Annotated in this window: 97 protein-coding genes and 1 pseudogene (1 of these 98 cut by a window edge); 62 read left to right on the top strand and 36 right to left on the bottom strand. The window is 51.1% G+C overall.

Annotation, left to right across the window (positions count from 1 at the left end; genetic code table 11):
• Positions 1 to 312 carry the 3' portion of a ring-cleaving dioxygenase gene (locus BW972_RS15975; protein WP_076422842.1) on the top strand. Its footprint begins 624 nt before the window's first position, so only the last 312 of its 936 coding nucleotides appear in the window; the start codon falls outside the window, past its left edge; it ends in the stop codon at positions 310 to 312.
• A 33-nt stretch (positions 313 to 345) separates the two neighbouring features.
• On the top strand, positions 346 to 975 hold the full coding sequence (locus BW972_RS15970; protein WP_076422841.1) for an alpha/beta hydrolase: 630 nt from the start codon (positions 346 to 348) through the stop codon (positions 973 to 975).
• A 70-nt stretch (positions 976 to 1045) separates the two neighbouring features.
• On the opposite strand, the gene BW972_RS15965 is transcribed toward BW972_RS15970, so the two are convergent.
• Entirely contained in the window at positions 1046 to 2629 is a 1584-nt protein-coding gene (locus tag BW972_RS15965; protein ID WP_076422840.1) for a hypothetical protein, read from the bottom strand.
• 526 nt (positions 2630 to 3155) lie between these two features.
• Here BW972_RS15965 and BW972_RS15960 point away from each other — a divergent pair.
• The 15 genes from BW972_RS15960 (at position 3156) to BW972_RS15885 (ending at position 27433) form a co-directional block, all read left to right on the top strand.
• Positions 3156 to 4313, top strand: a complete 1158-nt coding sequence (locus BW972_RS15960; RefSeq protein WP_083674220.1) for a galactokinase — start codon at positions 3156 to 3158, stop codon at positions 4311 to 4313.
• A 136-nt stretch (positions 4314 to 4449) separates the two neighbouring features.
• Positions 4450 to 5484, top strand: a complete 1035-nt coding sequence (locus BW972_RS15955) for a UDP-glucose--hexose-1-phosphate uridylyltransferase (protein ID WP_076422839.1) — start codon at positions 4450 to 4452, stop codon at positions 5482 to 5484.
• A 95-nt stretch (positions 5485 to 5579) separates the two neighbouring features.
• Positions 5580 to 7157, top strand: a complete 1578-nt coding sequence (locus BW972_RS15950; protein WP_076422838.1) for a sodium/sugar symporter — start codon at positions 5580 to 5582, stop codon at positions 7155 to 7157.
• A 278-nt stretch (positions 7158 to 7435) separates the two neighbouring features.
• A complete protein-coding gene (locus BW972_RS15945; RefSeq protein WP_076422837.1) occupies positions 7436 to 8704 on the top strand; it encodes an exo-beta-N-acetylmuramidase NamZ family protein in 1269 nt (422 codons plus the stop codon).
• 595 nt (positions 8705 to 9299) lie between these two features.
• Positions 9300 to 12407, top strand: a complete 3108-nt coding sequence (locus BW972_RS15935; protein WP_076422835.1) for a SusC/RagA family TonB-linked outer membrane protein — start codon at positions 9300 to 9302, stop codon at positions 12405 to 12407.
• Between the two features lie 11 nt (positions 12408 to 12418).
• Positions 12419 to 14008 carry a SusD/RagB family nutrient-binding outer membrane lipoprotein gene (locus BW972_RS15930; RefSeq protein ID WP_083674232.1) on the top strand — a complete coding sequence of 530 codons (1590 nt, stop codon included), beginning with the start codon at positions 12419 to 12421 and terminating at the stop codon, positions 14006 to 14008.
• Positions 14009 to 14020: 12 nt separating this feature from the next.
• Positions 14021 to 14824, top strand: a complete 804-nt coding sequence (locus BW972_RS15925; RefSeq protein WP_007653899.1) for a DUF4397 domain-containing protein — start codon at positions 14021 to 14023, stop codon at positions 14822 to 14824.
• Positions 14825 to 15030: 206 nt separating this feature from the next.
• A complete protein-coding gene (locus tag BW972_RS15920; RefSeq protein ID WP_076422833.1) occupies positions 15031 to 16572 on the top strand; it encodes a glycoside hydrolase family 10-like protein in 1542 nt (513 codons plus the stop codon).
• Positions 16573 to 16576: 4 nt separating this feature from the next.
• Positions 16577 to 18436 (top strand): glycoside hydrolase family 9 protein, encoded by a 1860-nt coding sequence (locus tag BW972_RS15915; RefSeq protein ID WP_234986409.1) that lies wholly within the window; start codon positions 16577 to 16579, stop codon positions 18434 to 18436.
• A 107-nt stretch (positions 18437 to 18543) separates the two neighbouring features.
• Positions 18544 to 19146: a polysaccharide deacetylase family protein gene (locus tag BW972_RS20080; protein WP_234986408.1), complete on the top strand. Its 603-nt coding sequence runs from the start codon at positions 18544 to 18546 to the stop codon at positions 19144 to 19146.
• Between the two features lie 34 nt (positions 19147 to 19180).
• Complete coding sequence (locus tag BW972_RS15905; protein WP_076422831.1) at positions 19181 to 19798, top strand: peptidoglycan recognition protein family protein; 618 nt, start codon at positions 19181 to 19183, stop codon at positions 19796 to 19798.
• Between the two features lie 294 nt (positions 19799 to 20092).
• Positions 20093 to 21955, top strand: a complete 1863-nt coding sequence (locus BW972_RS15900) for an outer membrane protein assembly factor BamB family protein (protein WP_076422961.1) — start codon at positions 20093 to 20095, stop codon at positions 21953 to 21955.
• 53 nt (positions 21956 to 22008) lie between these two features.
• Positions 22009 to 22821: an N-acetylmuramic acid 6-phosphate etherase gene (gene murQ, locus BW972_RS15895; protein ID WP_007653905.1), complete on the top strand. Its 813-nt coding sequence runs from the start codon at positions 22009 to 22011 to the stop codon at positions 22819 to 22821.
• A 121-nt stretch (positions 22822 to 22942) separates the two neighbouring features.
• Positions 22943 to 24469 (top strand): sodium:solute symporter, encoded by a 1527-nt coding sequence (locus BW972_RS15890; protein ID WP_007653907.1) that lies wholly within the window; start codon positions 22943 to 22945, stop codon positions 24467 to 24469.
• A 138-nt stretch (positions 24470 to 24607) separates the two neighbouring features.
• The gene (locus BW972_RS15885; RefSeq protein ID WP_076422960.1) at positions 24608 to 27433 is read left to right on the top strand and encodes an FAD-binding and (Fe-S)-binding domain-containing protein; all 2826 of its coding nucleotides are present in this window, start codon (positions 24608 to 24610) and stop codon (positions 27431 to 27433) included.
• A 74-nt stretch (positions 27434 to 27507) separates the two neighbouring features.
• Here BW972_RS15885 and BW972_RS15880 read toward each other — a convergent pair whose 3' ends face one another.
• The 3 genes from BW972_RS15880 to BW972_RS15870 form a co-directional block, all read right to left on the bottom strand.
• Complete coding sequence (locus tag BW972_RS15880; protein ID WP_007653912.1) at positions 27508 to 28251, bottom strand: DeoR/GlpR family DNA-binding transcription regulator; 744 nt, start codon at positions 28249 to 28251, stop codon at positions 27508 to 27510.
• Between the two features lie 441 nt (positions 28252 to 28692).
• Positions 28693 to 29868, bottom strand: a complete 1176-nt coding sequence (locus BW972_RS15875; RefSeq protein ID WP_076422830.1) for an acyltransferase family protein — start codon at positions 29866 to 29868, stop codon at positions 28693 to 28695.
• 90 nt (positions 29869 to 29958) lie between these two features.
• On the bottom strand, positions 29959 to 33006 hold the full coding sequence (locus BW972_RS15870) for a serine hydrolase domain-containing protein (RefSeq protein ID WP_076422829.1): 3048 nt from the start codon (positions 33004 to 33006) through the stop codon (positions 29959 to 29961).
• A 758-nt stretch (positions 33007 to 33764) separates the two neighbouring features.
• Here BW972_RS15870 and BW972_RS15865 point away from each other — a divergent pair.
• The 15 genes from BW972_RS15865 to BW972_RS15795 all read left to right on the top strand — a co-directional run bounded on the left by BW972_RS15865 (position 33765) and on the right by BW972_RS15795 (position 54304).
• The gene (locus BW972_RS15865) at positions 33765 to 34679 is read left to right on the top strand and encodes an N-acetylmuramoyl-L-alanine amidase (RefSeq protein ID WP_076422828.1); all 915 of its coding nucleotides are present in this window, start codon (positions 33765 to 33767) and stop codon (positions 34677 to 34679) included.
• Positions 34680 to 34760: 81 nt separating this feature from the next.
• Positions 34761 to 35294 carry a hypothetical protein gene (locus BW972_RS15860; RefSeq protein ID WP_076422827.1) on the top strand — a complete coding sequence of 178 codons (534 nt, stop codon included), beginning with the start codon at positions 34761 to 34763 and terminating at the stop codon, positions 35292 to 35294.
• Positions 35295 to 35308: 14 nt separating this feature from the next.
• On the top strand, positions 35309 to 36658 hold the full coding sequence (locus BW972_RS15855; protein ID WP_076422826.1) for a D-alanyl-D-alanine carboxypeptidase/D-alanyl-D-alanine-endopeptidase: 1350 nt from the start codon (positions 35309 to 35311) through the stop codon (positions 36656 to 36658).
• Between the two features lie 264 nt (positions 36659 to 36922).
• Positions 36923 to 37942, top strand: a complete 1020-nt coding sequence (locus BW972_RS15850; RefSeq protein ID WP_200805487.1) for a dipeptide epimerase — start codon at positions 36923 to 36925, stop codon at positions 37940 to 37942.
• Positions 37942 to 39009: an aminotransferase class I/II-fold pyridoxal phosphate-dependent enzyme gene (locus BW972_RS15845; RefSeq protein WP_076422825.1), complete on the top strand. Its 1068-nt coding sequence runs from the start codon at positions 37942 to 37944 to the stop codon at positions 39007 to 39009. Before BW972_RS15850 ends, BW972_RS15845 begins: the two co-directional genes overlap by 1 nt.
• Before the next feature lie 96 nt (positions 39010 to 39105).
• The gene (locus BW972_RS15840) at positions 39106 to 40365 is read left to right on the top strand and encodes a DUF819 family protein (RefSeq protein ID WP_007653930.1); all 1260 of its coding nucleotides are present in this window, start codon (positions 39106 to 39108) and stop codon (positions 40363 to 40365) included.
• Positions 40366 to 40448: 83 nt separating this feature from the next.
• Positions 40449 to 41657: a C40 family peptidase gene (locus BW972_RS15835; protein ID WP_076422824.1), complete on the top strand. Its 1209-nt coding sequence runs from the start codon at positions 40449 to 40451 to the stop codon at positions 41655 to 41657.
• Positions 41658 to 41970: 313 nt separating this feature from the next.
• A complete protein-coding gene (locus BW972_RS15830; protein WP_076422823.1) occupies positions 41971 to 43224 on the top strand; it encodes an ROK family transcriptional regulator in 1254 nt (417 codons plus the stop codon).
• Complete coding sequence (gene nagB, locus BW972_RS15825) at positions 43221 to 45185, top strand: glucosamine-6-phosphate deaminase (protein ID WP_262502672.1); 1965 nt, start codon at positions 43221 to 43223, stop codon at positions 45183 to 45185. Before BW972_RS15830 ends, nagB begins: the two co-directional genes overlap by 4 nt.
• Positions 45186 to 45566: 381 nt before the next feature.
• On the top strand, positions 45567 to 47906 hold the full coding sequence (locus tag BW972_RS15820) for a glycoside hydrolase family 20 protein (RefSeq protein ID WP_007653934.1): 2340 nt from the start codon (positions 45567 to 45569) through the stop codon (positions 47904 to 47906).
• Positions 47907 to 48031: 125 nt separating this feature from the next.
• Positions 48032 to 49330, top strand: a complete 1299-nt coding sequence (locus tag BW972_RS15815; RefSeq protein ID WP_007653936.1) for a sugar MFS transporter — start codon at positions 48032 to 48034, stop codon at positions 49328 to 49330.
• A gap of 519 nt (positions 49331 to 49849) precedes the next feature.
• Positions 49850 to 50230, top strand: coding sequence for a hypothetical protein (locus tag BW972_RS15810; protein WP_007653938.1), 381 nt, complete (start codon positions 49850 to 49852; stop codon positions 50228 to 50230).
• 266 nt (positions 50231 to 50496) lie between these two features.
• Entirely contained in the window at positions 50497 to 53343 is a 2847-nt protein-coding gene (locus BW972_RS15805) for a M16 family metallopeptidase (RefSeq protein ID WP_076422821.1), read from the top strand.
• Positions 53344 to 53511: 168 nt separating this feature from the next.
• Complete coding sequence (locus BW972_RS15800) at positions 53512 to 53739, top strand: hypothetical protein (RefSeq protein WP_007653942.1); 228 nt, start codon at positions 53512 to 53514, stop codon at positions 53737 to 53739.
• A 67-nt stretch (positions 53740 to 53806) separates the two neighbouring features.
• Positions 53807 to 54304 carry a DUF4112 domain-containing protein gene (locus tag BW972_RS15795; RefSeq protein WP_007653943.1) on the top strand — a complete coding sequence of 166 codons (498 nt, stop codon included), beginning with the start codon at positions 53807 to 53809 and terminating at the stop codon, positions 54302 to 54304.
• A 6-nt stretch (positions 54305 to 54310) separates the two neighbouring features.
• On the opposite strand, the gene uvsE is transcribed toward BW972_RS15795, so the two are convergent.
• From uvsE to BW972_RS15775, 4 genes are all read right to left on the bottom strand, one after another.
• Complete coding sequence (uvsE, locus tag BW972_RS15790) at positions 54311 to 55204, bottom strand: UV DNA damage repair endonuclease UvsE (RefSeq protein WP_076422820.1); 894 nt, start codon at positions 55202 to 55204, stop codon at positions 54311 to 54313.
• An 80-nt stretch (positions 55205 to 55284) separates the two neighbouring features.
• A complete protein-coding gene (locus BW972_RS15785) occupies positions 55285 to 55932 on the bottom strand; it encodes a carboxypeptidase-like regulatory domain-containing protein (RefSeq protein ID WP_076422819.1) in 648 nt (215 codons plus the stop codon).
• A 205-nt stretch (positions 55933 to 56137) separates the two neighbouring features.
• Positions 56138 to 56824: a hypothetical protein gene (locus BW972_RS15780; RefSeq protein WP_076422818.1), complete on the bottom strand. Its 687-nt coding sequence runs from the start codon at positions 56822 to 56824 to the stop codon at positions 56138 to 56140.
• Positions 56825 to 57189: 365 nt separating this feature from the next.
• The gene (locus BW972_RS15775; protein ID WP_076422817.1) at positions 57190 to 58425 is read right to left on the bottom strand and encodes a metallophosphoesterase; all 1236 of its coding nucleotides are present in this window, start codon (positions 58423 to 58425) and stop codon (positions 57190 to 57192) included.
• A gap of 186 nt (positions 58426 to 58611) precedes the next feature.
• Between BW972_RS15775 and radC the strand changes: the two genes are divergently transcribed.
• Positions 58612 to 59310, top strand: coding sequence for a RadC family protein (radC, locus tag BW972_RS15770; protein ID WP_076422958.1), 699 nt, complete (start codon positions 58612 to 58614; stop codon positions 59308 to 59310).
• A 128-nt stretch (positions 59311 to 59438) separates the two neighbouring features.
• Here the strand turns inward: radC and BW972_RS15765 are convergent, their stop codons facing one another.
• From BW972_RS15765 to BW972_RS15740, 7 genes are all read right to left on the bottom strand, one after another.
• Positions 59439 to 59639, bottom strand: coding sequence for a YwbE family protein (locus BW972_RS15765; RefSeq protein ID WP_007653953.1), 201 nt, complete (start codon positions 59637 to 59639; stop codon positions 59439 to 59441).
• Between the two features lie 5 nt (positions 59640 to 59644).
• Positions 59645 to 60151 (bottom strand): hypothetical protein, encoded by a 507-nt coding sequence (locus tag BW972_RS15760; RefSeq protein ID WP_076422816.1) that lies wholly within the window; start codon positions 60149 to 60151, stop codon positions 59645 to 59647.
• A gap of 74 nt (positions 60152 to 60225) precedes the next feature.
• Positions 60226 to 60774 carry a GNAT family N-acetyltransferase gene (locus tag BW972_RS15755; RefSeq protein ID WP_076422815.1) on the bottom strand — a complete coding sequence of 183 codons (549 nt, stop codon included), beginning with the start codon at positions 60772 to 60774 and terminating at the stop codon, positions 60226 to 60228.
• Between the two features lie 172 nt (positions 60775 to 60946).
• Complete coding sequence (locus tag BW972_RS19915) at positions 60947 to 61120, bottom strand: hypothetical protein (protein ID WP_155800540.1); 174 nt, start codon at positions 61118 to 61120, stop codon at positions 60947 to 60949.
• Between the two features lie 140 nt (positions 61121 to 61260).
• Complete coding sequence (locus BW972_RS15750) at positions 61261 to 62937, bottom strand: right-handed parallel beta-helix repeat-containing protein (protein WP_076422814.1); 1677 nt, start codon at positions 62935 to 62937, stop codon at positions 61261 to 61263.
• A gap of 55 nt (positions 62938 to 62992) precedes the next feature.
• Positions 62993 to 64855 (bottom strand): pyruvate kinase, encoded by a 1863-nt coding sequence (locus BW972_RS15745; RefSeq protein WP_083674217.1) that lies wholly within the window; start codon positions 64853 to 64855, stop codon positions 62993 to 62995.
• A 49-nt stretch (positions 64856 to 64904) separates the two neighbouring features.
• The gene (locus BW972_RS15740; protein ID WP_076422813.1) at positions 64905 to 65849 is read right to left on the bottom strand and encodes a polysaccharide deacetylase family protein; all 945 of its coding nucleotides are present in this window, start codon (positions 65847 to 65849) and stop codon (positions 64905 to 64907) included.
• 241 nt (positions 65850 to 66090) lie between these two features.
• On the opposite strand from BW972_RS15740, the gene BW972_RS15735 reads away from it, so the two are divergent.
• From BW972_RS15735 to rny, 6 genes are all read left to right on the top strand, one after another.
• Positions 66091 to 67713 (top strand): glycerol-3-phosphate dehydrogenase/oxidase, encoded by a 1623-nt coding sequence (locus BW972_RS15735; protein WP_083674216.1) that lies wholly within the window; start codon positions 66091 to 66093, stop codon positions 67711 to 67713.
• A 40-nt stretch (positions 67714 to 67753) separates the two neighbouring features.
• Positions 67754 to 68386 carry a DUF1684 domain-containing protein gene (locus BW972_RS15730; protein WP_007659817.1) on the top strand — a complete coding sequence of 211 codons (633 nt, stop codon included), beginning with the start codon at positions 67754 to 67756 and terminating at the stop codon, positions 68384 to 68386.
• A gap of 290 nt (positions 68387 to 68676) precedes the next feature.
• The gene (pheT, locus tag BW972_RS15725) at positions 68677 to 71094 is read left to right on the top strand and encodes a phenylalanine--tRNA ligase subunit beta (RefSeq protein WP_076422812.1); all 2418 of its coding nucleotides are present in this window, start codon (positions 68677 to 68679) and stop codon (positions 71092 to 71094) included.
• Between the two features lie 2 nt (positions 71095 to 71096).
• The gene (locus tag BW972_RS15720; protein ID WP_007659820.1) at positions 71097 to 71393 is read left to right on the top strand and encodes a hypothetical protein; all 297 of its coding nucleotides are present in this window, start codon (positions 71097 to 71099) and stop codon (positions 71391 to 71393) included.
• A gap of 90 nt (positions 71394 to 71483) precedes the next feature.
• Positions 71484 to 71768: a cell division protein ZapA gene (locus BW972_RS15715; protein ID WP_007659821.1), complete on the top strand. Its 285-nt coding sequence runs from the start codon at positions 71484 to 71486 to the stop codon at positions 71766 to 71768.
• Between the two features lie 119 nt (positions 71769 to 71887).
• Entirely contained in the window at positions 71888 to 73453 is a 1566-nt protein-coding gene (rny, locus tag BW972_RS15710) for a ribonuclease Y (protein ID WP_007659822.1), read from the top strand.
• Between the two features lie 90 nt (positions 73454 to 73543).
• On the opposite strand, the gene BW972_RS15705 is transcribed toward rny, so the two are convergent.
• Positions 73544 to 74017: a Dps family protein gene (locus tag BW972_RS15705; protein ID WP_040574723.1), complete on the bottom strand. Its 474-nt coding sequence runs from the start codon at positions 74015 to 74017 to the stop codon at positions 73544 to 73546.
• Positions 74018 to 74219: 202 nt separating this feature from the next.
• Between BW972_RS15705 and BW972_RS15700 the strand changes: the two genes are divergently transcribed.
• Positions 74220 to 75167 carry a hydrogen peroxide-inducible genes activator gene (locus BW972_RS15700; protein WP_076422811.1) on the top strand — a complete coding sequence of 316 codons (948 nt, stop codon included), beginning with the start codon at positions 74220 to 74222 and terminating at the stop codon, positions 75165 to 75167.
• Positions 75168 to 75250: 83 nt separating this feature from the next.
• On the opposite strand, the gene sucD is transcribed toward BW972_RS15700, so the two are convergent.
• Positions 75251 to 76144, bottom strand: a complete 894-nt coding sequence (gene sucD / locus BW972_RS15695; RefSeq protein ID WP_007659826.1) for a succinate--CoA ligase subunit alpha — start codon at positions 76142 to 76144, stop codon at positions 75251 to 75253.
• A gap of 224 nt (positions 76145 to 76368) precedes the next feature.
• On the opposite strand from sucD, the pseudogene BW972_RS15690 reads away from it, so the two are divergent.
• Positions 76369 to 77352: pseudogene (locus BW972_RS15690) on the top strand (PLP-dependent cysteine synthase family protein); the annotation flags it as partial.
• A gap of 175 nt (positions 77353 to 77527) precedes the next feature.
• Complete coding sequence (locus BW972_RS15685) at positions 77528 to 77965, top strand: response regulator (protein WP_076422810.1); 438 nt, start codon at positions 77528 to 77530, stop codon at positions 77963 to 77965.
• Between the two features lie 167 nt (positions 77966 to 78132).
• Here the strand turns inward: BW972_RS15685 and BW972_RS15680 are convergent, their stop codons facing one another.
• Positions 78133 to 78978 (bottom strand): sulfite exporter TauE/SafE family protein, encoded by an 846-nt coding sequence (locus BW972_RS15680; protein WP_007656268.1) that lies wholly within the window; start codon positions 78976 to 78978, stop codon positions 78133 to 78135.
• 17 nt (positions 78979 to 78995) lie between these two features.
• Positions 78996 to 80630, bottom strand: coding sequence for an adenine deaminase (ade, locus tag BW972_RS15675; RefSeq protein ID WP_076422809.1), 1635 nt, complete (start codon positions 80628 to 80630; stop codon positions 78996 to 78998).
• Between the two features lie 259 nt (positions 80631 to 80889).
• Between ade and cmk the strand changes: the two genes are divergently transcribed.
• From cmk to BW972_RS15640, 7 genes are all read left to right on the top strand, one after another.
• Positions 80890 to 81591, top strand: coding sequence for a (d)CMP kinase (cmk, locus tag BW972_RS15670; protein ID WP_007656273.1), 702 nt, complete (start codon positions 80890 to 80892; stop codon positions 81589 to 81591).
• A gap of 12 nt (positions 81592 to 81603) precedes the next feature.
• Positions 81604 to 82488: a 4-hydroxy-3-methylbut-2-enyl diphosphate reductase gene (locus BW972_RS15665; RefSeq protein ID WP_007656275.1), complete on the top strand. Its 885-nt coding sequence runs from the start codon at positions 81604 to 81606 to the stop codon at positions 82486 to 82488.
• A gap of 87 nt (positions 82489 to 82575) precedes the next feature.
• Positions 82576 to 83118 (top strand): DUF502 domain-containing protein, encoded by a 543-nt coding sequence (locus BW972_RS15660; RefSeq protein ID WP_007656277.1) that lies wholly within the window; start codon positions 82576 to 82578, stop codon positions 83116 to 83118.
• Positions 83119 to 83247: 129 nt separating this feature from the next.
• The gene (locus BW972_RS15655) at positions 83248 to 84069 is read left to right on the top strand and encodes an alpha/beta fold hydrolase (RefSeq protein ID WP_076422808.1); all 822 of its coding nucleotides are present in this window, start codon (positions 83248 to 83250) and stop codon (positions 84067 to 84069) included.
• 156 nt (positions 84070 to 84225) lie between these two features.
• Positions 84226 to 84711 (top strand): ATP-dependent zinc protease family protein, encoded by a 486-nt coding sequence (locus tag BW972_RS15650; RefSeq protein ID WP_040574139.1) that lies wholly within the window; start codon positions 84226 to 84228, stop codon positions 84709 to 84711.
• 5 nt (positions 84712 to 84716) lie between these two features.
• Complete coding sequence (gene rimK, locus BW972_RS15645) at positions 84717 to 85619, top strand: 30S ribosomal protein S6--L-glutamate ligase (protein WP_007656282.1); 903 nt, start codon at positions 84717 to 84719, stop codon at positions 85617 to 85619.
• Position 85620: 1 nt separating this feature from the next.
• A complete protein-coding gene (locus tag BW972_RS15640; RefSeq protein ID WP_076422807.1) occupies positions 85621 to 86562 on the top strand; it encodes a succinylglutamate desuccinylase/aspartoacylase family protein in 942 nt (313 codons plus the stop codon).
• A 119-nt stretch (positions 86563 to 86681) separates the two neighbouring features.
• On the opposite strand, the gene BW972_RS15635 is transcribed toward BW972_RS15640, so the two are convergent.
• From BW972_RS15635 to BW972_RS15610, 6 genes are all read right to left on the bottom strand, one after another.
• Positions 86682 to 87182 carry a hypothetical protein gene (locus tag BW972_RS15635; RefSeq protein ID WP_007656286.1) on the bottom strand — a complete coding sequence of 167 codons (501 nt, stop codon included), beginning with the start codon at positions 87180 to 87182 and terminating at the stop codon, positions 86682 to 86684.
• Positions 87183 to 87306: 124 nt separating this feature from the next.
• Positions 87307 to 88077: a methyltransferase domain-containing protein gene (locus tag BW972_RS15630; RefSeq protein WP_076422806.1), complete on the bottom strand. Its 771-nt coding sequence runs from the start codon at positions 88075 to 88077 to the stop codon at positions 87307 to 87309.
• 50 nt (positions 88078 to 88127) lie between these two features.
• The gene (locus BW972_RS15625; protein ID WP_076422805.1) at positions 88128 to 88793 is read right to left on the bottom strand and encodes an oxidoreductase; all 666 of its coding nucleotides are present in this window, start codon (positions 88791 to 88793) and stop codon (positions 88128 to 88130) included.
• Between the two features lie 145 nt (positions 88794 to 88938).
• Positions 88939 to 89790, bottom strand: coding sequence for a CvfB family protein (locus BW972_RS15620; protein WP_007656295.1), 852 nt, complete (start codon positions 89788 to 89790; stop codon positions 88939 to 88941).
• Between the two features lie 219 nt (positions 89791 to 90009).
• Positions 90010 to 90624, bottom strand: coding sequence for a Dps family protein (locus BW972_RS15615; RefSeq protein WP_007656296.1), 615 nt, complete (start codon positions 90622 to 90624; stop codon positions 90010 to 90012).
• Between the two features lie 64 nt (positions 90625 to 90688).
• Positions 90689 to 92533 carry a BamA/TamA family outer membrane protein gene (locus BW972_RS15610; protein WP_076422804.1) on the bottom strand — a complete coding sequence of 615 codons (1845 nt, stop codon included), beginning with the start codon at positions 92531 to 92533 and terminating at the stop codon, positions 90689 to 90691.
• Positions 92534 to 92817: 284 nt separating this feature from the next.
• Between BW972_RS15610 and BW972_RS15605 the strand changes: the two genes are divergently transcribed.
• The 6 genes from BW972_RS15605 to sigZ all read left to right on the top strand — a co-directional run bounded on the left by BW972_RS15605 (position 92818) and on the right by sigZ (position 97103).
• Complete coding sequence (locus BW972_RS15605) at positions 92818 to 94083, top strand: putative DNA modification/repair radical SAM protein (RefSeq protein WP_007656299.1); 1266 nt, start codon at positions 92818 to 92820, stop codon at positions 94081 to 94083.
• Between the two features lie 97 nt (positions 94084 to 94180).
• The gene (locus BW972_RS19910) at positions 94181 to 94324 is read left to right on the top strand and encodes a hypothetical protein (protein WP_155800786.1); all 144 of its coding nucleotides are present in this window, start codon (positions 94181 to 94183) and stop codon (positions 94322 to 94324) included.
• Positions 94325 to 94340: 16 nt separating this feature from the next.
• Positions 94341 to 95120 carry a TIGR03915 family putative DNA repair protein gene (locus BW972_RS15600; protein ID WP_076422803.1) on the top strand — a complete coding sequence of 260 codons (780 nt, stop codon included), beginning with the start codon at positions 94341 to 94343 and terminating at the stop codon, positions 95118 to 95120.
• 214 nt (positions 95121 to 95334) lie between these two features.
• Positions 95335 to 95703, top strand: a complete 369-nt coding sequence (locus BW972_RS15595; RefSeq protein ID WP_040574144.1) for a hypothetical protein — start codon at positions 95335 to 95337, stop codon at positions 95701 to 95703.
• A 179-nt stretch (positions 95704 to 95882) separates the two neighbouring features.
• Positions 95883 to 96305, top strand: a complete 423-nt coding sequence (locus tag BW972_RS15590; RefSeq protein ID WP_007656306.1) for an ArsI/CadI family heavy metal resistance metalloenzyme — start codon at positions 95883 to 95885, stop codon at positions 96303 to 96305.
• A gap of 168 nt (positions 96306 to 96473) precedes the next feature.
• Positions 96474 to 97103 (top strand): RNA polymerase sigma factor SigZ, encoded by a 630-nt coding sequence (gene sigZ, locus BW972_RS15585; protein ID WP_083674215.1) that lies wholly within the window; start codon positions 96474 to 96476, stop codon positions 97101 to 97103.
• Here the strand turns inward: sigZ and BW972_RS15580 are convergent.
• The 3 genes from BW972_RS15580 to BW972_RS15570 all read right to left on the bottom strand — a co-directional run bounded on the left by BW972_RS15580 (position 97100) and on the right by BW972_RS15570 (position 102578).
• Positions 97100 to 99244, bottom strand: coding sequence for a helix-hairpin-helix domain-containing protein (locus BW972_RS15580; RefSeq protein ID WP_234986407.1), 2145 nt, complete (start codon positions 99242 to 99244; stop codon positions 97100 to 97102). The two genes, sigZ and BW972_RS15580, sit on opposite strands and share 4 nt — an antisense overlap.
• Before the next feature lie 18 nt (positions 99245 to 99262).
• Positions 99263 to 99964 carry a PorV/PorQ family protein gene (locus BW972_RS15575; RefSeq protein ID WP_083674214.1) on the bottom strand — a complete coding sequence of 234 codons (702 nt, stop codon included), beginning with the start codon at positions 99962 to 99964 and terminating at the stop codon, positions 99263 to 99265.
• A gap of 283 nt (positions 99965 to 100247) precedes the next feature.
• Entirely contained in the window at positions 100248 to 102578 is a 2331-nt protein-coding gene (locus BW972_RS15570) for a S46 family peptidase (protein WP_076422800.1), read from the bottom strand.
• Positions 102579 to 102674: 96 nt separating this feature from the next.
• Here BW972_RS15570 and yidD point away from each other — a divergent pair, with 96 nt between their 5' ends.
• Together yidD and BW972_RS15560 are read left to right on the top strand one after the other, a co-directional pair.
• Positions 102675 to 102896 (top strand): membrane protein insertion efficiency factor YidD, encoded by a 222-nt coding sequence (yidD, locus tag BW972_RS15565; protein WP_076422799.1) that lies wholly within the window; start codon positions 102675 to 102677, stop codon positions 102894 to 102896.
• 143 nt (positions 102897 to 103039) lie between these two features.
• Entirely contained in the window at positions 103040 to 103363 is a 324-nt protein-coding gene (locus tag BW972_RS15560; protein ID WP_076422798.1) for a hypothetical protein, read from the top strand.
• A 43-nt stretch (positions 103364 to 103406) separates the two neighbouring features.
• On the opposite strand, the gene BW972_RS15555 is transcribed toward BW972_RS15560, so the two are convergent.
• The 6 genes from BW972_RS15555 to BW972_RS15530 form a co-directional block, all read right to left on the bottom strand.
• On the bottom strand, positions 103407 to 103997 hold the full coding sequence (locus tag BW972_RS15555) for a flavodoxin family protein (protein WP_076422797.1): 591 nt from the start codon (positions 103995 to 103997) through the stop codon (positions 103407 to 103409).
• 79 nt (positions 103998 to 104076) lie between these two features.
• Positions 104077 to 105114, bottom strand: a complete 1038-nt coding sequence (locus BW972_RS15550) for a serine hydrolase domain-containing protein (protein WP_076422796.1) — start codon at positions 105112 to 105114, stop codon at positions 104077 to 104079.
• A 75-nt stretch (positions 105115 to 105189) separates the two neighbouring features.
• Positions 105190 to 105630, bottom strand: coding sequence for a GNAT family N-acetyltransferase (locus BW972_RS15545; protein WP_076422795.1), 441 nt, complete (start codon positions 105628 to 105630; stop codon positions 105190 to 105192).
• A 6-nt stretch (positions 105631 to 105636) separates the two neighbouring features.
• Positions 105637 to 107052: an alpha/beta hydrolase gene (locus tag BW972_RS15540; RefSeq protein ID WP_083674212.1), complete on the bottom strand. Its 1416-nt coding sequence runs from the start codon at positions 107050 to 107052 to the stop codon at positions 105637 to 105639.
• 50 nt (positions 107053 to 107102) lie between these two features.
• Positions 107103 to 107768 carry an SdpI family protein gene (locus tag BW972_RS15535; protein WP_076422793.1) on the bottom strand — a complete coding sequence of 222 codons (666 nt, stop codon included), beginning with the start codon at positions 107766 to 107768 and terminating at the stop codon, positions 107103 to 107105.
• Positions 107769 to 107772: 4 nt separating this feature from the next.
• Complete coding sequence (locus BW972_RS15530; RefSeq protein ID WP_007652068.1) at positions 107773 to 108027, bottom strand: autorepressor SdpR family transcription factor; 255 nt, start codon at positions 108025 to 108027, stop codon at positions 107773 to 107775.
• A 95-nt stretch (positions 108028 to 108122) separates the two neighbouring features.
• Here BW972_RS15530 and BW972_RS15525 point away from each other — a divergent pair, with 95 nt between their 5' ends.
• Positions 108123 to 109184 carry an AraC family transcriptional regulator gene (locus BW972_RS15525; protein WP_159439864.1) on the top strand — a complete coding sequence of 354 codons (1062 nt, stop codon included), beginning with the start codon at positions 108123 to 108125 and terminating at the stop codon, positions 109182 to 109184.
• Between the two features lie 87 nt (positions 109185 to 109271).
• Positions 109272 to 110201 (top strand): DUF1684 domain-containing protein, encoded by a 930-nt coding sequence (locus BW972_RS15520; RefSeq protein ID WP_076422792.1) that lies wholly within the window; start codon positions 109272 to 109274, stop codon positions 110199 to 110201.
• A gap of 24 nt (positions 110202 to 110225) precedes the next feature.
• Here BW972_RS15520 and BW972_RS15515 read toward each other — a convergent pair whose 3' ends face one another.
• The gene (locus tag BW972_RS15515; RefSeq protein ID WP_007652065.1) at positions 110226 to 111191 is read right to left on the bottom strand and encodes an NAD-dependent epimerase/dehydratase family protein; all 966 of its coding nucleotides are present in this window, start codon (positions 111189 to 111191) and stop codon (positions 110226 to 110228) included.
• Positions 111192 to 111422: 231 nt separating this feature from the next.
• Here BW972_RS15515 and BW972_RS15510 point away from each other — a divergent pair, with 231 nt between their 5' ends.
• Positions 111423 to 112067: a thioredoxin family protein gene (locus BW972_RS15510; RefSeq protein WP_007652064.1), complete on the top strand. Its 645-nt coding sequence runs from the start codon at positions 111423 to 111425 to the stop codon at positions 112065 to 112067.
• A gap of 73 nt (positions 112068 to 112140) precedes the next feature.
• On the opposite strand, the gene BW972_RS19660 is transcribed toward BW972_RS15510, so the two are convergent.
• Positions 112141 to 114114 carry a peptidylprolyl isomerase gene (locus BW972_RS19660; RefSeq protein ID WP_083674210.1) on the bottom strand — a complete coding sequence of 658 codons (1974 nt, stop codon included), beginning with the start codon at positions 114112 to 114114 and terminating at the stop codon, positions 112141 to 112143.
• A 128-nt stretch (positions 114115 to 114242) separates the two neighbouring features.
• Here BW972_RS19660 and BW972_RS15490 point away from each other — a divergent pair, with 128 nt between their 5' ends.
• The gene (locus BW972_RS15490) at positions 114243 to 114737 is read left to right on the top strand and encodes a hypothetical protein (RefSeq protein WP_076422791.1); all 495 of its coding nucleotides are present in this window, start codon (positions 114243 to 114245) and stop codon (positions 114735 to 114737) included.
• A 4-nt stretch (positions 114738 to 114741) separates the two neighbouring features.
• Entirely contained in the window at positions 114742 to 115236 is a 495-nt protein-coding gene (locus tag BW972_RS15485) for a hypothetical protein (protein ID WP_076422790.1), read from the top strand.
• Positions 115237 to 115343: the final 107 nt, after the last annotated feature.

The following is a 115343-nucleotide window of genomic DNA, read 5'->3' as shown; positions in this document are numbered from 1 at the left end:
GTCAGTCGTGGAGAAGGCGGAGCAGGTACAAACCATCACATTGCTTTCCGGGTGAAAGATGAGGAGGTGCTGATGCGATTCCGTGAAAAAGTGGCTAGCAAAGGCTTCAATATTACTGAGAAGATTGACCGCAATTACTTCTACTCGCTTTACTTCCGTGAGCCGGGCGGTGTGCTATTCGAGATCGCAACCGACAACCCGGGCTTTGCGATAGACGAGCCGGTGGAAGAACTGGGTCAGAAACTACTGCTGCCACCGCAGTACGAACCCCACAGAGCCAAAATCGAAGCCGTTCTGCCAAGTCTGGACTAAGGCAGTCATCTTAAACTGAACGAAAGATATAGCATGTACACACACGAAAAGCAAGTACGCACGCAGGGCAAACCCTTGTCTGAAACTGGCAAGGCGCTGATCCTGATCCATGGGAGAGGTGCCACGGCGGCGAGCATATTGCCCTTGGCGCAGGAACTGGGAGCGGATGATTTCACGCTGTTCGCACCGCAGGCTACCAATAATACCTGGTACCCTTACAGCTTCATGGCGCCGGCCGATCAGAACCAGCCTGCTTTGGACTCGGCCCTGGAACTGATCAATGAAACCGTGCAAAGTATAAAAGCGCAAGGTATAGCCAGTAAGGACATTTACTTGCTCGGCTTCTCGCAGGGCGCCTGCTTAACGGCAGAGTACGCTACCCGGCACGCACAGCGCTTCGGTGGTCTGCTGATCTTCACGGGCGGACTGATCGGTCAGGAACTGAACACGAGCAACTACAAAGGCGATTTCGAAGGTACACCGGTGTTCATTTCTACAGGAGACCCGGATCCGCATGTGCCGGTAAGCAGGGTAGATGAAACCGTGAAGCAAATGGAAGGGATGGGCGCGAAAGTATCCCGCAAGGTATACCCGGGACGCCCGCACACCATCCTGCAGGAAGAGTTAGAACTAGCCAGAATGATACTGGCTTCTAAAGAATAGTTTAATTGTTTAGCTGTAAACGATAGAGCCGGAGGCGTCAGCCTCCGGCTCTATCGTTTTATAAGACGTACTAATTCTGACTTTCGTATCCAAAATCCTTAAAGGTCTTGGCGATGTTCTCATCGCTGGCTTTGCTCTTGTTCTTCCAGCTGGCATCCAGCTCCAGGGCGACCATGCCTTTCAGATTCATCACTGCTACAAAGTCATCCACATCTTTGAGGAAATCCGGCCTGCGGCGGGATGACTTGAGGGCATACTTACGGGCGAAGACATCGCCTTTGGTCTGCAGTTCGTTGCGCTTCTCGATGATGTAATTCAGTCGCTCTACCAGGTCTTTGGTGGAGCGGCCTATCACCTCCGTCGCCTCCAGCGTGCCGATGGTCATGACAGTTGTACCGCCGATGGTGGTGATCTTTTTGCTGGTAGCTGGCTCGTCTATGATGACAGGGGCCACACCCGTTACAGCACCCATCGAGGCATTGGCCAGGGAGCGACCTTTCTTGCCTTTACGGGCGCGGTTATATTTCTTCTTCAGGTCTTTTTCAGTCTCCTTAAGCTGCTCCATCAGGTCCCAGGCACGCACCAGGGCAGCGCGATACTCGTTATAAAGCTTCTGATCTTTTTCACCTTCGTTTACGGCATTGATAATGGTGATAGACACGGTGCGCTCATCGCGCTTGTTGGATTTGTCCAGCACAAAAAAGGTCATCTCAAAAGCCACAGAGTCGAGCGGGTCGCGCACAAAGTCGTAGCCCGGTCGCCAGATGAATTCGTACTGCGAGGCTGTGTTCTTCACGAGGGCAGTAGCCGGGACTTTGGGGTCAGTGGAAATAAAGCTGAAAGAAGCGATATCGGCCTCCCCGTTCGGGTCATAGATCTGGAACTTGATATTAAGTGTGGCGTCTTCCTTGTAAACAAAACGCTTCTGAGACGGGATCATCTGCAGGGTAGGCGGCAGGTCCTGCTGCGTTACCTCCACTTTGAAAGAGCCGCGGGTTCGGGCCTTGGCTGGCTGGTCTTCTACATAAAACTCTACTTTGATCGGGTTGTTACGGAGGCGATTGAACTGCGTAAGAGAAGGCTTCCAGGTAAACTCGCCCTGCGCCGAAAGCTTGGCACCTTCCGGCATACCGTCCGCAATGGCTACAAACACGATCGGGTCCTCGTCTTCGTCCTGCACCGCCGCTGACTCAATGGTATAAGTATTCTGGGTATTGTAGCGTACATAGAGCGGCTTCAGTTCGCCCACCACCGGCGGACGGTTTACATGCTCTACTTTAAAGTCAACGACCTGGCTGGCGCTCTCGTCTTTCTCGTTGCGGACTTCAAAAATCACCTGCAGCACACGACCTCCGCTCAGGCGGTCCACAAAATCGTAGCTGGGCGTCCAGGAGAAATAGCCGGTTGAGTCGAAGATCATGCCATCGACTTTGCCTTGCTTGATGCTATACCTGAAATCGGTGCCCGTGCCACCGCTGGCCTGCACGTCGAATTCGAGTTTCTGTCCCTCTTTAAGCACGTTCCAGCCGGGATCAGTGGGGAACTGTAGCTTGATAGGCGATGACCTGGAAGATTTGCCGGAGGGTGTGTCCTGGGCAATTGCTTGGCTGATAAGGAGTATCAGGAGAGAAAAAAGAAGTAGACTCTTTTTCATATAAGGTGAATTGTGCAATAAGGTGCGTAGAGAATGCTTAAACTTTTATTCGGCCCTTGGGAGCGGGTAAGAGCAAGGCTTCAGAATGGTACTAAAGCCGCATGGCTGAGCAGCGCGTCCTGAGATAGCGAATCGTGGCTTCCGCTGCAAAGTGGGTACTATATGAAAGATAAAGTTTGAACATGCTCTTTTAGAAGCCTCTAAGTTAGCAAAGACTTCTGCGTTTATCAAAGCAGGCCCTCTTCTAAAATTTCAGGCAGCCTTGTTCTGAATAGTGATAGGGAAAAATAGGATACATAATTGTAATATACCAGGTGTTAAGATGTGCGGTATAAGTCTATGTCGTAATGAAGTGTGTCCTGAGAGTTTGTATATTTAGGAGCCTGTTAGCATCGGCCATGCTAAACACCTGAGGGATTTCTTCGTTTGAAGTCAGGCCTGTAAAGCTGATGTGCATACAGGTATATTGCGCTGCGTTTCGAGGCAGCTATGCAGGTGGCCGATGTATACCTGAACTTAACCACACATGAATATGGTGCAGGAAATTATTATTCAATTTAGAGCACGCTTTAAACAAGAGCCAGTGGTAGTCCGCTCACCCGGCCGTGTAAACCTGATCGGCGAGCACACGGACTACAACGAGGGCTTTGTGCTGCCGGCTGCTATTAACAAGGAGATTTACTTTGCCTTGGCTCCGAATCAATCCAACATGTTTCGGGTATACGCTTACGACCTGCAGCAGGCAGCGGAGTTTGATCTGCGCCAGGTGCAGCGGTCTGAGCTAAGTTGGGCGAATTACCTGCTGGGTGTGATCGCGCAGCTGCAGCAGGCCGGATATGAAGTGAAAGGATTCGACCTGGTATACGGCGGCAATATTCCGATAGGGGCCGGGCTGTCGTCTTCAGCGGCCGTGGAGTGCGGACTGGCTTTTGGGCTGAACCATGTCTTCGGCTATGCTATACCTAAGTTTGACCTGGTGAAGATGGCGCAGATGGCTGAGCATACCTATGCCGGGGTGCGCTGCGGCATCATGGACCAGTTTGCCAGCATGTACGGCCGTCAGCAGCACGCCGTTAAGCTCGACTGCCGCTCTCTGGAGTTCGACTACTACCCGCTGGACATGGCGGACTACCGCATCGTGCTTTGTGATACGCAGGTAAAGCATAGCCTGGCCTCGTCGGAGTACAACACCCGCCGACAGGAGTGCGAAGCCGGTGTAACTCTGCTGCAGCGCCACTACCCGCAGGTGCACAGTTTGCGTGACGTTACCGTGGCTATGCTGGAGCAGCACCAGGAAGAGTTTAATCCGGTAGTGTACAAGCGATGCTCTTATGTCGTGCACGAGAACATCCGTTTAGAGGAATCCTGTCAGGCTCTGGAGCAGGGCGATATGCATGCCTTTGGCGAAAAGATGTACGCCTCGCATCACGGTCTGCAGCACGACTACGAAGTAAGCTGCCCGGAACTGGATTTTCTGGTAGACCAGACAAGCGATATGGAGGAAGTGATGGGAGCCCGCATGATGGGCGGTGGGTTTGGCGGCTGTACCATCAACCTTGTGAAGCTGGATGCACTACAGGCCTTTACTCAAAATATGGAGGAAGCTTACAAGCTGCGGTTCGGCATTAGCCTGAGAACCTATGTGGCCGAGATTGTGGATGGGACAAGCCTGGTACAAGCATAAGTATTAGAACCCTGGTGAAATGAATAACCAGTAGGCAGCGGGCTTATTCTCTTACTGTCTGCCACCAGGATTCTTTTAGAATGACAAAGAGATAAAATGGACTTGCTTTCGAAGCAGCAATCTAACTAAATATACCATGGCTACTTTTGATCTGGCAGAACATCCGCATCGTCGCTACAATCCGCTCACCGGTGAGTGGGTGCTGGTGTCGCCGCACCGTTCCAAACGCCCCTGGCAGGGACAGCAGGAAGAGGAGAGCTGCGAGACACGCCCCGAATATGATCCCAGCTGCTATCTGTGCCCCACCAATACCCGCGCCAACGGCGAGCAGAATCCTGCTTATACCTCCACTTATGTGTTCGACAACGACTTCGGTGCCTTGCAGGCCGATGCGCCCCAAGGGGCCTATGTGGTGGGCGACCTGATTCGGGCAGAGAGCGAGCGTGGCATTTGCCGGGTCATCTGTTTCTCGCCAAGGCACGACCTGACATTGGCGGACATGGAAGCTGTCGACATCCGACAGGTAGTAGACCTCTGGCAGAAGGAGTATGCCGAACTCGGAGGACTGGACTTCATCAACTACGTGCAGATATTCGAGAACAAAGGGAGTATCATGGGCTGCAGCAACCCGCATCCGCACGGGCAGATCTGGGCGCAGAGCACCGTGCCGGTAGAGCCCGCTAAGGAAACCGCTCAACAAACCCAATACTTTGAAAAGCACGGCCGCAGTCTGTTGGCTGATTACCTGCAACTGGAGCTGGAGCAAGGAGAGCGTATCGTAGTGCAGAACGAACACTTCGCAGCGCTGGTGCCCTTTTGGGCAGTGTGGCCTTTTGAAGCCATCATCATCAGCAAACGCCATTTTCAGCACATCGGGCAGATGAGCGATAAGGAGAAAGACGGCTTCAGTCAAATCATTCAGTCGCTCACGGCCACGTACGATCGGGTGTTTGGGGTGTCATTTCCTTACTCTTCGGGCATCCACCAGAGCCCAACCGACGGACAGGAACACCTTGGCTGGCACTTTCACATGCATTTCTACCCGCCACTGCTGCGCTCGGCCACTGTCAAGAAATTCATGGTAGGCTACGAGATGATGGGAAATCCGCAGCGCGACATTACTCCGGAAGCTGCTGCCAGGCTGTTGCGCAGTCTCGTGAATCTGGCCTGATAGTCAGACAGCGGGGCCGATCGAAAATAACTGCTTATGCCTGTACTATTTATTAAATCTAATATTCTATATTAGCTATTCTAAATAACCATGCAATGAATTTTTCTACACTGGATTTTGCCATTTTCATTGGCTACTGTGTGCTTATTATAGCGGTCGGCATTTGGGTGTCCCGCGAAAAGAAAGGCCACATCAAAAACTCAACGGACTACTTCCTGGCCAGTAAGTCCCTGCCCTGGTGGGCGATCGGAGCCTCGCTCATCGCCTCAAACATCTCGGCCGAGCAGTTCATCGGGATGTCGGGCTCCGGTTTTGCCATTGGTCTAGGTATAGCCAGCTACGAGTTTATGGCGGCAGCTACGCTTATCATTGTAGCCAAGTTTTTCCTGCCCATCTATATAAAAGAAGGTATCTTCACCATGCCGCAGTTCCTGAAGTTGCGCTACGACGACCGCATCCGCACCAGCCTTGCCATATTCTGGATCATGCTCTATATCTTCGTGAACCTGACCACGGTGCTATACCTGTCGGCGCTGGCCCTGAGCGTGGTGTTTGGCGTTAGCACGATGTGGGCAATCGTCGGCCTTGCCGCAGTGGCCGTTTCGTACTCGATTTACGGTGGTCTTAAGGCGGTAGCCTGGACTGACGTAATCCAGGTGGTGTTCCTGATATTGGGTGGTTTGGTGACTACTTTTCTGGCACTCGATGCCGTGAGTGGTGGCGAAGGCCCGATGCGCGGCATGGCCATGCTGTTTGAGCAGGCGCCGGAGAAGTTCGACATGATCCTGTCAGAGGAGAATCCTTTCTACAAAGACCTGCCGGGTATGACAGTGCTCTTTGGTGGCATGTGGATCGCCAACATTAGCTATTGGGGCTTTAACCAATACATTGTGCAGCGTGCCCTGGCAGCCAAAAGCCTGAAAGAAGTGCAGTGGGGTCTGGTGTTCGCTGCCTTCCTGAAGCTGCTTATTCCGTTGGTGGTGGTGATTCCAGGTATAGCGGCCTTTGCATTGAATGCCGAAATCAGCCGGTATGACGAGGCCTATCCATGGCTTCTGAGTAACCTGGTGCCGACTGGTCTGAAAGGCCTGGCCTTTGCTGCCCTGATGGCGGCAGCCCTGTCTTCGCTCAGTTCTATGATGAATTCCACGGCCACGATCTTTACCATGGACATCTACAAAGCTCACCTTAAGCCAGATGCCAACGAGAAGCAATTGGTAGTGATCGGGCGACTGGTTAGTTTGACAGCCATTATCATTGCCGTACTGGTAGCAGAGCCGTTGCTGGGAGGGGAGGAGCAGATCTTCCAGTTCATCCAGAAATACACGGGCTATGTGAGTCCGGGTATCGTGGTGCTGTTCGTATTCGGTCTGTTCTGGAAAAAGGCGACTTCCAATGCAGCGCTTGCTACGGCTATCGCTTCGGTGCCTTTCAGTATCATCATCGACCAGCTATTTCCGACCATGCCGTTCCTGGACCAGATGGGACTGGTATTCCTGCTTCTGTCTACGCTGATGATTGTGTACTCACTTTATGAGAACAAATCGCGCGGCATCGTGCCAGCCAATCCAATCCAGTATGACAGGTCGTTGTTCCGGACAGACATGATCTTTAATGTGGCATCTTTTGCTATCGTATTGACTCTGGCTGCGATCTACATAATCTTCTGGTAAACTAATATAGAACCAGCAGTAACAAAGGGCAGGTATAGCGAGACTATACCTGCCCTTTGTTATTATCGATTATCAAATTGCTAATATAGTCCCGTGTTTTATGCATGTTTTTGCGGATTTGATAAAATAGTCAGCATAAAATTTGGTATATATAAATATAAATGAGTTAATTAGTGAAGGAAAAAGCAGGAATAGCAAAAGAGCTTGCATAAAGCTGCGTATTTCGCTTCTTGCCGGGCCTTTATAGCGGGTCAGGTTGCCGGAGTAATTAACTAACTATGTATACTTCCTTCAAAGTAAAAGTGCTGGTAAACAGCGCGCTAGCTTTAGTGCTGGCGGCCGCATCCTGCAAAGCGCCGCAACAGAGCGAAACCACGCCAGCTGCGCAAAGCACTGCGACAGCCCCTGAAGCCAAGCAGGCTCCGATTGTGACCGGTGCTGACCAAACCGAAGCCTATCTGCCTTACCTCAAGGGTAAGCGCATTGGAATGGTGGTGAACCCGACTTCCATTATCGGCAATAAACTGAGTGTTGACAGTTTGCATGCGCTCGGAGTGAACATTGTGAAAGTGTTCGGTCCTGAGCACGGCTTCAGAGGTGATGCCAGTGCTGGCATTAAGGTGGAGGATAGTGTGGACCCCAAAACAGGTATACCGGTAGTGTCGCTTTATGGTAAGCGCAATAAGCCTACAAAAGAAGATCTGGCCGATGTAGACCTGATGATCTTTGACATACAGGATGTAGGCACCCGCTTCTATACCTATACCATTACGCTGCACCGTGTGATGGAAGCCTGCGCCGAAAACGGCGTAGAGCTGATGGTGCTGGACAGACCTAACCCTAATGGTTTCCTGATAGATGGTCCGATTCTGGAGCCAGAGAACAAATCAGGGATTGGCATACATCCTATACCTATTGCGCATGGCCTGACGGTGGGTGAGTTTGCCCAGATGATCAACGGTGAAAAGTGGCTGGCAAATGGCGTGCAGTGCAAACTCAAAGTTGTGAAGGTCAAAAACTATGACCACGATATGCCTTATGACTTACCCGTATGGCCTTCCCCAAATCTTAACACACAACAGTCTATTCTGCTATACCCCTCTACCTGCCTATTTGAAGGCACGATTTTCAACCATGGACGTGGCACGATGTATCCTTTTACAGTGCTGGGTCATCCGGTCATGAAAGATAAATACTCCTTCAGCTATACCCCTACAGGTATAAAGGGCATGGCTGAAACGCCTTTGCACCAGGACAAGGTATGTTACGGGCTGGACCTGCGCAACTATGATGTGAATACCTTCCGGGAAACAGGTAGAATCAACCTGAGTTGGATGATCGAGCTTTACCAGGCCTATCCGGATAAGGAGCGGTTCTTTGATCAATCACAGAGCAATCAGATCGGTAATATTGACCGGCTGGCAGGGACTAAAAAGTTTAGAGAACAGATCATCGCAGGTGTCTCGGAAGAAGAGATCCGGCAGAGCTGGGAACCTGGGCTGAGCCAGTACAAGGAGAAGCGCAAAAAGTATCTGCTATACCCTTGATACAAGAAACCGACCGGATTGAAAAATTTCGGGACACGATAACTGATGCTGTTAACCTGATTGGAGACACGTGTAATATGTTATGGGTTAATAGTTTGCCGGAATCAGTTGTGATAACACGGTTTGAGGTCTTATGTTATGAAGGTTTTGTTTGTGACAGGTTTGCCGAAGTTTGCATGTTTGTTCAAAAGGCCTAGTTCACGGTATCAGTGGGGATGCTGTTTTAAAAGCTAATTAAGCAGGTTTTTGTTACGCATAAGGTATAATTAGATTTATAGTTAAAAATTATATTAAATAATTATAATTTTATATGCATGAATTTGCGTTTTTGCGTATAGCATCATGTTGCTGCTTTTTTCTTTTTTAGCTAAAATCATTGCAGTAACCTGTGCGCTGTGTTCCTTTTTTAGTAGCTTTAATGTGAGTTTAATATATACTGATATACAGTAACATTAATGTAGCTGGCTGAATTGTATTTTGTTTATATGATTTGCTGCAATGCTTAGCCGGAGAGTTGGAGAGAGTTTATTCTATGTTTTACCTATAACCAATAATCAATCTACCCACAATAATCTTAACCAATAGCCACGTAGTTATGATGAAAAAATTACAATGTTACCTATGGGGGATATGTTTCCTCCTGTTTCACTTTACAGCCAATGCCCAGAGCACGACTGTGACCGGCACGGTAACTGCCGCCTCCGACAATTCCCCGCTACCTGGTGTGACGGTAGCCGTTAAAGGCCAGCCGCGTGGTACGAATACCGACGTGGATGGTAAATTCTCGATTTCAGTAGCGCCTTCTGATGTGCTGGTGTTCAGCTTTATCGGGATGAAACCTGCTGAAAGACCTGTGGGTACTAACACAGTAATCAATGTTGCACTGCAAGCAAATGCCGAAAGCCTGAGCGAAGTGGTAGTAACAGCCCTTGGTATCAAGCAGGAAAAGAAAGCGCTTGGTTACGCCGTAACAGAGGTTAAAGGTGCTACCATTGCCCAGACACAGCGCGAGAACTTCGTGAACGGCCTTGCCGGTCGTGTGGCTGGTGTGGAAGTAAATGCTTCTTCTGGTCTGCCAGGTTCTTCTTCTTCTATCGTAATCCGTGGTATCAGCTCCCTGAGCGGTAACAACCAGCCACTGTTCGTGGTAGACGGTCTTCCGATCAGCAACAACACAACTTCTACAGGGGTGTTTGCTTCTTCTATCGGTGCTGGCGCTAAGTCCTTCGAAAACAGAGGTGTTGACTTTACCAACCGTGCTGCCGACATCAACCCGGAGGACATTGAAAGCATCACCGTACTGAAAGGCCCTGAAGCGGCCGCTCTTTATGGTATTGAGGCTGCTTCTGGTGCGATCGTAATTACCACCAAGCGTGGTCAGGCTGGCAAAGCCCGTATCAACTACAGCAACAGCTTCCGTATCGACCGCATCGTGCGCTACCCTGAAATTCAGCAGAAGTACGACAGAGGTATTAATGGCTACACAACGGAAGGTGATGAAAGCCTTTCTTACTTCGGTGCGCCTTATCCATCTGAAGTACAGTTCTATGACAATGTAAAGAACTTCTTCCAGGATGCTTTCACTCAGAAGCACAACCTGGCCTTTACTGGTGGTAACGAATCTGCACAGTACCGCATTTCGGGTTCCTTCACCGATGCTCAGGGCTTCATCCCGAACACAGGTCTGGAGCGTATCACGCTTTCTTCTGCTATCACAGCAAAGCTGAATAAGTTCATGTCAACAGACGTGACATTCGACTATACCCGTTCTGACAACGACCAGGCATTCAGAGGTGCTGGTGGTCCTTTGCTGCAGTTGTTGCGCTGGCCATCTAACGACGACGCAAGCAACTACCTGACGCCGAGCGGAAACAGAAGAGACTTCGGTGCTTACTCAACTGCTATTGAGAACCCGTTCTTTAACGTAAACAAGAACATCTTCAACTCCCTGACAGACCGTTACAGACTGAACGCCAGCTTAACAACTGACGTGACAGACTGGATGAAACTGGTAGGCCAGGCAGGTGTTGACTACTATACTGAGAAAAATACAATCGTGCGTCATCCTGAGTCTAATGCAGGCCGCTCTTACGGTGGTATCTTTGACCAGGCGCTTATCACGAACCGTAACCTTACTTTCCAGTACTACGCACAGTTTACAGCGCCTACTTTGTTCAACGACAAACTGCGCACTGACCTGAAAGTGGGTAGCACAGTATATGACTGGAACACGTTCAGTGCAGCCGCTACAGGTGAGCAGTTCATGGCGCCTGATCTGTACTCGATCAACAACACGGCACTTACAACACAGCGCGCCTACAATAACCTGACGCAGCGTCGTCTGGTAGGCGCATGGGGTAGCTTCAACGCCAGCTACAACGACATCCTCTTCCTGACTTTGACAGGTCGTAATGACTGGAGCTCTACACTGCCAGTGCAGAACAACTCTTTCTTCTATCCATCTGCCGGTCTGAGCTTTGTGTTCACCGAGTTGGAGCCATTCCAGGGGTTCAAAAATGTACTGTCTTATGGTAAGTTGAGAGGCTCAATTGCCCAGGTAGGTAAAGATGCCCGCCCTTACAGCATCCGTCCGTTCTACGAATCGGCTCAAACGACAGGTGGTGGCTTCCGCTACGGTTTCACAGGCCCAAGCCTGAACCTGCGTCCGGAAATGACAACCTCTTACGAGTTTGGTACAGAGTTGAAGTTCTTCAACGACCGCTTCGGCATCGACGCGACATACTTCAAGAAGAAGTCTGTTGACCAGATTGTGCAGAACCTGCGTCTGAGCTATGCTACTGGTTTCGTATTGATGACCTTCAATGCCGGTGAGATGGAGAACTCAGGTATAGAACTTCAACTGAACGGCACGCCTGTAGAGAACAGCAATTTCAGATGGGACGTGTTGTTGAACTACACGAAGAACAACAGCAAACTGACGAAGCTGCCTGGCGACGTGCAGGAGTTCTACAACTCTGACACCTGGCTGTATGGCAACGTGCGTGTAGGTTCACGTGTGGATGGTCCGCTTACAACCTTCACGGGTTATGACTACCAGCGCAACGACAACGGTGATGTGTTGATCAACCCATCTACCGGTCTTCCTATCCTGAACACCAGCGAGTGGGCTATAGTAGGTGACCGTAACCCTGACTTCAACATCGGCCTGACAAACACTTTCACTTACAAGAATCTGTCGCTTAACTTCCTGCTTGACATCCGCAAAGGCGGTGACGTGTACAATGCAACAGAGCACTACCTGACGGTAAATGGTCTGAGCAAGCGTACGTTGAACAGAGAAGAGCCACGCATTGTAACAGGTGTGCTGAAAGACGGTCTGGAGAACACGGCCAACCCAACACAGAACAACATTCCGATCGACCTTTACAGAAACTCTTCTTACTGGGCTTCTATCTACCCGCACCAGAGCTTCATTGAGAAAGACGTGAACTGGGTACGTCTGCGTGACGTGACATTGAACTACCGCATGCCGACGAGCATCATGCAGCGTGTGAAGTTCATCGAAGACCTGAACGTGTTTGTAACAGGTACAGACCTGTTCCTGATCACGAACTACTCTGGTCTGGATCCGGTAGCAAACGGTAACTCTGCCGCAGTAGGTGGCGCCGGTGGTGGTGGCCTCGACTATGGTAACTTCCCGTTGCCAAGAGGAATTAACTTTGGAATTAGAGCAGGATTTTAATTGAAATGAAAATGAGAAAGATATTAGTAGCTTCTCTTATAGCGGCCAGCGTGTTTTCGGCATCTGGCTGTAAAGATTACCTAGACGTAAACACAAACCCGAACGGTCCGGACTCTCTGTTGCAGCCGGAACTGTTCCTGCCGCAGATACAGTCTGAAATGGCAGTAGCGATGCAGTGGGATGGTCGTTTTGCAGGTCAGTACGTGCAGAACTGGGCTTCTACAGCTGCAGACAACGCACTTGACTTACACGCCAATCCACTTTCTGACTCCTATGCGCAGCTTTGGAGAGCCGTGTACTGGAGCATGGGCTACAACCTGTCGGATATGATCGAGAGCGGCGAGCGCAGCAAAAAGTACGACTTTGTAGGCGTTGGCCACATCATGCGTGCTTACGGCTGGCAGGCGCTGACCGACTATCATGGTCCGGTGATCATGACGGAGGCCTTTGATCCAGACAGACGTGTGTTCAACTACGATGAGCAGCAGGCTGTTTACCCTGAGATCAAGCGTCTGTTAGAAGAAGGTATCAAAAGCCTGGAGAGAACTGACGGACTGGATGCTGCTAGCTCTGGTCTGAGCAAAGGTGACCTGATTTACGCAGGTAATCGTGAGCGCTGGAAGAAGTTTGCCTACGGTATGCTGGCGATCAACGCACACCGCCTGACAAACAAGTCTTCTTATGACCCGAACAAAGTGATCGAGTACGTGGATCAGTCGCTTGCCAGCAATGCCGACAACGCTATGATCCGCTTTCAGGGAGAAGTAAGTGCTAACACAAACTTCTTCGGGCCGATCCGTAACAACATCGCTTCTAATCGTCAGACAGATTACATCGTTGGTTTGCTGGATGGTACTAACCCATCGCTGCGTGACGAGGACCTGGCAGGAACTGATCCTGTGTTTGAAGGACAGCACCTGAAAGACCCACGTTTGACGGCTATGCTGGCACCGTCGCCGGACGGTCAGTACAGAGGTCTTCGTTCAGGAAAAGGTATCACAGGTATACCTGCCGCGGAGGTTCCAAACAACCTGTGGGGTTCTGTAGGTGTGTCAACTGTACAGCCTCGCCAGATCTACATTTTTGGTAACTCGGCTCTTTTCCCACTGATGACTTACTCGCAGCTGCAGTTCATCAAAGCAGAAGCAGCCTGGATCGCAGGTAAGATGGATGTAGCCCTGGATGCTTACAGAAAAGGGGTGACAGCACATATTGACTTTGCCCGTACTTATGCACCAGATCCAGCTATGTTTGATCAGCGCAAGGCCGCTTACCTGGCCAGCGAGGAAATGATGCCAACTTCTCCTGCCGGCCTGACACTTTCTAAGATCATGCTGCAGAAGTACATCGCTACATGGGGATGGGGCTTCATCGAGACTTGGTCTGACATGAGAAGATACCACTACAACCAGGATGGTGAAGTGTATACAGGCTTCGTACTGCCTGAGCAACTGCACGTGTCTAACCAGGGAGTGCCGGCTTACAGAGCACGTCCGAGATACAACTCAGAGTATATGTGGAATCAGGAGGCGCTACGTGCTATGGGCGGCTTCGATGAGAACTACCACACTTATGAAACTTGGTTCAGCAAACACGAATAATCCGAAAAAGAGATGATGAAGATATTTAAAAGAGCATTCCTGTTTTTGGCAGCAGGCTTCCTGCTAGGAGCCTGCGAAAAGAACGCCATCCCTGAAGTAACAGAGCCAGTGCAAGATGGCGCTTACGTGAAGTTCTTCTTCCAGGTGGAAGGAGCACCCCGCGCCAATTTTTACCTGGACAGCAAGAAAGTGACTGGTGTAGCGCCTACCACGACTGACATTGTGCTGGGCAACCTTTATGGTTCAGTATACCCTAGCAATGCCTACGCATTGGTGCCGGCTGGTAGCTTTAATATGAGTGCGATCGACACAGTGGCAGGAGCCGGCACGGCCGATGTGCTGGCAAGTACTTCTGTAAGCCTGGCTAACAACAAACACTACTCAGCTTACCTGGCGGGTACTCCGGAAAGCTACGAAGTGTTCATGGTAGAGGATAACCTGCCTCCAGCAGATTACACCAAAATCTGGTGGCGCTTTATGAACACAATGGCGAACATGCCGTTTGCTGTGGATGCTTACGCAGTGCGTTCTGCTGTACCAGCAACTGACACAAAGCCAGCTGAGCCAGTTGAGGTGTATGAACTGGGCAAAGGTCTTGACTTTAAAGAGCACGGCCCATACGTAGAGCTGAAGCCAGGAACCTATACCTACAAGGTTTTTGCCTCCGGTACGGAGTACGATCCTGCTACTTCAACTTCTTATATCCAGCAGTCATTCGCAATAGCGTCATTGGGTCGTGTGTACACTACGCAGATTCGTGGCACTTACGCTGAAAAGCCAAAGGCTGCCCAGATAGATTACTGGAGAGAGAGATAAGGTGGTAAACCCGGGGCAGCGCTGGTCCCGGGTTATTTCCCGCTTTTACTTTCTGCACAAGGTAAGTCGGTTTCAGACCTGGCTTGCATCCTAGTACAAATAGTAATAGATTAGCTTACGAATAGTTTTATCAACATGAAAGAGCCCCTCCTTTACTAAACCTATTGGAGGGCTTTTTTTTAGCCACCCTATACCCAACCGGAACAATGATTAGAAACTTTACACTTTTAGCCGCCTTGCTACTCAGTTCAGTCAGCCTGTTTGCACAGGTTTCAAAAGATCCTCCTAAACGTGAGTTCAGAGGCGTATGGATTGCCACAGTACAGAACATCGACTGGCCTTCCAAACCAAAGCAGGGTGTAGATTCCCAGCAGCAGATGCAGGAACTGGTTGACATCTTCGACACCCATCAGAAAACAGGTATAAATGCTGTGATGCTGCAGGTTCGTCCCTCAGCCGACGCTTTCTATGCCAAAGGGCGTGAGCAGTGGAGTATGTTCCTGACCGGCAAGCAAGGCACGCTGCCGGAGCCGTTCTACGATCCGCTGGAGTTTGCCATCGAAGAAGCCCACAAGCGTGGCATGGAACTGCATGCGTGGATTAACCCTTACCGTGCCTCAACCAGCCTGGTCGATTCGCTGGTGAGCAGCGAGCACATCTCCCGCATTCAGCCGGACTGGTTCTTTACCTACGGCGACAAAAAATACTTTAACCCCGGCATACCTGAGGTGCGCCACTACCTCGTGGATGTGATCATGGACGTGGTGCGCAACTACGACATCGACGGCATCCACTTCGACGATTACTTTTACCCTTATCCGGGCAAAACAGCCCTGCCAGACTCCATCACTTATATGTTGCATGAGCAAGGCATTAAGAACATTGAAGACTGGCGCCGCAACAATGTGGACCAGCTGATCAAAGACCTGTCAGAGGCAATCAAGAAAGAGAAAAAGCATGTGAAGTTCGGTATCAGCCCATTTGGTATCTGGCGCAACAAGTCACAGGACCCGCAGGGTTCAGAGAGCAATGGCCTGTCAGGGTATAGTGCCTTATATGCCGATGCCCGCAAGTGGGTGCAGGAAGGCTGGATCGACTACATCAACCCGCAGCTGTACTTCCCCTTCGGCTATACACCGGCACCTTACGAAAAACTGCTGGACTGGTGGGCTGCCAATTCCAATGGTAAGCATGTGTATATAGGCCAGGGAGCCTACCGTGCCATGGAAGACCGTGAAGGCTGGCGCGACCGGCAGCAGTTGCCAAACCAGGTGCGCTACCTGCGTGAGAACCCACGGGTGCAGGGCAGTGTGTATTTCAGTTCACGTTCGCTCACCAACAACCTGGCTGGTTTTCGCGATTCCCTGCAACACGACCTGTACCGCTATCCGGCCCTGCAGCCAATTATGCCATGGTTAGGTATGGCCAAACCTGCCAAGCCTGTTAGTCTGCGAGAAGACAAGTTCCTGCTCTTCTTACCGCGACTTCGCAAGGCGATTATCAAATGGGATTACCCGGATCAGGAAGAGGATGTGTATGGTTTTGTAGTATACCGCTTCGACGAAAACGAGCCGATCAACCTGGAACATGCCCGCAACATTCGCCACATCCAATTCAACGATTACGAACTGGGTTTCCACGACGAGACAGCCGAACGCGGGAAGACCTACAAATATGTGGTAACATCCATCGACAGATTGAAAAATGAGAGTAAGCCTTCTAATGTTTACCTAAAAAAGCTACGCTAGCCTTATGAAGAACAGGAAAAAGACCATATTGGCGCTGGTGCTGACGACGATGATCGTGGCAGCCAATGCCATTGCTTTCTCGAACAAAGCTACCCCTGCTATAGAGGAGGCAGGTATAGCCGCCAAAGGTCCTGCCTGGATTCGCATTAACCAGTTAGGTTATACCCCTCAAGGTATAAAAGTAGCGGTGTGGGGAAGTAAATCGAAAGAAAAGCTTCGCCGCTTTCAGCTGGTAGACGCTAGCACTGGCAAAGTAGTATTCAAAGGCAGAGCTGGTAATGCTTTTGGTGCTTACGGACCGTTTGAGGAATCTTACCGCCTGAACTTCACCGAGTATAACAAGCCGGGTACTTACTACCTGCAGGCCGGTAGTGCTAAGTCGCCCGAGTTCCGGATTGGCGCCGACGTGTACAAAGGTACCGCAGACTTTGCGCTGCGCTACATGCGCCAGCAACGCAGCGGCTTCAACCCTTACCTGCAAGACTCCTGTCATACCCAGGACGGCTATACCATGTATGGCCCGATGCCCGACAGCACCATCATCGACGTGTCGGGTGGCTGGCACGATGCCTCAGATTACCTGCAGTATGCCACTACTTCGGCCAACGCCACTTACCACCTGTTGGCTGCCTACCGTGACTTTCCGGACGTGTTCACTGACAAGCACCAGGCCAACGGACTCGAGGGAACGAACGGTGTAGCCGACGTACTTGACGAGGCAAAGTGGGGACTGGACTGGCTCGTGAAGATGCACCCGCGTGAAGACTGGCTCTTCAACCAACTAGCTGACGACCGCGACCATCAAGGCATGCGGCTTCCAACGAATGACCCCGTTGACTATGGCATGGGCAATGGAGGTCCGCGTCCGGTATACTTTGCCTCCGGGGAGCCGCAAGGCCTGGGCAAGTACCAGAACCGGGCGACCGGCGTTGCCTCTATTGCCGGGAAGTTCACAAGTGCCTTCGGACTGGCCGCTCAGATTTACAGCACCAAAGATCAGAGACTTTCTAATCTCTTTGGTCAGAAGGCACAGTCTGCCTACAAACTGGGCCTGGCCAAACCAGGCGTTGCACAGACCGCTCCCAACAGGGCGCCTTATTTCTATGAGGAAGACAACTGGGTAGACGACATGCAGCTGGGTGCAGCGGCGCTTTACCAGCTGACCGGCAAGCAGGAATTCTTCAAGCAAGCCTACACCTATGGGCTTCAGGAAAAGGTAACCCCTTGGATGGGGGCCGATACAGCCCGTCATTACCAGTGGTACCCGTTCCACAACTTCGGTCACTTTGAGCTGGCCAAGAAATCTGACGACAAGACGAAGGCAGAGTTGATCGGATTCTACAAGGAAGGTATAGAAAAGGTATACGCCAAGGCAAAGAAGAATGCCTTTTACCGTGGTGTGCCATTCATCTGGTGCTCTAATAACCTGACTACCTCTTTTGCCATCCAAAGCTTCCTGTACCGCCAGTTATCCGGCGACCAGACGTACGCTGAGCTGGAGCAGGCGAACATAGACTGGCTGTTCGGTGTGAACCCTTGGGGGACAAGCATGGTGTATGGCCTGCCAGCACACGGCGATACGCCAACAGACCCACACTCCGCCTTTACCCGACTGAACAAGTACCCGATTGACGGAGGGCTGGTGGATGGTCCGGTGTATGGCAGCATCTTCAACAACCTGCAACATCTGAAGCTATACAGTGAGGATGCCTATGCCGAGTTTCAGTCTGACCTGGCAGTATATCACGACGACTTCGGCGACTACAGCACCAACGAGCCAACCATGGACGGTACAGCTTCTCTGATCTACTTGCTGGCAGCCAAAGAACATAGCTCGCAGGAGGGGAGGCAGCCAAAAAAGTAATAGTAGACAGCCACGGAGCGATCATCCGGGGTGACACGACAGTCCGGCAGATCGCGCTGATCTTCACCGGGGATGAGTTTGCGGACGGTGGAGAAGTGATCAGCCATGTGCTGAAAAAGCACCAGGTCAAAGCCTCCTTTTTTCTCACGGGGCGCTTTTACCGGAATCCCGCTTTCAGGGCCTTGATCAGGGGGCTGAAGAAAGAGGGCCATTACCTGGGAGCGCACTCCGACGAGCACCTGCTTTACTGCGACTGGACAAAACGCGATAGTCTGTTGGTAACGCGGGAGCAGTTCAGGGAAGACCTGCGGAAAAATTACCAGCGCATGGAAGCCTTTGGTGTGAAGAAGAAAGACGCGCCTTATTTTCTGCCGCCATACGAATGGTATAACCGCAGCATCAGCAACTGGACATCGGAGGAAGGGCTGCAATTGGTTAATTTTTCGCCCGGCACCCGTTCTGCCGCCGACTATACCTACCCCGAAATGGGCAACCGGTATATGGACTCGGAAACGGTGCTGCAGTCGATCATGGGCTATGAGGCGAAGGACAGAAACGGACTGAACGGCTTTATGCTGCTCCTGCACATTGGCACAGACCCGAGGCGGACGGATAAGTTTTACCACCGGCTCGACGAAATGCTCACGAAGCTGAAAGAGAAAAACTATCGGTTTGTGCGGCTGGATGAGTTGTTGGAACAAGAAAAGTAGCGCGCTATACCTGCGCTTTAAAAATTAGAGACAAATGAAAAAAGTTCTGATACTGGTGTGCGCCCTTGCCGGCTTTGTTGGTTGCCAACAACCTGCTGCCACTTCCGATGCGCCGCTGATACCGGAAGGTATAAGCTACCTGTCGAGGGAGGAGTGGGGAGCTAACGCGCCAGTGCTGCCGATGCGACCGCATAAGCTGACAAGGCTGACCATCCATCATACCGGTGTGCCGCAGTTGTTTGACCGTAGCCTGACTGATAAGCTGCGCAATCTGCAGAAGTTCTCACAGGAAGACAGCCCCCTGGCGGATGGTCGCATGAAACCGGCCTGGGCAGATGTGCCCTATCACCTTTATGTGGATGTGCATGGAGCTGTTGGAGAGGCGCGGGATCTCAACTATGCAGGTGATTCCAACACCAGTTACGATCCGGCCGGCCATCTGCTGGTGGTCGTAGAGGGCAACTTCGAAAAAGAGGCTATCACAGAGGCGCAGCTAAAGACGCTCGAAAAACTGGTGCCGGCCCTGACGAAGCGCTTCGGCATACCTGCCGACAGCCTGGGGGCACACAAGGATTTTGCTGAAACCAGCTGTCCGGGTACTGGTTTGTATGGGGAGCTGCCACGATTCAGGCAATTAGTGAAAGGCCATTAAGTGCCGGCATCAATAGCTGAACCACAGCCTGAGGTAAGTGCCGGAATATATAGATTATTAAAAAGAGGTTTTTTGCGTGTTTTTGCCGGTTTTAGAAAAAATCTTGCGAAATAGTTTGAACTTTACGAACAAGTGCTTAGTTTTATACAAAATAAAGGGACAGTATTCGTTTTGCTCGTGCGCTTTTGTGCGGTTTCTGCGCTAGTTTACCAAACAAAAGGCAGCATGAGCAGAATGGGTACAACTACTCTAAGTGCTGCCATCGGTCTTTTTGCTTCAAGAGGAAATAAACAGATGAATTTACGGAAGTATGCCGCTTTGTTAGCACTGTTTCTAATCGCCAATCTTGGCTATAGTCAGTCTTTCCAATTTGCTTTTGTATCCGATACCCACATCGGCAATCCCACTGCACAGGAAGACCTTGAGCGCACCATCGCCGACATTAATGCTAACCCCAATCTTGAGTTTGTAGTCATCACCGGCGATATCACCGAGTTTGGTTCTGATGAAGAACTGAAACTGGCTAAACAGCTATTCGATACTCTCCAAAAGCCCTGGTACATTGTGCCTGGCAATCACGACACCAACTGGTCAGAGAGCGGCAGCAACAGCTTTCGGGTTGTTTTCGGGGCAGAGACCTTTGCATTTACCCACAAAGGTTACCTCTTTGCAGGCACTGGTTCAGGGCCAAACATGCGAATGGGGCCGGGGCAGATTCCGCGCGAGAATATCGTGTGGCTGGACTCGGTACTGACTCACATGCCCGATCCGGAAATGCCGGTCATTTTCCTCAACCACTACCCACAGGACTCCTCGCTGAACAACTGGTACGACGTAACGGACAAGCTGCGCTCTTACAACACTCAGCTGATCCTGCACGGCCATGGCCATAACAACCGCGAATACCGCTACGACGGTATACCTGCCGTGATGGGTCGCTCTAATCTGCGTGCAAAAGAAGAAGTGGGAGGGTATAATATCGTGACCTTCGCCGATGGAAAAGCCAGTTTTGAAATCCGGAAGCCAGGTATAGCATCCTTGCCAAAATGGATAGAGGTGCCGTTGGTAAAGCATGATTTCGCCAACGACCCGACTAAGCACCACCGTCCGTCTTTTGCCGTAAACAAGTTATACCCAAATGTAAAACTGGTATGGGAATACCAGGATGATAGCGATGTAGGAGCGGGTACGGCTGTTTATAAAGATCTGATCATTGCCACAAACACCACGGGCGAGGTATTCGCACTGGATAGTAAATCCGGAAAGCGCAGGTGGACTTACCGCACTAATGGCAAAATCTACTCTACTCCGGCTGTGGCGAATGGCTATGTGGTGGTAGGTTCTTCGGATGACCATATTTACTGCCTCTCTGCCGCTACAGGCAAGTTAGCCTGGAAATTTAAAGCCAACAGACCTGTGCTGGGATCGCCGCTTATCGAGAAAGGTGTCGTCTACATAGGTGCTTCGGATGGGCATTTTCGTGCACTTGATCTAAAGAAAGGCAAGCTGCTGTGGGATTTTGACCAGGTGAACAACTTTGTGGTGACCAAACCGCTGCTTTTCCAGGGCAAAGTATACTTTGGTAGCTGGGGCAATGAGTTTTATGCCCTTGACGCCAATACAGGTCAGCTGGCCTGGAAATGGAGCAACGGCTCCAGTAACCGGATGTTTTCACCAGCTGCCTGCTACCCGGTAGCCGCCAATGGCCGCATTTTTATCGTGGCCCCTGATCGCTTTATGACCTCACTGGACGCTAACACAGGTGAAGTAGTGTGGCGTGAGCAAATGAAAGATGGCCGCGTGCGTGAGTCGATGGGGATTTCGAATGACGGCAAACTGATCTACGTGAAGACCATGGACGGGCAGGTATACGGCGTTTCAAGCTCTGCAAATGCCCTGCAGCTACACTGGAAATCGCCGTTGCAGCTGCCATACGAGCTGGCCCCTTCAGCTATAATCGAACACAACAATATAGTACTGGTGCCTTCGCACTCAGGTCTGGTCAGCGCATTGGACCGGCAGAGTGGGGAAGTACTTTGGAAATACAAGAGTTCAAACAGTCTCATGAACCCGGTGATGCCGCTCGGCAAAAACAGGGTAGTCGTGAGCACAATGGATGGGAAGATCGCCTGCCTGGAGTATGTGCCTGCCAAATAAGGTATAGCAACAGGTATAGCGATTGATTTAGAAGGAATTATTTAAAACACAACATGGAGATTACAACCGAGAAAGACTCGAACTATAACAACCTGGAAAAGATGTCGGTGAGGGAAGTGCTGGAGAACATCAACCGTGAAGACAAAAGCGTACCCCTTGCCGTTGAAAAGGCAATTCCTCAAATAGAAAAACTGGCTGAAGTAGTAGCGGACCGCATGAAAAAAGGCGGCAGACTGTTCTACATCGGTGCCGGCACCAGCGGCCGTCTGGGCGTAGTGGATGCTTCTGAGTGCCCACCGACCTTTGGTGTGCCCTTTGACATGGTAGTAGGCCTGATCGCCGGTGGTGACACGGCTATCCGCAAAGCGGTGGAGTTTGCCGAAGACGACATGGAGCAAGCTTGGGAAGACCTGAAAGAATACGCTCTCGATGAAAATGATGTGATCGTAGGTATAGCCGCATCGGGCACGACACCATACGTGATCGGCGGTTTGCGAATGGCCAATGAGTATGGTCTGGCAACCGGCTGTATCGTGTGTAACACCGGCAGTCCGGTAGCAGCCGAGGCGCAGTACCCGGTAGAGGTGGTCGTAGGCCCGGAGTTTGTGACAGGCAGCACCCGCATGAAAGCCGGTACGGCTCAGAAACTGGTGCTCAACATGCTCAGCACCACCGTGATGATCCAGTTGGGTCGTGTGCGCGGCAACAAGATGGTGGACATGCAGCTGACGAACCACAAGCTTTACCACCGTGGCGTGCGCATGGTCATGTCGGAGACGGGTGCTGACGAAGCAACAGCGGCTGCATTGCTGGAGAAACATGGCAGTGTGCGCAAGGCCGTAGCCAGCGTGCTGGTTTCGAAGTAGTAACGCTGGCCAATATTGCCGCCAATTCGGCAAATCTGTGTAACTTACCATCCTATGTGGTTAAGAAAGGAAAGTGATAGCTGCTTTTCTTTCTAATCCTCTGGTGGTTAATTAACTTATTATGTCTCCAATCGTTCTTTTATCTTTTCTGATCGGCTATTTTGCGGTGCTGATAGGTATATCCTACTTTACTTCGAAAGGATCATCAGACAACTCCAGTTTCTTTATCGCCAACCGCAACTCGAAGTGGTACTTCGTGGCATTTGGTATGATCGGTACCGCTCTGTCGGGTGTGACTTTCATCTCGGTGCCGGGGGCGGTGGTCAATAGTAGTTTCGGCTATTTCCAGTTTGTGCTTGGCAACACGGTCGGCTTTGTGCTGATCGCTTTTGTGCTTCTGCCGCTCTACTACCGCATGAACCTGATCTCCATTTATACCTACCTGGAGAAGCGCTTCGGCTACTGGAGTTATAAATCGGGTGCCATGATCTTCCTGGTGTCGCGTACCATTGGCTCAGCTTTCCGTCTATACCTGGTGGCTATTGTGCTGCAGCGTTTTATCTTCGATGCCTGGAACGTCCCTTTTGTGGCTACTGTGGCTATTTGCTTGATTCTCATCTGGCTCTATACCCACAAGGGTGGTCTTAAAACGATCGTAATCACCGATACCCTGCAGACGCTCTTCATCGTGTCGTCGGTTATTTTCTCGATCATCTTTATCGCCAGCAGCCTCGACCTGAACGTGGTGCAGACCTTTGAGGCGGTGAAAAACAGCTCTTACTCCAAGATGTTCTTCTGGGAGGATTTCCTGGGTACGAAGAGCCACTTCCTGAAGCACTTTATCGGCGGTATTTTTGTGACCATTGCCATGACAGGCCTGGATCAGGACCTGATGCAGAAGAACCTGAGCTGCAAAAACATCGGCGAAGCGCAGAAGAATATGCTGACGTTTACGGGTGTTTTCGTATCGATCAACATCTTCTTCCTGAGTGTAGGTGCTTTGCTGTACATCTATGCAGAAGCCAATGGCATCGACGTAACGGCGCTTGCTACGCCTGACCACCTGTTCCCAGAAATCGCCCTGAACCACATGGCCATGATCCCGGCCATCATCTTCATGCTCGGCCTTACGGCAGCTACGTTTGCCACCACTGACTCAGCGCTGACAGCACTTACCACGTCTTTCTGCGTGGACTTTCTGAACTTCACCAAAAAAGCCAACCACGACGACATCAAACTGATCCGCACCCGCCACATGGTGCACATTGGTTTCTCAGTAGTCATGCTGCTGGTTATCCTCGTGTTCAAGATCATCAACGATGACTCAGTGGTGAACGCGATTTTCAAAGCGGCCGGCTATACCTATGGTCCGTTGCTGGGCTTGTTTGCTTTCGGCATGGCTAACAAACGTGCCGTGGCTGACAAACTGGTGCCGTACGTCTGCGTGATTTCACCTGTGCTGACTTATATTCTGGATAGCAACTCTGTGGAGTGGACTGGTTATGCCATGGGTTTTGAACTGATTGTGGTGAATGCTGCCATCACATTCATCCTGTTGCTGGTAACAAGCAAACCAGGTGGCGGCATGATGATGGACGCCCTGGAGGAAGCCGAACGTGGCCCTAAAGTAAAACAGACAACTTATTAAGCTTATACCTGTAATGTGTGAACGGTCATACCTCAGGTAAGTGCGAAATTGAAACATCGTAAGTGTTTTCTTAACTAAGAAAACATTGAGTGGGACAGTCTTTTGTCCTTTATCTAAAGTTCTTTTGTACTCATGCTTATGAATATAGCATTGCTTTTGGAGAGTGTTTTGCCAAAAGCGCGCATTCGGGCACGCCTGATCGATGTCGTGTCCTACGCTTCTGACGCAGGCTTTTACTACCTTAGGCCGAAGGCTGTGGTGCAGCCGGTGTCGGAGGAGGAGGTTAAACAGTTATTTGCTTTTTCGCACCAGCACAAGGTGCCCCTCACGTTCCGTACAGCTGGTACCAGTTTGTCGGGTCAGTCCATTACCGATGGTGTACTGGTTGACCTGAGTCAGTACTGGAACAAAGTGCAGGTAGAAAACGAGGGGGCTCAGGTACGTGTGCAGCCCGGCGTGATTGGTGCCATCGTGAATGCGCATCTACGTCCGTTTAAGCGCAAGATCGGTCCGGACCCGGCCAGTATCAACTCAGCCATGATGGGTGGGATCCTCTCAAATAATGCCAGCGGCATGTGCTGTGGTGTGAGCAAGAACTCCTACCATACCACGAAGTACATCAGCTTTGTGCTGCCCAGCGGCCAATGTTTCACCACCGAAAAACAGATCGACTACCTGCGCTTCAGCGAGGAATGTCCTGAGCTATACCTGACACTTCAAAAGATCAAGCAGCAGATTCGAAACAACCCGGAGCTGCACTACCTGATCCGGCACAAGTATAAGACCAAAAATACGGTCGGCTACTCCGTCAACGCGTTCATCGATTACGAGCACCCGCTCGATATCATGGCGCATTTGCTGATCGGGGCAGAAGGTACGCTCGGCTTCATTGCTGAGGCCGTATTGCAAACTGTGCCTGATTATCCGGCAAAGTCAACAGCGCTACTATACTTTCCCGATATCTATGCCGCCTGTCAGGCCATTGTGCCGCTGACGGAGGCAGGTGCCGAGGCCGTCGAGTTGATGGACCGTGCTTCGCTGCGCTCCATCGAGCACATGGCAGGCGTTCCGGCCGTTATCAAGACCTTACCCGACACCGCGGCAGCTTTGCTGGTAGAGTTCCAGGCGAACACGCACGAAGAGGTGCAGGAGAAGATTCTGAAATTTATGGCGCTGTCGCCGGAGCTGGCTTTGCTGGAGCAACCTGTTTTCACAACCGACCCGATCGAACAGGGCTTGCTGTGGAAGGTACGCAAAGGGATGTTCCCGGCCGTAGGGGCTGTGCGGGCCAGCGGTAGCACCGTGTTGCTCGAAGACATAGCTGTACCGGTTGCACAACTTGGTGATGCCATACTCGACCTGCAGGAGCTCTTCCGTAAACACGGCTATCTCAACGCCATCATCTTCGGTCACGCCAAGGACGGCAACATTCACTTTGTTGTCACACAGGCTTTTGACACACCTGCCGAAGTCACCCGCTACGACCGCTTCCTGAAAGAAGTGGTGAAGCTGGTGGTGAAGAAATACGAAGGCGCCCTGAAAGCCGAGCACGGTACAGGTCGTAACATGGCGCCGTTTGTGGAAACAGAATGGGGGCCAGAGGTATACCGCATTATGAAGGCGCTCAAACAGGTGGTGGATCCGGAGAACCTGCTAAATCCCGGCGTGATCATCAACCATGACCAGAATGCGCACATTCAGAACCTGAAGGACTTGCCAAAGGTAGAGGAGGAAGTGGACCGTTGTATGGAATGCGGTTTCTGTGAACACAAGTGCCCGAGCCGCAACATCACTCTCACACCGCGTCAGCGCATTGTGGTGCGCCGCGAACTGCTCAACCTGCAACGCAAAGGAAAGAAGAAAGAGCACAAAGAACTGCTTAACCAATATCAATACGACGGGTTGGATACCTGCGCCGTCGATGGCCTCTGCGCCACCGCCTGCCCGGTTGACATCAACACCGGCGATCTGGTGAAACGCCTCCGCCGCGAGAATCACAGCGAACTGGCAAATCAGGTGGCACTGATGGTAGCCAAGAACTTTAAACCCGTTGCCGCGACTGTTAAATTCGGTCTGCAGGCAGGTGCGGGTGTGAACAAACTCCTGGGAGCCAATACTGTCGCAAGGCTGACAGAGGAGGTGAAAGACATGATCCCATCTTTCCCGCTCTGGACAAAGCAACTGGCGCCCGCCCCAGGTATAGCCAAATCCATTGCCTATGCGACAGCTCCTGTAGCAGAAGCCGCTGTGGTCTACTTCCCGACCTGTATTTCGCGTACCATGGGTGCCGCTGAGTCAGGTAAGAAAAACATCATTGACACGTTCAAAAGTGTATCAGATAAGGTAGGGCTGAAGTTTACAATTCCGCAGGATGTACAAGGCGCCTGCTGCGGACAGATCTTTTCTTCGAAAGGATACAGCAAGGCATTCGCCTACACCGCCAACGAAACAATAGAGAAGGTATGGCAATGGACAGATAAAGGCCGTCTGCCGCTGGTACTCGACATTACTTCCTGCACCCAAACTTTGCAGAACTGCCGTCCGGTGCTCACCGCCGAGAACAAACAGAAGTTCGATAGCATCAAGATCATCGACAGCATTGACTACATTGCCGATTTCATCCTCCCGAAAGCCACTGTGCAGCGTAAGAAGGCAAACGTAGTACTACACCCGGTTTGCTCCCTGCAGAAGATGGGATTGGAAGGATGCTTTGTAAGTATAGCCAGACAGCTGGCCGAAGAAGTAACGGTACCGATGCACGCCGGTTGCTGCGGTATGGCCGGCGACCGTGGATTCCTGGTGCCGGAGCTAACAGCATCTGCCACTGCGCCAGAAGCGGCGGAGGTGAAGCAACGGGAGTATGATGGGTATTACTCTTCCGGTAAGACCTGCGAAATGGCCATGACGGAGGCGGTTGGTCGTAACTACGAGTCAATTGTTTATCTGCTGGATGAGTGTTTGTAAAAAGTCTATTTCATCACAAAACAAAGAGGCCCGTTCAAGTGACGGGCCTCTTTGTTTATGCTGTGTATGGTTTCTTAGACTGTTTCGACTACTGCTGCATACTCTCTCAGACTTGCGTCCTCAGGATTCAGATCTGTCACCAGGTAGTGAATTGAGTTGAGATCGCATACTTTCATGTTCTGGTCGGAGCCGAGTTTTTCGGCTATACTCATGATAGCGGTTTTCTTAGCAGATCGAATCATTGCTTTCTTTACCTGCACTACTTCCCAGTCAGAATCAGTGAGGCCGTCTTCTACGGAGAGGGAGTTGGTGCCGAGTATACAGAGATCCACTTTGATCTCAGAAAGCTGGTTTACCACCTGGGCACCGATCATGATGTGGGAGTTTTTGGAGAGCTGTCCGCCCAGCAGGATCACGTTGATATTCGGACGCTCTGCCAACTCCAATGCTACCAACGGACTTACCGTAAAGAAGGTGCAGCGCAGGGTATCCGGAATCATACGGGCTACTTCGATCATAGTGGTGCCGCCGCCTACCAGTATGCTCATGCCGTCTTTTAGCAGGTCAATTACCTTGCGGGCAATTTCCTTTTTCGACTCTTTGGCGTATACCTCCGACTGACTGAATGGGTAATGGAAGGATTTCGACAAAGCGCCACCATGTACCTTCAGAATCTGGCCGCTTTCTGCCAGTTCGTTCAAGTCTCTTCTAACCGTATCTTCCGATACATTGAGCTTCAAACTCAAATCTGATGAAAGCACCTTGTTGTGCAGATTGATCTGCTTTATGATAAAAGCCTGCCGTTCTTCCTTAAGCATTCTGGTCGTGTTTAATCTGTAAAAATCAAATATAGATTTTTTTCTGAAAATATGTAGTCGGGATCTTTAAATAGGGCCCCAACCCCAAGGATTTTTGGTATTTAAGAATGCTTCTACCCCATGGATTGGCAGGATTTCTGGAATTGAATGTTTAATATGTAGGGACAGGCCACGATCCAATTTCGTCAACTAAAGCGTTTTTACTGTCATTTCGACCCTAGGGAGAAATCTGAAGAATTACCACTAATCTCAAAGAATTCAGGTTTCTCATTACATTCGAAATGACAGTTTGTGTTCAACGTTTCTTAAGTATGCAGTAGTCGGTCGCGACCTGTCCCTGTCGAAATCCTGTTAATCTTTAAATCCTGAAAATCCTGATTCAGACAAAAAAAGCCTGCCCCACTTAAGGGACAGGCTTTCAAAGTCAGGAATTGTAAATTGTTACACCTTCACATAAATCTTCTTCTTATCCATCCAGAAGCCGATTACCCACATGGTTAGCATATAGCCTAGTGCGAACAGGAGTGAAGCTGTTTTCCCTTCGGACCAACTCAGGAAAAGATGGGTATAAAGCCACTTCTGCAAGCTCATGTCATCTATTCGGATGAAGTTAAGCAGCTTAATGACCAGTGTGGCAAAAGCGAAGATGAAGAGCGGATTTTTGCCGAAGGCTTCAAAGAAGTAGGACCACTTTACAAAGCCCAACACTTCGATCACCAGCATCAGCCCAGCGATCAACATCACGCTCAAGCCAACCGAGTGCAGTACGTAAGAGCTTGTCCAGATCGGCTTGTTGATCGGGAAGTAAATATCCCAAACCAGTGCCATAGCTACTAGTATGGCGCCAGCCACCATCAGCTTGAAGACGGTGCTCAGGTTGTTGCCGTTTTTCTGGATAAACAGACCTGCAAAGTAACCGGCGATCACATTCACAGTGGCTGGCAGTGTGCTCAGCAATCCTTCCGGGTCGAAAGGTATGCCGAAGCCTTTGTAGAGGTTGGTTTCAGGTATGATCAGGTCGTCGAACTTGCGGGCGGCATTGCCAGCAAGACTGTACGGATCAGCAGCATCACCGAAGAAGTACATCACAGCCCAGTATCCCAACAGTACTACCACACTGAAAATGGCAGCTCCCTTGAATTTTAAATAGTGCACCGCCAGTGATGCAATGAAATAGCAAAGCGCTATACGCTGCAGTACGCCCATAATACGAACCGCCGTGAAATCTTTCATCACGATTGCCCCTTCCGGATTGCGCATTACGAATGGAAACAAATTCAGGAACAAACCGATCAGAAAGATAAGGGCCGTACGCTTGAGGACCTTGCGCAGGAACACACTGTCCGGCTGCGTCTCGAATTTGCGCATACTGAAGCTCATGGCATTGCCTACCACAAACAGGAAGGACGGAAACACCAGGTCGGTGACCGTAAAGCCGTGCCAGGCAGCATGCTTGAAAGGGGCGTAAATGCTGCCCCAACTGCCGGGGTTATTTACCACCACCATCAATGCAATGGTAAGGCCACGGAGCACGTCGAGTGAAAGGTAACGCTCATACGTTTGCGGTCTGAGTAAACCAGCGTCTGTCAGGGGAGGGGCTGTCGAGAGTTTAGTCATGGGTATAAGGCGGTTAAGGTATAGCGTGTTTCGGGGAGGTATAAAAAGATAGCCGCCCCGTTTTTACCCGGGACGGCTATACCTTATATTTTAATTCACAGAAGCTTCTGCAGGCTGTTTCTCTTTGCTCTTGCCCATGGCGTCGTACACCACTTGCAGCACACCGGTGCGGGTATTGAGTTTGCTCAGCTTGTTGTTCTCGCGGGTCGGGTTCACACGGTTGCTCAGGAACACATACACCAGGTTGTTCACCGGGTCAACCCAGGTATAGGTGCCCGTGAAACCTGAGTGACCGAAGCTCTCCACCGGAGCACTCGGAGCGGCGTTGCTATTCTGAGCACCCGGTTTGGCCGGACGGTCGAAGCCGAGGGCGCGGTAGTTGCCCTGATCGCAGAACTGGCACTTGCTATACTCCTTCACCACGTTCTCGCCGATGTAGCGCTTGTTGGCATACAGGCCGTCGTTCAGGTATAAATGCATCAGCTTAGCTACGTCGTTGGAGTTACCGAACAGACCAGCGTGACCACTCACACCGCCCAGCATGGCAGCGCCTTCGTCGTGCACAGTGGCATGCAGAAGCTGCTTGCGGAAGTGCGGCTCAAACTCGGTTGGTACTACACGGGAGGCCGGATAATGTTTGTATGGGTTGAAGGTCAAAGTTGTCGCACCGATCGGCTTGTAGATCATGTTCTGCAGGTATGTCTCAAAGCCCACGCCTGTGATGTTCTCTACTACTTTCGGAGCCAGGATAAACGAGAGGTCGCTGTATACATAGCCTGGTTTTTCGTTCAGCGGCGACTCCATGATCTCCTTGTAAATCTTTTCGGCGTACTTGCGGTGGATGTACAGGTTGTTGGCTACCTTGATGGGGAATCTTCTTGTAGAATCCGCCTTAAACGTACGCCACTTGAAGTTACCGTTTTTCCTCACGGTCTCTTTCCAGAACGGAATCCAGGACTTCAGGCGGGCTTGGTGCGTGAGGATGTCGCGGTAGTTCAGGTCGGCTTTGTTCGTGCCGGCAGCCATTGGCAGGTAAGTGCCCAGTGTTTGGTTTTCGTCGAAGCGGCCTTCTCCTTTCAGGCGCATCAGCGCGGCCATGGAGGTACTGATCTTAGTCACAGATGCAAGATCGTAGATATCGTCAACACGAACCGGTTGCTCCTTGTCGTAGGTATGGTATCCGAAAGCTTTGTGATAGATCACTTTGCCGTCTTTGGCCACGAGTACCTGGGCACCTGGGGCAGCCTCTTCACGGATAGCCTGATGCACAAGCGAGTCTATACCTGCCAGGTCCTGTGACTTTAGACCTACGGCCTCCGGCATGGAGTAAGCCATACGCCAGCCGCCTCTGGTCAGCAAACCGTCGTCGATCTTGAAGGCATTGCTCACTGTAACCGGCAGTTTGCCTGTAGCGCCTATACCTCCAAATATCAGCTGTGAAACAAGGTCCTGCGTGGTGGCATTTTCCTGGTAAGCGGCAATCACGGCGTCGGCTTTGTCGAGACTCTCCATTTCGGCGAGGCTGTAAACGTTGCCAAACACGCTCACGATGGTTTTCTTGTTACGGATAAGTTCTTTCAGGAACAGGTTCATCTCGGCGGTGATACCGAAATTGCTACTGCCCGCCTTCAGTTGAAGCGAGTGTACACCCGCGATGATCAGGTCGTAGTCTTTCAGCTTCTCCTTCATAGCCAACAGTTCTTCGATAGAGTTGGTTGGCTGCAGGAAGAAGGTGTCCACTTGGGTATAGCGGGCAAGGTCGCGCTGGAAAGCAGTTTCTTTCTTCGTGCCAATAGCCAGTGCCGCTACCTTTAAGGTGTCCAGCGTCTGGATCGGCAGGATGTGGTTCTTGTTGCGCAACAGCGTAAGCGACGCTTCAGTCAGCTGACGGTTCAGGTATTGCGCATGCGGGTTGTTAAGGTCAGCGATCAGGTTCTTCGTCTCGATCGGTTTCCACTTGTCGAGGCCCACCCATTGTTTGGCGGCAAGCACTTTGCGCACGCGGAAGTCAATCTCATCTTGCGTGATTTCTTTGTTGGCAATGGCCTTTTTTACTTCCTGAATGGTTGTTTTCACATCCATCGTGTTCAGCATCACGTCGTTGCCAGCTATCAGAGCTTTCACATCTACAACTCCCGGAGGATAGAACTTGGCTACACCCTGCATGTTGAGGGCATCAGTAAACACCAGTCCGTTGTAATTGAGCTCATTCTTGAGCAAGTCCGTCACGATCGGCTTCGACAGGGTAGAGGCCAGGTTTGGCGTGTTATCCAGCACCGGGATGTTCATGTGCGCGACCATCACGCTACCCAGTCCTTTGTCCATAAGGGCACGGAATGGGTGCAGCTCGATCGAGTCGAGACGAATGCGGGAGAAGTTGATCAGCGGCAGACCATAATGTGAGTCCACGTTGGTGTCACCGTGGCCTGGGAAGTGCTTTGCGCTAGCCAACACGCGGTTGTCCTGCATGCCTTTCATGTACGCCAGTGACTTGCTGGCTACATTATGCTTCTCTTCTCCGAAAGAGCGGAAGCCAATCACGGGGTTGTTGGCGTTATTGTTAATATCAACAGTAGGCGCAAAGTTCACGTGCACGCCCAGTCGCTGGCACTGACGGGCGATCTCGGCACCCATCTCATAGATCAGGCGCTCGTTGTCGATGCCGCCCAAAGCCATTTGGTATGGGAAACGGATGGTGCTGTCAAGGCGCATGGCCAAACCCCACTCACCGTCAATGGATATCATCAACGGCACCTTGCTTTCCTGCTGGTAGCGGTTGGTCATTTTAGCCTGACGCACCGGACCTCCCTGGAAGAAGATCATGCCGCCAACTTTATAGGTCTTCACGATGTTGCTGATCGAGTCGATGTGCGCCTGGTTCTTGTTGGAGTACACCGGAATCGAGATCAGTTGAGCGATGCGCTCTTCGGGTGTTAGGGTTTTCATGACAGAGTCAACCCAGCGGCTGTTCACGTACTGCAGGAATTCAGCATCACGGCCCGGTGTATAGCTGGTAGCAGTTGCTTTCTTAGCGGCAGCCTTGCTTGTTTTTGCTTTGTTGGTCTGGCCTTGCAGGTTGTTTGTGCCGAAAATCAGCACCAGAACAAAGGCCAACGAGAAGTAATAGGATGGTTTCAAGGTGATATAGGTTTTTGTAATATCAGATATACTGCAATTTAACAGTTTTCAGGTATATGTATTTTTATTTGCGGTAATTTTTTAAATTCCTGCAAATAAAAGCAATATTAGAGGCGTCAAGCAAAGGATTATTGTCAAATATACGATGTTGCGGCGGGTATACCTATAGGTATGGGCTTGGGTATGATGGAGGTGCATAATTAACACAGTCTTGCCCCTCTCGAGAGGGAAACCTCTGTGCGCTCGAATGGAATTTGTGCACGATTGTCATCCCCCTGCCCCCTTCTAAGGGGGACTTTGGGTATTGCAGTTGTGGAATTTAAAAGCGCTGTAGTTTCTATTATAGACCTCAGGTACGCATTGAAAAGGTAACTCGCACTTGAGCAATGAAACAGTCAGCATTAGCCAGGTGCACTTTTTGACGCTCCACTGTTGGGGGTGAAGGGGGCCCCCTTTCGAGAGCGTTCAGCGAGTGGGGGAAGGGGCCCTCGATTTGGAGCGTCTTGACTTTTTTGCTTACTGGGGGTAGGGGGCCTCGATTTTTGTGTCAAGACAAAAAGTGAGTGCCCGCCGCACAGGCGAAGCAATGAAACAACACAAGTCGCTATACCTACAGCCGCCGCTACGCCAGCTATAAACTGGCCCTATGTGCTACCACAAGTTACGCTTTGCTAAACTGGCGGTATGAATAGGTATAAACAGCACCGACAGGTATAGCCAAATTGATTTTATACATTTACTGAACAAGTAAACACAACATGAAACGCATTTTAACGCAAGCACTGAGTCTGATACTAGGCTGCGGCCTACTGGCAAGCTGCGCCACAAACCCTTACGGCGCAACTAATAAGTCCTATAAAAAGCAGGCCAAAGCTTACGCCAAATCGCTGCGAGCTATACCTGCGGCACCCAATGGAGAGCACACCTATCCGCAGGGAGACTACTGGGTAGGTACCACAAACTTTAACCTGCGCAAGCCGAATTTCGTGATCATCCACCATACGGCGCAGAACTCCACGGAGCATACCCTGAAAACTTTCACGATGCCTTCTACAAAGGTGAGTTCGCACTATGTGATCGGTCGTGATGGCAAGGTATACCAGATGTTACACGACCACATGCGTGCCTGGCATGGCGGCAACAGCAGGTGGGGCAGCAATACCGACCTTAACTCGTCTTCGATAGGTATAGAGCTTGATAACAACGGCTCTGAACCCTTCCCGGAGGAGATGATCAACAGCCTGATCGCCGTGCTGGGCAAGCTCAAAAAAGAGCACGGTATACCTGCCGAAAACTTCATCGGTCACGCCGACATCGCCCCGGTGCGTAAGGTAGACCCGAGTCCGCTATTCCCTTGGAAGACATTGGCCGACAACGGCTTTGGACTATGGTTTGACGAAGATGTGCTGGAGAAAGAACAAGTGTTGCGCGAGGTTCCTGTAGGTGGTGAAGGTGATCAAAGTCCTTTGCTGGTGATGGAGACGGTACCAAAGTATACGCTGCCCGAGCACTTCAACCCACTTGACGCCCTGCGCATCATCGGTTATGATGTGCGCAATCCCGAAGCTGCCGTACGTGCCTTTAAGATTCACTTCATTCAGACTGATGTGAATGCACCCTTGACAGAGGATGAGAAACTGATTCTTTACAACCTGTATCAGAAGTATTTGTAAATTGGGGAGGGGATAACCGCCTGACAAAAGATGAACAGATACTTGCTCTTAATCCTAATACTAAGCTTAACTACTAGTTGCATGTCCCGAAAAAGTCTATCAGAATTTGAGGAGAGTAGTGGCAATGTTCAGGTTTCGTACAGAGACTTTGCTGGCGATTATCAGTTTGGCGATTGCTTTCTTTATCGAGAAGACGGGAAAGACTATCTGCTATTAGTATCAGGTACTGATCAAGATGGGGCAATAGAATTAATTCCAATTGCGATCCCTTCCCCGGAAAGCATTTCTGACTCTTCTATAGGCACACTTACTATCAATTACTACTCAAGAGAGCCCAAAATTATTGATAAGTTACTAGGCGGAGAGATACCATCAGGAGGCTTCGGTTTTTACGTTTCAGCCGATGATCTGCCTAAGGTCCATAGAGAACTTGAGTATTTATTCACGCTTAATCTGGACCCGGATAAATTTGAGACATATGGAGGAACCTCTCTTTTTGCTGATAAAACACTTGGCTACGCTATTGAGTTTTGTCTGGATTTTGAGGATACGAATAAGTATGCTCCCGACAGAATTATAATGGCAAAGCTCCCTTTAGAGAATCTGTGTAAATAAACCAGACACCACCCATGACCAGACCCCTACTCACCCGCTATACCTTACGCCTTATACCTTGTCTCAGCTTGCTCTACCTGCTCGGCTGTAGCGCAGCCAAACCTGTGGCGGAAACGCCTGCGCCTTATGGACCAGCGGAGATTCAGCGGCAGGTGATGGAGGTGGCGGCCTTGCAACAGAGCTTTGTGGGCTTTGTGCTGTACGACCCGGAGCTGGGCAAGGCGGTGGTGGAGCACAATGCCGACAAGTATTTTGTGCCGGCCTCTAACACCAAGCTGTTCACGTTTTATGCGGCCTCCAAAATGCTGGGCGATTCTATACCTGCCCTCAAGTATGTAGCTAAAGGCGACTCTTTGATTTTCTGGGGTACCGGCGATCCAACCTACACGCACATGGACCTGCAGAACAACATCGCCTACGATTTCCTGAAAAACCGCAAAGAGAAACTCTACTACATCGAAGCGCCCATGACCAGTACGCCCTTCGCCACCAACTGGGGCTGGGACGATTACAACTACTACTACCAGCCGGAGCGTAGCCCTTTTCCGATTCACGGCAACATCGTGAAGTTTAAAAAAGACAGCACCTCGGCCTATACCACCACCCCGGCTTTTTTTCAGAAGCACGTTAAACCTGACACCTCCAAAAACGCCCACCGCGACACCTTCCGCAGGGCATGGCGTACCAATGATATCGCCTACAACCCGAAGCGTGCTGCCATTGCCTTTTCACAGGAAGTGCCTTTCATTACCTCGCCTGAATTGACGGTGCAGCTACTGGCGGACACCCTGAAACGCCCTGTAAAACTGGTAAAGCGTCCTATACCTGCTGGTGGCCAGATCTTGTACGGTTTGCCCGCCGATACCGTATTTAAGCGCATGCTGCAGGTGAGCGATAACCTGATGGCTGAGCAGTTAATGATGCTGAGCTCCGGTACTTTTTCGGATACCCTGTCAGTAGAGCGGGCTATCAAGTATGCCGTGAAAACTTACTTGTCCGATTTGCAGGATGCGCCGGTATGGATTGATGGATCAGGTCTGTCTTCCATGAACATGTTCACGCCACGCAGCATCATTGCGCTGTTGCAGAAACTGCATGCTGAGCGTCCAAGAGAAAAGTTGCTGCCTATGCTGGCCGTCGGAGGCAGACCAGGCACGTTCCGGAACATCTACAAAGCAGAAGTGCCTTTCGTGTTTGGCAAATCCGGCACGCTCTCGCACGTACACAACCAAAGCGGTTATATCATCACGAAGAGCGGCAAACTGTTGATGTACAGCTTTATGAATAACAACTTTAAAACATCTTCGTCGGAAATAAGAAACGCCATGGAGCGGATTATGACGGAGGTGCACGAGAAGTATTAGTATAAATAGGAAGTCCTTTATAGCGCGAGCGTCCTCGCTCGTGTTTATTATAGAGGGGCCTCTGGCCGCTTTGAATAAAATGGGGCCAGAGGCCCCGCAATAGTCGTCACGAGCGAGGACGCTCGCGCCATGCGTAGAAATTAAAGCGGCATAGTCCACCTGATAGCTCACACTCGCGGGACGCGAGCGAAGGCAATTGAGACTTTTTTAACAAAAACAACAACCAACAATTAACAACCTGTACCTTACAAACAAACCAATACTATGTTGAAACTAACGATACGCTCTTTTGACCTGCCGCTACGGCATACCTTCACCATTTCCTACGACTCACGCGATGTGCAGCCGACCATGATCGTGGAGCTGCAGCACGGGGAGCACAAAGGCTATGGCGAGGCGACCAGCAACCCGTACTACGGCTTCACCATCGAGAGCATGACCGCAGCGCTGGAGAATATCCGCGAGCAAATCGAATCTACGGAGCTGACTTCGCCGGAGGAGTTCTGGGCACAAATGCAGCCACACCTGACCGACAATCCCTTTGCTCTCTGCGCACTGGACCTGGCTGCCAATGACCTGTTCGGCAAAATGAAGGGCCAGCCGCTCTACAAGATCTGGGGCTTGGAGGCGAAGAACATGCCGCTCACCAACTACACCATCGGTATCGATACAGTGGAGAATATGGTGAAGAAGCTGCAGGAAATGCCGTGGCCGCTTTACAAGATCAAGCTGGGTACGAAAGAAGACGTGGCCATCATCAAGGAACTGCGCAAGCACACCGACGCCATTTTCCGTGTGGACGCCAACTGCGCCTGGGGTATGGAAGAAACCATTGAGAACTCAAAGCAGCTGAAGGAACTAGGCGTGCAGTTCATCGAACAGCCCATGAAGGCCGATGATCTGGAAGGCATGAAGCAGGTATACGAGCGCTCCGAACTGCCCCTGATCGCCGACGAAAGCTGCATTACTGAGTCTGACGTATCCAAGTGCCACGGCCTGTTCCATGGCGTGAACATCAAGCTGGTGAAATGCGGTGGACTGACGCCTGCCCGTCGTATGATTGCCGAGGCCAAGAGCCTGGGTATGAAAGTGATGGTGGGCTGCATGACTGAGTCCAGCGTGGGTATATCGGCCATTGCGCAGTTGTTGCCGATGCTCGATTACGTGGACATGGACGGCGCCCTGTTGCTGAGCAAAGACATCGCCACTGGCGTGACCATCGAGCAAGGCAAGGTAAGTTATAGCGAAAATGTGAACGGTACCGGCGCCGCTCTTATAGCATAATGGCCAACAAGGTATACACAAACCAACTGCCGGGCCGCACCCTGGTGGTAGACGGAGAGGAGTTCCTGTTTTTCAGCGGGACCTCCTACCTTGGTATACCTGTGAACGAGCAATTCAGGAACTGCGTGCTGGAAGGGATGGCCCGCTACGGTACCAACTACTCCAGCTCTCGCAACTCGAATCTACAGTTGCGGGTTTTTGAGGAGGCGGAGGAGTATCTGGCCAGGTATACCGGAGCCGAAGCTGCTTTCACGATGTCGTCGGGCTATCTTGCCGGGCAGGCGCTGGTGCAGACTTTGCAGGGAAGCGGACACTTCATTTACGCCCCCAACACGCACCCGGCCCTCTGGCGCAGCACTTCCGACGAAGTCACGGGCGATTACGATGCTTGGGTAGGCCCTATGCTGGAGCAAGTGAGGGAGTCAAAGTACGAGCACATTATCCTGGTCTGCAACTCCCTCGATTCGCTCAAAGCCCGCAACCACGGTTTCAGCTGGCTAAGTGCTTTGCCCACAGACAAGCAGATCACGCTGATCGTGGACGATTCGCATGGATTTGGAGTGACGGGGGAGGACGGAGCCGGTGTGTTCGCGCAGCTGAAAGCCCGTCTGCAGGCTAATGTGCAACTGGTGGTGGCGAGTTCGATGGGGAAGGCCTTGGGTATACCTGCCGGAGTGGTGCTGGGGGATAAAGAGCTGGTGGATAAGCTGCGGCACAGCCATTATTTCGGTGGCGCATCTCCGGCTATACCTGCCTACCTGTATGCCTTTTTGCGATGCGAGTCCTTGTTTAAGGAAGCGCGGCAGAAGCTGTTTTCAAACATTGTCCTTTTCCTGCAGCATTTGGAGCGACCGGATCAATTCAGTTACTTTGAAAGATACCCGGTATTCGGGGTGCATGACCATCGCATGGCGCCATACCTGCAGGAGCAGGGGGTGATCATCTCCAGCTTCCGGTATCCGACACCAGCTGATGATCCGATCACGCGGGTGATCCTGAGCAGCGCGCATCGGGAGGAGGATATACAACGATTAACGGGGTTGATTAATCAGTTTGCTCAGGTATGATGTTGCTTGGTTAGCAGGGCCATGTGCTATGTTTAGAACCAGTAAGAGCAGCTACTTTAACAAAAAGAAATTTATTTACGACTACTACACCACTTCATGGAAGAAACTAACGCCGCAGCACCTCTGATCACCAACGATGCCGTTGTGCTGGGCATTCTCGTCGTCATATTAGCGATCATATTTAAGACATCATCCAGCGAACGCACTGTCTTTAAGAAATTCTACTCGGTGGTGCCCTCACTCTTGCTGTGTTACCTTATTCCGAGTTTGCTGAACTCCCTGAACATCATCTCCGGAGAAACCTCAGCCCTGTACGGGATGGCGTCGCGCTACTTGTTGCCAGCGAGTTTGGTGCTCTTTACCATCAGCCTCGACCTGAAAGAGATATGGAAGCTGCGCCACAAAGCGGGACTCATGTTCATTACCGGTACCGTCGGCATTGTGATCGGTGGTCCATTGGCGATTCTGATTGTCTCCACTTTTGCACCCGATGTGGTGGGAGGAGCGGGGCCTGACGCTGTGTGGCGCGGACTGACGACCATTGCAGGCAGCTGGATTGGCGGTGGTGCCAACCAATTGGCGATGTACGAAATCTTCCAGCCTAGCCCGAACCTGTTCTCTGCCGTGATTGCCGTGGATGTGATCGTGGCGAACATCTGGATGGCAGTATTGTTGTACGGATCAGGAAGATCAGAAAAGATAGACGCTTTCTTTAAGGCCGACAGTTCGGCTGTAACTAACCTGAAGAATAAGATTGAGCAATACCGCAAGAGTATCATGCGGGTGCCTTCCATGCCTGATCTGATGCTGATAGCAGGTATAGGATTTGGTCTGACGGGGCTCGCGCACTTCTTTGCGGATATTATCGCTCCCTGGATTGAGGCGAATGCACCAGAGTTGGCTCGTTTCAGCTTGACATCCGGCTTCTTCTGGCTTGTGGTGCTGGCCACTACGTTCGGGATGCTTTTGTCTACTACTAAAGCCCGTAACCTGGAAGGGGCGGGTGCTTCGCGTGTTGCCAGTATATTCCTTTACATTCTGGTGGCGACTATCGGTATGCAGATGGATGTGACGGCCATCGTGAGTCAGCCGGGACTTTTCCTGGTGGGCATTATCTGGATCTCGATGCACATGTTGCTGCTGTTCATTGTGGGTAAGCTGATAAAGGCGCCGTTCTTCTTCCTGGCTGTAGGTAGTCAGGCGAATGTAGGAGGTGCGGCTTCGGCTCCTATTGTGGCGGCGGCCTTCCATCCGGCGCTGGCTCCTGTTGGAGTACTGCTTTCTATATTGGGTTATGCCGTGGGTACCTATGGGGCTTATATCTCCGGTATACTCATGCAGCTCGTGGCGGAGTAGCGAATTATTGTTAATGTATTAATGTTCAGTATGTAATGCTGTTGTCAGGCCCTGGCGCCTGCCCACATTTTAAAACCTATACTATGATTAGAAAGAGTCTTTTTGCGTTGTTGCTCCCACTGGTGCTTTCGGCTTGTGCGGGCACACAAACCACGACATCTGAAACTGCAACTACCACAAGCGCTGCTACCGCTGCTTCTCCTGCAAAGGTGCACATTGATGCAGTGCGTCAGCAGTTCGCCCCTGATAAACGTGTGGCGCTGTTTGATGTGGAGCCTAATGGCAAGGTGCTACGTGGCGAAACCAACATGCCGGAAGCCAAAGCGGATCTGCTCAAGCGTCTGCAGGCGGCCAATGTGTCGTTCGTAGACAGTATACAGGTGCTGCCGGAAGCAGAACTGGAAGGTAAGCACCAAGCTATCGTAACGATCTCGGTTGCCAACCTGCGCTCACAGCCAAAGCACTCAGCCGAACTAGCCACACAGGCAACAATGGGCACGCCGCTCAAGGTATGGAAAAAGCAAAACGGCTGGTACCTGGTGCAGACGCCTGACCAGTACCTGGCCTGGGTAGATTACGGTGGCGTAGCCCTGATGGATCAGACCGCCTTTAACAAGTGGCAACAGGGCAAAAAGCTGATTTACACCAAAACCTATGGTTTTGCGCACGCCACGGGAGACAAGAACGCTACGATTGTATCGGATATGGTGTATGGCGACGTGATGGTGTTGAAGAACAAAACGAAAGATTTCTATGAAGTGGCTTTCCCGGATGGCCGAACCGGATTTGTGTCTGCTGCCGAAGCCATGGACTTCAAGGAGTGGGTAGCCACCCGTAAACCGACTGAGGAGAACCTGGTGGCTTCCAGCAAAGAAATGTTGGGTATGCCATACCTTTGGGGCGGCACTTCCGTGAAAGGGATGGACTGCAGCGGCTTTACCAAAACCATCTTCTTTATGAACGGCCTGGTATTGCCCCGTGATGCTTCGCAGCAAATTCACATTGGAGAGTTGGTGCCTACTGACAAGGGTTGGGACGAATTGCGTCCGGGTGACCTGTTGTTTTTTGGCGTACCTGCCAAAGATGGTAAGCCGGAGCGTGTGGTGCACGTAGGTATGTGGATTGGTGGGAATCAGGAATTCATTCACTCCGCCGGACGTGTACGTATCAACAGCATGAATCCGTCAGCTGAAAACCATGATGCTTCCGAACTGGCCCGCTTCCTGCGTGCCAAGCGTATATCCCCGGAAGCAACGCTGGTAGATTTGCGTCAGAAGCCGCTGTATGAATAAGGTATAGCAAGAGGTTAGTGGAAAGGCAGTAGCGAGAGCTACTGCCTTTTTTGTGGCTGCTGAGAGGTTTCACAGTGTTGTGAGGCTCCTGTATGCGGATGGGGGAGGACAGTCTCAGGATATGGATTCAACATAGGTAAGAGATGTTTTAACCCTTAGCAATAGATCTAGTTTTGATAAAAATTAATATGAATGTATGCTGTTAAATTATTTTTTATTTGATTGGCTTATACTTTAATAAAAATTTAATAAAAGTTTTTGGATATAATCTCTTAATCCTCGTACTTTATATTATAACACCAAAACTGATAGCATGAGCGCATTCCTGGCACTGGAAGAAGGATATCTGGAGAAGCTGAACCACGTGGAACGGAAAAAGCATCTGCAGAAGATCAAGATCGTGCGGCACTTGTATGTAAAGGGCGCTCGCTCTAACGCTGATATCTGTAACCGCTTCAATATCAGCTCACCGACTTCCATGGCTTTGCTAAACGAATTGATGGCTGAAGGGCTGGTGGAGAAGCAGGGGCGTGGCGAATCAGTAGGAGGGCGAAAGCCGGAGCTGTATGGACTGCGCAATAATTCTCTTTTCGTGCTGAGCATTGAAATGGAAAAGTTCAGCACCCGCATGGCCATTTTCGATGGGAATAATAACAACATCACCGGTATCCATACCTTTCCACTAAATCTCTCAAAAGATATCAGTGCTATTGAGGAGTTGTACCAGCATGCCAACAGCCTGGTGCTTTCGGCAGGTATAGACACAGATAAACTGATGGGCATAGGCTTGAGCATGCCGGGACTTGTGTCGTCACGTGAAGGTGACAGCTATACCTATTTGCTCACGGGGCAGAACAAAACGCCGTTGCAGGATCTGCTGGCCCTCAAGTTCAGCAAGCCGGTTTACATCCAAAACGACGTAAAAAGCATCACTTTGGCGGAGTACCGATTTGGGGCTGCGCAGAGCAAACGCGACGTACTGGTGCTCACACTGGACTGGGGTATCGGTCTGGGCATCATCATGGACGGCAAGCTGCGTGTAGGCACCTCCGGTTTTGCGGGCGAGTTCGGCCACATTCCTTTTATCGACAACGGCGTGCTGTGCCATTGCGGCAAGCGAGGCTGCCTGGAAACGGTGGCCTCTGGAAGTGCGCTGGCACGTATGGCCCGCGAAGGGCTTCAGGCGGGGCAGGATACTTTGCTTAAAGCGCTGTCTGACCACGAACCGGGGAAAATTGAACCACAGGCCATCATACAGGCTGCACACGAAGGGGACCAATACGCCATAAACATATTGGCCGAAACAGGCCGAAACCTGGGCAAAGGCATTGCCATGCTGATCCAGCTGTTTAACCCGGAACTGATCATCATTGGTGGCAAAATGGCCGAAGCGAGGCAGTACCTCACCACACCGATACAGCAATCGATCAACACGTACTGCATGACGCAGCTGCGCGAACGCACTGAAATTGCACTCTCCAAATTGGGGGCACAGGCAGGTATACTGGGGCCGGTGGCCACGGTGATGGAGCGCATTTTTGAGCACCGCATTGAATCAACTAAATAACAGAACAACGAAACACAACATCACATTATAGCACAAATAAAATGGCACGATTAAATCTTCTGGAAGAAACCCGATTTGAGAAGCTTCCGGTTACTGTTTACTCCGATGAATATGTCGCTTCCGTAAAAGTGGCTCAGCGCATTGCGGAGTTGATCCGATACAAGCAGGGGCGCAACGAGAAGGCTGTGCTCGGTCTGGCCACTGGTGCCACGCCGGTGAAGGTATACGCCGAACTGGTGCGCCTGCACCGCGAAGAAGGTTTGAGTTTCCGCAATGTGATCACCTTCAACCTGGACGAGTACTACCCGATGCAGCCGACTGCGGTGCAGAGCTATGTGACGTTCATGAATGAGAACCTCTTCGACCACATTGACATCAACAAAAACAATGTACACATACCGGATGGCACCCTGCCGCAGGAAAGAATCCATGACTACTGCCTGGAGTACGAGCGCAAGATCGAAGCCGTAGGCGGACTGGATCTGCAGCTGTTGGGTATAGGCCGTACAGGTCACATCGGTTTCAACGAGCCGGGTTCTGCGCCAAACTCAGGTACACGCCTGGTGACGCTCGACGACCTGACCCGTCGCGATGCTTCCCGTGACTTTGGTGGCAAGGAGAACGTGCCGCGCAAAGCCATCACCATGGGCATCGGTACCATCTTCAAAGCCCGCGAGATCATCCTGATGGCCTGGAGCGGAAAGAAAGCGCCGATCATCAAGAAAGCCGTGGAAGGCGAGATGTCAAGCGACGTGCCGGCTACCTACCTGCAGCTGTCTGACAATGTGGAGTTTGTGCTGGATATGGACGCCGCTTCGGATCTGACTCGCTTCAACACGCCATGGCTGGTGAAAGACTGCGTTTGGGATGATGCCCTGATCAAAAAAGCGGTAATCTGGCTGTCACAGACAGTGAAAAAGCCGATCCTGAAGCTGACCGAGGAGGATTACAATAACCACGGCATGGCGCAGTTGATCACCGAGAAAGGAACTGCTTACGAGATCAACATCGATATCTTCAACAAGCTGCAAAGCACCATCACTGGCTGGCCGGGTGGTAAGCCGAACGCTGACGACAAGCGCCGTCCGGAGCGTGCCGAGCCTGCCCGCAAGCGTGTCGTGATCTTCTCGCCACACCCGGATGATGACGTAATCTCCATGGGCGGTACGTTTATCCGATTGGTAGACCAGGGGCACGACGTGCACGTGGCTTATCAGACTTCTGGTAACACCGCCGTGTGGGACGACGATGTGCTGCGCTACATGGAGTTTGCCATCGACTTCAACAAGAGCATCGGCCAGGAAACGGATCACCTGGAAAACATTTACGAAGACATGCGCGGCTTTATTGAAAACAAGCAGCCGAACCAGCTCGATACGCAGGAGATCCGTGATGTAAAAGGCTTTATCCGGAAGAGTGAGGCCATTGCCGGCGCTCGTTATGCTGGTCTGGATGATGACCATATCCACTTCATGGCGCTGCCGTTTTATGAAACAGGTAAAACCGTGAAGAAGCCGGTGACAGATATTGACGTGGAACTGACCATGGAATTGCTGCAGCAGGTGAAACCACACCAGGTGTTTGCCGCCGGCGACTTTGCCGATCCGCATGGTACGCACATTGTCTGCTTCAATATTGTGCTGGCCGCCCTTGCCCGCCTGCGCGAAACAGAGGACTGGGCCAAAGACTGCTGGCTGTGGATGTACCGCGGCGCCTGGCATGAGTTCGCTACCCACGAGATCGAGATGGCCGTGCCGCTGTCGCCGCAGGAAGTGGAACGCAAGCGCAATGCCATCTTCAAGCACCAGTCTCAAAAGGACCGTCCGGTGTTCCCGGGAGACGATGCCCGCGAGTTCTGGGTACGTGCCGAAGAGCGCAACCGCGAAACTGCCAAGAGCTACGACGACCTGGGCCTTGCCAACTACGAAGCGATGGAAGCCTTCGTGAAATGGAAATTCTAGTTTGACCAATGACAGCTAAAACGAAGCAAATTGCTTAGCTTTGTTTTAGCTGTTTTTTTATCATCCGGACGAGAGTAGCTGCTTCCGACTTTACTATAACAAGGGGCTGCCTCTTTCTAATTTTTTCATCCTGTAGGGATCTTGTTTGCAAGTTGCATAGGCTTGATTTTTTGGAAATATGCCTTATTGCTCAACCATGCATCTTCAGAGAATGAAGCTGGATTTTGATTTTTTTTCCTGAAAAGGACTGGTGCTTATCAGTTTCGAAACCAAGCTAATGTCTCTTCTCCCAATGCCGGATGAAGTCGGATCAGGAAAATTCAAACAGCCATTGCATTACAATTAAGCATTACCAACACCATTATAACACGCATTTCTGACATGATTATCAGGAAAAGTTTTCTTACCCTTTTGCTTTTGTTTTTCTGCACGGCAGGTATAGCTACGCTTTCGCAGGCGCAGGTAAAGCCTGAGTCGCTATCGCTGATACCGCAGCCTGTGAAACTGACCACTCAGAAAGGAGGCTTCCTGGTGCAGCCCTCCACCAAGGTATATGTAGACCCCAAAAATGAGGATCTGCTGCGTGTAGGCGAGTTTTTGGCCCAGCACATCGAAGCCGCCATCGGCCACAAGCCGGAAGTGATCCAGAAGAAGCCGAAGAAAAAAGAAACGAACCTGATTCATCTGACGCTGAAGACAGAGAACGACACACTGGGTGCGGAGGGCTATACCTTGAACGTAGCACAGGGTCGTATAACACTGGCTGCAAAGGAGGCACATGGTGCTTTTCTGGGTATGCAGACTGTGCGTCAACTCCTGCCAGCTCAGAAGACATCTGAGTCGGCGCTTATACCTGCGCTCCAGATCGTGGACAAGCCCCGCTATACCTGGCGCGGCATGCACCTGGATGTGACCCGCCATTTCTTCCCGGTGGAGTTTGTGAAGCAGTACATCGACTACCTGGCTATGCACAAACTGAACAGCTTTCACTGGCACCTGACCGATGACCAGGGCTGGCGCATCGAGATCAAAAAGCACCCGAAACTAACCGAAGTTGGCGCCTGGCGCGACAGCACCCTGATCGGCCACTACTGGGACCTGCCACAAACTTACCGCAAGCGCCGCCATGGTGGCTATTATACCCAGGAACAGATCAAAGAGGTGGTGAAGTATGCGCAGGACCGCTTTATCAACGTAGTACCAGAAATCGAAATGCCAGGTCATGCACTGGCGGCGCTGGCTGCTTATCCGGAGCTTTCGTGTACCGGAGGTCCGCACAAAGTAGAGTCGAAGTGGGGGATTTTTCCTGATATTTTCTGTGCTGGTAACGAGCAGACGTTTGCGTTTCTGGAAGATGTGCTCACGGAAGTGATGGAGCTCTTCCCGAGCAAAGTGATTCATGTAGGTGGAGACGAAGCTCCGAAGACCCGCTGGAAAGTATGTCCGAAATGCCAGAAGCGCATTAAGGACGAAGGCCTGAAAGATGAGCACGAGCTGCAGAGCTATTTTGTGCAGCGCATGGAGAAGTTTGCCAACAAGAACGGCCGCACCATCATCGGCTGGGACGAGATTCTGGAAGGTGGTCTGGCACCGAACGCTTACGTGATGTCGTGGCGCGGCACCAAAGGAGGTATAGCTGCCGCTAAAGAAAAGCACTACGTCGTGATGTCGCCGGGTACGCCTCTTTACTTTGACTACTACCAGGGCGAGCGTGACCTCGAACCAACCACTATACATGGATATAACCCGCTCTCCAAGGTATACGCCTATGATCCAACGCCAAGCGAACTGTCTGCCGAGGAGAAAAAGTACATACTGGGCGCGCAAGCCAACATGTGGACCGAATACGTGTCCACGGAAGAGCACTTAGAGTACATGGTGTTCCCACGCATTGCTGCCCTCAGCGAAGTGCTATGGACACCTGCGAAACTGAAAGACTGGAAAAGTTTCCAGAACCGCATGACCCAGCAGTACAAGCGTTACGATGCGTTGGGAGTCAACTACGCCCGCAGCGCCTTCAATGTGAACCAGCACTTGCAGGTAGACTCGACAAGCAACCGGGCCACCGTGACCTTCGATACGGATGCGGCTGATGTGACCATCCACTATACCCTGGACGGATCGGAGCCAAACACCCGATCACAGGTATACAAAGGACCGTTCTCGCTCAACAGAACCTCAACTATCAAAGCCGGTTCTTTTGTGAATGGCAAGCTGGTGGGCAAGGTGAGTACCCGTACGTTTGAGGCGCACAAAGGCTTTAACAAAAACATCACACTCACTACGCCAGCTCATCAGAACTTCGCTAAGAAAGCAAAATTGGTGGACGGCCTGAAGGGTTCGACCGACCAGTATGACGGTCACTGGATCGGCTTCCTGGACACGGACGTGGAGGCGATCATCGACCTGGGGAAAGAGCAGCCGATCAAAAGGATAAGCACCAACTTTATGCAAAACATCGGCTATCGCATCTTCCTGCCGGTGCAGGTAGAGTATGCGCTGTCAGTGGATGGCATCCGATATGTGACCGTAGACACGATCGACGATCCAAACCCACTGGGTGCAGAGGGCATCACGACTCACGAAGTAGCTGCCACGCTGCCACTTACCCGTGCCCGCTTTGTGAAGGTGAAGGTCAGAAGTGTGGGTGTAAGCCCTGACAAGTACCCTTCAGCCGGACAGAAAACCTGGCTGATGCTCGACGAGATCGTGGTGGAGTAATCTGTAGTTCAAATTTAAAGGTTATAACACCTGATATAAACGAGATAAATTTTATATTGTACCCTTATTCCCGGGCTTAATCTCCGGAAACAGTTTTGCACCTTACCTATATCTAAACTTTTATCATGACTAAAGTAGCCCCTTCCACAAACAGCAAAACCGGGCAGGAGAATGCTTCTGGTGGGTACATGCGCTCGATCATCATCATCGGTGCGCTGTTCTTTATCTTCGGCTTCGTTACCTGGCTGAACTCCCTGCTGATTCCCTACCTGGAGATTGCCTGTGAACTTACCAAGTTCCAGTCTTTCTTCGTGACTTTTGCTTTCTACATCGCTTACCTGGTCATGGCGCCGCTGTCTACCAGAGTGCTGACGAAGTTTGGTTTTAAGAATGGTATGTCGGTGGCTTTGGTCGTGATGGCGGTTGGGGCGGCCCTGTTTATACCTGCCGCCATGACCCGCATCTACCTGATGTTCCTGGCCGGCCTGTTCATCATTGGCTGCGGTCTGGCGATCCTGCAGACGGCTTCCAACCCTTACATTACGATTCTTGGTCCGGCCGAAAGTGCTGCCAAGCGCATTAGCATCATGGGTATTTGTAACAAAATGGCTGGTGCAGCTGCTCCGATTATCCTGGGCTTTTTCCTGAACCTGGAAGATGCAGATAAGCTGAAGTCAGAGGTGCTAGGTATGACGGACGCCGCTCGTGAGGCTGCTTTGAATGAAATGGCGCTACAGGTGATCCCGCCTTACATAGGTATTGTGGTGGTGCTGCTGATACTCGGGTACTGGATCTACCGCTCCAGCCTCCCTGAAATAGACACCGATGCGGAAGATGAAACAGTAGCAGCTGCCAACACCGGCAAGAAGAGCGTGTTTGCTTTTCCGCACCTGTTGTTGGGCGTATTCTCACTCTTCCTGTATGTGGGTGTGGAGGTAATTGCCGTTGACTCGATTATCAGCTACGGCGTCTCTTATGACATTGCGCTTACCACGGCACAGTACTTTGCCAGTGCGACCATGGTTGCGATGGTAGTCGGTTACATCATCGGTATCATTGCCATTCCAAAGTATATCAAGCAGGAGAATGCCCTGAAGTTCTGCGCCATCCTGGGTGTGGTGTTCTCGCTGGGAGCTATCTTCACGTCAGGTTACGTTTCTGTTGGTTTCATTGCCCTGCTTGGTCTGGCAAACTCCCTTATGTGGCCAGCTATCTGGCCGCTGGCGCTGGCTGACCTGGGCCGCTTTACCAAAGCCGCCTCTTCGCTGCTGGTAATGGGTATAGCCGGTGGAGCTATTCTGCCGCTGGTATACGGTGCCCTTGCCGATATCATCAACTCACAGCAGGCTTACTGGATCATGGTGCCTTGCTACCTGTTCATCCTGTACTATGCAATAGCCGGACATAAGATCAGAACAAGATAACTTTCAGAACCTCATAAACAGCGACAGGAGCCCCGAAAGAGGCTCCTGTCGCTGTTTATAAGGGATAGGCAATCTGCTGCGATGCTTAATATCTGCAGGTATAGCCGAGATATCGTTTTACTATATAGTATTTGGCAAGATTGTTGATTCTGCAGCTACAGTTGTTGTTGCAGTAGTTGCATCTGCAGCCTGCGCCTTGTTATCGTCACAGGAGTTGAATAAGGCGAGGATGAGTAGGGTCAGCAGCAGCACCCCATATAGTCTGTTCAGCATGGCTTCTCAAGTTTACAGTACCAGGAGTTTGGCACTTGGAGTAGTACGCAGGTGGCTGCAGCTTAGTTGAGGCGAAACACCCAAAGCTGCAGAAATTAATTTTATAGGACGGAAGCTATGGATAGTTTAGTTTTTAAAACAATTGCACTAAATACAGACACAGGCATGACAAGGTATTCAGGTGAATACATACATTTGTACCTGCCGAATAGATTTTATCTCTCACAATTATAAAATAAACTTAATATGCAGCGCCTTAAACTCTTACTCCTGGTTGTACTGTCTGTTGCCACGATGGCATCCTGTACTACCTCCCGCAAGAAAAACAGCAACACCGGACAAGTAGTTATCATCAAAGACAGCAAAGCCGGACATAGAGGCTATAAAAAAGGCTGGACCAAGAATACAAATAACCCGCATCACCCACGCACCACCAACCCAGGTCATACCAAGCACAAGCAGGGGAAGGGAGGCAACACCGTGATCATCGTCAATAACAACAATACCACTGTGAAGCAGGCTGCTCCAAAAGGAAAGCCGGGTAATGGCAATCACCACAATGGCGGAAAAGGAAAAGGTGGTCAGGGCAAAGGAAATCAGGGTAAAGGAAAAGGCGGTAAGAAATAAGCCGCTGTACGCTTGCATCCTGCTATTGTCAGGTATAGGCAGGTCCGGTTTCGGGCCTGCTTTTTTTATTCTTAAGAGTATGTAGTCAGGGCTTGGTCGTGAGAATAGTCTGATTTGTATATAGAAAACGGAAATAGGTATAAATATCCTGTGTTATGAAATTAAAATTACTATGTTTATAATATTCCTGCATTCTATTGCATGGGATGAATACGTGCGGCCTTTTCCAGGCAATGAATAACAACCTTAATTTAAAAATCTTTTAGATGAACAAGAAGTTTTACACCTTGGCTCTGACCGCCATCCTGTTGGGTACGTCAGTAGAGCAGGTTGCGCTGGCTCAGAAGCCGGTGACGACAGCAGTAGCAGAACTGGATCAGCCTATTCCGCTCAACCCGAATGTGCGTACCGGCAAGTTAGCTAATGGTCTGACTTACTACATTCAGAAAAACGGCACGCCTGAGAAGCGCGCCGAGCTGAGACTGGCTGTAAATGCTGGTTCTATTCTGGAAGATGACAGCCAGCAGGGGCTAGCGCACTTTGCTGAGCACATGGCCTTTAACGGCACCAAAAACTTTAAGAAGAACGAGCTCATTAACTACCTGCAGTCAGTAGGGGTGAAGTTTGGTGCGCATCTAAACGCCTACACCGGTTTCGACGAGACAGTGTACATCCTGCCTATACCTACCGATAAGCCAGAGATCATCGACAAGAGCTTGCTGATCTTGGAGGACTGGGCATTTAACGTCACCTTCGAAGGGGAGGAGATTGACAAAGAGCGTGGCGTGATCGTGGAAGAGAAACGCTCGCGACAGGAGGCCGGTATGCGTATGGCTTACCAGTACTTCCCGGTGCTATTCAAAGACTCCAAGTATGCGCAGCGTTTGCCAATCGGTACAGACGAGGTGCTCAAAACCTTTAAGCACGAAGAGATCCGTCGCTTCTACAAAGACTGGTACCGTCCGGACCTGATGGCCGTGGTAGTAGTAGGCGACATCGACGTGGATGCGATGGAGCAGAAGATCAAAGCGAGCTTCGGCAAGTATAAGGCTTCTGCCAATACAAAAGAGCGTAAGAGCTTTGAGATTCCCAGTCACAAAGAAACACTTGTTGCGATTGTACGCGACAAGGAAGCGACCATGCCTGGCTTGCAACTGCATTATAAGAAAGACGCCCAAAAGCTGAAGACACTGGGGGATATGCGTAACAAGCTGGCCCGCGACATGTACAACGGCATGCTGAACCAACGCCTGAGCGAACTGCAGCAGCAGGCCGATGCGCCGTTCCTGTTTGCCAGCACGTCTTATACCTCATTGCAGGGCCTGAGCGCAAAAGATGCTTATTCATCTTACTTAACCACAAACGAAACGGGCGTGGTGCGTGGTCTGCGAACAGTGGCTGAGGAAAATGAACGCGTTAAACGTCATGGCTTTACGGACTCTGAACTGATCCGTTACAAAACCCAGATGCTTGCTTCTTATGAACGGGCCTATAACGAGCGCAGCAAAACCAATTCGGGGGTATACGTGAACCAGTACGTGGCCAACTTCCTCGACAACATGCCAGCCACAGGTATAGAGTTCCAATACGAGTTCATCAAGAAACATCTGGAAGGCATCACGTTGGCAGAAGTAAACCAGCTGGCCGCTCAGTGGATCACAGAGGATAACCGGGTGGTTGTGATCACCGCACCTGATAAGGAAACTGTTAAGTTGCCAACGGAGGCGGAGGTATTGGCCATTCTGAAAGAAGCCTCTACCGCTGACCTGCAGCCTTACGAAGATAAAATGACAGCAACCGCCCTGATGGAAGAAACACCAAAGGCCGGTACGATCGCCAGGGAAAGTAAAATCGAGAAGCTGGGTGTAACAGAACTAACACTCTCCAACGGAGTACGTGTTGTGCTGAAGCCAACCGATTTCAAAGACAATGAGATCCTGATGTCGGCTTACAGCCACGGTGGTCACTCGCTTTACAGTGATGCCGATTACCACACCGCGACGTTTACTTCCGAGATCGTGTCACGCAGCGGCTTAAAGGATATGTCGGCCGTGGATCTGCGCAAGGTAATGGCTGGTAAGAGTGCCAATGTCAGTGCTTTCATCTCTGAGTTGCGCGAAGGACTCTCAGGTATGGCGACGCCTAAGGACCTGGAGACTATGCTGCAGCTGACGCATCTGAAATTTACGGCACCTCGTAAGAGCGAGCAGGACTTCCAGGCCTTCCTGACGCAGTACAATGGCATCTTGCCTAACCTGATGGCCAGTCCGCAAAACTATTTCTCTGACCAGGTAGCCCGCATCATGACGCAGGACCACTTGCGGGGTGGCAGTATACCTACAGTAGAGCATCTGCAGAAAGTAAACCTGGACCGGGCTTATGAAATTTACCAAGACCGTTTTGGCGATGCCAGCGACTTTACCTTTGTGTTTGTGGGTAATTTTGATGTAGAGCAGGTGAAGCCGATGCTACAGACTTACCTGGGCAGTTTGCCTTCAACTAACCGCAAAGAGCATTTCAAAGATGTAGGCAAGCGTGCACCAAAAGGAGTAGTCACCAAGGACCTGGTAAAAGGCACTGATCAGAAGAGCAATGTGATGATCAGCTTCCGCGACCAGACCAAGTATAGCAAAGAGAAAAGCTACCACCTGGCTGCGCTGTCTGAGGTAATGAAGATCAGGCTGACGGAGAAGCTCCGTGAGGAAATAGGCGGCGTATATGGAACCAGCGTGTCTGCCAGCACAAGCCGGGTACCTTACCAGAACTACGCCTTCAACATCAGCTTTACCTGTGCCCCCGAAAATGTTGACAAACTGGTAGCTGCCACTTTCGAAGAGATTCAGAAGCTGCAGAAGAGCGGTGCGATCGAGGCTGACCTGGCCAAAGTAAAAGAGGCGGACAGACGCAGCATCGAAACCAGCATGCGTGAAAACCGTGCCTGGCTGAGCTCACTCGAAAGCGCCTACTATTACGGCGAGCAGCCTACTGCCATCAACGATAAGTTGGAGCTGGTGGAGAAACTCAACTCCAAAGATATCAGCAAGGCCGCTAAGAGCTATTTGAAAATGAATAATTACATTAAAGTAGTGATGAATCCGGAACCTGCACAGTAGGCAAGAGTCCATAAATAAAATTAAGGTGCTGCATGTGGCATGGTTTTGACCTGCTCCATGCAGCACCTCTTTTTTTGTATAAATAAGCGATTAAACAGAACAATCTTGGATTGTATAAGTATATATAGTATCTTAAATACTTGATACTCACCAAACACCCAGAATTTCATGGCATTCCTAAGATTCACCCTATTCATCATGCTGGTAAGTACTCTGGCATTTTTTACTTCATGCTCTCCTCTCCACCGCAGCGACAAGGCAATTGTGGTCGATGACTACGGCAGCATGCGTTACATCAAAGGCAAACAGGACAGAGTGCACAAAAAGTGGAAGGCAAAATCATCTTATAAGCCTAGAAACAACAAAGTAGCGACACGCAGAAATGCTGACTGGTAGGCTTTGCCTGAGGAGTTATCAGAAGATGCTGCTGATACATTTATATACAGCTTGCGTATAGGCAGCTATGGAAACGGCAAACACGCACTATACACGCACACCCCGCACCGAAAACCTGAAATGGGTTGACCGGATCACCCACCTGATGGACAACCAGTTCCGCTTGCCAGGCACTAACTGGCGATTTGGGCTGGATCCAATTCTCGGGCTTTTTCCTGTGGTGGGTGACCTGGCTTCGTTTAGTGTGTCGGCTATGCTGATCCTCACCATGGCCCGCTATGGCGCCAGTGGCAAGATGGTCACCCTGATGCTGCTCAACGTGGCATTGGATGCTCTGTTTGGCAGTATACCTATCCTTGGGAATATCTTTGACTTTGCCTTCAAAGCAAATGAACGTAATGTGCGCATGCTCCGGGCGCACTACGAAGAAGGCAAATACCAGGGCAGCGGCAAAAACATCATTCTAGGGGTTGTCATCGGTATTGTCGTGATCTTCATTCTGCTGATATGGGCTATCTGGGAGCTGCTGGCTTTTGTGTACCAACTGGTGCAGGGCTGGTTCTAAAAAAGCTTACATTCTGCCCAATGCCTTTGCCACAGCCACTGCCTTGTGTGCGCTGGCTTCTTTGTCTTTTATTTCCAGTATGATATCCATGTTGATGCCCTCAGTCTCCACCAGGAAGTCGTGGAAAGCCTGCTCGCCGATGCTCTGCACATGCTTGCCTTTGCGCTCTCCCGGCGATTGGGCGCTGTAGTCTACCATCAGTACACCGTCACGTTCGGGTTGCCAGGTCTGGGCAGCCAGCATTACTGCCTCCCGCATCGGTTCACCGTTGTTCACACACTCGTGGTGCAAGTTGTCGAAAATGATAGGCATACCCGTAAGCTCGTGCAGCACCAGGCAGTCGGTGAGGCTATAGGTGCGGTCGTCGTTCTCTACGCAGAGGCGGGCCTTTACCGTCTCAGGCAGCATGGTGTGGTATACCTCCGCAAAGCGATTGAGCGCAGTCTCCTTGTCACCATAGGCACCGCCACCATGTATCTGTAACTTAGCGGTAGTGTCAAGTCCCATCAGGTCGAGGATGCTGCCCTGGTATACCAGTTCGGCTATGCTGTTTTGCACTGTTTGAGGGGTAGGGGAGTTAAGCACCACAAACTGGTCAGGGTGCATGGATATACGGAGGTTGTGACGCTTAACATAATCGCCTAGCCGGCGTAGGGTCAGTTTAAAGTGTTCCTGCCAGTTGTAGGTATTGACAGGGTGCGATGCAAAAGGCACCAGATCGGACGTGAGCCTGAAAAAGTACAGTCCATGCTCCACATTGAATTCCAGTATGCGGCGCAGACAGCTCAGGTTTTGCTCCACTGTCTGAATTAAACGTTCTTCAGAGTAAGAGGCTAACCGAAATGTGCGGGAAGAGGAACAGTCCAGGGTCTCGTTAATGCAAGGATATCCGATTTTCATAAGGTATAGAGGTATGGCTATACCTTAACCTACGCACAAGCAAATGGTTTTGGTGAAATCTAATTTCAGGAAGGGATACTTTACCGGTCTATTTCGTAGCCAGTGTTGTCCTTAAAGAAGCGGTTGTAGTTCTCTTTTTCCTCCCTGCGTCGCTTTAGCTCCTGAATCATCAGCAATTGCTGCAGCTTCTGATTTTGCTTCCCTTCTTTAGAAAACATATCATACAGTAGCGAAATTGGGCTGAGTGGGGTAGGGGCGACAGGAGGTGGCGGAGGACCGGGCTCTAGCTCAGGGCGATAGCCTTTGCGCTTTACATACTCAGGCTCTTCCGTTTTCATGTTGCGCAGCGCCCGTCGTATCATTTCCTCGGATGGCCGGCTGGTGATCTCCACTTCGCCGAGCATTACACTGTCAGGCTGCAACACAATATTGACGCGAAGCTCTGAAACGGGCAGGTTACGGGGCAGGTATAGCAGGGGCTTAAAGCCAACGGCACGGATCAACAGCGTATCGCTCTGGTCGATATCAATAAGGAACTTGCCTTCTGCGTCAGAAATAACGCCATAGTTCGTGCCATAGCGGATGACTCCTGCGCCAGGTATAGGGGTGGTTTTGTCAGGTTCGAGCACGGTACCGCTCACGCGTATGTTGCGCTGCGCCAATGCCGGGAGTGCACTCACAAGCAACAGGGCAGAAAGAAGCAGTAGTCGTAGCAGGTATAAGGGCATGTTACAGCAGCGGCCACTTTAGCGGTGGCAAGGGATTAATGTCAATACGCCGGAAAAGGCTAAAAAGTATGCCGCCGCCAAAATATATAACTGCGGTGTGGCATGGTGCTAAATTACAAAATTTAACGGAAAGCGGGCACTAAAAGCGAAAGCCCATAGCTACGGGCGCTATGGGCTTTCAATACTATTTATACGGCCAGATACCCTATTGGTTGTTATCTGTGCCATTGCCAGCATTTGAGTTACTTCTAGGCAAGTTGTTATTGCTGCCTGAGTTATCAGTCTGGTTAGTGCCATCATTGCTCATGCCCCAGTAGTTTGCACGTTTTTCCCGGTACTGACTGTACTGCTCCTTTGATAGGATTGATTGTAACTCACGGTCTGTCTCCTGCATAATCTGTTCACGCTGTGTGTCCAAATCAGAAGTGCCCGTGGTATTGTTCTGTGTGTTCGTGTTCATATTGGTTCTGGTGTCGGTCATGGTGCCTCCATCCATGTCATAACGATCCTTCTCAGTAGTTGCCATATTGTCCACTTCATCTGCTACCTGACCACCCATCCGATTGGTTTCGTTGTAATTATACTCCAACTCGCTCAGACGACGCTCACGTTCATACAGTACCTGCTGTACTTGATTTTGGGTCGCCGTGTCGAGTCGCATATCCGTAGCCATCTGGCCGGCTATACGCTCTGAGTTGCTGCGCCACATGGCGTCGGAGCCGCTCATGTCTGTCGTGGTGCCCATGGCTGTCTCATTGCCTCTGATATGGCTTTGGTTTACGTTTTCGTCCTGGTTTGCGTCCGCTGTTTCATAGGTTCTGCCTCTGTCTTCACTACAAGACGCAAACATCATGGCACTCACTACAGCTATCGAATAAAATATCTTTTTCATCTTCTTATACTCTAAATTAAACTTTAAAAAGCCTGTTGTATTTGCTTTGAAATAGTATAAAACAAATACGGCTTGCTCTAGTGTTTTACGGCGGACGGTTCGATAGGTTTATATGACGCTTTGTAATAGCTGCTTGTGGCTGTCGTCAAAATTTGTTTGAAGATGTTTTTTGATGCAGTTTAAGCCTGTTTAAAAAAGTTGTTATAGATGAGATGCCATGATGGGTAATTCAATTGAGGGAAAGATGGAAATATGATAAAACATATATTTGGGTATAGCTTACGTGGAGCTGTATCTACTGATATAAAAAAAGAGCCGACAGTTAAGCCGGCTCTTTCTATGTGATAAGGGTAATTAACTACTGCTTAGGCCCTTCTCAGTTCAAAAACTGTAATCTCGGGCAGGAAACCCACACGGCCCGGGTAGCCGATAAAACCAAGTCCGGTATTCACATACAGGTGCTGCCTGCCACGCTTGTACAGACCGGCCCACTGCTCATATACATACTGCACCGGACTCCATTTTAATCCAGGTATGTTCACCCCGAACTGCATACCGTGTGTATGGCCCGATAGAGTCAGGTCGATGTCATCGTATTTCTGGTTGATCTCACCATCCCAGTGCGAAGGGTCATGCGAAAGCAGTACTTTGAACGGACTGCTCTCTGCACCACTGTAAGCCTTACTCAGATCACCATATTTCGGAAAGCCCGCCCGGTTGCCCCAGTTCTCCACACCCAGGATCGAGATGTGCTCTCCGTCTTTTTCGATGCGGCGGTTCTCGTTCAGCAGCACGTCCCAGCCCATGCGGCGCTGGGTGTCTACTAGTGTTTGCAGGTTCTGCGTCTTCGCCTCACGGCTCTCCCAGCTCACATAGTCACCGTAGTCATGGTTACCCAGCACCGAAAACACACCTTGCTTCGCCCGGATCTCCTTTAGCGTGTCTACATGCGGCATCAGCTCAGTGGCCACATTGTTTACCAGGTCACCTGTGAAGAACACCAGGTCCGCCTCTTGTTTGTTGATAAGGCGCACAGCCTCTTTCAGCGGTTCCGTAGAGGTAAAGCTGCCTGTGTGCATATCTGAGATCTGCAGCATTTTGAAGCCCTCAAAAGCAGCCGGCAGGTTTGGGAAGCGGAGTGTGATGCGCTTTACACGGTAGTCATATGCGCCTTTCACCATGCCGTAAATGAAAGCTGAAAAGGGCACCGCTGCCACGAGCAGGCCCATTTGGTTGAGGAACTTGCTGCGGGAAGGGTCAAAGGTCGTTTCTCCGCTGTTCACGTTGTTGAACACCAATTTACCCAGGCGCAGCGCATCGTCCACAAAGAGGAAGAGCACAACCACCAGCTTAGAGGCAAAGATGATAAAAAGCGTGCTGGCCAGATATGTTTTGAAAGCATCCGGTGGCGTGCCACGAGTAAATGAAGCCAGTGCAAAGGTGCCCGCAGTAATGGCGAATATAGCCCAATGCAGGATGTAGATGATACGCTGGGTGCTAGCGGACAGGTTTTGGCTGACTGTTTTAATAGCCTGAAAGACATAAAAGTCCACCAGGAACAGGATGAAGATGACTATTCCTATCGAAAAGAATCGTTGCATGTTGTATGATAATGACTGCTAAGGAACAGACCCCGGCAGCCTTTGTTTAAAATTGGATATTATGATAAAAAAGTAAGCAAACTGCCCACATACTCTGAACTATTTTCAGGTGAAACAGATTCACTTAACAATCTTTTATCTAACAAAATCTGTACCGCAGTGAAAGAAGAAGCTTCGTCTGCACTTTTGGCATACGATACCGCCAGTCTCAACATCAAAACCTGGGCCGAAGAAGACCGTCCGCGCGAAAAGCTGCTGCTAAAAGGCAAGTCCGCCTTAAGTGATGCCGAGCTGATCGCCATCCTGATCGGATCTGGTACCCCAAAACTGACTGCTGTGGACGTAGCCAAGCTCATACTGGCGGCTGTGGGCAACGATCTGAACGAACTGGCCAAACTGACAGTGAAGGACCTTACGAAGATTAAAGGTATAGGCGAAGCGAAGGCTATCTCGATCGTGAGTGCGCTGGAACTGGGTCGCCGACGCAAAGAAACCGCCGCTGCTGCCAAAACCCGCATCACCTGCTCCACCGACATCTACAACTACATCAAACCCCAGCTGCTTGACCTGCCGCACGAAGAGTTCTGGGTGATTTTGTTAAACCGCGCCAACGTGGTCATGAAAAAAGAGAGCATCAGCAGCGGGGGAGTAGCGGGTACCGTGGCCGACCCGAAAATGATTTTCAAGAAAGCCATCGAGCAGCTGGCGAGCTCTATAATCCTGGTGCACAACCACCCGAGCGGCAATACTAAGCCAAGCGGCGCCGACATCGCCCTGACCAAGAAAATGAAAGAAGCTGGCCAGTTTCTCGATCTGCCGATCCTGGATCACATCATCTTTACCGACAACGACTACTACAGCTTCGCCGATGAGGGAATGCTATGAGTCAGAAGTTTTAAGAAGTTTGAAAATTAAGAACGGACAATAATGTGATTTCGAACGCTAGTGAGAAATCTGGATATAAAGCGTCGTTACTTTAGGTTTCTCACTAGCGTTCGAAGTGACAGGGTTGATTAATCTTCTTCCAAGATTTCCTTCACTCTTCCAACTTCCCCTGTCTCGAGTCTGACCTTGATGCCATGTGGATGGTTGGGAGACTTGGTGAGGATGGCCTCTACGTAACCCTCAGTTAAGTCGCCGGTGCGCTGGTCTTCTTTGAGCACGATGTTCACGTGGGAGCCTATTTTGATGTTGCTGCGTTTGGTGCCGTCCATGATGTTTATTTCTTGGTCTGCGGTTTTGAGGTGATATACAGAAACTCTTCTTCGTCGTTCAGGCTCCAGCGTACAGGGGCTGTGATGTCCTGCTTTTTCACTTCTACTTTTTCGATCTGCTCCAGGTTGGCAAGTATCAGGCTAGTGTCTTTAACTAACTGATTGTTAATGATCACGCGCAGGTATTGCTGGGTAGCAGGTATACGGTAGTGGGTGTAGATATCCTGTATGGTAACCCACTTCGCTTTAGGGTCAGTTTTCAGAAGAATAGCCCCGTCTTTGGCTTTGTCGCCGAATTTTTCATCCTTCAGTACTTCGGCGCTTTCAATGTGCCTGGCTGTAATAAGCACCAGACTAGCTTGCGCTACCTGCTTGCCATCAACTTCAATGTAAGGTTGTGGTTGCTGCACGATTCCTTGCTTTTGCTGCTCTTTGGGATGGATGAGTTCTTGCTGCGCAAATGCCTGCAGACTGCAAGTAGCGAAGAGGAAAGAGAAGATAAGTTTTTTCATAAAAAGGTGTTTAAATAAGTGTGGTGGTCAGTACAGGACACCAAATGGAACAAGCTTCAAGCGTCATATTTTGCTCAGGATGAGACTTGCTTTCTGACGAGCCAATCTTCCTTCGCGATCTTGTATACGTAGTTTAATTTGGGCAACTCTCCGAAATACGCCACCTGTTGTTCCGAAACCTTTTCGGCACCCAGTCGGCCTATCGCTATCTGAGAACGAATGTTGTTAGCGCCGATATGAAAGTATACTTCTGTCACATGTTGGAACAGGTAGTCCAATAGGAGTGCTTTTACGGCATGGTTGACTCCTTTGCCCCAATAGGCGGTGGCATAGAAGGTATAGCCGATCAGTATGCTATTGTTTTGTGCATTGTAATCGTACATGCGAGTGCTGCCAGCGATACTGCCGGTTGCTTTATCCACGATCTTAAAGGCGCCCTTACTCTTCATGGCCCCATCAAAAAAAATCCGGAAAACATCTTTCTTCCAGCGGTCATTGTTGGGATGCTGCTCCCAGATCTTAGGATCAGACGCTACTGCATACAATGCTTCAAAATCACTTTCCTGCAAAGGATAAAGTATGGCTTTGTCGTTTTCTAATGTGGGTTGTGTGCTAAATGACATTGTAGATGATAGTATGGTCAAATTGCGGCTAATGAATAATTCGATTCTAAATATGCGCTCGTTTGTGCAATTGTCAGTGAAGGAAAACCATGTTTCATTGTCTAAAGGTATTTTGAAGCGCTGAGTTGAATGTGGCAATCATATTTTCTGATATGCGGATTAGCTAGCGTATCTACCGTTTATGCTTTCGGATATTCAGCCATGTATTGATTACAGCCAAAGCCAAGCCGGCTCCTATAAAGGCCCAGCCAATATACCTGCTCTCAAAAAAATGTCCGACATTAATTACGAGGCCCGCAACGGCCAGTGCTACTGCAAAGATGCCCACCAGGTTAAAAGATTTCATTGTTTTGCAGGTATAGGTATAAGCAAAATACAGAGCTTGCTTGCAGAAATATACATAGAATTACCTATATAATTTCCCCATTTGAAGATTCCTTTCCAAACCTTAAGCCTCTTAAGCTCCCAACTCTCAATCCAAAGAGTTTAAAAAAGCTCTCTCAGCCACTGTATCCACTTTGGTCGGGTATAGGCTACGGCACCCATGTCGGGTGCCGCAGCGTCATGAATGGGATGGCCAAGGATGTCCTGTTCGGCTGGAGTGAATGGTGCTGGCAGGTCAACAGCTATACCTTGCCCGATAAGCGGTGATTTTTTCTGGAGGCTATACCTGTCGCGGAGGGTTTGCAGGTTGAGCGGGTAGCCCAAGGTGCCTGCTGTACCCGGTGCTGTAAGCTTGGGGTCAGCTGCCATACCTGTTGGCTGGTTCTGATCAGTTTCCTGACCGGTGGCGGTACGGAAGTCCTGCAAAGAGGTATACCTGTTATCACCCCATACAAAGGTATAGCGGTCGTCTTCGCTGTACCAGGCGTTGTTATGAAAGAGCACGTCAAGCGCTGCCGTGTCGGTGGCAAGTAGCAGTGGAGCGCCGTTGCGTGTGTAGAAAATGTTGTTGTAAAACCGCACGTTGTGGTGCTGGCCGCTTTTGAAAGAAACGCCTCCTCCCGTTGGCGTAACGGCTTTGTCGGCAAACACGGTATTGTTGTACACCAGCAAGTCGCAGTTGCCTCCGTTATTTTTCTGGTCTGCCACCCAAAGTGTAATGCCTTTGTAGTCGTTTTTGCGGCCGTCGTTTTCAGAGATGTTATACCTGATGATGTTGTTGTGCATCGGCCGCGCCCACTCAAACTGGGCGATCAGGAAACCTGCCCCGTCGTTGTCGTGGGAGTAGTTGTACTGCATAATAGAGTTGGTGATGCCCCCGTCCAGGTCGAAACCACCGCCGTCGCAGCCACTGCCTGCGCTGATGTTGTAAGCTTCGTTGTACTGGATGGTCACCTTGTTGGCATCCCAGGCCCAGATACCAACCGGGCCTCCGCAGTTTGTGTTGCCCATACCGGAGCTGTGCACTACACTATATTCTACCGTGCCGCCGTCCACATCCGAGAGCACAATGCCGCTGCCACTGTGCTTGTCGCTCAGGGGCAGGCCGTATACCTGGTACACATGGCAATGGCCTATGTACACGTTGCGATGCGCGTAGCCTTTTTTGTTTTGGTCGAATTGACCCCAGGTGTTGATGCCCTCCGAACCAATGTGGTGAACCACGGCGCTGGTGATACGCACCTCTTCAAAACCGCTGTTGCCGCTCCATGATCCAATCGTAATACCTGATTTGCGGAAACCCGTCACTTCCACCTGGTCTATTACGATGTGCTTCAGTTTTATGTCGCCGGGCAAATCGTTGTAAAACAGAATACCGTTGTTGCTGTTACTGTCAGGGCCGCTGCCTTTGAAGTTGAGTTGGCGGATTTCTATACCTGCCACATTATGCGCGTAGATGCCATAACTCGTATCGGCATCGATGGTAGCGCGACCATCACCAAAAGAACTGATGACTAACGGAGCGCCTTTGCCCTGAAAGTTATCCGGATGAAAATAAAGCCCGCCCGCAAAGGTATGGCCAGCCTCGAGCAAGAGTGTGTCGCCTGCGCTATACCTGTGGCTGTTGGCTTTGGCGATACTTCGCCAGGCAGCAGTAGGGGAAGTACCGGGGTTGGCATCATTGCCTTTGGAAGTGATGTAGTAGGTGTGCGCCAAGGTATAGGGGGCTGTGCAGAGGTATAGGCTGATATAAAAAAGAAACGCAAGGGCCTGTTTCATTGTCAAGAGTTTTCATGTGCAGGTATAGTCGGGTCACAGCTTTACCCGCCTGTGTTTAATTGGCAGTATCGCTGGTAGGCATTTCCAGCTCCGATACGTGCAATAAACGCAGCATGGATGTTTTCTTGTGCTGGTGCTCCTGCATGCGCTTGAGAATATCGTCCAGGAGTTCGATGGCCCGCAGCACATAAGGTCCTTTGTTGAGCATCACGCAGTCAGCCCGCTGTGACATGGCGGCGTCGGTGATCTCGGCCCTCGACGGACGGCCCTTTTTAGAGAGCGACTCCAGCACCTGCGTAGCCCATACCACGGGTATGTGTGCTGCCTCACTGAGCCATAGAATCTCTTCCTGCACCTCAGCCAGCCGCTCCCAGCCGCACTCCACAGCCAGGTCGCCACGGGCTATCATCACACCGGCAGGATGGTTTTTCATGACGGTAAGCAGCAACCGGGGCAGGTTGCGGAAGCCTTCCTTGGTTTCTATTTTAAGCATGATACCCAGTTGCGGAGCCCGCAGCTCTTTCAGCTCCCGGTGCAGCGCCTCAACCATCTCAGGCTGATTCACGAACGACAAACTCACGGCATCAGCATGCTTTGCCACAAAAGCCAGGTTTTTGCGGTCTTGTTGCGTCAGGCCCTCCAGGTTCAGCTTGGTTTCTGGCAGGTTAATGCCCTTGTCGTACAGCAGGCGACTACCCGATTCCTTGGCTTCCGTAATCTTCACCAGCAGGTTATCTTCATTGACTTCCATGATCGTGCCCGCAATTTTGCCATCATCAAACAAAATCGGTTGCCCTGCTTTTACGCGGCTGAATACCTCCGGCAAGGTGCAGGCTATGTGTGCGGGCTTCACGATGTGGCCTTCGGCATCGTAGAGGGCGGGTTCGCCGGGCGTTTGCTCCTTAGTGAGCACCAGCAGATCGTCTTTGCGCAGGTAGATAGGTGCTTCGCTGGCAGGCAGCTGGCCTACCTTGGCGGAGCGCTCCAGGGCACTTTCCTTTTTGATGGTAAGCTCGGTGCCTGTGCCAATGTAGGAGGTCTTGAACAGGTGCGCGATCACACCTTTCTCTTTGCGCTGCATGACAGTAAGGGTGCGCTTTCGACCACGGGTGTCTCTGAATCTCAGCTTATCGCCCTGTTGGAGCTGCGCAACCCAGGCTTCGTCGAGTGGCAGGCTGGCATCTACAGGTACTTCGCTTACTTCGCCGGGCGGTGCAAGCCATACCTTGGCAGGGGACACGAGTTGGCCCAGCTCGTTTTGTATGGGGCGTATTGGTAACAGGGCAGGACCAGGCTTGAGCGGACCCGTACGCAATTTCGGCCCCATCAGGTCCATCAGTATTTTGCAGTTTCGTCCCGTTTCTTTCTCAGCCTTTCTGACGGATTGCACCATGGCTTCCCACACCTGCTCGTTGTCGTGGGCACAGTTGATGCGGGCGCAGTCCATACCGGCCAGCAGCATGCGTTTCAACAATTCATGGTCATGTGCCAGGTCAGTCGAGAAGGTGACCATGATGCGGGTGCCGTGTTTTTTAGGAGAGGGCCCGAGCAAATCGTTGGTGTGCTTCTCAAGTAACTCGCCGCTTTCATCAAATGAAACAGGAACAGGCTTTTTGATAACCTCGCAACTTCGCAACTGACAGAGCATGTCGCGCACGGCCTGCAGGCTTGCCAGCACATGCCCCTCTGCGCGACCCAGTGATGACAGGCCCATGCGGGATAGGCCCTCCTGCAAATGCCGAATGTCGTGCTGCCGCAGCGACAGGTAGTGCAGCAGGTTGCGGGCACTTTTACGAAAAGACGGATGCACGCTTTTAATGGCGATGGCAAATTTCTTTTCCAGTTCAAGGGCGTCGTGGTGCAGCTGGTCGAGCTGTGTGATCATCTCCTGAAGGTGTTTCTCGTCTGTTTGCATCATGGTAGAGGTATGGCATATTATCAAACTGAAGAGAGGCGGGTAGGGTTTTTTAAAAGCTGTTGATCATGGCCCGTTGCAAAGATGGCGCACTCCAATACCCGCTGGCGATAATGCGGCGGATGCTGTGCAGCGGGTCCTGCGGATCACGCTTTCCGGCAAGTTGAAAAGCTCCGGCCATGCCCCGTTGTTTGAGTTCAGGTATAGCCTTGGGGTTCCAGAGCCCAAAAGGGTAAGCGAAGTACTCTGTTGGTTTGCCCGTGATTTCGGTTAGCTGCCGCGAGGGCTTCTCCACCTGCGTTACCCAGTCCTGGCCCTGATATTTCTTCACATTCTGGTGGTCCCAGGTATGTGAGCCAATCACGTGGCCGCGGTCCGAAAGCTCCTTTACCTGCGCCTTGCTCATGTAGTTGGGCCTGCCCAGCGACACGGTCATGATAAAGAACACGCCTTTGAAACCGTACTTCTCGAGCTCAGGTGCGGCCACGGTGTACTGTCCCAGGCTGGTGTCGTCGAAGGTGAGCATCACGGGTTTTTCGGGAAGCGGAGCGCCTGTGGTCAGGTACGCCATCAGTTGATCGGGTAGCACGGTTTGGTAGCCGCTGTCGGCCAGCATTTTGATGTGCTCTTTAAAACGCTCTTCAGGTATAATATAGTCCTTGGCCTGCTTGGAATCCTTCTCGCGCCAGTCACGCACCTGGTGATAACACAGTATCGGTACCTGCTTGCGGGCGATGATGGTCTCGGCATCGGCTATGGAGCTTGCTACGAGAACTGGGGGCTGAGACGATTGTTCAGGTATAGCTGCCTGTAAAGTCAGAGTGTCAGGAGCGGGTATAGCATTACTCTCCGCATCAGAATCAACAGGTATAGCGGCTTCAACTGGCGACTGAGCCTCGGCAGTTTTACCTCCCTGCATGCAGGATGACAGACTGACCAGAAAAGTGATTAAAAAAGTGATGATTGGTAAGCGGAGGCGGGAGTAAGGGTAGTTCATGGTAAGATTTGTAAACGGTATAATATTAGCGATTTTCTGTGTTGATTCCACGTCGTTCGTTCTGATAATTTACAGTGAAGCACAATGGAGAAGCATATCTGCAAGCAGGAAGACTTAGTGTACAGTTGAATTGCGCAGTGCCTTTCAAAACCTAATATCCAGAAAGGTTTATAAAGCGAAAATTACTTATCTTGATGGAGCTATCATATTCCAGACATCTACATACTATACCTGAAAATCAATGCCAGCTATACCCTTTAACCGTGAAGCCATGCTGCGGCAGCTTGCTGAGGTGCCTGAGTGGGATGTGCTCGTGATCGGCGGCGGTTCCACAGGTTTGGGTACCGCCCTGGATGCTGCTTCGCGTGGGTATAAGACGCTGTTGCTGGAGCAGTCCGACTTTGCCAGGGGCACTTCGAGCCGCAGCACCAAGCTGGTGCATGGTGGGGTGCGTTACCTGGCGCAGGGCAATATCCGGTTGGTGTTCGAAGCCCTTCGGGAGCGGGGTCTCCTTCTGCGCAACGCCCCGCATGTGGTGTCGGTGCAGCCCTTCGTTATCCCCTGTTACAGTTGGTGGCAACGTTTTTTCTACGGCACGGGCCTGACGCTCTACGATCTGCTGGCGGGCAGGTACAGCCTGGGGCGCACCTCCTGGTGGAGCCGCAATGCCGTGCTGAACCAGATGCCCACCATAAAATCCGAAAAGCTGAAAGGCGGCATTGTGTACTACGACGGACAGTTCGACGACGCCCGCCTCGCCTTGAACATCGCTCAATCCTGTGCTGAACAGGGCGGTACGGTGCTGAATTATGTTCGTGTGACTGGCCTGATGAAAGGTGCCGATGGGAAAGTGACAGGGGTAGAAGCACAGAGCGTGGAAAGCGGCAGACCCTACACCTTGCGCGCCAAAGCGGTCGTAAATGCCACAGGCGTGTACGTGGACGAGGTTTTACAATTTGACCAGCCTGCCCAAAAACCGCTGGTGATGCCAAGTCAGGGCGTGCACGTGGTGCTCGACAAGTCTTTTCTGCCAGGCGATACAGCTCTGATGATACCTGAAACGCCTGACGGCCGCGTGCTTTTTGCCATACCCTGGCAAGGCCAGGTGCTGGTCGGCACCACCGACACGCCGCTGCAGGGACTGAGTCTGGAGCCTGTGGCGCTCGATGCTGAGATCAACTTCATTCTGCAAACGGCAGGGGCTTATCTGCAGAAAGCCCCAACGCGGCAGGATGTGCTGAGCGTTTTTGCCGGACTGCGCCCCTTAGCCGCTCCCGACAGCGAAACAGGCAATACCAAAGAGATTTCCCGCAGTCACAAGTTACTGGTGGCATCTTCAGGATTAATCACGATTACAGGGGGGAAGTGGACCACGTATCGGCAGATGGCCGAAGAAACCGTGAACGCGGCTATTCAGGTAGCGGGTTTACCTGATAAACCTTGTATTACCAAAGAGCTACCCATCCATGGTGCTATACCTGAGCAAAGCGGTCGGAGCAGTTCACTGCCATCCTGGCTGTCCGCTTATGGCAACGATGCGCCTGATCTGCAAGCTCTGATGCAGTCGGAGCCTGAGCTGGCGCAAAAGCTGCACCCTGGTTTTAATTATACCTTGGCTGAAGTAGTCTGGGCGGTGCGCTACGAAATGGTCCGCACCGTGGAAGATGTGCTGGCGCGGCGATTAAGAGTGCTGTTCCTGGATGTCCATGCTGCCATAGAAATGACGCCTGTAGTAGCTACTATCCTGGCCCGGGAGCTTAAGCGTGACGAGGGATGGCAGCGGGGGCAGGTAGTGGCCTTTGAGTTGCTGGCGAAGCACTACCTGCCGCAAGCCACCGAAAAGCCTGCCGTGCGGGCACTTTGACGAAATTTTTTCCGAAATTGCAGCAAAATCACCTGGCCCAATGCAACGACCTATTAAGCTCATTATCATAGCCGGCATCGCGCTGGTACTTTTTTATTTTGTGCGTGAGTCCTTTATGAGTGACGACAATTACCTGATTCCACTGCAGAAAGAGCGTGAAGACAAAGACTTGTCATTCCGGAGCCGCACGAATAGCCCTTTTGAAGAGGCCGATCGCAGAATGTTCAGCAATCTGGTGTACTACGAACCCAACCTCGACTATCGTGTAAAGGTGAAACTGGAGGAAATTGAGCCAAAAGACACGCTGCACATGCCCATGACCAACGGCAGCACCGAGGCTTACCTGCGCTATGCCATCGCCAATTTCGAACTGCACGGTGAGCCGCAACGCCTGACACTCTATAAAAAAGTAAAAGAGCAGGAGGAAAAGTTGTTTGTACCCTTCACCGACAAAACAAACGGTTTCGACACGTATGGCGGCGGCCGTTACCTGGATGTGCCGTTCAAGGAAGGAGCTACAACGGCTACGCTCGACTTTAACCGCGCCTACAGCCCTTTCTGCGCTTACAATCCTGAGTACGTATGCCCCGTGCCACCCAAAGAGAACCGCCTGAGCGTAGCGGTAGAGGCTGGCGAGAAAAACTACGAAAAAGTACATCCGGTAGTGGAGTAGAGGCTTTCAGCAAGACATGAAGCTTGTCACTTGGCATGACTTCGATGAACTGGCAAAGATCTGCAATCCGGAAGAGTGTTGAGAGGAGCGGCAGGAGTAGAGCAATTGGGCTAATTACGAAGTGCATCTCGCGTGACATGGCTTCGGGGAAACTGTCCCTGGGCCAAAATTCTATGAACATGTAGGCTTTTGTCCCGATGTCTTTTGTCGAAGAGCAAAGAAAAATCCTTAATTTTGGGAATTAGCTTCAACCAAACGGGGCTATACCTTACAGAACAACAGAAATAACCATGCTGATTTCATTCGACTGGCTGAAACAACTCATTCATATAGATAAAACCGCTGAAGAAACGGGTGCCTTGCTGACAGGCGCAGGTCTGGAAGTGGAGGCGATCCACAACTTCGATCAGGTAAAAGGAGGCCTGGAGGGGATCGTAATAGGCGAAGTGCTGACCTGTGAGCGCCATCCTGACGCCGACCGCCTGAGTATAACCACTGTGGACATCGGCACAGGTGAGCCGAGCCAGATCGTGTGTGGTGCGCCAAACGTGGCCGCCGGGCAGAAAGTGGTGGTGGCGACCGTGAATAGCACACTTTATCCAACAGGCGGAGAGGCTTTCAAAATCAAGAAATCGAAAATACGCGGTGCCGCTTCCGAGGGTATGATTTGCGCTGAAGACGAGATTGGCGTGGGTACCTCGCATGCAGGCATCATGGTGCTCGACACTGACCTGCCGAACGGTACGCCAGCCGCCGAGTACTTCGGCCTTGGCTCTGATAAGGTATTCGAGATTGGCCTGACGCCAAACCGCGCCGATGCTGCTTCGCACCTAGGCGTGGCCCGCGACCTGAAAGCCCTGTTGCGTGTGCCCTATACCTTACCTTCGGTTGAAGATTTTAAAGTGAATAACAATTCCCGCCCGATCGAGGTGGTGATTGAAAATACAGAGGCCTGTCCGCGCTACGCCGGTGTAACCGTGAGTGGTGTGAAAGTGGGCCCCTCACCAGAATGGCTGCAGAAGCGCCTGCGTGCCATCGATCTGGCTCCGATCAACAACATCGTGGACGTAACCAACTACGTGCTGCATGAGCTGGGCCAGCCGCTACATGCTTTCGACGCCGATAGGATCAAGGGCAATAAGATTGTCGTGAAAACTGCCAAAGCTGACAGTGTGTTTGTGACCCTGGATGGTGTGGAGCGTAAGCTCAAGGCTAATGACCTGATGATCTGCAATGCCGGGGAGCCAATGGCGATCGGTGGTGTGTTTGGTGGGCAGGAGTCTGGTGTTTCAGACGAAACGACAAGTATTTTCATTGAGAGTGCCTACTTCTCACCTGATTATATCCGCCGCACAGGTATGGCACATGGCCTCAAAACTGATGCGTCTTTCCGCTTTGAGCGCGGTACCGATCCAAACATGGTGATCACTGCTCTGAAGCGTGCCGCATTGCTGGTGCAGGAAGTAGCGGGCGGTGAAATCAGCTCTGAAATTGTAGATGTATACCCACAGCCTGTTCAAAACTTAGAACTGACGCTGGACATCGAACGAGCCCATTCGCTTATCGGCCAGCACATCGGTGCCGAGCGCATGAAAGCCATTCTGACAGACCTAGGTATAGAAATCACAGGTGAAACAGAAGAGAAACTCCACGTGTCAGTGCCGCCATTCAAAGTGGACGTAACCCGTGAGGCGGATCTGGTGGAAGAAATCCTGCGCATCTACGGCTTCAACAACATCGAGGTGAGTGAGCACATGGCCACTACCTACATGGCCAGCTTCCCGAAGCCTTATCCGGAAGATATCAACAAGACTATACTTGACTATATATCGGCCAACGGTTTCCACGAGATCATCACCAATTCCATCACCAACTCCAAGTACTACGCCGCCGGCGGAGAAGAGGAGACGGCCGGGCTGGTGAAGGTGCTCAACTATAACAGCGAAGACCTTGACGTGCTGCGCAAGAGCATGGTGTTCTCTGGCTTAGAAGTGCTGCGCTACAACATCAACCGTCGTCAGCGTGATCTCAAGGTATACGAACTCGGCAAGGTATACGAGCAGCTGGAGGACGGCTACAAAGAAAGCCGTAAACTGGCGCTTTACATGATAGGCAACACTACTGCCGAAAGCTGGAAGCAGCCTGCCCAGAAAGTGGCATTCTACGACCTTGCCAGTGTGGTGCAGAACATGTTACAGAAACTCAATGCCGCCGACTACGAAGTACAGCCGGTGGAGGCTAGTCGCTACATGCGCCAGGGTATCACCTATGTGAAGAACGGCACTGTGATCGCGCAGGTAGGTTTGCTGGACGCGGCTGTGACTAAAGCTATGGACGTGAAAGAGCAGGTATGGTACGCCGAACTCAACTGGGACTATCTCCTCAAGAAATACAAAGATAAACTGGTGGCCGAGGAGCTACCGAAGTTCCCGGAAGTGCGCCGCGATCTGTCACTGGTTGTGGATAGGAACCTGACCTTTGAGCAACTAAAGCAAGTGGCGCTTCGCACCGAGCGTAAGCTTTTGCAAGGCGTAAACGTGTTCGACGTGTACGAGGGCGACAAGATAGCCGCAGGCAAGAAAGCCTACGCCCTGAGCTTCACTTTGCTGGATCGCCAGCAAACTTTGACCGACAAAGTGATCGACGGCGTTATGAACCGCCTGATGCAGCAATTTGAGAAACAGCTGGGAGCTATTATCCGCAAGTAGTTATGGCAAAAGAAAAACAACTGCAACAGCTTCAGTCCATTGAGGACAAAGTGCGCAAGCTTCTTAGCAAGCACGACGACGTGCTACACAAGCTTGTCGCCGCTCAGGAAGAAATTAAATCGTTGGAGGCGCTGTTAGAAGAGAGAGAACAGCAAATAAAAAATTTTCAAAATCAAGAGAATATTGTTAAGATTGTAGATGCGATAGCAGGAAACACTGCAAATTCGACAGAGTTAAAGCTGAAGTTAAACGAATATATAAGGGAAATTGATAAGTGTATCGCCTACTTGCGTGACTAGCGGGAGGCAGTGAGCCGAAGCCGGATATACGGCTGGCCATTGCAGGAAAGCAAAGAAACCAGGTAGCCCTATGCCAAAAGAACGCAACGGATGGGTGAATTAGCAATTAAGATTCGCATCGCAGAACGCGAGTATCCGATGCGGGTGAAGGAAGAAGAAGAAGAAAGGCTTCGGGTTGTAGGTAAACTTTTGAACGAGCGTCTGCGCTTTTTCAAAGACCAGTTTGGCATACAGGATAAGCAGGATTTGCTGGCCATGGTGGCTTTTGAGACCATGGTGGACAAGCTGAAACTGGAGGATGACAAAAACAACCATCTGGCTAAAGTGGGAGAGCAACTGAGCGTACTGGACGATCTCTTATCATCAAGTAAGTAAACATATTCCGAGGCGGCTTCCCAAGCAGCCTCTTTAACTACGGTGTGGTTTGCAAAACCACTTCACTGTCCTGCTGCAGGTACTGCTATAGTTTTTATAAACCATAAAAGCTTATAGTTATGCCCGATATTTTATTCATTTTAATCACTGCCATTGTAGCGCTCGGAGTGGGCGTGTACATAGGGCGTGTCATGCTGCAGAAGGTATACAAGCAGCAGGAAGAAGCCGCCCGCCAAAAGGCAAAATCCATTATCCGCGAGGCCGAGATCAACGCCGAGAGCATCAAGAAAGACCGCATGTTGGAGGCGAAGGAGAAATTCCTGAAGCTGAAGTCTGAGTTCGAGGAAGAGTCGAACAAGAAAAAGAACATCATCATCCAGAACGAGAACAAGGTAAAGCAGCGCGAGCAGCACGTGGCCAAGCAGATGGAGCAAACCAAGCGCCGCGAAGCCGAACTCGACAAGGAGAAAGAAGCCCTCGATCACCAGTTGGAATTGCTCAAAAAGCGCAAAGAAGACGTAGAACAGCAGCACAACGAAGTAGTGGCTCAGCTTGAGAAAATAGCCGGTCTGACCGCAGCCGAAGCCCGCGAGCAAATGGTAGAGGCCCTGAAGAGCGAAGCCCAGTCGCATGCTTCTTCATACGTGAAGGACATCGTGGCCCAGGCCAAACTGACCGCTACAAAAGAAGCCAAAAAGATCGTGGTGGAGACCATCCAGCGTACCGCTGCGGAGCACGCCATCGAGAACTGCGTATCGGTATTCAACATCGAAAGCGACGATATCAAAGGCAAGATCATCGGTCGTGAAGGCCGTAACATCCGTGCTCTCGAAGCCGCCACAGGTGTGGAGATCATCGTGGATGACACCCCAGAGGCGATCATCATCTCTGGTTTCGACCCGGTTCGCCGCGAAATTGCGCGTCTGTCGCTGCACCGTCTGGTAGCCGACGGTCGTATTCACCCGGCCCGTATCGAGGAGGTAGTTTCCAAGACCCGCAAAAACATCGAAGAGGAGATCGTGGAGATCGGTGAGCGCACGGCCATCGACCTTGGTATACACGGTCTGCACCCTGAATTGATCAAAATGGTGGGCCGCATGCGCTTCCGTTCGTCTTACGGTCAGAACCTGCTGCAGCACTCACGCGAAGTAGCCAACCTGTGTGCCACTATGGCTGCCGAGCTTGGTCTGAACGTGAAGCACGCCAAACGTGCCGGTCTGTTGCATGACATCGGTAAAGTGACGCCAGACGAGCCGGAATTGCCGCACGCGATCATCGGTATGGAGCTGGCCAAGAAATACAAGGAGCATCCGGATATCTGCAACGCCATCGGCGCTCACCACGACGAGATCGAGATGACCGCGATGATCTCTCCACTCATTCAGGCTTGCGACGCCATTTCCGGTTCAAGACCGGGTGCCCGCCGCGAGATCATGGAGTCTTATATCAAGCGTTTGAAGGATCTGGAGGCAGCCGCCGTATCATTTGACGGAGTGAACCAGTGCTACGCTATTCAGGCTGGCCGTGAGCTCCGCATCATGGTAGACGCCGATAACGTGACCGACGAAAAAGCCGCACAGCTTTCGTTTGACATCTCCCAGAAGATCGAAAAGGAAATGCAGTACCCGGGCCAGATCAAGATCACGGTGATCCGCGAAATGAGAGCCATCAGCTACGCCAAGTAAGGTATAGCATCAGGTATAAACAAAAAGCCCCTTGCCAGTAACAGGCGAGGGGCTTTTGCATTAAACTAAAACCAATCGTCACTTATTATCTTAGCTCAGGAAAGCTCTTAGCATCCAAAGCGTCTTCTCGTTTTCGTTGATGTCCTCACTCACAAGTGCTACTGTACCCTCGTCGTCGCGCTCTGCAGCCATAGCCAGAATATCGCGCTCCAGGTTCACGATTACAGAAAGGTTCTGATGCGTTGCCTCCACTGTCTCACGGTCGCCGCTCAGGTTCGAAGTTTCCTGTATGCTGGACACACGAAGGTAATCCGAGAAGGTATGCAGTGGCTTCTGTCCGATCGTTAGGATACGCTCTGCCAAGGCATCGATACGGGCCAGAGCATTGTTGTAAAGCTCCTCGTACTTGGCGTGCAACTGGAAGAAGTGTATCCCTTTAATGTTCCAGTGGAAACCGCGCAGGTTCTGATAGTAGATGTGATAGTTAGCCAATAGCTCGTTCAGCTTGTCAGCAATCTCTACAGAGTCTTGTTTTTCCAATCCGATATTCGTTAGCTTATTCATAGTTTTTTGTGTTTTATCTTTCATTGTTTGTATATACAAATATACAGCCTGTTAGGTTATCAATCAAATCAATTATGTCTATTTATATATAGGTATGTTCTATAACTTAGCAGGGTGTTGCGACACTTGGATACAAGGATAGACGGAGGCAGAAGACGTATACTACAACATACATTTATATTACCACTATACGGTTATTAACATGACACTGGTACAATTGGAATACCTTTTGGCGGTAGACACACACCGCCATTTTGCCACGGCAGCGGAGCATTGCTTTGTCACGCAGCCCACCCTAAGCATGCAGCTGCAGAAGCTGGAAGAGGAGTTAGGAGTACAGCTGTTTGATAGAAGCAGAGTACCGGTGCGCCCGACCGAGCTAGGTAAAGAAGTTATAGCCCAGGCACGCATCGTAGTGGCTGAGGCGAAGAAGATCAAAGAGATTGTACAGAACCAGAAGCAGGAACTGAGCGGCGAGCTGCGGGTGGGCGTGATACCGACCCTTGCTCCCTACCTGATCCCGCTTTTCGTGACCAGCTTTATGGAGAAGTACCCCGATGTGCGGCTGGTGGTGCAGGAACTGCTGACGGAGGAAATCGTGCAGAAGCTCAACTATGAGTTGCTGGACGTAGGACTGCTGGTGACGCCACTGGAGGATAAGTCTATCAGAGAGCTTCCCCTGTTCTACGAGGCTTTTGTAGCGTACATTAACCCAGCCCATCCGCTGGCCCAAAGCAAAGCCATTAGCCCCGAGCAACTTGATCTGGACGAGCTGTGGGTACTGAACGAAGGACACTGTTTCAGAAGCCAGGTGCTCAACATCTGCAACCGGTCTGGGAGCGGCCTAAGCGGCGCAGGGCATTTGGATTACAAGAGCGGATCGCTGGAAACGCTGAAGCGGATTGTGGAGACACAGCGTGGCCTCACCTTGTTGCCGGAGCTTTCGGTGCTGGATATACCTGAAGAGAAACAGGCGCTGGTTCACACCTTCCAGGAGCCACAGCCACAGCGGGAGGTGAGTCTGGTCGTGCACCGCAGCTTCCTGAAAAAGAAACTGATCGAAGCACTGCAGCAGGAAATCGTAGCGGCTATACCTGCCCACATCCGCAACCGCAAGAAAGAGCAGGTGGTGGGAGTGAGGGGGAGTTAGAAGAGTATAAACAAAAACGGGCTGCCTCTTTCGAAGCAGCCCGTTTCTATGTTTATACCTGCAGTCAGGTATGGCTAACCAAATTAAGCGTTGATCATGCCAGCGCTTTTCAGCACCTCTACCATCGTAGCACCGATCTCAGCAGGAGAGTCTACCACATGGATACCGTTCTCACGCATGATCTTCATTTTAGCGGCAGCTGTATCGTCAGCACCACCTACGATTGCACCAGCGTGGCCCATACGACGACCAGCAGGAGCAGTCTGACCCGCAATGAAACCAACCACCGGCTTCTTGTTGCCAGTTTCGCTGATGTACTTCGCAGCCATTGCCTCGTAGTTACCGCCGATCTCACCAATCATCACGATCGCGTCTGTCTCAGGGTCTTCCATCAGCAGCTGTACTGCGTCTTTGGTTGGCGTTCCGATGATCGGGTCACCACCGATACCAATAGCAGTAGAAACACCAAGGCCAGCCTTCACGATCTGGTCAGCAGCCTCGTATGTCAAGGTGCCTGATTTAGAAACAATACCGATACGACCTGGCTTGAACACGAAACCTGGCATGATACCAACCTTCGCCTCGCCTGGCGTGATCACACCTGGGCAGTTTGGACCGATTAGGGTCACATCTTTGCCTTTCAGGTAGTTTTTGGCCATCACCATGTCTTTTACAGGAATGCCTTCTGTGATCGCAACGATTACTTTGATGCCCGCGTCAGCAGCTTCCATGATCGCGTCAGCAGCGAAAGCCGGTGGCACGAAAATGATAGAAACATCGGCACCAGTTCTCTTTACAGCTTCTTCCACTGTGTTGAAAACTGGAAGGTCCAGGTGATTGTTGCCACCTTTGCCCGGTGTAACACCACCCACTACGTTTGTGCCGTACTCGATCATCTGAGAGGCGTGGAAAGAGCCTTCTGAGCCGGTGAAGCCCTGCACGATCACTTTCGAATCTTTATTTACTAAAACACTCATGTGTATCTTATTAAGTTGATGAATGATGGTCTAAAATAAGGTAGTGCAAAAATAGCCTTTTTTGTGGCGCTTCCAAAAAATAGTTAAAGCTAATATAGGCGCTAAATCAGCCCGGCGGAACGGGAACGGGTATGCCTTCTGTTGTACGGGAGGCAGGTGGCTATACCTGTTAAGTATAATTTTAATTACGTACCTTTGCACCCGTATCTCAAAAAAGCATCTAAATGAAATACCTGAATCATATAACCGAAGCAATCGGTAACACTCCCTTAGTAAAGCTTAACAACGTAACTGATGGCATTAAGGCTACAGTGCTGGCCAAGGTTGAATACATGAACCCAGGCAACTCTGTGAAAGACCGCATGGCGATCAGAATGATCGAAGACGCCGAGAAAGCTGGCATCCTGAAGCCGGGCGGCACCATCATAGAAGGTACTTCCGGTAATACAGGCATGGGTCTGGCATTGGCGGCGATCGCCAAAGGCTATAAGTGCATCTTTACGCTGGCCGACAAGCAGAGCAAGGAGAAGATGGACATTCTGCGTGCTGTTGGCGCTGAGGTAAGAGTGTGCCCTACCAATGTGTCTCCTGACCATCCGGATTCATACTATTCAGTGGCTAAGCGCCTCAATGAAGAGATTCCAAACTCCTTCTACCCAAACCAGTACGACAACCTCTCAAACTGGAGAGCGCACTATGAGAGTACCGGTCCTGAGATCTGGGAACAGACCGCGGGCAAAGTGACGCACTTCATCACAGGTGTAGGCACAGGTGGTACCGTAACAGGTATTTCGCGTTACCTGAAGGAGCGTAAGCCGGATTTGGCCACCATAGGTATAGACACGTATGGCTCTGTTTTCAAGAAGTATAAAGAGACCGGCATTTTCGATGAGAACGAGATCTACTCTTATGCCACTGAAGGTATAGGCGAAGACATCCTGCCCAAGAATGTGGACTTTGACGTGATCGATACTTTTGTGAAAGTGACTGACAAAGATGGTGCAGTGATGACCCGCCGCCTGGCCAAAGAAGAAGGTCTCTTCGTAGGATGGTCCAGCGGTACAGCCGTGTACGGAGCATTGGAGTATGCCCGTGAGAAAAATCTGACAGAGGACGATGTCATCGTTGTATTGCTGCCAGACCATGGTACCCGCTACCTGGGTAAAATCTACAACGACGACTGGATGCGCTCGCAGGGCTATATCGACTAAACAATCTGGTTATAACGAAATTGGAAGTTTAGAATTTGTTTCAGGCTTTCAATTGTGTACCTTGTGCTGCGGTAAATACATAGCCTTGGGTACCGTATTATTTCATCTTCTCAGAAACGTCAGCTTGGAATAGACAGCTTGCGTATTATTACAAGCTGGGTATAGTGTATTTATGAAAAAATTATCAGGCGTTCTTCTTATTGACGACGACGACACCACAAATTTTCTGAACCAACGTTTGCTTGAGCGAATGCAGGTGACCGATAATATACGCACGTTTGTGAACGGCAAGCAGGCATTCGACTATCTGTACAATGTAAGCAACAACAATTACGAGCAGACGGATGGGAATTATTTTCAGCCAGAACTGATATTCCTGGACATCAGCATGCCGGTGATGGATGGATTTGAAATGCTGGACCTGTATGAGCGGTTGAACCCGGAGTTCAGAAAGAATATTATACTGGCCGTACTGACTACCTCTACCCATCCACAGGATACGGATGCAGCTCAGAAGTATTCGGCAGAATATCTGACAAAGCCCCTTACAGCAGATAAAGTAAAGAATCTGATTTATAAGCACTTTAGCTCCGCGAAACAGGAGGCATAGAAAAAGCAATAGTTACAAAAAAGAGCCGATGCGCTTGCCTATTCACAGGCTGTGCATCGGCTCTTCCTGCATTAGGAGGGTATAGGAAAGAAATGCAGCAATAGGGATTTCAAGTGGAGGCCTGTTTTAATACGTACAGACTGCCGGATCAGGGCTCTGTGCTATACCTAAAACGAGAAACCGAAATTGGACTTGATCAGCAGGTTCAGAATAACACCTAAACCTGCCAGCAGCAGGCCGATGCCAATCAGCTTTTCGATATCCTGCATTTTGCCCTGTCGCTTCTTGAGCATGTTTCCGCCGATAGCCCCAAGGGCAAAGGCTGCCATGAGCGGCAGGCTGCGGCTCCAGATCACGTTGCCCAGCAGGTAGTGGCTGATAAAGCCGGTGAAACTTGTGATAACCAGAATGAATAGTGAGGTGGAAGTGGCGATCTGAGGTGGTATCCGGAACAGTTTGATCATCATGGGAGTTTGCAGGAAGCCGCCTCCTATACCGAAGAGGCCGGCTATTATACCTGAAGCAAAACCAAAAACCCCTACAACACCGCCATTGAGCCGGTAAGCCAGGTGCTTGGCTCTGTTCTTCCGGATAAAGGAGGTCGGCACGCGGCGTATCCTATACATCATGCCAGAGTGGCGAATATGCTTTTCTTTTTGCTGGGGCTTCACCATAAAGATTCCCACCGTCACCACAAAGAGCGCAAAAATCACCTGGAGCTCTGTTACGGGTAAAAAGGCTACCATAAAGGCACCCAGCACCGTGCCCACTACCGCCGGAAACTGAATGAGCGAGCCTACCAGGTAGTCGATGCTGCGGTCGCGGAGGTTGAAGACGGAGGCAATGATGGAAGCCGGCACAAGTGCCGACATAGTGGCCCCGATGGCGATCTCGATGTTGTATCCGAAAAAGATGATCAGGATCGGCACCATGAACACGCCTCCCCCGAAACCGATAATGGTGCCAAACCCACTCACGAGCGCACCGACTACAAAAATGATGAATTCCTCCATTCGCAATAGCCCTTCTACTATTCCGCTACAGGTACGAATTTAAAGTCATCACCGTTAAACAATCCTTTGTCGCTGAGCTTGAGCGAAGGTATAACAAGCAATGCCATGAACGAAAGCGTCATGAAAGGAGAGGCCAGCTTGCTGCCCATCTCTTTGCTCATGCGGTCGATGGCCGAGTAGGCGTTGGCCACTTCATAACCATCGGCCGCAGACATGATACCCGCCACTGGCAGCGGCAGCAGCTGTTCGTTGTCGCCGTCCACGGCGGCTACACCGCCTTTGGCGCTGATGATCAGGTTCACGGCGCGGGCAATGCTTTTGTCATCCACACCCACGGCAATGATGTTGTGCGAGTCGTGGCCTACGGAGGAGGCAATGGCACCACGCTGTATGCCTACATTCTTGATGAAAGCAACGGCCGGCTCGGCATTTTCATATCGGTTCACCACCGTGATCTTCAGCACATCTTGCGCCACATCCGATTCGATGTAGCCGTTCTCTGTTTTCGGTTCGGCCCATACCTGGTGCGTAATCAGCTGCCCATCAAATGCCTCGATCACCCGGATCTTGCTGGCGCTGTCGGCTGGCAATCGGAATTGCTCCGGCGTCTTCGGTTCTGTATTGAAGTTGTTGATCTCTTCGCTTGGTGTAAAAGCAATGTTCGATTTGCCGTTCTCTGCTACTTTTTCGCCATTGATGAAGGTGGCTTCCACAGCAAAGTCCTCGAGATCGTTCACCACGATAAAGTCAGCAGGATCGTGTTCGCGTAGCAGGCCTACTTCGAGTTTGTAATGCTCGACCGGGTTGAGGCAGGCGGCACGCAGCACATGGAACAGGTTGTGACCTTTAGCAAGGGCACGCTTTACGAGCAGGTTCAGATGGCCTTCCACCAGGTTGTCAGGGTGCTTGTCGTCGGAGCAGAACATGATGCTCTCCGGATGGGTGGCAAGCAAAGGTATAAGCGCTTCGAAATTTTTGGCGGCACTGCCTTCGCGGATCAGAATCTTCATGCCTACGGCCAGTTTGTCGAGGGCTTCTTCAGCAGTGAAGCACTCGTGGTCGGTGGTGATGCCAGCCGATGCATAGAGCGCCGCCTGTTCGCCGCGCAGACCGGGGGCGTGACCATCCACAGCCTTACCATATTTTTTAGCCAGTTCTATCTTCTCCATCACCACCGGGTCGCGGTGCAGCACGCCGGGCCAGTTCATCATCTCGGCCAGGTACTTGATCTCGTCACGCTGAAACAATGTTTCGATGTCGGCGGCCGTTATCTCAGCGCCAGCTGTTTCGAAAGGAGTGGCAGGTACGCAGGAGGGAGCACCGAAGTAAAACTTAAACGGCACCTTGTTTCCGTTCTCCACCATGTACTCTACGCCGGCTATACCTAGCACATTGCCGATCTCGTGCGGGTCCGACACAGTGGCCACGGTGCCGTGCGGCACAGCCAGGCGGGCAAATTCGGAAGGTACAAGCATGGAGCTTTCTACGTGCACGTGGGCGTCCACAAAGCCCGGCAAAATATAACTGGAAGAGGCAGTGGCCTCACGAACTATTTTAGAAATGCGGCCGTTTGACACATGGACCGTTCCCTCAAAAATCTCTTGTTGGTGCAGGTCGATGATGCGTCCGCTGACGGTATAGGAGCTATGCATGGGTAGGACTGTCTTGTTGATATAAAATGCCCGCTGATGGGGATTGAACCCGTAAATTACTTTATATTTGCGTTAAATTAAGTCGTTTTGAGAAAGATAATTTCATACCTGATCGTTGTATGTGTTTTGTCCTCCGGCACTCTGGCGGGTTGCACAGCTAAAACACCACAGCAGAAAAAGACGGCCTCCTACATGAAAAAGAGCAAGCGCGGCAATGTGCCCTGCCCTTGTGATTCGAACTAATTTCTGATAGCTTACCATGAAAAAAATTGTAATCGCCATAGATGGCTACTCCTCGTGCGGTAAAAGTACAACGGCCAAACTGGTGGCTGCCGAACTGGGCTACGCTTACATCGATACCGGGGCTATGTACCGGGCGGTTACGCTTTATTTTCTGGAGCACCACGTGAGTCTCACCAACCCCAAGGAGGTGAAGGACGCGCTGGATAAAATAGATATCACGTTTCACTATAACCCAAAGGCCAAAAGAAACGAAGTATTCCTTAACGGCCTGAACGTGGAGGATGAGATCCGCAAGATGTACATCTCCAATCAGGTGAGTGAGGTAAGTGTCGTAAAGGAAGTACGTCGCGCCATGGTGGCCCAGCAGCAGAAAATGGGAAAGAAACGCGGTGTGGTGATGGACGGTCGTGATATTGGTACAGCTGTGTTCCCGGATGCAGAAGTGAAGATCTTTATGACAGCCGACGTGGACACCCGCGCCAAGCGCCGTCAGGATGAACTGTTGGCTAAAAAACAGTTGATCAACCTCGGTGAGATAAAGGAAAACCTGCTCAAGCGCGACCTGATCGACTCGACCCGAGCCGAGAGTCCGCTGCGTCGCGCCGATGATGCCTTTTTACTGGACACGTCGCACATGACCATTGATGAGCAGGTAGAGTTTGTGCTTAATAAGGTAACTTCCCGTATCTTCAACAGTGATTATGCTTTGCAGGAATAGAGGAAAGAAGAGATGAATGTAACGATAGACAAGAATTCCGGTTATTGCTTTGGTGTGGAATTCGCCATTCAGATGGCGGAGGATGAAATGGAGAACTGCGAAGAACTCTATTGTCTGGGTGATATCGTGCACAACAGCATGGAAGTGAAGCGGCTTTATGAAAAAGGGCTTCGCATCATCGACCGCGAGCAGCTCAAAGAACTGCGCGACACCAAAGTGCTGATCAGAGCCCACGGCGAACCGCCGGAGACTTACAAAACAGCCTTAGAAAACAACATTGAACTGATCGATGCTTCCTGCCCGGTAGTGCTAAAGCTGCAGAACCGTGTGAAGCACGCTTTTGATGCTGATAAGCCGAAAGGTGGACAGATTGTGATTTACGGCCAGGTGGGGCACGCTGAGGTGATCGGACTGGCGGGCCAGACAGGCGATGAGGCTATTATTGTGACGACAGAAGAAGACCTCGACAAGATCGACTTTACCCGTCCCGTTACCCTCTTCAGCCAGACAACCAAAAGCACCAAAGGCTTCTACCATATCAAGTCGCTGATAGAAGAGCGCCTCCAGCAGGCTAATCAGGACAGCACCGCTTTCAACGCTAACGACAGCATCTGCCGTCAGGTGTCGAACCGCGAGCCTCAACTGACTAAGTTCTCAGTGGAGCATGATGTGATCATCTTTGTGAGTGGCAAAAAAAGCTCTAATGGAAAGGCACTCTACAGCGTATGCAAGCAGCACAACCCCAACAGCTACTTCGTGGAGAACGAGGAGGAGCTTGAGAAAGAGTGGTTTGCCAATGCAGAGAGCGTAGGTATATGCGGGGCTACTTCCACGCCCATGTGGCTGATGCAGCAAGTAGCCGACAGTATCAAAAAATTTGACTTTGAAACAGTATAGGTATAGCCCTATACTACAAAATAGTGGCTTTTTAGCTACATTTAGGCTTTGCTTCGGCAAGGCCTATTTTATTAAGCACCAGCAGACATGAGACGCATTTTACGCTATTTTTTGAACGGCCTACTTATTGTAGCACCTTTCACCATTACGGTATGGATCATCGTGGCCATTATCGACTGGCTGAATAGCATGTTCGACTTAGGGATACCCGGATTAGGTATATTCCTGATGTTTGTACTTCTTACTCTGATCGGTTTTATCAGCTCGTCTTTCTTTGTAAAGCCATTCATTGTCATCACGGGGCGTTGGTTTAATAAAGTGCCGCTGGTGGGCATCGTCTACTCCAGCATTAAGGACCTGTTCGACGCCTTTGTGGGCGATAATCAGAAATTCAACAAGCCTGTTATGGTGAAGATGTCAGAAGAGTCTGATAACCTGAAGTTTGGCTTTGTAACGCAGGATGCTTTGAGTTCAGTGAATGTTGAAGACCGCGTAGCCGTGTACTTTCCGCACTCTTATAACTTCTCGGGTGAGCTCTTTGTGGTACCCAAGCGCAACGTCGTATACCTGGACCTACCCAGCAGCGACGTAATGAAGTTCATTGTGTCAGGTGGCGTGTCCCGTCTCTAATGAGCCGTTAGTTATACCTTTCATAAAGAGCAATAAGGACACTCACCAAATATCTCAAAATTTCAAGCCCTTTTGTGTATCTTATTTGTATGCATGCCGAATAAGTTAAGGGAGATTCATTAATTCAGAATGCCTTACATCATACATAACGGTACGAAGCTGCACTACAGGGTGCTGGGAAAAGGCACGCAGCCTTTGCTGGCCTTTCATGGCTATGGGCAGAGCAGTAGCTACTACCAGCCCATGGGGCATGCGCTGGGCAGCGACTACACCATCTATGCCTTCGACCTTTTCTTTCATGGGCAGAGTTCCCTGCACAAGGAAAATATGCCGCTAGACAAGGATTTTCTGCAGGAGCTGATCGGGCTGTTTCTGGTGAAGGAAAAGATTGACCACTTTTCGCTGATGGGCTTCAGCATGGGAGGCAAATTTTCCCTTACACTAGTGGAGCGCTTCCCAGAGCGCATCGACGAACTTTTCCTGATCGCACCGGATGGCATTAAGACAAGCTTCTGGTACAATATTGCCACTTATCCAGGCTGGCTGCAGCAGCTCTTCAAACGCACCGTGCTCAAGCCGGAGCCTTTCTTCAGGCTACTGAATGTGCTCAACAGGTATAACATGATCCACAAAAGCCTCGTGCGTTTCGCCCGCTTTCAGATGGATAGCACTGAGAAACGCCTGCGGGTATACCGTAGCTGGATTGGTTTCCGCGAACTCAACTTCGACATCCGTGAGATCGTGCGGCTGCTCAACCACAAGCAGGTGCCGGTTACGATGTTCCTCGGTGAGTTTGATCAGATCATCTCGCCCAAACGAGTAAGTGTGTTTATTAAAGCTTTGCACAAAGGAGAGCTCGTGGTGCTCAAAGCCGGACATTCGCATTTGTTGCAGGAGGTTGCGGAATTGCTGCATGCGAAAAGAACGCAGTCTATACCTCCTTCCAGCTAAGGACTATACCTGAAATAACATGTATGTTGGAGTATATAGCCAGTCCCTTCTTCAGAGGGGCAGGGTTGTGTTAATCGTGCACCGCAGCATTATCAATCCTGAAAATACCGATACTGATGCATCGTACATAAAGCAGAATGCTTAAATTGGCCATTGATGAAAGAGGAGAACCTAAAAAAGCTCAAACCAGAGAAAAAGATCATCGGGCGGCGCGAGATGGTAGCCTTTCCTGAACTGGATATTGACGAGATAGAGGCCAAGATCGACACAGGTGCATACACCTCCGCGATCCATTGCTCGGATATTCATGAGGAGACCCGCGCTGACGGAACTAAAGTGATCTGTCTGGACTTATTAGACCCGTCACACCCACAGTACAATCACAAAAAGCTGCGGTTTTCTGACTATAGCCTGCGCGATATCCGTAACTCGTTTGGGGATGTGCAGGAGCGCTACGTCATCAAGACCAAAATCAAGTTTTTCGATGAACTGATCGAGGCGGAGTTCTCTCTTTCAGATCGAAGCGATATGAAGTACCCGGTGCTGATTGGTCGGAAACTGCTCAAAGGCCGGTTTATTGTGGACGTTTCCCGTAAAAACGTCTCACTCAAATTCAACAACAAACAAAAGAAGAATAAATAGTTTTTATGAAGATAGCGATTCTCTCTCGCAACTCTAAGTTGTACTCTACCCGCCGCCTGGTGGAAGCTGCCCAGCAGCGTGGCCACGAAGTGGTGGTGCTGGACCACCTGCGCTGCGACCTTGTGATTGAGCAGGGCGACCCGCACATCCTATACAAGGGAGAACGCTTAACCGATATCGATGCCATCATTCCGCGAATCGGTGCCTCCGTTACTTTTTACGGCACGGCCGTGGTGCGTCAGTTTGAGATGATGAAAGTGAAGAGCGCCGTAGACTCCCAGAGCATCGTGCGCTCCCGTGACAAATTGCGCAGCAGCCAAATCCTGTCGCGCGCCGGACTCGGTATGCCGAAAACAGCTTTCACGAACTACTCCAAGGAAACATCGATGCTGGTGAAAGAAGTAGGCGGTGCCCCTTTGGTGATCAAATTGCTGGAAGGTACGCAGGGCTTGGGTGTGGTGCTGGCCGAGACTAAAAAGGCGGCTGAGTCGGTAATTGAGGCATTTCACAATCTAAAGGCCCGTATTATCGTGCAGGAGTTCATTTCCGAGGCGGCAGGTGCCGACATCCGCGCTTTCGTGGTGAACGGCGAAGTGGTAGGAGCCATGAAGCGACAGGGCAAAGAGGGCGAGTTCCGCTCTAACCTGCACCGTGGCGGCAATGCTACCCTAGTCAAACTGACCCGCCAGGAGAAAGCCGCGGCTTTGCTCGCTGCCAAGTCGCTGGGCTTAGGTATAGCGGGTGTGGACATGCTGCAGTCTAAGCGCGGACCGCTGATTCTGGAGGTGAACTCCTCGCCAGGGCTTCAGGGTATAGAAAAGGCTACAAATAAAGACATTGCGGCTAAAATAATTGAGTATGTGGAGGGACTGGTTCAGAAGAAAGTCTCCAAAAGAGTGAAAGAATAGCATGCCCGAAACGATTAAGATCAACGGTGTAAGTATAGACCGTGGAGAGAAAGTATTGACCCGACTTGTCATCTCCAAACTTCCCAGTGGTACCGTCATCGATATTCCGGTTTATGTATTCCGCTCCGTACACGACGGGCCGGTGCTCCTGCTGATGGCAGGTATGCACGGCGACGAAGTGAACGGCACGGAGATCATCCGCCGCATGATCACCAAAAAGATGCTGTACCCACTTAAGGGTACGATCATCGCGGTGCCCATTCTGAACATCTATGGTTTCCTGAACTTCTCGCGTGACGTGCCTGATGGTAAAGATGTGAACCGGAGTTTCCCGGGCAACAAAGAAGGTTCGCTGGCCAGTCGTGTCGCACATCGGTTTATGAAAGAGGTCATGCCTTATATTGACTACGGTGTGGATTTCCACACAGGCGGGTCAAGTCGCGGCAACTACCCACAGATTCGTTGTGTGCTGGCCGAACCGAAGAATCAGCAGCTGGCAGAGGCATTTGCTGCACCTTTTACACTGAACGCCTCTTACCGGCAGGGCTCACTCCGCAAGGAGGCTGCTAAACTGGGCAAGCACATTCTGGTGTATGAAACCGGTGAGTCGCTGCGCTTTGACGAAAGAGGCATAGCAGCAGGTATAGAAGGCACTCTGCGCCTGATGCACCACCTGGGTATGGGCAATGCCGCTCCTTCACCTTCAGAGCCGACCACCATCTGTATGAAAGACATTTGGGTGCGCGCCAAAAATGCGGGCCTGTTCCGGAGCAATGTAGCGGAGGGTGGCTATGTAAAAAAAGGACAGATAGTAGGTACCATTACCGACCCTTACGGTGAAATGGAAGTGCGCCTGAACGCGCCGGCAGCCGGCTATGTGGTAGGGCTCAACAATATGCCTGTGGTGAACCAGGGCGATGCTTTGATGCACATCGCCTTCTAGGGTATAGCTACTCAGAAGTGACCAGTGTGATAAGCAGCTGATCGTTTCAGAATCGTGTAAGAACAAAAGCGCCCGCTACTGAGCAGTAGTGGGCGCTTTACGTTAGGGCTTTTCAGTTCTTAGAATACGTAACGCACGTGTAGGGCAGAATCCCAGAAGCCACGGCCATGCGGGATGTTGATATACGGCTTGATATCAGCACCGATCGTGAACGGGATGTCGCGGATGTAGTATTCCAGGCCTAATACGCCATCAATACCAAAACCTACGATGTTGTCATCATAGTATCTGTCGCGTCTGTGCTTGTCATAGTAGTAGTAATAACGACCTTCATAGAAGCCAATGTGGCCACCCAGGCCATAGTACCACTGCAGGCCTTTTGCATTGAAGGCAGGTGCATGTTTTTCATAAAGTACTGTCAGCACAGCGCCTCTGTGGCGGAAACCTGTGCTTAGGATGCCTTCGATAGCGGCGTCGCTTTTAATAAAATGCTTTATAGTAAGACCAGAAGCTACACCACCTCTGAAGCCTATACCTGTACTGTACTCCTGTGCCTGTGCACCGAAAGCAAGCGTCATCACCAAAGCCATGGCGAAACCTACGCGAAGAAATGTTTTCATTGTTCTATTGAAAAAGTTATATCTGGCTTGCCAGACAGGTATGTCCAGCTGGCGGGTGCAAAAATATAACTTCTTGCGTTTGAAAAAATTAATAATTGCAATTTGAATAAAAAAATTACCGCTGTCATTTGTAAGACTGCAGGTAAGCTGTTTTGGATGTTCGTCTGCCAATAAGCTTGAAAAACGTGATAAACTTATCTTTGTCAAGCTCCAGGGCTTTCGCAAAGGCATCTGCCTCCTCAGAGTTTTGATAGTCCTTTATGTATTGTTCCCGTACCAGGCCTGCCTCAGTCAGCTCGGCGGCAGCTTCTATTTCCACAAGTCCGGTCTTTTCCCAAAGCCTGCGCCACCAGTCAATGGTATGAATAAAGTACCAATAGTTCTGATAATCTTCTTGTAGAAATTCGGGTACCTGATCGTGGCTTTCAATCTCCTTGGTGAAGCAAACGTCCACAATGGCTATATGGCCTTCTGGCTTGATAAAGCGGGCAATATAGGGCAGGTACTTCTCGTCAGTGCCAAAATAGGTATAGGAATCCACGACGATTACGGCATCGAAGTATTCTTCAGGAAAGGGGAGTGAACGAGCTTCCATTTCAAGCGGAAACACCTTGTCTTCACAGCCCTCGGCACAGATGCGCTCGTAGTTGTCGCTGGCAGACACGGCCTCGTCCACGGCCCAAACGGTAACTCCGAACTCTCTGGCCAGAAAGATAGAACTGATGGCTTTGCCGCAGCCCAGGTCGAGTACCCGCATGCCGGGCTTAAGGTGGAGGGACTTGGTTAGGCTCTCAAGGTTAAAGAGCACGTTTTCGCCCATAGAGTGCTTGCGCACCCACTTTGGGTCATACTGTGAGGCTTTGGGGAATGCACGGCGAAGGCTTCTGTTAGGCATAGGTATAGGTATAAGTTGCCTTGCAGCTTACGGGGCAGGTATAGGGAGGGTTAGCGGCCCAATCGCTCTATTTCATCGGACAGGTATACCTTGTCGCCTTTCTGGTCCTGTGCAGCGGCACGCAGCATGGCGCTGGCCACCGTCTCCGCTTTAATGGGGCGGTATTTGCGCATGGGGCCGATCATCAGCATAGAGAGCGGCTTCATGATCCTGGCACTGATCTCTTCGCCGGTGCGGTGCTCTTCACGCTCTCCCAGCAGGAGTGCCGGCCTGAAAATATGCAGCGAAGTAAAGCCCAAAGCCTGAATATCCCGCTCCATTTCGCCTTTCACACGGTTGTAGAAAATGCGGGAGCTGGCATCGGCACCCATGGCCGACACAACCAGAAACTGCGTGGCGTTACGGCGCAGCGTGATCTCGGCCAGCTGCGTGACATAGGTATGGTCTACTTTGTAGAAAGCGTCTTTGGTGCCGGCTTTTTTGATGGTGGTGCCCAGGCAGCAGAACACGTCGTCGGCAGCCAGTTCAGATGCGCTTTTCTTGAGATTGTCGAAGTCGACTATCTGCTGGTCGAGCTTGGGGTGGATGATGGCGAGTTCGCGACGGCCAACGGAAATTACCTGACTGTAGCGGTCGCTTTGCAGCAGCATAAGCAGCAAGTGACTGCCTACCAGGCCGCTGGCGCCGGCAATCAGTGCGGTTCGGGTTCGGTGCATGTAGGTTTGCGTTTCGCTGAATTACGTGAATGCCCGCCACATTGGTTAAAAAATGCGGTGCTTTCCTGTAAATAATCCTTTTGGGGCCGTTTTTGTTGTGAATTCAGCTCGAATCGTGTAGTTATCCTGTAAGTTACAGCGCAACTTACTCCTCGCCTTTCAACCGGATGTGGTCTGTGTCGATCTCGATTTTACCTTCTTTGTACAGGCCGCCAATGGCCTTTTTGAACACCTTCTTGCTCATGCCTAACATGCGGTATACCTCGTCCGGGCTGCTTTTGTCAGACAAAGGTAAATAGCCTTTGGCCGCCACCAGTACTTCCAGTACTTTATCCGCCGCTTCGTTCGATTCGCTCAATCCGGTGGTGCCGGGCTTGCGGAGGGTCACGTCTATTTTATTATCCGGGCGGATGGTTTTGATATAACCGCGCAGCTTGTCGCCCATATGCAGTTCTTTGAACACCTCGTTCTTGTAGAGCATGCCCATGTAGCGGTTGTTGATGATCACCTTGATGCCGATCTCAGTGAAGCCGGCTACCAGCAGCTCCACTTCCTCGTTCTCGGTCAGCTCGTTTGGGGCCTCGTCGTTGTGCAGGTACTTGCCGAGCTTGGTTGTGCCCACGATGCGGTCAGAGGTGTCATCGAGGTATACATACACGCAGTACTTACGGCCGGTTCGCATCTTTTCTTTCTGGTTGTGCAGCGGCACGAGCAGGTCTTTCTCCAGACCCCAGTCCAGGAAGGCGCCAAAGTCGGTGCTGTCTTTGCACATCAGGCAGGCAAACTCGCGCACGGTGGCGTAGGGCGTCAGGTTGGTAGCAATCACACGGTCTTCAGAGTCACGGTACACGAACACGCGCACCTTGTCGCCTACCTTGGCTCCCTCCGGAATGTACTTGCGGGGCAACAGAATGTCGCCGTCCTCAGAGGTCAGGTATACGCCGAAGTCCACTTCACGCGCTATCTCCAGTTCATTGTAATTGCCAAGATCTACCATGGTATTGCTTTGATAAGTATAGAATGCTGCAAATATAGCGAAAGCATTTCAGGTATAGCCCTCCGGTTTCGGCTGTTCCTCTTATACCTGAAGAGGCAGGCAAAAGGATACAAAAGATGGTTAGCTGAAGACAGCTGAATTTGTTCAGACCTGTCCCAGGTAATAAAACAGGCAGCCCACATGGACTGCCTGTTTTGTAAGGTATGGGCAGGCTATAGATTAAGCCTTGGACTTCTTCGTGGTTTTGGCCTTTCCGTTCTGTCCTCTGGCTGGCTCACCGTCTTCCTCCATGATATCATCCGGTTTCGCGATCAGTCCAATGGAGAGGCCGTCTTCGCCCAGGAAGTGCTCAATGTGGTGGCAGCGGTCTTCGGTTTTGAGAAGGATGCCCTCCAATAGCGACTTGGTGGCGAAGTCTTCCTGCTCAAAGGCTTTCTTGATAGACTTGCGCAACTCCATGGCAATCGTCTTTTCATCTTCCATGTCTTTCTTGAGCATCTCCCGGATACGGAAAACACCTTCTTCCTCGTGCTGGATATAGGAAAGCTCCAACTGTTTCGCCGGGTGGCAGGTAGGGCAGTAGCCCATCACGGTAAGGCGCTCGGCTATGGCATCGTACTGCTCGTGAATCTGAGTATAGTGCTCCTCAAAGAACAGGTGCAGGTCGCGGAACTGAGGGCCTTCCACCATCCAGTGGTGCTTGTGGTATTGGTTGTAGAGGGTGATGAACGACGACAGATGGCGGTCCAGTTCGTTGGCCATTGCCGTGGCGGTGGTTTTTGACAGCCCGACCGGGTTGCCTTCATATTCTGATTTTTCTCTTAGCTTTTCCATGTTCAGGGTTTGTAGAATTACTCTGCCTTTGTACCCCGATCAGCTCAAAAAGATACAGAAAGATTTACCTGAACTCGGCTATACCGGGCTGGGTGAAGCGGAAGTCTTCGAAGTCGTAATAGGAGCGTGACGACTCGTATATGCGCAGGTTGTTGAAGTTCTCGTTAGCCGGGATCTTCGGGTAATAGCCCACCAAGATCTGGATCGTGCTGAATGACAGGTACTCATTGCGGAAGCGTATACCTGCTCCGAAACCCTGAAAAGGAGTGCTTTTGAAAGGGGAGCTCTTGTTGCCGTAAGAGAGCCAGGCCACATCCGCAAAAACCAGTGTGGCAAGTCGGAAGCCGAACAGTTTGAAGGGGGTATAGAGATTGGCTTCGTAGTTGATCACTACGCGGCGATTGCCCCGCAATAAACCCGATCGGAAGCCGCGCAGTCCCTCTTCGTTGTTGATAGAGAGCAGCTCTTCGGGGTTGCGGTTGATGCCAATGGTGCTGCGGCCGAGTATAAAGTGGCGTAGCTTCCAGTTGCCATTTTCGTACAGTCGCGTAAAGTACAGCGACTCCAGCTCCAGCATGCCTTGTTCCCATTTACCGTTTCTAATAAAGGAGCCATAGCCGGCGCGGCTGTAGAGGTAGCCGGCTTCTTTGTTGTAGCGGGCAAACGAAAGGTCCAGCCCGAAATAGCGCCGGTTGAACAAGTCGCCCCGCTCGTAGCCGTAGGATACGGAAGCCAGCGTGCCGGCCGGAATATCCTCTGTTCGGCCAAAGCCATACAGGTAGCGGTCTTTGTAGTAGCGGCGCACACTGTAGCCCAGACTGGCGATGCCCAGCACATTATCCTGAAAATTCTCGGTAGGCTTGGTATAAAAATTTGTATTGATGACCCGCAGCGCCGTAATCAATCGTCCGCGTGGCTCAAAGCCCAGGTTGTAGCTCTTGAACTTGAACGAGCGGCCCAGCCATAAGTCCTGTCGGTGGTAGCCCACCTCGGCGAAGCGCTGTATCGTGTCCTCCGGCACTGGTGGCAGCAGCAGTTGCTCGTCTATCTTGCTGGCCCCGACAGCACCGGCGTAGCGGGTATTGGTGGCAAAGAAGTCGCGACGCAGGTAGGCGCTGCGCTCTTTGTAGAAATTCTGATCGAAGTAATTGATGTCGGCTGTAATGTAAGTGTTGCCGATGTTCTCCACCGTATACCCGGCCGTAGTCTCCCAGGACCGGGGCGCATTCATGTTGAAGCGATAAGATCCGCGTATCTGGTGGCCAAGTCCCAGGAAGTTGAGTTCACGCAGGGCAACCCTGCCCGAGCCCGAGGACGGAGTGTAGGAGCCAGACCCGCCCAGGCTGAAAATATCTTTGGTGATAACCAGCACATCCACGCTGTCATCGGTGGTCGTGCGCTCGTCCACAATGATCCGGGCATCGAGCAGGTAGTCAGTCTGGCGCAAAAGACGCTCCGACTCGACCAGTGCCAGTGGCTCGAGGGGCTCCATCCGCTGGAAGAGGAGTTTGTTGCGCACCAGGTGCCGGCGGGTTTTGACGTGTAGTGAGTTGCCGGCCTTTTCCAGAAAGCTGCGCGGCACCCGCGTTGTGTCGTGTATGGAATAACCCAGTGCGTCGAGCGTCATGATGTTGATGTGGCGCACTACCTTATAATTGTGTCGTTCGTACTCGCGCTGAATCAGCTCAGCATCCAGTCCCAACACCTCCTCATCACGACGGTCGAAAACCAGTATGGCTTTTAGCAGCTTTCCCATAATGGTCTTGCGTTGTGAGATTTCCCGCAGGTTGCTCATCACGCGCTCGTCGAACTTCTGCTTTGTAGTATCGGCTGGTGCCGCGACGGTATCCTTTCGGGTCGGTATTTCCTGCGCCCGCACATCGCCGGCCAGCAGCCATGCTCCCAGCATGCAGGCTAACATACAGCATAAAAAGGGCGAACGTGGAAAAGCCATGGAAGTATAGGGGCGCTTACTGTTTGTTGTAAGTGTTTGTACGGTACAACCTCCTAATATAGTCTTTTCGGCTCTATGTGGAAAATTTCAGACTGAAATCCCGAAAACAGCCCCTGCTAATCACATTAGTATTTTTTGGGTGTGGATAGGATGTTGATAAATATTATTGCTAATAAAATTGGGGTTTGTGCTAAGGTTTTTGTAATTTTATAACCGTCAAGCAGATAGAAGAGGCTAGGATGAATGATAAAGTAATAGGTAAGCTAAAAATATTAGCAGATGCTGCAAAGTACGATGTTTCCTGTTCGTCGAGCGGTGGGAAGCGCAAGAACGAAAACAAAGGCTTGGGCAACGCAGAAGGCATGGGTATCTGCCACAGCTATACCGAAGATGGTCGTTGCGTTTCCTTGCTGAAGATCTTGCTGACCAATTTCTGTATTTACGACTGCGCCTACTGCGTGACACGCAAAAGCAACGATGTGCAGCGGGCCGCTTTTACGGTGCAGGAGGTGGTGGATCTGACCATCAACTTCTATCGTCGCAACTATATTGAAGGCTTGTTTCTGAGCTCGGGCATTTTCAAAGATGCTGACTATACCATGGAGCGACTCGTGCGGGTGGCTAAAAAGCTGCGGCAGGAAGAGAAGTTCAACGGTTATATCCACCTCAAAACCATACCTGGTGCGAGTGATGAGTTGATCAAAGAAGCTGGCCTTTATGCCGACCGATTGAGCGTGAACATAGAGTTGCCTTCAGAGCAGAGTTTGCAAAGTCTGGCGCCGGAGAAGAACTATGCCGAGATCCTGTTGCCGATGGACTCGATCAAGAACCAGCTGGTGCAGGCGAAGGAGGAAAGCAAGCTTTTCAAGGCGACGCCGAAGTTTGCGCCGGCCGGGCAGAGTACGCAGCTGATCGTGGGGGCCACTGCCGAGAGCGACCGCCAGATTCTGCAGCTATCAGACCAGCTTTACAAAGGGTATAGCCTGAAGCGGGTATACTACTCAGGCTACGTGCCGGTGAGCACAGACAGCAGGCTTTCGATCATCACAGAGCCACCGATCATTCGGGAGAACCGCATTTATCAGGCCGATTGGCTGATGCGCTTCTATGGTTTCGATGTGAAAGAGATACTGGACGAGGCGAACCCGAATCTGGACCTGGACATAGACCCAAAGCTGGGATGGGCGCTGCGCAACCGCCATTTCTTTCCGGTGGAGATCAACACTGCCGACTACGAAATGATCCTGCGCGTGCCGGGCATTGGGGTGAAGTCGGCTAAGAAAATAATATCAGCCCGGCGGTTTGCGCCGCTGCATTTTGACCACCTGCGCCAGATGGGTGTGGTGCTGAAGCGGGCCAAGTATTTTATCACCTGCCAGACCAAGAGCCTGCAGCGGCAGGACTTTGACTCAGAGCAGCTACGCCGCCGCATCCTATTTGGCGAGGGCTCTGTGCGAAGTGCACTGCTTACGCAGCAGCTGGACTTGTTTCGGCAGGTAGGCTAATATTAAAAAGTGTGACATGGAAGAGGGGAGAGAAGATCATAAGACAGAATTGTGTAACAAAACAGATCATACATCATTTCAAACCATTCATAAGACGATGAGAAATTCTACTAAAGTTGCCCGTGTATCCTGCTGCTGCAAACTCAACATGCTGGTACCTCACCTGCAGAGCCTTTCTTCCAGATTGCAACACGATAGCAAGCGCGAGAAGGGGCGTGTGAATTTTAACGCCAAGCAGTAGCGAAAGCGTCTTGCCAATGTACTTCTATACCTACGATGGCTCTTTCGAGGGACTGCTCACGGTAGTGTTTGAGGCATACGAGCGCAAAGCCTGGCCTACCGCCATTGAGCCCGAGCAATTGGCCCAACCCTCTATGTTCGGAGAAACGATAGCAGTGGTGACCGACGAAGAGAGGGCCGGACGGGTATGGTTGGGCCTGAAGAAACGCTTGTCAGCAACTGCATTGGACTCGCTCTACTATACCTACCTATGGGAGCAGAACGGATTTGAACGGCTGATCTTTGACTATGTCCGACTCGTGTTCGACTCACCCGAGAGTGTGGAAGGAAACTATACGGCCCCTTTTATTCTGCAGGTGCAGCAGATCCACAAGCAGGTACACCGTGAGAAGCATCGCATGGAGGCCTTCGTGCGCTTTCAAAAAACAGTCGATGGTCTGTACTACGCCAGCATCTCGCCTGACTTCAATGTGCTGCCCTTAATCGTGCGCCACTTCGAGAAGCGCTACGCTGACCAGCGCTGGGCCATTTATGATTCTACCCGGCGCTATGGCGCTTACTACGACCTGCGGCACACAAGCTTTGTGCAGTTGGAAAACCCGGCACTAACTCCTAAACAGCAGGGCAAGCTCAGCTCCGATCAGTTTGATGAAGATGAAACCCGCTATCAGATGCTCTGGCAGGTATATTTTGACCATGTAAACATACCGGAGCGCAAGAATCCCAAACTCCACCTGCGCCACATCCCCAAGCGCTACTGGAAGTATCTTTCTGAGAAACAGCCCCGGTTACAATAAAAATTCGGACTGTAACGAGTTGTATTTCAGTTGTGTTTCATGGCGAGGGTTAAAATTCGTCCTTCATTCTCAACTTTTTCGCAACACAGGACAACCCGAAAGGTCATTTTGGAGTATAAGTGTATATAGATATTTTATGAAACCTATTCAGTTGGAGCCCACTGCACAAAGTAGAGGGTGTTGTCCGCTGTCCTTCATTATCTAAGAAAGAAAGATGAATACACGCGTACGAAAAAAACTCATTCAAGTAGCTCGCGGTCGCGCTCACCTGATGTCATTCCAGAATCTGATATTAGAAGCCGAACTGGGCCTGAACCTTGAAAACTCTTACGAAAAGTCACAGCTTAACGAAGTAATCGACGAAATTTCAGAAGCGGAGCATGCTGCAGGCCGTCCCCTGCTAAGCTCACTGGTTCGTATCAAAGGCCGCCAAAACCAGGGCGACAGCTTTTTCAAGCTATGCGAACGTCTCGGCTACGGCGACTGGAAAAGTCTGAAGCGCGACCAGGAGTTTCTGGAGAAGCAGCGTGAAACCTGCCGCGAATTCTGGCAAAACAGCACTAATTTTTCATCCTACCTGTAATACTAAGCAAAGAGGCAGGCCCGCCTTCACTCCCTGGGTCTGTTTCTTTGCAGTTTTCACCCTTGTACACTAACTGGTAGCGGCCCCACAGAAAATTTTTTCTGTGGGGCTGCGTCTTTTTAGCCCTCCCACCGTCATCAAGGTGTAACAAGAAAGAATCACCTTAAATAGACAAAGCCATGAAAAGATTTCACGTGAATGTGCGCGTTAAGAACCTGCAGGAATCCACTGCCTTTTATTCAGCATTATTTGGCACGGAGCCTACTGTGCTGAAAGAAGACTATGCCAAATGGATGCTGGAAGACCCACGCATTAACTTCGCGATATCGCTGCACCCCGAGAATGCAGGTATAGAACACCTAGGCATACAGGCCGAGAGTGAAGAGGAGTTGGCTGAGGTATACGGCCGCTTGAAGGAGGCTAAAGGGGCCATTCGGGAAGAAGGGAAGTGCACCTGCTGCTACGCCAAGTCTGAGAAATCGTGGATCACAGACCCGCAGGGCGTGGACTGGGAAGCTTTCTATACCTTCGGGGAAGCCACTGTATACGGCGAAGGAGCAAATGCCCGCACCACCTCAACCATTGAAACTACTGCCATTTAGTACAACTTAAAACTACGAAGCCGGACCACGGCAGGTATAGCCCATACCTGCCGTGGTCCGGCTAGTTTTATGTACTTTCAGAAGTTGTTTTGAATTTGCCTTTTCCATGTTTTTCTTCGTAAATTGATGTATATCTCCACTTGCTATCACCATTAAAATCTTTGCATCATGGAAAACAAAAGCTGTCATGCCTGTTCGGGTGATCATGTTGTCTCTTCGATAGACACCTGCGCTGCGGTAGCGCCTGTATACCTGGAGTACGAAGCCAAACTGCGCAGCTTTGTGCTGAAGCGTGTTCGTGACAAAGACGAGGCCAACGATATTCTGCAGCAGCTCTACGTGAAGCTCTACAAACATTGCGAGCAGCTGCAGGATGTGCGCAACATGAACGCATGGCTTTACCAGATTGCCCGCAACGCCGTGTACGATTACTACCGTGAGCAGGGGCGTAGCATGCCGCTAGAGGACGAAGGTAAGCTAGAGGAGCTAAGCCAGGAGCCGGAGCGACAGGACACAGAAAGTCTGATCTTGCCACTCATCAACATGCTGCCAGCCGAGTATGCCGAGCCTTTACGCCTGAGCGAGATAGAAGGCATCAGCCAGAAAGAGATTGCAGAACGGTTGGGAATGTCTTACTCAGGAGCCAAGTCGCGGGTGCAGCGTGGGCGTGAAAAACTGAAAGAGCTCTTTGTGGAATGCTGCCATCTGGAGCTTGACAGAAAAGGGGCTTTGGTAAGCGCCATCGCGAAGGAGAGTTGCAAGCCATTACAAGTGCAGTTAAAGGGGGAAGAAAGTTAAAACCTATACCTTGTCTGCACCCTGATATCAGATCTGCGCGGTCCTTCAATCGTCTCTAGTCCTGAACCAACCGTGCGCTGGTTGCGGTAGTGCGTGAGGCCATACTTAACCCACACATCCATACGGCGCATCGGCCTGAATTGCAGTAAGGCATACAGGCGGGTGCCTCTGCCACTGAAGGCAGGTATAGAGAAAGCATAAAGCACATCCCGTTCAAAGGCGTATTGCCGCGTATCGTAATTGTCCGTGTCGAAAATGGCGTAGCGACTACTCAATCGTATTTTGTTGAAATTGAAGTTGATGTCCTGCGCAATCAAATAGCCCGTAGTCTGCGGTGACTCCAGCTCGAAACTGCTGAACTGTACACGTGAGCGCAAGTTTACAACGGGCGTAGGCGTGAATTCATAGTACAACAGGTAGTTCTTGCGGTTTGCCTGTCCCACATAGTCTATACTGGTGCTGTTGTCGGCTACATTGCGGCCTTTGCTTTCTGCTCGGAACTGAGCGTATAGGGAGCTCTGTCTGTTAGGCCGGAAATAGAGGCGGAGCATGTACTCGTCGCCATGTGATGGAGCATCGACGCGATAACGCAGCCACGGGAACCGGAAGCGATCATAAAAAGCTGTCAGCTCCCACTTCGGGAAGGGCTTGATTTTGATGCCTGTGTAAAAGCCTTGTTCGTTGATGTTACGAGTGCTCTCCCCGAATGCGTTGCCGTAAAAAGTATGGAAGTCGCGGGCGTAATAGCGGTAGAGCATGGCCAGTTCCACTTTGTTGGAGAGGTTGGCCGTCAAACCGTTCACAGTGCCCAGGCCACCACTTTTAGAGATAGCCGTTTCACCGAACAGGTAGACGTTCTGCCAGGTATAGGCGTAGTTTGTGCCGATATTGTAGTTGCTCGTGCCGCCAAACTCGAAGCGCTGGTAGGGCAGACCCGCTTTCTGGATGGGGGAACTGTAGGTAGTAGCCATCGCTGTGATGCCTGCCAGCAAAGTGCGGTTACGGCTCTGGTAAGTAGCATTCCCCCCGATTATTTGCTCCCGTACCCGCCCTCTGTTCGCCAGTTCGGTAGGTGTGCGGTGAAAGCCGGAGGTCTGTATACCTGTAAAGAATTCCCCGAAATTATCGAGTGTGTCGAGTTGTGCCTGCAGGTTAGCATCGACCCGCTTGCTCGACACAAAACCCGTTACATCTACTTTGCCTAAGGTATAAGTGGCAGCCGCTCCCCGGTAAAAGGCATGCTCCAGCACCGAACTGTAGGGTCGTATACCTACATTCGGACGACTGACTGTTGTGATGGTCTCACTGCCTTTTCCCACGGTATAGCCTGACGAAAGCAGCAGTCCCTGCCCGAACTGTAGTTGATAATCGCCAAGCGCAATCGACTTGAACTTGCCCTTGTTGTAGAGCTGCAGATGTGCCGAGTAGAAATCAAAACCGTATCGTCGGGTGTCGGGATCCCATGTCAATTGCTCCCCGGCATCTTTCTCAGCAGTAAAGCCCAGACTGTAGTCGCGGGTATGGCTTACGCGGTAGCGCATCAGCACTTTGTCAGGAGAGCCAAGGTAGCGGGTTCTGGAGCGGCTGGTGGTGTCGACCGAGGTATAGCCGCGGCGCTCCTGCAAGGTCCGCTCGTAGCGGACAATCAAGGCATTGTTGTCTTCGCCGACAATACGCTGCAGTAATGGCCGCTGGTCGGCATTGAGGCCTGCATCATCAACCCGCACAAAGTATACGAGTTTATAAATCGTGATCAGGTCGAAGTCAGGTATAGCCTGTAGCTCATAGATGCTCAGCAGAGGGCCGTTTTCGTTGATGTGTCGGAAGAAGGAGGCAATCTGCGAACGGGACAGGATGTAGAGTGAGGCCAGTTCTTCAGGGGTGGTGCGGTTGAGGTCGATGGGGCGTTGGAAGTACTGGAAAAGGGTTTCATAGAAGTCCTCGTATGGCACATTTTCGTCTTCCTGCTGCGCAAAAAGCTCCTGCACGAACAAGTCAAAGTCGAATGTCTGGCGTGGGTAGTCCTGTGCCTGCAGTGGCATGCAGGTGCAAAGTATCAGAAGGAAGATCGCTATACCTTGTTTCATGGCTACTCGCCATGGTCTTAAACGATGCACTCTATACCTGAAGCCTTTTGCCATACCCTGCTTCATGTGACTTTACTTTTGGAAGGTATAGGAAAGTGATAGGTGGTGGCTTTGGCCGAGCAAAGTCGTGGAGCCAAAGGCATAGTCAACATAAAGTTGTCTTGCCCGGAAGCCAAGTCCGAAGGTAGCGCGATTGGTAAGTGTGCTGAAGCCAGAGCGCAAGGCCAGTTTCTCCTGCAGCAGCTGGTATTCTATACCTGCTTTGAAGTTGGCGGGGAAGTTAATATGCTTTTCGGTTTCGGCAAGTAAGAGGAGTTTCTGATAAGGGCGGTAGGCTAGGCCGGCTTTCATGACAGTGGGTAGCCTTTCGTCATCAAACTCGGCCAGTTTGGCCTGGTTGATATTGTAGGCATAGGCTCCGAAGAAAAAGCCCGGCACGATCTCCGCCTGTCCGCCCACCGACAGCGCTACTGCCTTTCGACTGCCATAGCCCTCAACAGTCACCTGCCACAGGTCTATTTTCCCGCCCAAGCTGAACTGACCCAACTTGTGGCCTATACCTATTCCCACATGCTGCTGACTGAACAATTCGTCGCCAAAGCGGCTCATGCTCACACCGTAGTTTCCATACCTGGCAGTAGGGTATACCGCCTGTAGCGCCACCGTCGAAAAAGCCCGTACGCCAAAGCGGTTCTCGACATAAGCCCCGACCTGTGCCTGTTCCAGGGTACCTATACCTGCTACATTGTTGTTGAGCGCCCAAAGGTCAGGCAAGGTAACAGAGGCATTACCCAGTGCAGCGGCACGTGCACCCGCAGGTACATCGGCCTGCGCCTGTGCAAGGCAAGGCAGTAAGAGGAGAAGCAGGAAATTAAGTTTGTTTTGTAGAAGTTGCGTTATCCCATCCGGTTTTGTTTATAGCTAAAGTGCTATGTACGAGGGGGTAGGGAGATAGTTTGTCAGAATCCTTTTTAATCCTCAAAATCCTGATCCAAACAAAAAGGCGCTGAGGATATCCCCAGCGCCTTTGCAATTACTGACTAAAGAAAGTTTCAGCTTAGTTCTTCACTTCCACTTTCGCTCTTTTCTTGCCGTCCTTTTTCTGAACTTTCACTGATTTCTTACCTGCAGCGAGTTCAGCTTTCGCTTCTTCGATGGCGGCATTCAGCAGTTCAGTTGAACCATTGTCGCTAGGAGTGCCAGCGGCAACGCCCGCGTCAGCTGGGCCTGGGCTGTTGGTGCTCACGATCGTCATCTCGTTAATCAGGTTAGAAGCACCGGCGTATTTGTCTACCATGAACAGCACGTAGTTGGCGCTCACGTTGATGCAACGCTTGTAATCCGGATCATACACCAGGTCACCAGTCATAGCTTCCCAGTTACCGTCGAAGGCCAGACCGATCAGCTCACCGTTACCGTTGATCACCGGAGAACCTGAGTTACCACCTGTGATGTCATTGTCGGTGATGAAGTTCACGATCAGCTCGCCGTCCTTGTTGGCATAGCGGCCGTAGTCTTTCGCTTCGTACAGCTGCTTCAGTTTCGCAGGCACGATGAACTCCTCGTTGCTTGGGTCTTCCTTCTGCATCACACCTTCCAATGTAGTGAAGGTCTGATATGTCACGCCGTCGTATGGCTGATAGTTCTTAACTGAACCGTAGCTCAGGCGGATAGTAGAGTTCGCATCCGGGTAGTATACCTTGTCCGGGTTCATCTGGCGCAGACCAGCTACGTACAGGCGGTTCGCACGGGCCAGTTTGGCGTTGCTCTCAGCCAGTTTAGGCGCGATGTTCTGCTGATAGTTCTCCATGATGGAATTTACCAAAGAGAAAGCCGGGTCATTAGCCAGTTGTTTCTGTGTAGGGTTGTTCAAAAACTGGTCTACCTTCTGCTTGTTTACCACAAACGAGTTGCTGTACACATGGTCAGCCATTTTGTTAAAGTCGCCTTTGTACTTGGCCACCATCTGCTTGAAAGCCTCTGGCTGCTGATCTTTGGCGATGTCTTCATGGTAGTACTTCATCATGGCGGCAAACACTTTCTTGTCAGTAGCCATGTTATAGTCTTTGAAGAAAGCGTCAGCTCTTGGCTTCAGGTCCTCGGCTGCTTTTTTAGCGGCATCAGCGTTACCTGATTTCAAAGCATTGAAAACCGGCGTCATGCGGTAAGCGAACAGTAGGGCTTCTGTGCCCAGTACCGCTTCGTTCAGGTATACGCTGCCTAGGTTATACTTCTCGATCTCTTTATAAGCCTCGTTCATGTCATTCAGGGCGCTGCCATACATGGCTTTGCGATCTGCATTGGCATCGGCCCAGGCCTGGAATTTCTTCTCGTCCGCACGCTTGCCTTCTACCGTCTTCATGCGCTTGATGCCTTCATTCTGACCGATAGAATACTTGTAGTAGTTGGCAGTTGAAGCATACTTAGAGGCATACTGGATGCGGGTAGCGTCGCTCTTGTCCATGTCTTCTTTCCACAGAGCCAGTTTCTTGTCACGCAGTTTAATGCGCGATTTGTTCAGCTGCTCTACATCAAGAATTAAACCCTCAGAAGTCATGAAACGCTTCGTGCGGCCCGGGAAACCGAATACCATGGCGAAGTCGTCCTGTTCTACACCGCCAATGTTGATCGGCAGGTGGTGCTTTGGCTTGTAAGGCACGTTCTGAGCAGAATACTCAGCTGGCTTGCCGTCCGGTGCCATGTACACACGGAACATCGCGAAGTCACCTGTGTGGCGCGGCCACATCCAGTTGTCGGTGTCGCCACCAAACTTGCCAACGGCAGATGGAGGCGTGCCCACCAGGCGCACATCGTTGAAGCGCTCGTAGATGAACAGGTAATACTCATTTCCGTTGAAGAAGTCGCGCACGTAAGACACGTAGCGGCCATTCTCACTGGCTTCCTTGGCGATTGCCTGCGCGCGCTGCGAGGCAAGCTGCAGACGCTCTTTCTCAGGTGTGTTGTTATCAATACCCTCCAGCACTTTGGCAGTCACGTCGTCCATACGCACCAGGATGTCCACGAACAGGCCTTCGTTTGGAAGTTCCTGCTTGCGGTCCATGGCCCAGAAGCCATTGGTCAGGTAGTCTTTCTCAGGGGTAGAGTGTGACTGGATCTGTCCGTAACCACAGTGGTGGTTGGTCAGCAACAGACCTTCGGCAGAGATGAACTCACCTGTACAGAAGCCGCCGAACTGCACAATGGCGTCCTTGAGGCTGGAGTTGTTCACGTTGTAGATTTCTTCGGCAGTCAGCTGCAGGCCTTTTTTCTGCATGTCAGCGTGGTTCAGGCGCTTGATCAGCATCGGCAGCCACATACCTTCGTCCGCTTTGGCGAAGGGCACGCAAAGCGAAACTAAAAGAAGGAGTGAAAGGATTCTTTTTAACATGAAATTTTGTTTAGATTAGTTAAACTGTGACAAATTTATTTAAAAATTGCGTTACCTAACAGTTGTTCGGCAAATAAAACGCACCAAAACCGTACCATGACCTGGCTTTTTAAAAAACTATTGCTCGCACTCCTTTGGGTATACCGCAACATGATTTCCCCTCTGAAGCCAGCCACTTGCCGTTATACGCCGACCTGCTCAGCCTATGCACTTGGTGCCGTGAATAAGTATGGACCTTTTAAAGGCGGTTGGATGGCGCTCAAGCGGATTGGGCGGTGCCATCCGTGGGGTGGGAGTGGTTATGATCCGGTGCCGTAGTTAAGAACCCGCAGGCTGCCTGAAGAATATAATATGTAATAAACCAGTTATCGCTATTAGCTCTGCTTTTATTTTGTTAAACTGCAGTCTGTTCGGCAATTCAGCCACAGCCTAGGTTTATAATACATTTATCAGCATAGGCCATGATTATAAGATTAATAGAGTCTAACGGCTCTGTGAAAGCTTCCATTCCACTTGTTGACATTAAACGTGTCGAAACCCGTACGCTAAACTTTTTCGGTGAAAGTACACACAACCTGTACCTTTTCATGGGGGAGGAGGGTGATGAGTATTTTATGCTGCTCACTTATTTGTGCCCCATCCATATGGAAAAGGCAGGACGTAAGTTACAAGGCCTGATCAGGCAGGCGGCGCAAGATGGTCCTACTGTCGGGGAAGTTGTGTTTGAGCTACATCCCGACGCAGCACCGGCCACAGGTTTAACTCCAGATGTTGCCCATCCCTAATAACCTGCGATAGCAGTCATAAAGCAGGCCAATCAGGTAAAATTCAGGAAGAAGATTTCGGGAGATAGCGGAGCATCTGCTTGACCATTGATTCGGCTGTGCTGGCGTAGTCCTCCTCGTATTTTTTCATTAGCTCTTCGCGGCTGGTCTTTTCTCCTTTGGCCTGTTTCTCCCACAGCACCGAAAGCGAGGCATAGGGAGGCAGTACCATACCCACTGCATTATAAAAGTTACTGATGTTGGCAATGATGTGCTGCGCACCGTCAGAGTCGCCCGTTATCACAATGCCACCTACTTTGCCCTCTAGTCTGGATTTTTTGCCTTCTAAGATTTCATCGTGCAGCTCGTCGAGTCGCTCGATCACCCGCTGTATCTCTGACGATTGGTTGTTCCACCAGATCGGTGTGGCAAATACAATAATGTCGGCAGCGAGTATCTGTTGCAGTATACCTGGCCAGTCGTCTCCTTCGCCCATATCGCTGTAAGTGCCTGCCAGAATGTTATGCTCAACCAGCTTGACGATGCTGCAGTCAATGTCCTGCTTCTTAAAGTATCCTGCCAGAAACTCGGACAGAACCTCCGTATTGGACATACCTTCTTTTTTGAGAGTGCCTAGTAAAATGAGTGCTTTCATACTCTGCTTACTCAGAACAACTTCTGTATGTTTGGCTTTGCAAGGCCTTCTAACTGAAAATCAAGGTATGGATGAGGAGTTACAGCTTATTCGCAATCTTAATCAGCGTTTGAAATAACATACTCGGACTGCTGGCCTGGTTGATAGCTCCTGTTACAAACGCACTTTTGGCAGGTATGTAAAAAGCTGCGGTGCCCGTAGAGCCGCAGTGGCCAATCAGGTCAGGTATGGCTTTGAAGGGCGAAAGGAGGCGGGGCGTGTAGAATTTCTGTATGCCGATGCCGTACTTGAACGGGAAGAAAATGCTGTTCCATTGCTCAAGCTCCTGCAATCTGTTTTTCGGGTAGAAATGTCCGTTGAAGAAGGCTTTCACAAAAGTCATCAGGTCCTGCGTCGTGGAAACTATGTCGTACCGGGAGGAGGACAGGTATAGCGGCAGGCTGACCTGGTGACTTTTGTGATAAAAAGGGCTGAACGTCCTGCTCTCTTGCAGGCTGATGACATAGGTAGCGGCCATACCTAACTCTTCGAAAACAGCAGCCAGGATTTGATCCAGTGGCTGCGCCATTACCGACTCCAGTATCCGCCCCAGCAACTTGAAATTGGTGTTTCCATAACTGGCCTTGCCTGGCTGGCCAGGAGCGAACTTCGTGCGCATCTGCTTTACCTGCTCTATGGTTTTTTCAAGTGGCCAGGCGGCGTCCTGGCTGCTGAGCAGTTCCTTCATCAGTTTTGGCTGCCCCGGACACTTGTCTATGAGGTAGCAGGGCAGACCGGATGTCTGGGAGATGAGGTGCCTGATCGTCAGTTCCTCTGCATAATCCAGACCCTTGTATACATGCAGCCCCTGCATCAACCCGGCAGGCAGGTATGCCCTGATTTTATCGTCCAGGCCCAGTCTGCCATCTCTTACAAGCCGGAGCGTCACAGCGGCCAGTATAATTTTGTTGACGCTCGCGATGTAGAAGGGAGTATCCGGCTGCATGTTGCCAGCAGCGCTCATCAGTGAAAATGAGCCATCGGCAGCCTCCACCCGAAAAGCGGCGCCGTGGATGTGTTTTTTTGCGGCAGTACTCGCCAGGATCTTGTCGAGTGCTTCCTGGGTTAGGTTTTTCATAGTGCAGATAAGGATGAAGCTGCAAATGAACAGAATTTCGGGGTAATTTTTATACCTGCCCGAAAAGAGCAAAAGCTACTGTAGCGTAACAGGCATGTCGAATACTTTTTGCTCTTTGCTTTCCGTGAAGCCAGTTTTCTGGTAGAAAACATGAGTGTCGGTTCGTGCGGTATGGCAGCGTACCCGTAGTCTTCCAACTGACTGGTCAGCAGCCCACTCGTTTACCTTATGTACCAGCTGCTGCCCTATACCTTGACGACGAAAATTCTGATCCACGACCAGGCCACCGATCTCCACAAATGGCTCTGACTCCAGGCGAAAGGTATGGAAGCCATGTATCCAGCCGACTATCTGATCAGCTTTAATTGCTACAAATCCGCAATGCTCTTTTCGGGCCAATACCTGGCCTATTCGCTGCTCCATTTCCTCTGCCGACACGTTATAGCCAAACTGTTGGGAAAGGCTGGCAAGGGCGCCTGCATATGCCGGGGCAATTTTTCTGATTGTGATGCTCATTGTGTTTTATTTTACCACCTCCTTCATCCACGCGCTGATCGTCTCCAGCGCCACAGGAGCCATGGTTTCCTCAATAGTAGCATACTCGCCGGGCAAGCCGGTGTCAGCCGTCTGAAAGATGTGGTTGAGGCCTGGCAGTTCTTTGATGGTGTTGCGTTTGTTGCCAGCGGCTTTCAAGGCTTTTTCGGTGGCGGAGAGATTGGCTGCAGCAGCTACTTGCAAGTCTTTGCTGCCGTTAAGGGCGAGCACGGGCATTTTCAACTGGCGCAGGGCAGGGGCTGGGTCGTAGGCCAGGAAGTGCCGAGCCCAGGGTAGGCTCAATTGCGCTACAATGGCATTCTCCGCTTCAGGGCTCAGCTGCAGCTGTTTTATTTCCTGCTCCGTCATACCGGCTTTTGCTTCCTGTTCGAGCGCTCTTATCTTTTGGCTGGCTGCGTACACATCGACTTCCGTTGCGGCGGTTTCGAACTGCGCGCGTCGCAGCTTCAGTAGTTTCTGCAGCGTTTCTTCAGGTATGCCCCCTTTTTTATAAAGCGCTTCATTTTGCTGCACGAGCAGCTCAACACCCGGCATGGCACTGCCAGCCAGCAGCACTACAAAGGCTACATCTTTGTTAGTGGCGGCAACACTACTCGCTATCAGAGCGCCCTCGCTTATACCTAGTAAACCCACTTTCCTAGGGTTCACGGACTGGTGCGACTTCAGGAAGGTATAGGCAGCCTGTGCATCTGAGGTAAAGTCCTGGGTAGTGGCCAACATAGCATTGCCTCCCGACTTGCCTGCACCACGGTCGTCGAGGCGCAGCACGGCAAAGCCCTGGCGGGTGAGGTGGTCGGCCAGCACCAGAAAAGGCTTGTGTCCCATCAGGGTCATATCGCGGTCCTGGGTGCCGGAGCCGGTAAAGAGGATCACGGCCGGATGCCTGCCTTTGCCCTCAGGTATAGTGAGTGTGCCCGCCAGTGTGATGCCTGCTGCCTTGTTCTCCACGGTCACTTCCTGCTCCTGGTAAGGGTACGGCTTTGCAGGCGTCTGCGGTCGGCGCACTTCGGCTGCTATTCCTTTGGTCAGGGCTAGCGGGAAGGCCATGCCACTCTGCTTCCAGTGCCCTTTTATAGACTCCGGGCCAGTCCGCTTGCCGGCGTATTCGATGCCACCGTAAGGTATGCGCAGGTATAGGCTGTCCCGGGTGAGCTCAGCCTCAGGTATAGCCATGCCCTTGACCCCCTGCAGCGGGATGTCCATGGTAGCAGTGAGTTGCCCGCTTTCTGTGCTGCTCAAGTGGAAGACTATCGTGATTTTATTGCCACCTGCCTGCAGGGTGCCGTTCCAGCTGCCATCAAGTTGGCCGGGTGGTGTCTGCTGTGCCATGGCGGTGTTAAAGAGTAGTAGCGTCAAGCAAAGGATAAGGGCTAATTTGTTCATGCTATACCTGTTGTGTGTGGATAAATGCTTTGCGCGGATAAGTCGCCGGCTTATGACTGCTGTCTTAACCTTTGCTCTTTTCGGTAAATTGTGAAGGAGTAGATGGTCGGGATCAGGACAACAAGCGCTATAATGGCGATAAAGAAGATATGCTCTAATCCGGGTATGGGTAGAGCCCCCAGTAGAATCAGCAGTATCCCCCCGATGATCCAGAGGATGCCACCCAGCCGGTGCGTCTTGCGCCATACCTGTTCGCTCTCCAACGTCCAGGGTGTGCGGATGCCGATGAAGTAGTTGGGCTTCACCGCCTGGAAGTAATTGCCGAGCGCTACCAGCAGCGCCCCGATCAGGATAAACAGGCCGTTAGGCTTGAAGGTAGCCGGATGAAGCGATGTGTGAATGAGGAAGATGCAGAGCGCCGCCATGAAAGAGATCAGTATAAAGCGCAGCTGGTGGTACTTACTGCCCATGGATTTCAGTTTTCCCTTCGGGTCGATGTACGGCACGGCCAGCAGAATAAGATTGAGCAGAGCCGTCGTGCCCACCACTATCAGGATCATGGTTGACTTCCCTGCCCAGCCATCGGCCTCGCCTTTCAGGTTGAAGTGCACCGGCACTTGCTCTGGCATACTGTTCCAAACCACCGCCAGGTATACCAGCGGAATGCAAATGATCACCCAAAGTATGATCTCTCGGGTCAGGTTTTTGGTTTTCATGCGTCTAATCTTTAAGCGTGATGATCCATTTCATAATGTCGTCCAGCACCGTGGTGTTAAGCGAGTAAATCACAAACTGCCCTTGCTTCTGAGAAGTGACCAGCTCGGCCTGGCTCAGAATGTCAAGATGGTGCGAAATGCTGGGCTTGGTGATATGAAAAGCCTCTGCAATGTCGCCAGCGGTCAAATCCTTCTCCTTAAGCAGGTTAAGGATCTCTCTGCGGGTTTGATCATTGAGTGCCTTGAATACTTTGTTCACGTTGCTTTTAGGTATTTAGATAAATATCTAAATATTATACGAAAATGCAAAATATTAGTCAGATAATTATTGCGCTTGCGATGCAGCACCTGTTTATGAGATTGTGTAACTTCGGTTTTCAGAAAGAAACCATGCAAGCACCTGACCATACTTTAAGCGCTAACTCAGTCAACCTGGTACTGCACGTGCTCACGCTGCAGGGGCAGGATGCAGCGGCCTTATGTGAGGTGGCAGGTATAGACTCAGAGCAGTTACAGGATGTGCATGGTCGTGTTACCATTGCCCAGATGGTGGCGCTCTGGCAGGCAGCTGTCAGGGCCACTTCCAATCCTGATCTGGCACTGCATGTGGGCGAGGCCCTGAACCCGACCTCGGCAGGTATCATCGCCTATGTGATGATGAACGCCCCAACCCTGCACGAGTCGCTGCGCAAGCTCTGCATGTACCAGGATATCGTGTGCGAAGGTATACGGACCAGTCTGCAATTGCGGGGGCAGGAGGCGCATGTGCTGCTGGAGGTCATAAGTCCGGCATTGCGCGAGCCCCGGTATGCGATCGATTGCGAAATGGTGATCTATAAGAATGCCTTCGAGGCTCTGATCGGGCAGGAGCTGCCACACAGCAAAGTCATGTTTGCTTACCCACTGCCTGACAGCATTCGGGAGCATCGTCGCCTGTTCGGGAAAACTACAACCCTGGAGTTCGATGCTGCCTACAGCGGCTTCGTGTTCGAGGCGGATTGGCTGCAGAAGCCGGTGGTCAGTGCCAACCCTGAGCTGAACCTGCTTTTTGAACAGTATGCAAACGAGTACCTGCAGCGCTTGCGTGAACCGCGCTCGCTGACAGAGCGGGTGCAGCGCGAACTGGCCCGGCAACTGAAAGGGGAGGAGCCTAATGTGACCAGCGTGGCCCGCAGTCTGGCCCTGAGTGTGCGCTCATTACAGGCAAAGCTAAGTGAAGAGGGAACTACATACCAGCGTGTGCTGGACAGTGTGCGGCAGGAGCTTGCCAAGCAACACCTCAGGAGCGGACACCATACCGTGGCAGACGTGGCCTACCTGCTCGGTTTCTCTGAGCCAAGCGCTTTTAGCCGCTCCTTTAAGAAGTGGACCGGACTCCCGCCGCAACTCTACCGGCAAAGCTTAGCTGAGGCCTGACTCAGGCTTTGAATTGCTTAAAAACTATGTTCAGCCATTATTTTTTATTAAATTAGCGGAATCGCATATTTTACCCAGCTAATACCCGTGCTCCGATCAAAACCTTTTTTTTATTCTGTTTTTCTGTTCATCACACTAATACTGGCAGGCGGATGCGCTGAATTTGACGAGTCCGCCAATAACAAGGCAGAAACTACTCCCGATTATGTGGCTAGTGTAGATGAGTGGCACCAGGAGCGGGAGGCAAAGCTGAAGGCACCAGACGGCTGGCTCACTTTGGCGGGCTTGTTCTGGTTGCAGGAGGGCGATAATACCTTCGGCAGCGGGCCTGACAACACGCTGACTTTTCCGGAAGGCAAGATCTCGGGTAAGGCTGGCGTGATCACGCTGAAAGGCGACACAGTAACCACCAGCATCAACCCGGGAGTGGAGGTATTGTTAAAAGGGCAACCAGTGCGTGAGGCGCTGCTTTATACCTCCGGCATGGACTCAGTGCCCAAACTGACGCACGGTACGCTGACCTGGTTTGTGATCAAGCGAGGTGACAGGTATGGCATCCGTCTCCGTGACCTGCAGAACGACGTCCTGGTGCACTTCAAAGGTATAAAGCGCTTCCCTGTGAAGGCAGACTGGCGTGTTATGGCCAGCTTCGTGGCACACCCCACCCCGAAGCAGATCGCCATTACCAACATGGTTGGGCAAACGTCTATGCAGGACTCACCAGGTACGCTAATTTTCACGCTGAACGGGCAGCAGTATCAGCTGGACGCGCTGTGGGAAGGGGAAGAACTCTTCATCATCTTTGCTGACAAAACAAACGGCATCGAAACCTACGGGGCAGGCCGCTATCTCTATGCGGCCAAGCCGGGGCCAGATGGCACTACAGTGCTTGACTTTAACAAAGCCTCGAACCCGCCCTGCGACTTTGTGTCCTATGCAACCTGTCCGCTGCCTCCGCGACAGAATTTTCTGCCCATTATGATTGAGGCAGGAGAGAAATCTTACGGAGAGTATTAGGCTGCCTTCTCGCTTGGTTTATGGTCAGGCAGCTGATTCTTTCCTGAACCAGTCCAGGGTATCGGCAATGGCCTTCCTCATCGGGGTTGGCTTAAAGTCAGGCAGGGTCTGCCGGAGCTTCTCATCGTTCAGCAGGATGGTGTTTTCCCACAGGTAGCCCATCTCGGCAATCTCGCGCATCATGGGCATGAACAGGCCGAGCAAACGGAACAGCCACTTGCTGTGCAGTTTGTGCTTTGGTTTGGTGCCGGCTACCTCCGCAGTCTGCGCTTGCCAGGCTTTTATGCTGGGCACCACCTCGCCCCCGAAGTTGTATACCTGGTAGGGAGTGTCTGGCTGCAGTTGGAGTAGTTTATAAAAGGCACGGGCAGCATCAGGGGTATAGACCAGTTGGTGCGGTATGTCGTTGCGGTAGAGCCAGGGCATGGCCTCCCCTTGCAAGGCTGCCCTGAAGATCGGGGCTATACCTTCGTTCATGACGTTGGGTCCCCAGAAGTCGGGCAGGCGCAGGATCAGCACGCGGCAAGTCCCCTGCTGTGCCGCCGCTCCCAGCATCTGCTCCAGTTGCACACGCAGCGCTCCTTTTCGGGTGTTTGGTTGCATCGGGGAGTTTTCCTTTATTTCAGGCTGCAGGTTGCCATAGTTGTACACATTGCCCGGAAAAAGGATCGTGGCTTTGTTAACGGCTGCAGCAGCAATGACATGCTGTGTCACACGCTCCATGTTGTCTTGCCACTTGTCATAAGGGTAGTTGATGCCATGGAAAATATGCGTGGCCTTATGGCCTAAGTCATGCAGCAGCTCTTTGTCCTGCGCATCGCCCTGCACAATGGTGAGTCCGGCCTGTGTGCCGAACAGGCGGGATGCTCTATCACGGTCCCGTACCAGGATGGTGACCTGCTCCTGCTGCGCCAGAAGCACCTGTGTAAAGGCATAGCCAATGCTGCCGGTTGCGCCAAGTACGAGAAAATTTCTGTCCAATTTGTTCATTGCGTTGGTGTTATAAGTTTTATGATGCTGCAAAGATGGGGCTTAAAACTGCTGTTGTACTTGACCGATTCTGCAAAGCGCTTGACAGAAAATGCAAACAATTCAGTGCAAATGGGGTAAAATAAAAGGGAGGGCGGGGGGACTCCTATGGTGAAGGAACTTATGTGAACATCTATCTGTTAATATATAGTTCCGCGAAAATTTAAACAAAAAATTATGATAACAGAGACTATGTCTAAAACAGTAATTACGAGTGAACATCTGGCGAAAGCTATAACTTATACCCAATACCGCGAGTTAATTGACACATTGCTCGCAGAAAATAAAACCACAGGAACAAACCACTCTGAGGCTATGGTAGAGTATACCCGCATGAACGCCCAGCGCATGCGCCGCGTCGAGAAAACCACCGTGCTCGACAACGAAATGGTGGACCTGATGCTGAGTGTGCAGAATAAAATGATATGGGTGATCCTGACGGAAGCCTGGTGTGGTGATGCAGCCCAAACAGTGCCGGCTCTGGTAAAAATAGCGGATGCCTCGCCCCTGATTGAGGTGAAACTGATGCTGCGTGACGAGCATCCGGAAGTAATGGATGCCTACCTCACCAACGGAGGGCGCTCTATACCAAAGCTGATCGTGCTTGACGCCGAAACCATGGAAGAACTAGGTACCTGGGGACCACGACCTGAACCTGCCCAGAAGCTGTTTATGGATATGAAAACCCAGGAAGTACCATACAACGAATTTGTAGAGAAGTTACATGGTTGGTATGGCAAAGACCGCAGCAAAACCTTGCTACAGGAATTCAAACAGCTGATTCCACAGTGGGGCCACTTGCAGAAAATTGAAGAACAGCCAGTGGAACGATTCTAATAGCTCGTTTCATATAAAAGCGGCGACCTTAACATAAGGTCACCGCTTTTTTTTGTGCCTGCTTTTTACAAACTTAACGGGTCTTAGCCCGCAGTATCAGATTTACCTGCCTTATCTTATCGCCCACCTCCAGTTGGTGCACCACATCCATACCTTCTACCACCTTCGCGAAAATTGTATAGCGGCCGTCCAAATGTGGAGTAGGAGAGTGCGTGATAAACCATTGGTTGCTTTCCGTGTCTTTTCCGGCGGAGGCCATGCCTACGTAACCTTCGCGGTAGTGTAATGGGGCAAACTCAGATCGGATAGAGTAGTCGGAGCTTCCCCAGCCATCGCCACGCTTGTCGCCGCCCTGCGCCACAAAGTTTGGCACCACGCGGTGGAAGTACAGCCCGTCAAAGAACTGCTTGTTTGCCAGCTCTACAAAATTGGCCACTGAGCCCGGGGCATCCTCCACAAACAGCTCCAGTGAGATCACGCCTTTCTCAGTTTCAATCACCACCTGCTGGTCAGGGTGAATGGTTTGCACCAGTTGCCAGTCGATTGGGTGGGTGAAAGGATTCTGTGGAGTTTCAGACTGCTCTTTCCCGCTCAAATAATCGATGGTCTTCTGTAGCTCAATATTGGTTTCCATGTCACGGGGCAGCACGAGTTTCTGCTGCGCCTGGGTCAGGAAGGTATGGTCGCTGTAAACCTCCCGGAAGTTGAGTTTGGAGTTGCGGATCACGCCAGCCGCCAGGCCTGCCAGCGATACGTCGCCGGAGGCTATACCTTGTTTAAAGATAGCGGCAAAGTCCTGCTCCAGGGTTTTGGGGAAATCGGCCTGCTGGCGCATGGCGGTAAGTGCCTCCATGCCATAGGTGCCAATCACCGGTTGGGAAGCGGCAAAGGTTTCTTTGGCGATAAACTGGTAGTTGCCGTAGTCAGCAGAGAGTGCCTTGAGCAGATGCGCCTTGTCGTAAGGGTTCTCGGTGCGCAGGTATAGCTGCTGGTACTCCTGACTTAGTTTAGCCTTGTCGGGACTGTTGCGCAGGATCACCCAGATCAGACCTGCCCGCACACGGCCATCCTCTACCTGGCTGAGCGCCTTGCGGAGCGTACTGGTGTTCACACCGGCATGATTAGCCTGCAGAAATTCAGCCGTGGCCACTGCCGTGTTGATATTTTGATCGGTCAGGCCAGCCAGTATCGCTTCGTCTATCTCTTCAAATTCAAGTCCTGTCATGGAGCGGATCGCACTCAGGCGCACGCGGTAATCAGGGTCGCTTTGCACGATGCCGGAAAGTAGCGCTGCTTTGTCACGGGCATTTACCTTGGAGAAAGCCTGTGCCACCGTCATGCGCACATCCGCCGATTCATCTGAGGTAACCACGGTGGTCAGTTGCTGGCGGTAGGGTGTCAGGTCGAGCTTGGGGGTGCGGGCCAGCAGGTGAGCGGCAGCCAGTCGCACTTCATACGACTTGCTTTCGGCCAGCCACTGCACGGCACGTTCCACAGCTTGTGCACTGCTGATCTGCCGCAGGCCAGCCCGGTACAATCCCCATGCCTGTCCGGCCTCTGCTGTCTCGTTTGTTGCCCGATAATTTACCAGGAAGTTGAGTCCTCCGCTGTCAGCCAGTTTGCCGATTGCTTCCAAAACCTCTGCCTGCACCGCAGGGCGCTGTTCCTGTTGCAGATGCCGGATCATCGCCTGCTGGGCTTTTTTATGTCCGATCTGACCCAGTGCGTAGGCGGATGCAACACGCATCGCTGCGCTGGTGTCAGAAAGAGATGTCAAAAGTTGTGGTATGGCCAGTGTGTCCTGCACCGAAGCAAAGGCAAGCGCTGCCTCCTGACGGTACTGCAATGTCGGGTGGTTCAGGAAGTTGAGCAATTCAGCGGTTTTACGCTCGTCTTGTAAGGTATAGATCTTCCGAAGGGTAGAGTCAGCAAATTTGTTTATGCCCTGCTGTTGTGTATCGGTAGCCATGGGAGCGCTTTGCTGCGGCTGCTGCCGGCAGGCCGCAAAAAGGCCAAAGGCAAGTAAGAAGGTATAGCTTTTTTTCATCTGTTAGGCTTATGCGCTTTCAATATACTAAATGCCTTTAATATAGTCCGGTTTTAATGTTTTGGTATAAATTTCTTTGGTAACTATGTAATAATTAGTATATTGATCTCTTAAAGTTATACCCTACGATGCAGCACACCGGCATTAGCGTACGTTTGTTTTCCAGACCTTATGGCGTTCGGTCGCAAATGGAGCGTCTGCTGCTTGTACTTGCCTTGCTGTCAGTAGTATTGCATGGCTGGTTACTGTACCAGCTCATCGCTGTGCAGGACTTCCACTCAGCCATGACCTTCCTCTACCTGTTCAGTCTGTTGCCCTTTGCACTTTTTATGATCTCGGTGTGGCTCGACCATAACCCGGGCTATCAGCGTCACCTTACCATATCGGCTTTGGGACTGCGGTACCGGCTTGGGTTCATGCAGCGGGAGCACGATTTTGATTGGGAGGAAGTAGAACGCATGGCACTAGACAGCCATACGCTGACATTTGAGCTGAAAAACGGAGAGCAGCATGCCATTTCCCTGGATGCAGTGAACCATGAGCAAACGCTCCAGCGCATACGTGCCGAACTGATTCGGATCGCAGCCGATAAGGAAATAACCATTGAAATGACGCAAAACTAATCCTATGTATGTAAACCTATACCCAAACAAAGAGCTTAAAAAGACAAAGCGAGTGTTGCTTTGGATAGGTATACTGATGCTCTGCGGAGGCCTCTCAGCCTTGTTCGGAGAGTTTGTTGCCCGTGAAGAGGTGCGTTGGAGCTGGGCAGGAGGCGCACTGGCTGTCAGCATTATCGGGACGCTGGGATTTGCCGTTGGCGCCAGCTACGTCCGCCTGAAAGACGCTTACTTCTCCATGACCCCAGAGCGTATCGCCTATAGACTCACCCTGTACGGTGCTGAGCATACCATTTATTGGGATGCCATTGACAGCATTCAGGCATCGGAGCATGCGCTGGTATTTGATTTGAAAGACAGTGAACAACTGATCATGCGGCTAGGGCACATTCAGAGCCCCGAAATAGCCAATCATGTAAGCGTCAGCATACAATTAGCAGCCATTCAACAGCACGTGGAGGTGAACCAGGTGCCAGTAAGTGCGCAGCACGTAAGTTTATAGCATCTGTTAACCTATAGCATTTGCAACATCTCTGAGCAGACTCAACACATCTAAAATAAATCTCGAATACTTAATATAAATTGTGTTTAATTTATTTTAGTTAAAAT

This window comes from Pontibacter lucknowensis, from assembly GCF_900156415.1.
Classification (GTDB): Bacteria; Bacteroidota; Bacteroidia; order Cytophagales; family Hymenobacteraceae; genus Pontibacter; species Pontibacter lucknowensis.
The sequence above is the reverse complement of the archived record's forward strand: the minus strand, read 5'-3'. Positions and strand labels throughout refer to the sequence as shown.

What these genes read in the sequence shown, in the direction of transcription:
- BW972_RS15970 (WP_076422841.1), top strand. Translation starts at nt 346, where the DNA reads ATGTACACACACGAAAAGCAAGTACGCACGCAGGGCAAACCCTTGTCT.
- BW972_RS15965 (WP_076422840.1), bottom strand. Translation starts at nt 2,629, where the DNA reads ATGAAAAAGAGTCTACTTCTTTTTTCTCTCCTGATACTCCTTATCAGC.
- BW972_RS15960 (WP_083674220.1), top strand. Translation starts at nt 3,156, where the DNA reads ATGAATATGGTGCAGGAAATTATTATTCAATTTAGAGCACGCTTTAAA.
- BW972_RS15955 (WP_076422839.1), top strand. Translation starts at nt 4,450, where the DNA reads ATGGCTACTTTTGATCTGGCAGAACATCCGCATCGTCGCTACAATCCG.
- BW972_RS15950 (WP_076422838.1), top strand. Translation starts at nt 5,580, where the DNA reads ATGAATTTTTCTACACTGGATTTTGCCATTTTCATTGGCTACTGTGTG.
- BW972_RS15945 (WP_076422837.1), top strand. Translation starts at nt 7,436, where the DNA reads ATGTATACTTCCTTCAAAGTAAAAGTGCTGGTAAACAGCGCGCTAGCT.
- BW972_RS15935 (WP_076422835.1), top strand. Translation starts at nt 9,300, where the DNA reads ATGATGAAAAAATTACAATGTTACCTATGGGGGATATGTTTCCTCCTG.
- BW972_RS15930 (WP_083674232.1), top strand. Translation starts at nt 12,419, where the DNA reads ATGAGAAAGATATTAGTAGCTTCTCTTATAGCGGCCAGCGTGTTTTCG.
- BW972_RS15925 (WP_007653899.1), top strand. Translation starts at nt 14,021, where the DNA reads ATGATGAAGATATTTAAAAGAGCATTCCTGTTTTTGGCAGCAGGCTTC.
- BW972_RS15920 (WP_076422833.1), top strand. Translation starts at nt 15,031, where the DNA reads ATGATTAGAAACTTTACACTTTTAGCCGCCTTGCTACTCAGTTCAGTC.
- BW972_RS15915 (WP_234986409.1), top strand. Translation starts at nt 16,577, where the DNA reads ATGAAGAACAGGAAAAAGACCATATTGGCGCTGGTGCTGACGACGATG.
- BW972_RS15905 (WP_076422831.1), top strand. Translation starts at nt 19,181, where the DNA reads ATGAAAAAAGTTCTGATACTGGTGTGCGCCCTTGCCGGCTTTGTTGGT.
- BW972_RS15900 (WP_076422961.1), top strand. Translation starts at nt 20,093, where the DNA reads ATGAATTTACGGAAGTATGCCGCTTTGTTAGCACTGTTTCTAATCGCC.
- murQ (WP_007653905.1), top strand. Translation starts at nt 22,009, where the DNA reads ATGGAGATTACAACCGAGAAAGACTCGAACTATAACAACCTGGAAAAG.
- BW972_RS15890 (WP_007653907.1), top strand. Translation starts at nt 22,943, where the DNA reads ATGTCTCCAATCGTTCTTTTATCTTTTCTGATCGGCTATTTTGCGGTG.
- BW972_RS15885 (WP_076422960.1), top strand. Translation starts at nt 24,608, where the DNA reads ATGAATATAGCATTGCTTTTGGAGAGTGTTTTGCCAAAAGCGCGCATT.
- BW972_RS15880 (WP_007653912.1), bottom strand. Translation starts at nt 28,251, where the DNA reads ATGCTTAAGGAAGAACGGCAGGCTTTTATCATAAAGCAGATCAATCTG.
- BW972_RS15875 (WP_076422830.1), bottom strand. Translation starts at nt 29,868, where the DNA reads ATGACTAAACTCTCGACAGCCCCTCCCCTGACAGACGCTGGTTTACTC.
- BW972_RS15865 (WP_076422828.1), top strand. Translation starts at nt 33,765, where the DNA reads ATGAAACGCATTTTAACGCAAGCACTGAGTCTGATACTAGGCTGCGGC.
- BW972_RS15860 (WP_076422827.1), top strand. Translation starts at nt 34,761, where the DNA reads ATGTCCCGAAAAAGTCTATCAGAATTTGAGGAGAGTAGTGGCAATGTT.
- BW972_RS15855 (WP_076422826.1), top strand. Translation starts at nt 35,309, where the DNA reads ATGACCAGACCCCTACTCACCCGCTATACCTTACGCCTTATACCTTGT.
- BW972_RS15850 (WP_200805487.1), top strand. Translation starts at nt 36,923, where the DNA reads ATGTTGAAACTAACGATACGCTCTTTTGACCTGCCGCTACGGCATACC.
- BW972_RS15845 (WP_076422825.1), top strand. Translation starts at nt 37,942, where the DNA reads ATGGCCAACAAGGTATACACAAACCAACTGCCGGGCCGCACCCTGGTG.
- BW972_RS15840 (WP_007653930.1), top strand. Translation starts at nt 39,106, where the DNA reads ATGGAAGAAACTAACGCCGCAGCACCTCTGATCACCAACGATGCCGTT.
- BW972_RS15835 (WP_076422824.1), top strand. Translation starts at nt 40,449, where the DNA reads ATGATTAGAAAGAGTCTTTTTGCGTTGTTGCTCCCACTGGTGCTTTCG.
- BW972_RS15830 (WP_076422823.1), top strand. Translation starts at nt 41,971, where the DNA reads ATGAGCGCATTCCTGGCACTGGAAGAAGGATATCTGGAGAAGCTGAAC.
- BW972_RS15820 (WP_007653934.1), top strand. Translation starts at nt 45,567, where the DNA reads ATGATTATCAGGAAAAGTTTTCTTACCCTTTTGCTTTTGTTTTTCTGC.
- BW972_RS15815 (WP_007653936.1), top strand. Translation starts at nt 48,032, where the DNA reads ATGACTAAAGTAGCCCCTTCCACAAACAGCAAAACCGGGCAGGAGAAT.
- BW972_RS15810 (WP_007653938.1), top strand. Translation starts at nt 49,850, where the DNA reads ATGCAGCGCCTTAAACTCTTACTCCTGGTTGTACTGTCTGTTGCCACG.
- BW972_RS15805 (WP_076422821.1), top strand. Translation starts at nt 50,497, where the DNA reads ATGAACAAGAAGTTTTACACCTTGGCTCTGACCGCCATCCTGTTGGGT.
- BW972_RS15800 (WP_007653942.1), top strand. Translation starts at nt 53,512, where the DNA reads ATGGCATTCCTAAGATTCACCCTATTCATCATGCTGGTAAGTACTCTG.
- BW972_RS15795 (WP_007653943.1), top strand. Translation starts at nt 53,807, where the DNA reads ATGGAAACGGCAAACACGCACTATACACGCACACCCCGCACCGAAAAC.
- uvsE (WP_076422820.1), bottom strand. Translation starts at nt 55,204, where the DNA reads ATGAAAATCGGATATCCTTGCATTAACGAGACCCTGGACTGTTCCTCT.
- BW972_RS15785 (WP_076422819.1), bottom strand. Translation starts at nt 55,932, where the DNA reads ATGCCCTTATACCTGCTACGACTACTGCTTCTTTCTGCCCTGTTGCTT.
- BW972_RS15780 (WP_076422818.1), bottom strand. Translation starts at nt 56,824, where the DNA reads ATGAAAAAGATATTTTATTCGATAGCTGTAGTGAGTGCCATGATGTTT.
- BW972_RS15775 (WP_076422817.1), bottom strand. Translation starts at nt 58,425, where the DNA reads ATGCAACGATTCTTTTCGATAGGAATAGTCATCTTCATCCTGTTCCTG.
- BW972_RS15765 (WP_007653953.1), bottom strand. Translation starts at nt 59,639, where the DNA reads ATGGACGGCACCAAACGCAGCAACATCAAAATAGGCTCCCACGTGAAC.
- BW972_RS15760 (WP_076422816.1), bottom strand. Translation starts at nt 60,151, where the DNA reads ATGAAAAAACTTATCTTCTCTTTCCTCTTCGCTACTTGCAGTCTGCAG.
- BW972_RS15755 (WP_076422815.1), bottom strand. Translation starts at nt 60,774, where the DNA reads ATGTCATTTAGCACACAACCCACATTAGAAAACGACAAAGCCATACTT.
- BW972_RS19915 (WP_155800540.1), bottom strand. Translation starts at nt 61,120, where the DNA reads ATGAAATCTTTTAACCTGGTGGGCATCTTTGCAGTAGCACTGGCCGTT.
- BW972_RS15750 (WP_076422814.1), bottom strand. Translation starts at nt 62,937, where the DNA reads ATGAAACAGGCCCTTGCGTTTCTTTTTTATATCAGCCTATACCTCTGC.
- BW972_RS15745 (WP_083674217.1), bottom strand. Translation starts at nt 64,855, where the DNA reads ATGATGCAAACAGACGAGAAACACCTTCAGGAGATGATCACACAGCTC.
- BW972_RS15740 (WP_076422813.1), bottom strand. Translation starts at nt 65,849, where the DNA reads ATGAACTACCCTTACTCCCGCCTCCGCTTACCAATCATCACTTTTTTA.
- BW972_RS15735 (WP_083674216.1), top strand. Translation starts at nt 66,091, where the DNA reads ATGCCAGCTATACCCTTTAACCGTGAAGCCATGCTGCGGCAGCTTGCT.
- BW972_RS15730 (WP_007659817.1), top strand. Translation starts at nt 67,754, where the DNA reads ATGCAACGACCTATTAAGCTCATTATCATAGCCGGCATCGCGCTGGTA.
- pheT (WP_076422812.1), top strand. Translation starts at nt 68,677, where the DNA reads ATGCTGATTTCATTCGACTGGCTGAAACAACTCATTCATATAGATAAA.
- BW972_RS15720 (WP_007659820.1), top strand. Translation starts at nt 71,097, where the DNA reads ATGGCAAAAGAAAAACAACTGCAACAGCTTCAGTCCATTGAGGACAAA.
- BW972_RS15715 (WP_007659821.1), top strand. Translation starts at nt 71,484, where the DNA reads ATGGGTGAATTAGCAATTAAGATTCGCATCGCAGAACGCGAGTATCCG.
- rny (WP_007659822.1), top strand. Translation starts at nt 71,888, where the DNA reads ATGCCCGATATTTTATTCATTTTAATCACTGCCATTGTAGCGCTCGGA.
- BW972_RS15705 (WP_040574723.1), bottom strand. Translation starts at nt 74,017, where the DNA reads ATGAATAAGCTAACGAATATCGGATTGGAAAAACAAGACTCTGTAGAG.
- BW972_RS15700 (WP_076422811.1), top strand. Translation starts at nt 74,220, where the DNA reads ATGACACTGGTACAATTGGAATACCTTTTGGCGGTAGACACACACCGC.
- sucD (WP_007659826.1), bottom strand. Translation starts at nt 76,144, where the DNA reads ATGAGTGTTTTAGTAAATAAAGATTCGAAAGTGATCGTGCAGGGCTTC.
- BW972_RS15685 (WP_076422810.1), top strand. Translation starts at nt 77,528, where the DNA reads ATGAAAAAATTATCAGGCGTTCTTCTTATTGACGACGACGACACCACA.
- BW972_RS15680 (WP_007656268.1), bottom strand. Translation starts at nt 78,978, where the DNA reads ATGGAGGAATTCATCATTTTTGTAGTCGGTGCGCTCGTGAGTGGGTTT.
- ade (WP_076422809.1), bottom strand. Translation starts at nt 80,630, where the DNA reads ATGCATAGCTCCTATACCGTCAGCGGACGCATCATCGACCTGCACCAA.
- cmk (WP_007656273.1), top strand. Translation starts at nt 80,890, where the DNA reads ATGAAAAAAATTGTAATCGCCATAGATGGCTACTCCTCGTGCGGTAAA.
- BW972_RS15665 (WP_007656275.1), top strand. Translation starts at nt 81,604, where the DNA reads ATGAATGTAACGATAGACAAGAATTCCGGTTATTGCTTTGGTGTGGAA.
- BW972_RS15660 (WP_007656277.1), top strand. Translation starts at nt 82,576, where the DNA reads ATGAGACGCATTTTACGCTATTTTTTGAACGGCCTACTTATTGTAGCA.
- BW972_RS15655 (WP_076422808.1), top strand. Translation starts at nt 83,248, where the DNA reads ATGCCTTACATCATACATAACGGTACGAAGCTGCACTACAGGGTGCTG.
- BW972_RS15650 (WP_040574139.1), top strand. Translation starts at nt 84,226, where the DNA reads ATGAAAGAGGAGAACCTAAAAAAGCTCAAACCAGAGAAAAAGATCATC.
- rimK (WP_007656282.1), top strand. Translation starts at nt 84,717, where the DNA reads ATGAAGATAGCGATTCTCTCTCGCAACTCTAAGTTGTACTCTACCCGC.
- BW972_RS15640 (WP_076422807.1), top strand. Translation starts at nt 85,621, where the DNA reads ATGCCCGAAACGATTAAGATCAACGGTGTAAGTATAGACCGTGGAGAG.
- BW972_RS15635 (WP_007656286.1), bottom strand. Translation starts at nt 87,182, where the DNA reads ATGAAAACATTTCTTCGCGTAGGTTTCGCCATGGCTTTGGTGATGACG.
- BW972_RS15630 (WP_076422806.1), bottom strand. Translation starts at nt 88,077, where the DNA reads ATGCCTAACAGAAGCCTTCGCCGTGCATTCCCCAAAGCCTCACAGTAT.
- BW972_RS15625 (WP_076422805.1), bottom strand. Translation starts at nt 88,793, where the DNA reads ATGCACCGAACCCGAACCGCACTGATTGCCGGCGCCAGCGGCCTGGTA.
- BW972_RS15620 (WP_007656295.1), bottom strand. Translation starts at nt 89,790, where the DNA reads ATGGTAGATCTTGGCAATTACAATGAACTGGAGATAGCGCGTGAAGTG.
- BW972_RS15615 (WP_007656296.1), bottom strand. Translation starts at nt 90,624, where the DNA reads ATGGAAAAGCTAAGAGAAAAATCAGAATATGAAGGCAACCCGGTCGGG.
- BW972_RS15610 (WP_076422804.1), bottom strand. Translation starts at nt 92,533, where the DNA reads ATGCTGGGAGCATGGCTGCTGGCCGGCGATGTGCGGGCGCAGGAAATA.
- BW972_RS15605 (WP_007656299.1), top strand. Translation starts at nt 92,818, where the DNA reads ATGAATGATAAAGTAATAGGTAAGCTAAAAATATTAGCAGATGCTGCA.
- BW972_RS19910 (WP_155800786.1), top strand. Translation starts at nt 94,181, where the DNA reads ATGAGAAATTCTACTAAAGTTGCCCGTGTATCCTGCTGCTGCAAACTC.
- BW972_RS15600 (WP_076422803.1), top strand. Translation starts at nt 94,341, where the DNA reads ATGTACTTCTATACCTACGATGGCTCTTTCGAGGGACTGCTCACGGTA.
- BW972_RS15595 (WP_040574144.1), top strand. Translation starts at nt 95,335, where the DNA reads ATGAATACACGCGTACGAAAAAAACTCATTCAAGTAGCTCGCGGTCGC.
- BW972_RS15590 (WP_007656306.1), top strand. Translation starts at nt 95,883, where the DNA reads ATGAAAAGATTTCACGTGAATGTGCGCGTTAAGAACCTGCAGGAATCC.
- sigZ (WP_083674215.1), top strand. Translation starts at nt 96,474, where the DNA reads ATGGAAAACAAAAGCTGTCATGCCTGTTCGGGTGATCATGTTGTCTCT.
- BW972_RS15580 (WP_234986407.1), bottom strand. Translation starts at nt 99,244, where the DNA reads ATGGCAAAAGGCTTCAGGTATAGAGTGCATCGTTTAAGACCATGGCGA.
- BW972_RS15570 (WP_076422800.1), bottom strand. Translation starts at nt 102,578, where the DNA reads ATGTTAAAAAGAATCCTTTCACTCCTTCTTTTAGTTTCGCTTTGCGTG.
- yidD (WP_076422799.1), top strand. Translation starts at nt 102,675, where the DNA reads ATGACCTGGCTTTTTAAAAAACTATTGCTCGCACTCCTTTGGGTATAC.
- BW972_RS15560 (WP_076422798.1), top strand. Translation starts at nt 103,040, where the DNA reads ATGATTATAAGATTAATAGAGTCTAACGGCTCTGTGAAAGCTTCCATT.
- BW972_RS15555 (WP_076422797.1), bottom strand. Translation starts at nt 103,997, where the DNA reads ATGAAAGCACTCATTTTACTAGGCACTCTCAAAAAAGAAGGTATGTCC.
- BW972_RS15550 (WP_076422796.1), bottom strand. Translation starts at nt 105,114, where the DNA reads ATGAAAAACCTAACCCAGGAAGCACTCGACAAGATCCTGGCGAGTACT.
- BW972_RS15545 (WP_076422795.1), bottom strand. Translation starts at nt 105,630, where the DNA reads ATGAGCATCACAATCAGAAAAATTGCCCCGGCATATGCAGGCGCCCTT.
- BW972_RS15540 (WP_083674212.1), bottom strand. Translation starts at nt 107,052, where the DNA reads ATGAACAAATTAGCCCTTATCCTTTGCTTGACGCTACTACTCTTTAAC.
- BW972_RS15535 (WP_076422793.1), bottom strand. Translation starts at nt 107,768, where the DNA reads ATGAAAACCAAAAACCTGACCCGAGAGATCATACTTTGGGTGATCATT.
- BW972_RS15525 (WP_159439864.1), top strand. Translation starts at nt 108,123, where the DNA reads ATGAGATTGTGTAACTTCGGTTTTCAGAAAGAAACCATGCAAGCACCT.
- BW972_RS15515 (WP_007652065.1), bottom strand. Translation starts at nt 111,191, where the DNA reads ATGAACAAATTGGACAGAAATTTTCTCGTACTTGGCGCAACCGGCAGC.
- BW972_RS15510 (WP_007652064.1), top strand. Translation starts at nt 111,423, where the DNA reads ATGTCTAAAACAGTAATTACGAGTGAACATCTGGCGAAAGCTATAACT.
- BW972_RS19660 (WP_083674210.1), bottom strand. Translation starts at nt 114,114, where the DNA reads ATGAAAAAAAGCTATACCTTCTTACTTGCCTTTGGCCTTTTTGCGGCC.
- BW972_RS15490 (WP_076422791.1), top strand. Translation starts at nt 114,243, where the DNA reads ATGCAGCACACCGGCATTAGCGTACGTTTGTTTTCCAGACCTTATGGC.
- BW972_RS15485 (WP_076422790.1), top strand. Translation starts at nt 114,742, where the DNA reads ATGTATGTAAACCTATACCCAAACAAAGAGCTTAAAAAGACAAAGCGA.